The organism is Eubacterium ventriosum (assembly GCF_025150745.1).
Classification (GTDB): Bacteria; Bacillota; Clostridia; order Lachnospirales; family Lachnospiraceae; genus Eubacterium_G; species Eubacterium_G ventriosum.
Map to the genome: position 1 here is coordinate 795,858 of NZ_CP102282.1, position 115,343 is coordinate 911,200.

A 115,343-nucleotide genomic window follows, 5' to 3' on the forward strand; every position below is an offset into this window, starting at 1 on the left:
TCTTTCCTTGACGGATTTGAAGATGGTGCTTTTTCAGGTGCAGTAGGCGGTGCTATTGGAGGCGCAGCTTTTGCAGGACTTGGAGTTGCCGGATCCGCATTAGGCAAGGGAATCAGTTGTGCATCAAAACTCGGAAAAGCAATAAAGGGAACGGCAGCGGTATCAAAAGTGCTGAGTCTTGGAATGGCTGGGTTTGATATGATTTCTTTAGCGGATATGGCAATTGATAATAAAAATAATCCTATTGCAGATCTGAATAAAAAACTACATTCAAGCAAGGCGTATAATATATTCCAAACTAGTGTGTCGGCATTGGCAGTTTTTACCGGTGGAATGACAACAACAATGTCATGCTTTATTGCAGGAACATTAGTGGCAACAAAAAAAGGAAAGATTCCTATTGAAGAAGTTAAATGTAATGATTGGGTATTATCCGCAGCTCCTAATACATTGAGAAAATCTTATAAACGTGTAGAAAATATTTTTAATCGTCAGGTTGACTTTTTAATTCATTTATACATCAGTGGAGATGAGATTGTAACATCTGATAATCATCCGTTTTATATAGTTGGAAAAGGATTTGTTGCAGCTTCTTTATTATGCGTTGGCATGCAATTAATTGATGCAAATGGAGATGTTCATGTTTTAGAAAACATTTATAGAGAGCAATGTAATAGTAAAGTTTGCGTTTATAATTTTACTGTAGAGGATTTTCATACATATTTTATTGGACAGAATACTATATTGGTCCATAATGCAGAATGTAATGTCGCATTTAACAAAAAATCAAAATATGATCAAAAAGAATATGAACAACAATTGAATGACCAACAAGAAGGATTAAATAAGTTAACACTAGAAGAATATAAGAATAACAGAGAAACTTATATTAAAAACGGAAGAAACCCAGAGGGACAAAAGTATCAAACTGCAGCTAGAGATAAAGAAGTTTTAAATCGACAGCTTGCGTATATGAAAAAAGGTGTTGACTCAAATAAGGCTTTACAACTTGCAAAACAAGATGTAAAGGGTTTAGCTGCATTGCATGGTCCCGATCAAATTGCTGGGGGGCGAGCAGATAATATCACCGGTTTAGGAAATTCGGGAATAAATTCATCAATTGGAAGCCAATGGAAGAGTAGAGTTAATGTATTAGACGATTATGTAAACTCGAAAATTAGCAACTACATAAAATCAAATCCCACTAATACTAATGGTTGGAAAAATTTACATTTAGATGTAGAGTTATCGATAGGTAACTAGAAAGGAACATAGATGATATATAGAGACTTTCATAGAGAAAATGAAATTGGAAATGATGTAATAAAAAAATATAGTGATATTCTTCCAAAAGAATTAATTTCTATTTGGAAAAAATACGGTACTGGAAGCATGATGAACGGATTTCTTAAAGTAGTTAATCCGGATGAATATATTGAGATACTTCGGGAGTCTTTTGCAGACTATGAGGGAGTGGTTCCAGTTATGTTAACAGCTTTTGGAGACATAATAACTATTAATAGTGAGGGGAGAGTTGATATTATTTATTATCGTTATGGATATTATAGTGTAATTGCAACTGGTTGGGAGATGTTTGAGGTGTTTGCTGGCGATTCTTTTATGAATGAAAGAATGTTTAAGAATATTCTTTATAATGCTGCTGTCGAAAAACATGGGAGAGTTGAATTTGAAGAATGCTTTGGTTATGTCCCATTACTCGCTTTGGGAGGAAATGAGACGGTTGATAATCTTAAAAAAATAAAAACAAAGGAGCATATTGAAGTAATAATTGAGATGGTTGGAATTATATCAGATATGAAGTCGATAATTATGTAATAAACACAACGAGTATAGTATATGTTAAAAGGATTTGAAGAATTATCTGAATAAAAAATATATTCAGTAAATAGAAATCAATCTGTAATTAATAAAATGATTCAAGTAATGAATATTGCTTGGAGCCTGTTGGGGAGCAATAACAGGAGCAGTTATCGGTGGTGTTGCCGGTGGACTGGAAAGTATGAGCCAAGGCGGTTCTTTCCTTGACGGATTTGAAGATGGTGCTTTTTCAGGTGCAGTAGGCGGTGCTATTGGAGGCGCAGCTTTTGCAGGACTTGGAGTTGCCGGATCCGCATTAGGCAAGGGAATCAGTTGTGCATCAAAACTCGGAAAAGCAATAAAGGGAACGGCAGCGGTATCAAAAGTGCTGAGCCTTGGAATGGCTGGATTTGATATGATTTCTTTAGCTGATATGGCAATTGATAATAAAAATAATCCTATTGCTGATTTAAATAAAAAGCTACATTCAAATAAAGCTTATAATGTATTTCAAATAAGTGTGTCGGCACTTGCAGTATTTACCGGTGGTATGACAACAACTATGAAGTGTTTTGTCGCAGGAACTTTAGTATTAACAATAGATGGATTAAAAAAAATCGAAGACATCGAGGTTGGAGATAGGGTTTTAGCAGCAGATACAGATACGATGGAAAGAAAATACAAAGAGGTATTAGATACATTTGTAAGAAAGACAAATGATTTGATACATATTTTCATTGGAGAAGAAGAAATAGTTACTACAGCAGACCATCCATTTTGGGTCGAGGGAAAAGTTTTTGTCCCTGCAATGAGCCTTGTAATAGATAGTGAATTATTAAACAACAGTGGAAATGTAGTACGTGTTGATAATTTACTTAGAGAAACAAACGCTGATGGTGCAGAGGTATATAACTTTAAAGTAGATGAGTATCATACGTATTATGTAGGAGATATGCATATTCTTGTTCATAATGCAGGTGATGCATATAGTCGTCCTTCGGGATTCAGAAAAGGTGTAAGAGATAAAGCATGGGAAGAAGTTGAAAAAGCATCTCCAGATGGTATAGTTCACGATCCTAAAACAGGACGACCAATGAGTAAAGATGAACCATGGGATATGGGACATAAGCCTGGGTATGAGTTTAGAAAACATAGAGCAAGTGCACGGGAAAGAGGAATTACTAGGAAACAGTTTCTAGATGAACATAATAATCCTTCACATTATAGACCAGAATTGCCGTCATCAAATAGGAGTCACGTATGCGAAGATTTAACAGATTTATATCTAGGACCATGATTATATTATAAAAAATAGAAAAAGTAGAAATAGGAGAAAGGAAATATGCAACAAAAAAAATATATTTTTCAAATTCTTCATAAAGAAATAAAACTTGCACCTAAAGTGTTAGCTTTTGCAGATGACACAAATGAAAACAGTATTGATATTTATATTGGAGAAGATAGGCCAGATATAGGGCTTAACACATACTCTACTATTGGACTATCAAAGTTTCCAGTTGATTTGGTTTGTAGTGACGGAAGAGAAATCAGAGTAGAATATATTGGAATGTGTAATAGTGATTTCAGCGAATTTCCTAATATTGTTGCGTCGTGTGCATTTAATATTATTAAAGATAATTACATATGTAAGCCAGGAATGGTGGCGATTGATGCTATCGCGGATTATTGTGATGAACTAGAAATGAAGCATATTTATTATACTATTCCAATATTCTGGGAGAAGCTACAAGGAATAGAATATGAAAATATAATTATTAATTGGTTATATATGGTGCCAATTTCCGACAAAGAATTAGAATACATTGAAGAGTTTGGTGATGAAAAATTCGAAGAACTATTAGAAGAAAAAAATGTCGATGTGTTTGACATATATAGAAAATCAATAATATAGGGATTGAGAAGGAACTATTATTGACAGATATGGTTCTAAATATGGACAATATACTTCTCCGGTAGGAACACCTTTTGGTCAAAGAGCATTGCCATACAGAGATAATTTATGGGCATATCATAAGTATGCTGTTGTTAAGGACATTAATAATGTAACTACATCGACTATCGAATCTACGTTCAATATGCTAGGTATGGGTATTCAAATTGAAATGCCTTCGTTGATTAAGAGATTGGTAAAGGTTGGATATTTGAGGGAGATATTATAATGGATAAAAAAGAATTTATTAAAATTATGAAAAAAATGCATGTTCCTATTGCATGATATAATATAGAGGGCAAAGGGCGTGATGATGAAAGGTTCTGTTTGGTGAAAGATGGAGAAAAGTGGAATGTATATTATTCTGAGAGAGGATGTAAGACCACAAATAAATATTTTGACAGTGAAAGTGACGCACTGGAATATATGTGTAAAGAATTATCTGAATAAAAAATATATTTGGTAAATAGAAAACTAATTTGTAATTAGTAAAATGATTCAGGTAATGAACATTGGTTAGGAATAGAATGGCAACAATTACATTATATAAGGATAAGCTGAATGGAGTGGGAGGCTTGATAGACAACATCATAAAGTCTTCCAATAACTTGGATACTCAGTTAGGAACACTTAAATCTACGTTACAAGGAGTAAGTAACAGTACATATAACCTGCAGGATACAGTAAATAGCATAAGTTCCTCTTCCAAAACTGAGAAAGAAAAGGTCAGCAATTTAAAATAACTAATGCAAATATGCAAAACGGTGTACTTTACATAGATGTTATAGCAAAATAAGGAGTTTTTATGGAACAAAAAATACTGACATTAGCAGAAAAATGGGAAATAGATGCTCAGGCGTACAAAGACGGTGCTTCTGTTATAACAGCATCTCCTCAGTGCGAATTTTGCAAAGCAGATTGCCAAACAGAATCGTTGTTATAAGATGATGTTACTTACAGGTTCTAAGGAAGAAAGTACATTAAACTTTTATCGAAGTGCAGGATATAATAGCTCGGATAAGACGGCATTTATTCAATGGATTGATATGTAAAATATGGAGAATGATTATGATATATGAATTAGCAACAATAGAAGAATTGCAGGCTGTGTACGATTTGGTGCAGCAAACAAACTATCAAATGATATGGATATGTCATTGGTGGAAAAAGAATCCTATGAGTATTATAAGAACACATTAGAAACTGGTGAGCATATTGGATATCTGGTGTATGATAACGAAACCTTTATTGGTGCTGGTGGTGTCAGCTTTTATCAGGTTATGCCGACATATCATAATCCAACAGGTAAAAAGGCTTATATTATGAATATGTATACGGCACCGGCATATCGGAGACAGGGGATTGCATTTCATACATTGGATTTACTGGTAAAGGATGCGAAGAAACAGGGCGTATCACAGATTGCATTGGAGGCGACAGATATGGGGCGGCCTTTATATGAAAAATATGGATTTGTAAAAATGGAAGATGAAATGGAGCTGAAGCATAGTCATGCGTGTTCCGATTAGAAAGTAGGTATATAATGAGAAATAGATCTTTAACAGCGGAATGTAATAAGATATTTAATTTTTGGAAATTAGAAGAATATTTTACACCATCGGATTATCCCGAATTGACTTTAACAATAAAAGAGGGAAAACAAGATATTCCGTTTGATGCATATTATAATGCTTACAGTACAAGAAGTTTACCATTAAAAGAATACAAGGCACATAATGAGTATTTGAGACAAAAACATAAATCTGATGAGAAGTTGTATAATCGTGCAAATGTTTATTGTGGCTGTTACAAAATTAAAACCTTTGTGGAAAAAATGGCTGAAAAATGTAAATTAGATATGGAAAAATATGCAGAGATAAACGAATTGTCAGGTAGATTTTATATTTTCTCAGTTCAGATAGACTTAGATGGGAAAATTACAGAAGAAGGCGTGCAAGTCAGTCCGTTCTTTTATGCTGTACTTTGTATGATAAAAGCCGAGGGCATAAATGTTAATATTATGCAAGAAAATATATGGAAGCTAAATGAAGAAGTAAATGAGATACTTAAACAAAATAATGTACAAATATTGGAGTTTACAGATGTAACAATAGTAAAAAATATTATATTTGATAAACTGAGAATTGAGTCTGAAAGTGAAGTTGGGCTAAAAAGTGCTTCGGATAAAGTATATGCATGTAAAGGTTTAAAAAAAGAAGATGAAACAAGTGACTTTACCAGTTTTTATTTGGACGAAATAGAAAATGTTCAGAAGAACCATAAGAATAATGAGAATTTGATAAAATATACCACCTCATTATTGGCAGGAAATCAAAAAAAGATAATGATAGACAGTGATGTTTGTTCCATGAAAAAATGGTTAGAAGTAGATAGATTTCCGATGGGAAAATATCCATCAAAGTTTTCTCCGACATTAATGCAGCAAATAGCTATAAACATAGCTATATCAGAAAACGATAGAAAGGAAAAAATATTTTCAGTAAATGGACCACCAGGAACGGGAAAAACGACTCTTTTGAAAGAAATCATTGCTTCAAATGTTGTCCAATTAGCAGAAGTTTTAATTAAATATGGAATTAGTGGTAGTAATTTTGTTTCTAGGAAAGTTGAATCCGCATCAAATGCTAGATATACAGAAAAATATTATGAAATACCAGAAGAAATTTCTAAATATGGAATTCTTGTGGTATCAAATAATAATGGAGCTGTAGAAAATATCACGCTCGATTTACCGAAATCTGGCGATATGGAAAAAGATAAAACTAGGACAGATTACTTCGACAGAAAGATAAATAAAGAAGTGTATTTTTCAGCGGTAGCAGATAATCTTTTGGGAAAAGAAGGAGGTGCGTGGGGATTAATATCAGCTCGTATGGGAAGAAAATCCTATGTTACTGAAGTTTTAGAATCTTGTGTATTCGCTAAAAAAAATGATGCTTCGGATAAAGTGACATTAGATCTGGCAAGAGAAGATAGTATTTCGTGGGATGAAGCTATTGATAAGTTTAATGTAGCTAAAAGAAAGGTTTTGTTATTAAGAGAAGGCATCAAAAAAGACCAAAAACTCTTGGATGATTTTTATAAAGAAGGAGAGGGTTTAGCGAAGAGTAAATTGGACTTAAAACAGTTGCTCATAGAAAAGGAGCAATTAAATATAAAGTTAAATGATGTAAGAACGGAATTAGAAAGTAATGAACAGGAGACTTTAGAGCAGGAAGGGGAAATTAAGTATATTAAGGAACATAGCTCTATTTTTAAGAAACTACTTATCCTTTTGGGAATAGGGAAAATAGGTAGGCATGTTGCTGAAAAACAAAAATATGTCGATGAGTTAATAATTAATCACGAAGATATTAAACGTAGATATAGTTTGGCTGTGAGAAATACAGAAGAAGTATGTACAAAAATTGAAAAGCAATATAGTATAATCGCTGCTTTAACAAAGAAAGTACAGATACTTGAAGAAAAAATATATGGAAATAATGGGTCTTTGAAAAACAAATACAAAAATAATTTTGCAGATAAAAATTTTTATATAGATATTAAAGAATCTGAGGACTCGCAGAATGCATGTCCGTGGACATTTGACGAATATGATATGGCTAGAGAAGAATTGTTTTTTGCTTCACTACAGGTGCGAAAAGCATTTATTTTGGAGTCGCCATATATAAAAAGAAATCTATTTGTATATGAAGCATATAATAATGGGAAATATACAATGGAAGAAAAAAAGGAGATGTTTCCGCATTTGTTTAATTCCTTGTCAATAGTGATACCTGTACTATCTTCTACATTTGCATCTGTCGGAAGATTTTTAAAGCATGCAGGAAATATGAGTTTAGGTATGCTTATAATTGACGAATCGGGACAAGCAGTTCCACAGTCTGCTTTAGGAGCAATTTATAGAACAAGGCGAGCAGTTGTTGTGGGAGATCCATTGCAAGTAGAACCTGTTGTAACAATTCCTAAAGTGCTAATTGACATACTGGCTGATAGTACTTGTGTAGCAAATGAATATAAGGTGATTGAAAATTCAGCTCAGACTTTTGCTGATAATATAAATGAGTTTAACGGTATGATCGGGGAACGCCAGGTTGGTTGTCCGTTGGTTGTTCACAGAAGGTGCATAGAACCAATGTTTTCTATTTCAAATTTGATTTCATATGACAATAGAATGTTTAATAAAACAAATAAGAAGGAAGAATATTTGAAACCAGAAAAACCATTTTTGATAAAAAAATCTGGATGGATTAATGTTGAAGGAGTAGAAAATGGTGGCAAGGATCATTTTGTGAAAAATCAAGCTGAGAGAGTATGCCAATTAATGGAAGATGCAGTACATATATATTCAGATTTGTTTGAGACAGATGATAAGATTTTTATAATTACACCTTTTAGAACAGTTGCAGAATCAATGCGTAAGTTTATCATTAGCTACTTTTCAGCAAAAGGATATGATAAGGAAATCTTGTCAAAGTGGACCAAAAATTGTGTTGGTACAGTGCATACTTTTCAAGGTAAAGACGCGAATGAGGTACTTTTGGTATTAGGTTGTTCAAATAAAAGTGCAGGTGCAATGAATTGGGTAGTAAAGAAAGCTAATATACTTAATGTTGCATGCACCAGAGCAAAATATAGAATAGCATTTATTGGCAATATAAATGATTGGAAAAATAGGAGGTACTTTAGAGAGTTTATTCCGAATTTAATTGATATAATAAATGTGTAAAATATAGACGATATGGAGTCAGAGCAGGAGATATTGTTATGGCTGTATCATATAACAAATTATGGAAACTATTAGTGGATAAAAAAATGAGCAAATCTGATTTGCGTAAAAAGGCAGAAATTGCCCCAAACACAATGACAAAATTGCGCCGTGATGAAGAGGTGAGTCTCACAATTTTGAGCAAGATATGTAAGACTTTAAATGCTGATTTTGGAGACATTGTAGAGTATGTACCGGATGCAGAAATATGGGATTTGTATAATGAAAACCGAGAACTTCTGGGAAAAGACCATGTAAGAGGAGAGCAGCTACCGATAGACGGATACCATCTGGTGGTGCATGTCTGGATTCGTAATTCTAAAGGAGAGTATCTTATCTCGCAGCGTTCAGCAAACAGACCGACATATCCTTTGATGTGGGAATGTGTAGGGGGTTCGGTTGTAAAAGGAGAGGATAGTTTATTAGGAGCAATCCGGGAGGCAAAGGAAGAAGTTGGCGTTGATTTGATGCCGGAAAATGGACAAGTTCTTTTTACAAAGACACGAAAAATCATTGAGGGAAAAATCTTTAATGATATTATGGACGTTTGGCTGTTTGAATATGACGGAGAGGTTGATTTAGGCAATGCCACAACGGATGAAGTGGCACAGGTTGCATGGATGGACAGAAAGCAGATAAAAGAATTGTTTGATGCGGATATGTTTGTGGATACATTGGAGTACTTTTTTACAGAAGTGGATAAGAAATGTTGAAAAGGAGCTAGTTGTTATGGAGCAAATTGAGTTGGGTTATAAAAGTGTGTGAAGGTGATTATGCGACAGATGAATTGTATGAAAACATAAATATGGTAAAGACTATAAATTAAACAGGAAGTGAATGTTTGGTATGAATATAAAAGATTTAATTGGTGAAGCAACAGAATACGATAAAAAGCTGGCATTGGAGGAAAAGAAACCAAAAAGTTGGTGTAAAAGTGTTAGTGCGTTTGCAAATACATTTGGCGAAGCTATCATGAAGCACTCGTAAATGCTTTAGCACATCGTGATTATCTGGTAAATGGAAGTGAAGTTCATATTGACATATACGATGACAGAATGGAAATCTATTCTCCGGGAGGAATGCCGGATGGGTCCATGATTCAGGACAGAGATCCGCTTACAGTACCTTCTACCAGAAGAAATCCGGTTCTTGCGGATGTGTTCAACAGGCTTGGATATATGGAGCGTAAAGGTAGTGGATTTGGAAAGATTATTAGTGGATATGAATTTCAAATTAATTATGATGAGAGTAAAAGACCATCATTTCGCTCGGACAGATATCAGTTTACTGTAGTAATGCCGAATCTGAATTATGATGTTTCTCACGATTTTGAAGAAAATGAGGCAATGTCCGAATCAATGTCCGAATCAATGTCCAAATTGGAAAGAACAAGAATGCAGATTATTTTGCACTATCTCGATACAAATAAAAAAATAAATAGCTCTATTGCAGCAAAATTATTGAAAGTGGAAATAAAGACGGCAAGTCGACTGCTATTGAAGGCAGAAAAATTGGATATTCTTAATAGTTATGGAAAAACAAAGAATAAAGTATATTTTAGAGAATAGTGCAAGGCAATGGTGTGAAAGACATAAGATTGATATTGTTGTATAAAAGAAAGGGGCTGCTATGATACCCACAGAAGATATTATACCGATAGTGAAAAACACAATTGCTGCATCAATTAAATGCAACACCCATCGGGGATACATTGGTTGGAGCAGCTGTGATAATATTTGTATGGATATGCATGACTGCCTTGATATGTGTGCTGAGACCTTAGAAAAGCGTGGCTATATGGTTGCACTTGAGGCGGCTACATACATTTTGGTATCTGGCGTTAAGTTAGCATCTCATGCGGATAGTAGTTCGGGAATGCTTACAGATGTTATCATGTGTACATACCAACTGATAGATAAATGCACAAAAGAAATCGAAAAAAAGGACCAACAAATGCGGGATCAAGCACTAGCATTAATTCTAAAAGAGGCGAAAAAGAGTGTGTTTGACGGTTGGATTGACTGGCGTTATAACCTGCTGAAAAGTGGAATTTGCCTGTGTGATGAAAAGAGTGCAAAGAAACTTGAAAAGGTTTTAGATACTTTGTTGGAAATTTTGCGGGAGGATTATTTTCCAGAATACACGAAAAAAGAAGATTTGATTGTAAGATATCTTTTACATAGACATTTATATGGCAAAGAGAATACGCAGAAGGAGTTATATCAGAATATTCTGATAAATGAACTCCGTATTATAGCGATTAAGGATGCTATGGAAGCGAAGAATTATGATGAAGCAGAGAAGCTTTGTTTAGAGAAGGCAAATGCAGAAAATACATGGCATTATCGTAGTGGCGATCCGGAAGATTGGAATAATATGCTATATGACATATATAGGACAGGAAACAACAGGGAAAAGCAAATCGCACAGGCAAAAAAGCTGTTATTAATGGGAAATGAGAAGTTCTGGGGTGTTTTGAAACAGATTTACAAAGCGTGTGGTACGTGGAATGAGAATTACGAGAGCCTATTGGATGAATTAAAGGACAGCAAGCGAACTGTTTGCTACCGCAGTGTTCTTATTTCAGAAAATGAAAAGAAGAGATTGCTTGAAGATGTAATGGAGAATCCGTATGATTTGTTTTGTTATGGAAAATATTTGGTGAAGGAATATCCGGAGCAGATATATGAGTTGTGTTATAAGGAAATAAGTGAAAGCTGTGCTCAGGCAAAGGATAGACGAGAATATAAGAAGATAACGAAGAATATTGCACAGCTTATAAAATGGAAGGGTAATGATACCGCTAAGTCTTTAATTGAGGAATTGAAGCAGAGATATCCAAGAAAACCAGCATTGTTGGATGAATTGGAGAAGGTGGAGAAGAAATTGTAATTCAAATAAAATACTGGAATTTAAACATAGTCTCACCAGTCTCAAATCATTACGATACTGGTGAGACATAGATGAGACTAACTTCAATAAAATGCTTCCTCAACTAGGGAAAATTAATTGAATTCATTCATAGCATCCACATATTCCTGTAATCCATTAGGTTTACAAGCTAATTCAGCATACAGCAGAGAATTCTCCTGTGCTAGCCGATACAGATACACAATATCATCAGGTGTATCGAGCAAGACAGCTGAATTGCATTTTTCGCAACTGATAGTTAGAGGTGTGCCGGTATATGTATTATTGATGGCATTAACAATAACAGAATCTGTATTAGGTTCATACATTCCAAACAGGCAACAAGGGTTATTTTGTTTCATTATGTTCTCCTTCCCACAGATACTTAGCGCCATCAAGCAGATCAATGATGGCTGTAAGCATATTATTATAATCGGTCTGTAGTTCCTTGATTTCATTGCATGTAGTGAGATTGTTTAAAGTTTGGTGCTCACAGCATTCAGTAAATGTTTTTTGCATTTCAAGCAGTTGCAGATACAGAGCATTAACAGTCTGCACAAGCGGATATATGGTTTCTTTCTTGCCTACAACGCAGATTCGGTTATATATGCAGGAACGGACAAAGTAATCTTTCTTCATCATACCGCTGGCAAGGATATGGGCTTCAATTTGTCTGCGTTCAGCATCGCTGATTCTAAAACTTATTGTTGGACGTTTGTGTTGATTGCTCATAGAAAAGCTCCTTTCATAGTGGGTGTGGCAGCAGACATGATAAAGCACCCGCAAGCCACATTTGATTATTCGTTTTTAGTTGTAAAAGTAGATTATATCTGCCATGAATTTCGTAGAAGCAATATTGAATCATTGCAACTAATTTGCAACTAAAGTTTTTGAAAAAGATATGAAAAGAGTAACATTAGATGAAACAGATGCGGTGGAATGCCGCATAAAATCAGCATTTTTGATTTGATGATACTTCCTTTGGGAAGTATAAGAATAGTGTGAAATGATACTTTCATTACTATTTATACTACCAAGCAACAAGTGAAGGTGCGATAGAGAGGAGATATGTATGAGGAGAAATATATTATGTATTATATTGTGTATGATATTACTGAGTGCATGCAGTTCCAAAAGTAATGAGATTATTGAAGGGTATAGTAACTGTGAAGAATATTACAGTGATGGATTTCAAGATTATATAGATTATTGCAAATATTTCTATAAGGAAAGCGAGGATAAAAAATTTGAGGAGAACAGTTATTATTCTATTGTAACAAAAGAAAATATAGATGATATAAAGAGTTATTTTGATAAGTTCCCTTATGAAAGTATGGAGGATAGCAATAAGTATGACTTTGAAACAGATAATATAAATGAAGGAGACTATTATAGCCTGAGAGCAGGGTCAAATAATGATAATTACAGTGTATTTTTATATGACGTAAATAGTCATATATTGTACTATATACATTATAATATATAGCGTAATGAAAATTATTGATTTGCAATTAGATTATTTTATGCACTAGCACTAAAAAATAAAGTATTGTGTATAAAATGTCATTATGAAGAATGATAGTTCATTAAATTTGAAACGTATTTTTTATAGGTGTTAAAATAACTTAATGAAATAAAATCTGACTTATGTTATAATACTTCCGTGGCAACACTATGGCAACACGAAATCAGAAGGATAATACAAATAATATAATATAGGTAAATTAACAGATAAAAGCACACGAAACCTAAACAAATATGTTCAAGTTGAACTCGGTACAAGCCAAGTTTGAATAAGGGAACACATGTTAGAACACCCCATAAATAAAGGGAAAGCACCGAATATAAGTCTCTTATGAGAACATTTTGAGAACAAAATCAAGAATAAGAAGAGTTATTTTGACTAATAAGTTGAAATAGCTCTTCTTTTTTGCTTGAAAAGCCGATAAACAAAGGGATCTGGAACTTTAAGCCTGATAAAAAAACAAATTTGTTTAACGTTGGTCACAAAAGAAAGAAGAAGTTGATTAAAGGAAAAGGTATAGTGCCACTAACTTCTATTTGGAAAGTAAAAGGACTAAAGTAGAACTACGGTCAAACAAAAACAATTTAATCAAAAGAGAAAAAGGAGATTACAAATATGACAGACAAGATGTTTAAGGAAGTTGATGCACCTGAACATTACAAGGCTGCAAAGGATAAGAAAATAAGAATTAAGGACACAGGAAAAGTTCAGAAACGTACAGTTACAGACGAAAGAATCCCTGTGGTACCTGACACACCACAGACAGGCATTAATGGAAAAACAGTAGGAATGGTAGTTTCACTTATTTCATTATTAATTGCACTTGGATGTTTTGCATGCGTAAGAGCAAAGGACAAGTCAAAATACAATTTCAAATAGGATAAGGAGTTTTTAATAAGCACAGAAAGATATATTTTACAACGGATAAAAAGAGAGAGTATGAGGTGTTTGCAGTGATGAGTGTTAACATACATAAGTTTGAATACTGGAAATTCGTAATGGCAAGGAATAAGGAAGAGCATGATGAGTTCATTGACAAGGTAGAGGAGCATAGTTTGTGGAGACAGGAGAATAAGCCCAAGTATGGAGAGCAGATGCTGATGTTGTCTACTTGCGATAATGGGAAAGGGGATGATTGTAGGATTGTGGTTATTGGAAAAAATATATAATAATAGCTAAATAACAAAACAAATTTAGTTATATAGATTTAGTTATATGATAGCCAATACTGATATTAGGACATTGAATGATATCAAATATGTTGAGAGATATATTGGATTTGGAATAAAGTGAAAAAATGGGATATGACATACCATAGTTTACATTTGAGATTGATTAAGAAGGAGAAAATGTATAGAAGAATTAAGAACAAGTCTCATATTTGATATTAAACTTAAGTAGTTTGTTTGCAAAAAAGTATTGTAAAAAAATATAATACACATTAGAATATTGTAAAAACGTATTATAGTAAGAGTTACAATAGGAGAAAAATTGAAGTATTAATTATATGGATGAAAAATTATATAAAGAGTTAAGAAATATAACCGATGAAGAAAAGGAAATTCTTCAGGGAAGGGACAATATTGACCGTAGGCTTTATATGGAGCAGCAGTCGGATATAATAAATGCAAACAAGCTTTTGGAGCAGGGAAAGATTATTACAATCAGACCACATACAAGGTTTATACATTTTCCAAAGCATACTCACGACTATATTGAAGTAATTTATATGTGTTCGGGCAGTACCACACATATTATTAACGATAATAAGGTGGTTTTGGAGAAAGGTGAACTGTTATTTTTAAGCATGAATGCAGTGCAGGAGATTCTTCCGGCAAAGGAGAATGATGTTGCGGTTAATTTTATAATACTTCCAGAATTTTTTAACAAGGCACTTAATATGATTGAAATGGAAGAAAGTCCACTGAAAGATTTTATTATAGAATCTTTGGTTGGAAAAAAAGGCAATATAGCTATCTTCATTTTAAAGTTGCAGATGTTTTGCCTGTGCAGAATCTTATTGAAAATTTAATATGGACCATAAAGAATGATTCCCTAAATAAGCGAAGCATAAATCAGATTACAATGGGACTTCTTTTTGTTCAGCTTTTAAACAATACAGACAGAGTTGAGGTGGGCAATAATAGCGACGATAGAAAGCTTTTGATTACAATTCTAAGATACATAGAAGAGAATTACAAAGATGGTGAACTGACTAATTTGGCAAAGAACCTTAATTATGATGTGTATTGGATTAGCAAGAAGATTAAGGAGCTGACGGGAAGTACTTATACGGATTTGGTTCAAAGAAAAAGATTAAATCAGGCAGTATATTACCTGACACAGACTAACATACCAATTGCAGATATTGGACTTGCAATAGGTTATGACAATTTAAGCTATTTTCATAGAATTTTTAAGGCAAGATTCGGAAAAACTCCAAAGCAGTACAGAGATAACTATAAGAAATAAATCAAAGAATTTAATAAAATTACCAATAAGGATACTTTTTAAAACAAAAATGTCCATATTTTTGTATACAGCATTTAATAAAATTTAGTAAGAAATATTATGTGTTAATAGATTACATAAAGGAGAAAAATATGATTAACAAAGATATTACAATAGATATAGAAGGAAATGAAGCAAAATTAACATTATACATTTTGGACAGTTCACCGGAATTATATTATGAAAAAAGACCAATTATTGTTGTTTGTCCCGGCGGAGGTTATTCAATGGTGTCTGACAGAGAGGCAGAGCCAATTGCAATGAAGCTTGCATCAATGGGTTATCACGTGGCAGTTTTAAGATACTCAGTAAGTCCTGTCAGATATCCTATAGCTTTATTACAACTTGGAAAGGTAGTAAGTTACCTGTATGAAAATGCCGAACAGTATAATATTATAAAAGAGAAAATTGCAGTTATGGGCTTTTCAGCAGGTGGTCATTTAGCAGCAAGTTATAGCATTAAGTGGAATGAAAACTGGGTGGCAGAAAAGCTTGGCGTTAGCAGTGAAGAGCTTAGACCGGACAGAATGATTTTATGTTATCCGGTAATTACGTCAGGGGAGTTTGCACATAATGGTTCATTTGAATGCCTTTTAGGAGACAAATATGATGAGCTGAAAGATGAATTGTCAATTGAGAAGAATATTAATAAAGACACGCCAGCTTGTTTTGTATGGCATACAAAGACAGACAATTGCGTACCATATGAAAATACATTAATGTTAATTGATAGCTTAAAGGAAAAGAATATTCCTGTTGAAAGTCATATATTTGATAAAGGGGACCACGGTTTATCATTGGCTAATAAGGTTTCAATGGACAAAAATAAATGGGGTATAGAAGAGTCAGTGCAGGTATGGACTGACTATTTGGAAAAATGGCTGGATGTATGGAGAAATGAATAAAATCGCAAAGAATATATGAAAGAAGCAAAGATAAATAAAACGTTAAAGATTAAATATAAAAATAAAATCATAAAATCTAAATGAAAATTAAATAAAGTCATAATACCTAAATGATTTTAAAAGAATTGCAAATAAGGACACTTTTTTAAACAAAAGGTGTCCTTATTTTTGTGCCTTAAATTTGATAAATTTTAAATTAGAGAGAATGACAATTAATATTGGCGAAGAATTTACGGAGAGAAAAATTAAAAAGTAAGAACAAAGTTTAGAAAGAGGGGTGCATATGAACTATTATCTTGCAATAGACATTGGAGCTTCCAGTGGAAGACATATTCTTGGCTCGTTGGAGAATGGTCAGTTGAATCTGGAGGAAATATATCGTTTTGAAAATGGAATGAAGAAGAAAGAAGGTCATCTTGTGTGGGATACTAAGTATCTTTTTCATGAAATACTTGAAGGAATTAAAAAGTGTAAGGAAATAAATAAGATTCCAAAAAGTATAGCCATTGACACATGGGCAGTTGACTATGTTTTGCTTGATGAAAACGATGAAGTAATAGGAGATGTTTACGGATACCGTGATTCCAGAACTAAGGGGATGGATGAAGAGGTTTATAAACATATAACACCTGAAAGATTATATAGATTTTCAGGTATACAGAAGCAGTCATTTAATACTATTTATCAGCTAATGGCAGACAAAATTCAAAGACCTAAAGAGTTGGAGAAGGCGAAAACATTCCTTATGCTACCGGATTATTTTCAGTTTTTATTAACAGGAAAGAAGAAATCCGAATATACCAATGCAACATCAACCCAATTGGTTAAGGTAAATACAAGAAAGTGGAACAGAAAGCTTATGGCAGACCTTGGAATACCAAAGGATATGTTTTTAAGACTTAGCAAAACAGGACAGTATACAGGAAAAATAAGACCGGCAATTAGAGAAATAGTAGGTTTTAATGCCAATGTGGTTATGTGTGCAAGTCACGATACGGCATCAGCAGTAATGTCAGTGCCTGAAATTAGTGGTAATGGAATTTACATAAGTTCAGGAACATGGTCATTAATGGGTGTTGAAAGCGAAAAGGTTATTAATACTGAAAAAAGTATGAATGAAAACTTTACCAATGAAGGTGGTTATGAATATCGATACAGATATTTGAAAAACATTATGGGACTGTGGATGATTCAGTCAGTAAGACACGAATTGGATGATAAGTATTCTTTTGCAGAACTTTGTGAAATGGCAGAAGAATGTAAAATATTTCCGTCAAGAGTGGACGTAAACAGTGATGAATTTCTTGCACCAGAATCTATGATTGATGCCATTAAGGAATATTGTAAGAAGACTAATCAGCAGATTCCTGAACAAATAGGTGAGATTGCAACAGTAATCTATCAGAGTCTTGCAGAAAGCTATGGACAGACAGTAAAAGAAATAGAGGAAAATACAGGCAGAACTTATGAGGCAATTTATATTGTAGGTGGAGGTTCCAATGCAGAATACTTAAACAAGTTAACGGCAAATGCAACAGGAAAGACTGTATATGCAGGACCTTTAGAAGCAACAGCCATAGGTAACATAATGGCGCAGGCAATAAGAGATGAGCAAATCGAAAATCTTACGGAAGCAAGAAAATGCGTAATGAACTCATTTGAAATCAAAAAATACCAACCGGACAATAATTAAAAGTAAATCATTACGAAAAATTAAATAATAGAAATGCTAAATAACAATTACACAAAATTAAATAATAAAAATGTCAAATAACAATTATACAAAACCGAATAACAAAAAAATTAAAAAGTACACTTATAAATTAAAGGAGAATATTATGGCAAACGAAAGATTTGAATCAGCAAAAATTGAATATGAAAATATTGGAGTGGATGTTGAAGCGGCAATAAACAGATTAATGAATGTACCTGTATCAATGCACTGCTGGCAGGGCGATGACGTAAAGGGATTTGACCAGGACGGACCTTTAACAGGAGGAATTCAGACAACAGGAAATTATCTGGGAAAGTCAAGAACACCGGAAGAACTAATGGCGGATATGGATAAGGCTATGTCTTTAATTCCGGGAAAAAAGAAAATTAATCTTCATGCAAGTTATGCAATTTTTGAAGAAGGCGAAGTAGTAGACAGAGATAAGATTGAGCCTAAGCATTTTAAAAAATGGGTTGATTTTGCAAAAGAGCATAATGTGGGAATTGACTTTAATCCAACATTTTTCTCACATCCAAAAGTTAAGGATGGATTAACACTTACAAGTCCTGATGAAGAAACAAGAAAGTTTTGGATTGAGCATGGAAAGGCGTGTATTAGAATTGCACAATATTTTGCAGAAGAAACAGGAATTCCATGTGTAATGAATATTTGGATTGGCGATGGCTTTAAGGATGTTCCGGCAGACAGAATGGGGCCAAGACAGAGATATAAAGATTCAATAGAGAAAATTTTAGAACAGCCTTATGACAAGTCCAAGGTTAAGATTTGTGTGGAATCAAAGGTATTTGGAATAGGAGTTGAATCATATACTGCAGGTTCAGCAGAATTTACTTTAAGTTTTGCCGCAAGTCATGAGGGATGCCTTCCATTAATGGATAACGGACATTATCACCCAACAGAATTGGTATCTGATAAGATTCCGGCATTATTGTGTTATTATCCTGAAATTGCCCTTCACATAACAAGAGGTGTCAGATGGGATAGCGATCATGTTTTACTTTTGGATGATGAAACAAAAGAGATTGCAAAAGAAATCGTAAGATGCAATGCTCTGGATAGAGTTTATATGGCTTTGGATTATTTTGATGCAAGCATTAACAGAATTTCAGCCTGGGTAGTTGGTATGCGTAGCTGGCAGAAGGCTTTGCTTAATGCAATGCTTATGCCTAATGAAGCGTTAAAGAAACTTCAGAATGAAAGCAGATTTACAGAACTTATGGCAATTCAGGAAGAATTAAAGACAATGCCATTTGGTGATATTTGGAAAGAATATTGTAGGAGATGTGGTGTTGATGAAGATATTACATGGTTTACAAAGGTAACTGAATACGAAAATCAGGTGCTTTCAAAGAGAAACTAATTATGATTGCGTGAGTGCAAAGCAGGTCACAATTCTTGCACTCAAAAAAATAATATTAGAAAAAGGAGAATAACAATGAATTTTTATGATATAGAATTTGTAAAAGGATTTATACGTATGTGTGATGACGGATGGCAGCAGGGATGGCATGAAAGAAATGGTGGAAATCTTTCATATAGATTATCAGAAAAGGATGTAGAGGAAGCTAAGGAGTATTTTAAGGAAGATGATAAGTGGCAGAGCATAGGTGCCAGCGTTCCGGATCTTGCAAATGAATATTTTATGGTAACAGGAAGTGGCAAGTTTTTTAGAAATGTAATTTTAAAACCTGAAGACAGCACATGCATAATTAAAGTTGATGAAACAGGTGAAAAATACAAGATTGTATGGGGGCTTGTTAATGGTGGCAGACCAACAAGTGAGCTTCCAAGCCATTTAATGAATCATCAGGTAAAGAAGAAGGCAACTAATGGAGAATATAGAGTAATTTATCATTGCCATACAACAAATGTAATAGCGTTAACTTTCGTTTTGCCTTTAGATGATAAGGTGTTTACAAGAGAATTATGGGAAATGGCAACAGAGTGTCCTGTAGTATTTCCTGACGGAATCGGTGTTGTAGACTGGATGGTTCCAGGGGGACATGATATTGCAGTTGCAACAAGTGAATTAATGAAAAAATATGACGTGGCGGTTTGGGCTCATCATGGAATTTTCTGTTCAGGTCCTGACTTTGATATTACATTTGGACTTGCACACACAGTTGAAAAATCAGCGGAAATTCTTGTAAAGGTATTGTCAATAACACCTAACAAATTACAGACAATAAAGCCGGACCAGTTTAGAAGTCTTGCAAAAGATTTTAAGGTAACATTGCATGAAGAATTTTTATATGAAAAATAAAAAATTATATGAAAAATAAGTTTACATAGTGGAGACTAACATTAAAAGTTTTGAATTGAAATATAAAGGGGAATAACAATGAAAGTATATGTAGGAGAAGATTATAAAGGATTGAGCCGTAAGGCAGCCAACATTATTTCGGCACAGGTTATTTTAAAACCTGACAGTGTTCTTGGACTTGCTACAGGCTCCACACCTATAGGAACTTATGAACAGCTTGTAGAATGGTATAAAAAGGGTGACTTGGATTTTTCACAGGTAACAAGTGTTAACTTAGATGAATATAAAGGATTGTCAAGTGACAATAATCAGAGTTATCATTACTTTATGAAAAAGCATTTGTTTGATATGGTTAATATTAATCAGGAAAAAACATATGTTCCTAACGGACTAGAACCGGATTTAAAGAAAGCATGTGAAGAATATAATTCTATTATTAATGATCTTGGCGGAATAGATTTGCAGTTATTAGGACTGGGTCATAACGGACATATCGGTTTTAACGAGCCAGGGGAAGCATTTGAGAAGGAAACACACTGTGTTGATTTAACTCAAAGCACTATTGAAGCTTCCAATATGATTTCTAAAGATGTTCTTGTTATAAGTTGGGAAAATCATTATCAGAATGTATATGACCTGTTGAAAAATGGATTTAAAGTAATAAACTGCTCATGGCAACCGTTATATGTGGTTAGTGGAATCTTTGAACACGAAAGGTATCATTTTGAAGATATTTTAGATTGGAATGTATATGAGTGGAAACATTGGTGGCTGGAATCAGATGCAAGTTTAAATCCAATTCAAATACAACCAACAGAACAAGTTCTGGGAGCACAAATCTGTGCATGGGGATTAACTTACGAAAGGGAGATACAGAGAATTGTAGAAAATTTAGCAGCATTTTCCGAGCATAGTTGGTCAGTAAAAAGAATATGTAACAAATATGATTATCAGAATAAAGCTTATAAAATATTGGATAAAATCTATATGTTAATCTCGGAAGAATAATATTAATGATAAAATGTAAAATACAAATATTTGGCTTTTAAACTGTAATTATAAAGTTTTAGAATCTGTTGTAGATACATACAAATAAATAATTGATGATTTACATCTATAAAAAGTATTGTTATGAATTACTTTTTATAGATGTTTTTTTATAAAATCGTAAAAAAATACCTTAAACATATCTCTGTAAAAGTAACTGTTAGTTTGCAAAAATAGTAGCACGGGAAAACTAGCAGTTTAAATTGCAATTAAATGCCTCAGAATATCCGGAAAAATTTTTTCCAGAATTTTGAAAATTCATCAATTTTGATGTGTACATATTCATAAAAGTATAGTATAGTATTATTTGCAACAAACATACGTTCGAACATAAATGATCAGCTTGCCAGGGCACTACTCGCAGTGCTACGGAAAACTGGCATTTATCTGCAAGATTTATTTCCCTTATCAAGCAGGTATTTATTGTTTAATCAAGAATACTGAATAAAGAAAGTGAAACGAATATGGAAAGACTTATTGAGATTTCTTTTCGTTTCCATAAGTGTAACAAGCAGATACTTAAGTACTATGGAGGAACTACTAATCTCGTAATGAAGTGCGAGAGATGTAAGAGGATATTAGACCTTAAGAAATTTACACAGGATATGATTGTAAGCAACGCGAAAGATGGAATTTTCAAGATTTAACTATGTTAGAGGAGAAAAAATTGAAGAACAGATTTAAGATTGGAGACCACGTGTATATAGTTGAATGTGGGCTGTATGCAAAAGAAGTGGTAATCGTCGGTATAGCCGGGGGATTTTATCAGATTTGTTTTAATGATAGGCAAATTTGGTGAAAAAGGAATACTTAACTTGGGAAAATTGGTTCCAGGAGTAGGAGCGGTTATTAATGGTGGGCTTGATTATGCGGAAACAAAAGTAATTGGTAATAGAGCTTATAAAGCATTTTTTGAGGGAGATTTTGATTTTGATGATAAGAACAAGGATAAAGAAATAATTGAGATTGATGAGGATGATATTAAAGAAGCAGAGAGCTAGTATAGAATAATCCAGGCGTGATAGTCTGGATTATTTTATATTTGACGACTACAATTATTTCTATTACAATGATGTTGAAGGCATAATCTGTAAAATTATAACATTGTTTATATGTGTTTGGTTTTGTTTATGCAAGTGAGCAAGGGTAAACACCACAAAACAAAGAGTTAAATTTATTTTTTATGGTTTAATATCAAGTGGCTTAGTGTATCAGTGTACCTATAAGGCTGCTTTATTAGGCTATTTTTATGCCTTCTAATAATTATTTATATTAGGAGGATTTTTATGAGCGAATTATCATTTGGAGAAGCAGAAAATTGGGTTGATTTTGTAGAAAGACAGATAGGCTATAAATTTGTAAATAGAGATTTATTAGTTCAAGCTTTTGTCAGAAAGTCATATTCTATGGAAAATGGTGGAGAAAACAACGAAGTATTAGAATTTATTGGTGATAAAGCATTAGACTTATCTGTTGTAAAAACACTAACAGACAAATACGGGCACATGATTTCTGATGAACCTGATTATGAGGATGAAGATGATGAATTTTACTGTGAATATTCAGAGGGAAAACTTACGCATCTCAAATCGTTGTTAGTACGAAAAGAATATTTATCTGCAAGAATCGATGAGTTGAAGTTGGCACCATTTTTAATAATGAGCAAAGGTGACCTAAAAAATAATATCGATAAAAATACATCAGTAAAAGAAGATTTGTTTGAGGCTATTATAGGAGCTGTAACTTTAGATACTCTATGGGATTTTGATAAAATCCAAGATGTAGTAGGAGTAATGCTTCGTCCGGAATTGATTTTAGATGCAGATGTTACAGACGATAACTATATCAAGTTAATACAGGACTGGGAATCAAAACACTATAATGATCTTCCGAAGTTTTTATATAAAGAAAGAGGTAGGAATGAGAGTATTCGTGTTGGAAAACAATCACTTTATTGGAGATATGGGAGTTCAACACCGGAGAGCGTGTATTATAAGGAAACTTGTTACACATATCCATATGGCAATGAGCATTTGAGATATGAGTGTAAAATGAAACTTTCAGATGATCTGCCGGAGTTCGGTGCATATGGAGAATCAAAGAGTGATGCAAGAAGAAAAGTTTGCGAATGTGCATATAAATTTTTAGAGGAAGAAGATCTTCTATGGACAATAAAAGATGAGATTGAGAATCCTAACAAAGCAGAATCTATTAGTCAGTTAGAGATACTTGCCAGAAGAGGTTATTTCTCAATGCCTGAATATGAATATATAGAGCAATATGATGAAAACGGAAATCCGATTTGGAATGTGGAATGTCATATAGAAGAAGAAAAGTATTACTTCGACGCTGAAGCATCTTCGAAAAAAGTAGCAAAAAAACAAGCAGCATATGATATGTTGATGTATGTGCTTGGTGAAGAGTAATATTTGTAAAATGATTTATAAGTAAGTACTTAAAGATAAAGGATGAAAAAGAAAGAAATTGATAGAAGAGAACATTTACATAAACCCACAGAAGACTTAACAGAATTATATAAAGAATTATGCGTTATTTTTTTTGAATACTATAATGCATTTTCGGAAGAAGTTGAATGAATATTAAGAAACAATATTCTAAATGTAGTACTATTTTGAGAAATGTATAAAAAAGGAGAACATTTATGAGCATAACATTTGAAATAGTCAAATTTAAAAAGCCAACAAAAGATGATTTGTCTAATTTACATATGTTTAATCCTTATGGTTCTATTCCAATATTAGATGATGATGGCGATAGCACGGGATGGAATATTTATATGTTCAGGGCTAATGATAAGGATATACAGAATATTATAAATAGCAGTTATGCAGTCAAAATGGAACTCCCAGAATGCATTACAGATTATGATAGTTTTTTTGAAGATTTGGGATTCCCTAAAGAGGCAGTAAGTAATGGAGATGTTCGCATTATAAAATCCAACTCCAGATATATTACTATTTCTTATGGCGACAAATCAAAGGAGATAGAAAAAGGCAGACTTGAAAAATATAAGGTGATGGTTCAAACAAAATGTGTTGTTTTGAAGATTAAGGCTTTATGGAACAGCAGTGAAAATAATTTATATGGTATAGATAAAAAGAAAGCTATAAAGTGTATACCAGATATTGAAAATTATGAATATGTTTCAGTTAATAATAGTATGCTGGCAAAAGCAGAAATTCCCTTCTTGATATTTGAAAGAAACCGGGGAAAATGTTTTATAGAGATGTATTGATAGAATCTAGAGAAAGGAACATTTTTATGAGCAAAGAATTACAGATAAGAAATAGCACTGTTGATTTCTTGGTTTTCACACGAGATGCAAGAGAAGACGGAATAGAAGTCAGGGTTCAGAATGGTGATGTATGGCTTACGCAGAAAGCAATTTCGCAGCTTTTTGATGTAGATAGAAGTGTGGTTACAAAGCATCTGAGTAATATTTTTAAAGAGGGCGAATTAGATGAAAATTCAACTTGTGCAAATTTTGCACAAGTCGCTGATAATGGAAAAACATACAACTACAAATTTTATTCACTAGCTGCAATTATTGCTGTGGGCTATCGCATTAATTCAGAGCGGGCAATGCAGTTTAGAACATGGGCAACAAAGGTATTGGATACATTTACAAAGCAGGGTTATGTTCTTGATAAAAGCAGATTGATTAATGGACAGATTTTCGACGAAGATTATTTTGAGCATCTTATTGCTGAGATTCAGGAAATCAGAGCAAGTGAGAGAAGATTTTACCAGAAAATTACAGACATATATGCAACAGCAGTTGATTATGATAAGAATTCACAGGTGACAAGAGAGTTTTATGCAACAGTACAGAATAAGATGCATTATGCAGTTCATGGTAATACAGCGGCAGAAGTGATTGTTGCAAGAGCCAATCATAACAAGAAACATATGGGACTTAAATCATGGAAAAATGCGCCTGATGGTAAAATTGTAAAAACAGATGTGTCAATTGCAAAAAACTATTTAGAAAAAGAAGAACTTGCAGAATTAAATGAGATTGTGACAATGTATCTTGATTATGCAACAAGACAAGCACGAAGACATATTCCTATGACTATGGAAGATTGGAAAACAAAGCTTGATGCATTTCTTAGATTTAATGATGCAGAAGTACTTCAGGATAAAGGAAAAGTTACTGCGGCTATTGCGAAAGAATTTGCAGAAAGCGAATTTGAAAAATACAGAGTTATACAGGATTCACTATATGAAAGTGACTTTGATAAATTGATGAATGATATGGAAAAGAATGATGCTATCCATTAGTACCTCAAAATTTCTAGTTGCAGAAACATCGTCCGGAGATTATAGTTTTCATAGGTGGACTTGCAAACTATCAGATTGTTATTCTCTGAATAGTAGACAAACCTGCAAGCCACCGGAACTACATACAATAATGACAATATAGCAGTGGTACTGGATTGGTACTAAAAATGTGTGGAACGAAGAATAATGAGTGGAAAAGATGCAAATATCAATACAAAACAGTATAGATAACTATATTGAAATAACCTAAATCAAACTAGATTCTGCGAGTTTGAATAAGGGATTAAAATGCCGAAAGCCTGTATTTATGCGGGTTTCCGGCATTTGTTTTATCAAATGGCTCTAGTTTGGCTCTATTTGTGGGGAGGGTAATGAGCTAGAATATACAGAAGGAGAACGGCGTTATGTCAATCTTGTCAACAAGAGAATGGGCAACATTAATATGGGGATGTATTTTCATGTTATATGTATTATGCCATAGGGAAATAAGAAAAAGTTTGTGGAATGTCATAGTAATATTTTTTGACAAGAAGTTAAGGATATTATGGGAAATAATATTGCTATATGTTCTAACGATTACAATGGTATTCTGTTATTTGCCTATTTGGGAGAATATATATATCAAAGATATTATTATATGGTTTCTTTTTTCTGGATTAATATATTGTATGAATGCGGTTTCGAGTGAAGCTGATGAAACATACATTAAAAAAATCCTTAAAGATAATTTGAAATTTACCATGATTTTAGAATTTTTTATGAGCACATTTACATTTAATATATGGATTGAACTTGCGATTATTCCAGTTATTACAATAATTACTGTTATGAATGTAATTGCAGAAAGAAAAGAAGAATATAAAAGTGTTCATAAATTATTGGATAGTATATTGGCAATCGCTGGATTTTGGATTTTTTATGAGACAATAAAGATTGGGATAAATGAATACAAGCAATTAAATATAATAAATACATTGGTAAGTTTTATGATACCGATTGTTTATTTAATATTGATAATTCCACTAGAATATCTATTGGAATTATATTCAAAATATGAAGTGTTATTTCTAAGAATGACTTTTAAAGAAGAAAAAGATAAAAGAATTAGATTGCATCATAGGATAGCTATACTTCGTGTGTGCAATTTTTCAGTTCGCAAGATATTATTATTTCAAACGGAATATATGATACAAATGTATGCTTTAATGAAAGAAGATGAATTTAATCAATTGATGCAAAAATTTAGAAGTGCGTGTAAGAGAATGACATCGTAAGTTTGGCATAAATAGAGTGAGTTTAATGTGTTTATTATAAAATTATTGACATAAGAAGGAATATAGATTAATCTTATAAAAAAGTTGAAGGAGAACATACACATGAATCAGAACTTATATTCAAGATGTTATATGTACATGTATTACGGACGTACACGGCTATAAAAATGCAAGGTTAGTGCATTAGGTTATAGCTTGTAGGTCTTTTAGTCTAGTGCATAAAACCAGAATATAAGAGAAGATTTTACATACATTGCATCTTATTAAGTTGGAGAAATCGCACTAGACATTGAATGTTTGGTGCGATTTTTTATGTTTACAAGAGAGAGGTGCAGAAAATGAATGATTTAATTGAACTGAAACTGATAAAAAGAGAGGATGCAGAATGTTTGTATAAACTGCAGATAGAAGCATTTATGCCCTTATATGAAAAATATCAGGATGATGCTACAAGTCCAGCAAAAGAAAGCCTTGAAATAATAGAGAAAAAGATAGTTGAGGACAAATCAGATTTCTATTTTATTTTGTTTAATGGTGAGAAGGCTGGAGCTGTAAGAGTTAAATGGTATAAAGGTGGAAAAGTATATGAGAATGTAAATTGGATAGCTTCTATTTTTATTATTCCACACTTTCAAAATAAGGGAATTGCCAGCAATATTATTAAGCAATTATTTACTATCTATCCAAATGCTATCGAATGGAGGTTAGATACGATTAAGCAGGAAGAGAGGAATTGTTATTTGTATGAAAAATGTGGATTTGTTAAAACAGGAGATGAAACAGTTGCAAATGAAAATATGACATTGATTGATTATGTGAAAAATTGCATTAGGGTGAGGCGATTTAAGGAAGAGGATACCAAAGAGGTCAGAAATCTTATTGTCAGAAATTTCTTAGAGGTTAACAGTAAAGATTATGGCATATCAGCAATGGAGAAACTTGCAAAGGGTTACGATGTGGAAAAGATTTTGAATGTGGCAAGTTATGCGCATATGTATGTCTTTGAATTTGATGGAAAAATAATTGGAACAGGTTCTATCTCAAGTTTTTGGGGAAGTGAAACAGAAAGTATACTTTTGTCCATTTTTGTCCTCCCAGAATTTCATGGAAAGGGTGTTGGAAGAAAAATCATAAATACTTTAGAAACGGATGAATTTTATGTAAGAGCAAGCAGAATAGAGATACCGGCATCCATTACAGCAACTGAGTTTTATAGAAAATTTGGATATGATTATAAGAATGGTATTAAGGAATTGGATGATGAGCATCATTACAGATTGGAAAAATTTAAGGAGACAGAATTGAAATAACAGCAGATAATCAATTATTTTTATTTACTGTACTAGAGTATAGCAGAGGTTCTTCTTAGGAGCAAATAAAAGATTGGTAAATGGAGGGCTTTTATGGAAGGACAGAAGACAGAATTAAAGATGATACGGATGTCGGAGGTTGAGTCACAGGAAGTGAAATGGCTGTGGTATCCGTTTATACCATATGGGAAGCTGGCAATTGTTCAGGGAGATCCGGGCGATGGAAAGACCACATTGGTGTTAAACATAGCAGCAAAGCTGTCAAAGGGAGAAAGTCTCGACAGTGATATGAACGTGCAGGAGCCAGTGAATTTCATTTATCAGACAGCAGAGGATGGACTGGCAGGACTGTCAGATGATATGGAGTTTTACAAGGGCAAGATTAAGGATATGAGTGATAGGACAGGCTGTTGCAGGAAAAGGCTGATGATCTGGAGAGTGTGAAGAGATATGCCGGTGCAGAGCAGATTGATACGATTATTCGTAAGGTAAAGGAACAGGGCGTACAGAGCAGCAGATAAGGCAGTAAGACAGGTCTTATGGGACAAGATAATGGGAAGGATGGATTGATGAGATGAAATATAATCGAATGGATAATATCGTGGAATATGCTTATAACATGGATAACGGCTATGTTGAGGTGTGGTTTACAGATGGAAATATGTTGCGGATAAAGTGTGAAGAAGTGGAGGCTGCTCTGAGGACAACGGAGCAGTCACTGGCGAAGCTGCATAGGTTGTTGGATAACAAGCCAATAGAGTATGTTGCAATGGCTATGGCCGGGGAGATGCAGGCAGGCATATTGTGATATTGAGGATGATATGGTTAAGGGAATGTTTGGGACGATTGTGCAGGGGTATCTGAAGAATGGGTATAACAGGGGTACAGCGGAGATGATGGCTAGGGAGTTTTTTAGGTATGAGAGTTGAAATAGATGTAAATAAAATAACTATAAGAATGTGAAAAAATGTAGTATAATTAATAAAGATATGTGTTGGAGGGAATGATATGCTTTTATATGATTTGATTGAGAAATGTTCTTACAGAGATGAATATCAGAAGGAACATGAACAATGTGAGTATTGCTCATATGGGGACTGTTGTCCACGAGATTGTCAAAGTTGTTTACAGTATGTACATTTTCCTCAAAATGCTCCAGCTCCAAGAAAATATGACTGTATACATATGGCAGATTGCTATTATTGTAAATATGCATATAAATATGCATCTGAAATGGTGTATGGATTAAGCTGCTTTGCTGAAATTCGAGATAAGAAGAAATTGAATATTATGTCAGTTGGATGCGGACCATGTACAGAATTGGCTGCAGTTGATTATCTTAGAAATGAGGGGGTGCTTAATTATGACCAATTGGACTATAGGGGAATTGATCCATTAGGAGATGTATGGAAATGTATTTGGACTGATATTAAAACGTATTTTGGAGATGGAATCCAGTTTTATCCAAATGATATTTTGCAATTAGTAGATATTATAGTCAAACATAGTTGGGTTCCGGATGTACTGATTTTTCAATATGTATTTTCTGATATGTATAAGCATTCAAACGAAGAAGAGATAATTCAATTTATAAATAAATTGGCTGGTTTTTTAAACTTATATGATGAAAAACCAATATATATATTGTGTAATGATATTAATCTTAGCAAATCTATGGGCGGTGGAAGAGAGTTTTTTGATATTTTAGAGTCAAAAGTTGAGAATCCCAAAATAGTGAGAAAAATGCATTTTGATAATATTAATAGAGATAGACACTATGAGTACGGAGACCAATATAATAGTAATGCACTTGTCTTTAATAATATAACAGATGACATAAGAAACGCATATAACCCATTTGAGAGTTGTGCTAGTGCACAAATACTTATAAAGAAGGAAAGAAGTGATTAAATGATATTAAGTGTAAGTAGAAGAACGGATATTCCTAATTATTATTCGGAATGGTTCTATAATAGAATAAAAGAAGGATTTTTATATGTTCGTAATCCTATGAATGCTCATCAGATAAGTGAAATAAAAATCACTCCAGATGTTGTAGATTGCATAGTGTTTTGGACAAAGAACCCTTTGCCAATGATAAAGAGGTTAGACGAGATAAAAGATTATAATTATTATTTTCAATTCACATTAACTGGATATGGAAATGATGTTGAGGTTAATTTGCCAAATAAAAAAACAGAAATGATTCCGATATTTCAAGCGTTGTCTGAAAAAATTGGTAAGCAAAGAGTGATTTGGAGATATGATCCTATATTTTTTTCTGATAGATATACAAAAGAATATCATTTGAAGGCATTTAAAAGTATTGCAGAGGCTTTAAGTGGATACACGGAAAAATGCGTGATTAGTTTTGTTGATGTATATCCAAAAAATAAAAAAAATATGGATGGGTTATCAAGCTATGAATTAAATGATGATGAGCTTAGAGAATTCGCTCAGGAATTAAGCAAGATAGCAACTGATAATAATATTAAGATTGGAAGCTGTGCAGAAAAAATAGATTTGGATGAATGTGGTATAGTTCATAATTGCTGCATAGATAGAGAATTAATTGAAAAAATTATTGGATGTAAACTCAATGTTGGCAAAAACAAAAATCAGCGTATAGAATGCGGATGTGTTGAAAGTGTTGAAATAGGTACGTATAATACATGTAAAAATGGATGTGCATATTGTTATGCAAATTATAGTTCAAAAAGCGTAGAAACAAATGCTGCCAAATACGATCCATTATCTCCACTTCTATGTGGCAAAGTTCAAGAAGATGACAAAATAACGATTAGAAAAGTTGAGTCATTAAAAGAAACACAGCTAAGTATTTTTGATATTTGATGGCATTATTTCGTCATGTATTTCCTGAGTATATTTAGCCCTAAAAATTTTAGATGAGGTAAACAAAAATGAAAAATAAGATGAATATGAAGAATAAAATACACAAAAATGTACCAAGAAACAGCCAGATAAATCTCTCCGCCCAAGAGATTGAATAAGCTACAAGCCATGCAAGGCTGAAAAGGAAGAAACTCCCAGAAATGCATTTATGGATTTCTGGGAGTTTCTTCTTTTTCGGTCTTATACGGCGCCAGCCGTCAGTGAGAAGTAGCAAAGCGGAATCGAGCTGAGCATGGCGTAGAAAAACGGTGGGAACGTTTACGTTTACCATCTGTTGGCTTTTATTATTGCATTGCCTGAACCATTCTGTAACATGGACAAACAGAGGGTATTGAAAGATTTTACTGAGCTGTTTAGAAGAACTTACGGAGTAAACTGCATTGCAGCAATGCATCACAACAAGACAAAAACAAACTTGCACATTCATTTGATACTTTCAGAAAGAGAAGAATTGAAAAATGGCATAAAGAAAATTGCCACAAGAAACATGTTTTATGACGAAACAGGAAAGCATGTAAGGACCAAAAAGGAGATACTGGATGACATGGGAATGTAAGAAAAGACTGTAACATCATAAGAAAAGGTCAGGTTTATGAGTACAACAGATTTTAAGGCAAGGTCATTTCTAAAGGGAGTAAAAACATTGTACACTGAGCACATCAATTCCTTCTTAAATGATAAAGATAAACTGCAGGTGTTTAACAATAAAGATGTTTATCTGCCAACAAAAAAGATTGGAAAGAACAATCCGAAAGCAGAGCAGATAAGAAGAAACAATCAGGTGAGAATGAAGTGGAACAGTACAGTTGATGAAGCACTGTTTTATCAGGTCCCAAGAAAATATATCAGAACCATTAAAGAGGAAAAGATACTTAAGAATGTAAATAAATTTGGAAAGTCGGAAACAAAGACAGTTGGTGGATTAAGGAAAAACAAGTCATCAAGAGAAAGTGTAGGCGTAGGAATATTTTCCAGAGTTTTTGAAAAGGCTGTTGGAATGGCATGTGATTGTTTAAAGGGACTAATTAGGATATTTAGAGATGCAATTGCACCAAAGCCACCACAACCGGTTAAGGAGTATAAGCAGTATGCAAAAATGGTTGATGAATTATTGGAAAATCATAGAGCATTAAACAGAACACAGATGGCAATGAGAGAGACAAAAGACCAAATAGATCGAAAAGAATACGGGATGTTTGGAGGAAAGAAAAAGTTAAAGGATGAAATTGTGCAGTTGGAAAGGCAGGAGAAAACGGCAAGGAGTTTAGAAAACAGATTGTTGAAAAAATTAAATGGTGACAGTGTGGATGAAGTTATAAAGAAATTTAACCGAATGAGAATGGAAATGGATGCATATAAAAACTTTGTTGACAGGGCAGAGGATGCTAAAGAAATGCTGGATGAAAATGTCAGAGAATATATGAAAAATGTGCAGGAAAAGGCATTAGCGGAAGATAAAAGTAAAGATAGACGAGGTGAAGAAAAAATGGAATTTAGAAGATGAAGATGATATAATATGAGGGAATAAAGTTAATTTACAAAGTAACATGCATAATAGGAGAGAAAATGTTTTGTGATTATATAGGGAAATTTTCAAAATGGAATAGTTGGGGGTTATATACAGTATCATTAATTTTTACCATTATTTTTTATAAATATGATATTATATCTGTGTTGATTTTGGCAATTTTTTTCGTTATTTATTTAGTAAGGATTGTTTATGCTGTAATGCATAACAGTAAGATTAATTCTATAATATATGATGGTGATACAGTAGATTATTCAGAAAGCAAAAAGGTGTGTGCAGATAATTGTGCTGATATTGTAGCAATGCTAGTTTACGTGATAATATTTTTGAGCAAAAATCCCCAAATTGCTAAATTATTAACCAGTGATAGTATTGCTCTTGTGCTATTTTACAGTTTAATATATTTTATGTTTGTATATTATTCTATTAAAAATGATTACGTTATTTTAAAGATATGTACGTTATTATGTTCTACAATACAAGGTGTAATGTTTTTATTGGTTATGATTACAATACCACTTCAATCATTAGTTTATAGTATGGAAAATCAAAAATTAATAATTGAAACAATTCCTATAGATAGAGATTCGTTTTGTTCAAGTATTATAATAATAGGGCATATGTTAGAAAAACATCCATTATACACATTTATACCTTTGATTATATCAATTATATTATATACTGTTTATATTTGTATGAGCCCAGGATTTCAATTAGGAAAAATAAAAATTGCAATGCAAATAGTTAATATTTTAATAGCTACGATCAGTATTATAATGTTTTTTGGAGCAGATTATTTGAATGAATACGTAAATCAATTTAAAAAAAGCATTATGTTAGGAAATAATAACAATTATGCTTTTAAGTCATGGGAAATGGAAATATTAAAATATATAAAAAATTTTGAAACAGTAAATATTAAAAATCTAGTATATTTACTTGTTGTACCTTATTCAGGTGGAATATTATATGCTAATTTAATTGTAGAATTAAAGATAAGGTATATAAAGAGAAAAACAAATACAATACTTGAGAATATGCTAGATAATAAAAAAATTGAAAATAAAGAAAGAAAAAGATATTTTTATTATGGTGGAGATAAGGTACATTATAAATTGTGTAGAAAATTTGAGGATGAAAAAGATAAAGTGGATTAAAATAAAAAATGAAGAGTGAAAATGCAAAAAGACAATAAATTATGTGTTCTCATAAATTATTGCCTTTTTTATTGTCATATGATTCCCTTTATGTTAGTATAATAGAAAGTATGTTCGAATGAAGAGAAGAATGATTATAAGTTATAAAAAACTTTGGAAATTGTTAATTGACAAAGATATGATGAAAAAGGAGTTGGCAGAAAAGGCTAACGTAAGTTCAGCTTCCATTGCAAAACTAGGAAGAAATGAAAATGTGAATACAGATATTTTGTTAAGAATATGTACAGCATTGGAATGTGATTTTTCTGATATAATGGAAATTGTTAATGATGATAAATAAAAGAGGTTAGACAATGGATCGTTTAACAAAAGAACAACGTCATAGGAATATGAGTAACATAAAAAACAAAGATACAAGTATTGAGATTAAACTAAGAAAAGCATTATGGGAAAAAGGGTATCGATACAGGAAGAACTATAATAAGCTTCCGGGAAAGCCGGACATTGTTCTCACTAAGTACAAAATTGTAATATTTTGTGACAGTGAATTTTTTCATGGAAAGGATTGGGAGAAACTAAAGTTACAGTTAAAAAAAGGAAAAAATTCAGAATTTTGGATTAGTAAAATATCTAAAAATATAGAAAGAGATGAAAAGATTGAAAAAGAACTGGAATTTATGGGATGGACAGTTATTAGATTTTGGGGAAAAGATATAAATAAAAATGTTGATGAATGCATTAAAGTTATTGAGGAAAAAATATTCGATAATATGACAGCTGATGATTCATTATAGGACAGAGAGGAAATATAAGATGAAATATAGAGCAATAGATTTATTTGCCGGAATTGGTGGAATAAGAAAAGGATTTGATAATGCTTTTGGGAAAAATATAGACACGGTATTTGTGAGTGAATGGGATGAATATGCACAGAAAACATATAGAGCAAATTACAAAGATAAGTTTGAAATAGCAGGAGATATCACGAAGATTGATGAAAAAGATATACCTGAGTTTGATATATGCTTAGCAGGATTTCCGTGTCAGGCATTTTCACTTGCAGGAAAGAGAATGGGATTTGATGATGATTACAAGGGAATGTGCAGAGGTACATTATTTCAGGATGTTGTAAGAATATGCGAATATCACAAACCAAAAGTTATTTTTTGTGAAAACGTAAAAGGTCTTACGATACATGACAGAGGAAGAACTTTTAAAGTTATTAAGAGTGCCTTTGAACAGATAGGATATACGGTATACGATAAGGTTTTAAACAGCAAAGATTTTGGTGTTCCGCAGAATAGGGAAAGAATTTATATAGTTGCATTCAGAAAAGATATTAATTCTGAAAATTTTGAATTTCCGGTAGGAAATAAACCTGATACATGCATACGTGATATTATGGAAGAGCAGGAAGTAAGTGTTAAATATTATCTGTCGACAACATATATAGAAACTTTAAAGAGACACAAGGCAAGACATGCGGCCAAAGGAAACGGATTTGGTTATGAAATAAGAGATTTAGATGGAAAAGCAGGAGCTATTGTTTGTGGTGGTATGGGAAGAGAAAGAAATCTCATCATAGATAATAGACTTACAAATTTTGTACCTGTTACTCATATTAAGGGTGAAGTTAACAGGGAAGGAATTCGTAAAATGACACCTAGAGAATGGGCAAGACTGCAGGGATTCCCGGATGATTTTAAGTTAGAATTGGCGGATACACATTTGTATAAACAGTTTGGTAACAGTGTAACTGTTAATGTCATTGAAGCAATAGCAGATAAAATTAAAGTGATTCTTGATGCAGATGAAAAGGCAAAATCCGTTGTAGAAACTGTAAATATCAGGCAAACAAAGAAAGAACGCGCTGTAGGATAATCAGTAGGGGAGGTACAGTAATATGATAAAAGGCAATAAAGGTGAATGGAGTGAACTATATGTGTTATTGAGACTGTTGGCATATGGCAGGATTTATGCAGCGGATGATCAGGTTAAAAAGATTGAAAATGTATATTTTCCAATTCTTAAAATAATGCGTGAGGAAGTAAAAGGAAAAAAACTTGAATATAGGATAGGAACTAATGAAGACATTGAAATCTATAATAATGATATTAAGATAAAAAGCGTTAGTAGGGAACAGTTAAAAAAAGAGGCGGACTATTTATATAATGAAATAGTAAATATGAAGAGTAGATCATTTGAGATTGAACATACAGAAAAATTTGCAAATGCTATTGAGTGTTATCGTCTTGCAGCACCATCTAGTGACAAAACAGACATTACAATGCAAATACATGACATACATACAGGATTTGAGCCAATATGTGGGTTTAGTATTAAATCGGAATTAGGGAGTGCTCCAACACTTCTAAATGCATCAGGTGCAACGAATTTTGCATTTGAGGTCGAAGGAATTAATGATGAACAGATGGAACAGATAAATGCACTTAATAATCCAAAGAGCAAGATAATGGACAGAATGGAACAGATTTTTTCGCTTGGAATAGTTAAGTATTCAAAACCATTAAATGAAAAATTTGCAAATAATCTAATGCTTATAGACAGCCGTATGGAAGAGATAATTGCACAGGTGCTAATTTGTTATTACCGTGATAACATAAGCGATTGTAAAGATATTATAAATAAGCTCGAAGAGGAAAATCCTCTTAGATTTCCAAACAAGGGGTTTTATGAATTCAAATTCAAGAAGTTTTTATGCTCAGTTGCATTGGGTATGATGCCATCTAAGGAATGGGACGGACACGATGAAGCTAACGGAGGTTACATAATTGTATCTTCAGACGGAGATGTGTTAGCATATCATATATACAACAGAGATTATTTTGAAAAGTATTTATTGGATAATACCAAACTGGAAAGAGGTTCAACAAGTAGACATGGTTTTGCATCCTTGTATAAAGAGGATGGCAAAATATATATGAATCTTAATTTGCAGGTTAGGTTTAAGTAGAAAGTATAGAGGATAAATATAAAATTGTGAAGAATATAATTGTATAGAAAGAAGGGATATTGTATATGGTTGTTTCTGAAGAATTAATTGAAATCATAGATAGTGACATAAAGACATGTGAGTTAGCAATTCAAAGGGGTAATAAAGATGAATTGTGGGAAGTTCATAGTAGATTGGTGAGTAAATATTCTAATATTATTGACGGGTTTGCAAAAAATTTACAGAGTCTTTTTTATGATGAAAGCGGAAATATTAAGAAGCAAAATCTTGAAACCATGAGACAGAAGTTAGTTTTATTTAAAGCTATGGGATATAAAAATATATTTTCTAGTGATGCAAAGGGCACACAGGTTAGTGTTAATAATGTTAATCAAAATACACTATTAAATAATATAAGCTTTGAAGACGCACGTAATAACATAGAAAATATGACGGCCTTAAGAGAAGAAGAAATAAACGACATTTTTGAAAAAATAGATGAGATAGAAAAATTAGTTCTATCAACAGAAAGAAAAACAAAAAAATGGGAAAAGGCAAAGCCGATTATAAAGTGGATTGCTGATAAAGGTGTAGATGCAGGAATGTTAATGTTGCAATTATTACTTAAAATCGGATAGATTATAGGAAATTGAGGAAAAATATATGTTTGCAGGTTTTAATTTAGAAATTAATGAACATTTTTTTTGTTCACAGAAGAAAACATTTTCTGAATATCAAAAAATAGGAAAAGAACATCTTGCTTCGCAAGGCAAAGGTGTGGAAAAAGCGTTAAGTGAATATATCAAGAACAATATTGTGGATGGATCAGAAATACAAAAAGATTGGTTTCCAGAGATTGAAGCAGATATATTTTTATCACATTCAAGTAAGGACACAGAATTAGTGAATGCCATTGCAGGATGGCTTTATGATTCATTTGGTTTAAAGTGTTTTGTTGACTCGAATGTTTGGTGTTATGCTGGTAATATTGCTGATATGCTCAATTCAGACTACAGTAATAAGAGGTCAGATGTTGATGGTGGATATTTATATGATCATAAAAAATGTCTTAAAGTTTCTGAGCATGTTAATACAATGCTGAATGTTGCGCTTCAAAAAATGATTGATAAAAGCGAAAGTGTTTTTTTGATTAATACGGATAAGTCTATTCATATAAATCGTGATTCAAATAGCATTGATTTGACATATTCTCCATGGATATATATGGAATTAGTGTGCAGTGAAATTGTTCGAAAGAAACCATTGTCTTTTTATAGATATGATAAAAAAGTATGTCATGCAATTAGTGAAAAATATCAATTTGATGAAATTAACAATGATTTGACAATATCATATAATGCGCCGACTCAATATTTAATAAAAATAAATCAAGATGTTTTGAAAAAATGGAAAAATCAATTTAATGGGAAACATCCTTTTCCGTTAGATATATTGTATAATGATTATTTTGAATCTGAGGTAGAAAAGAACAAAAAATATTTTAAATATTAATAGGAGTTGTGGAAAAAGATATGTGTAGAGAGGATAATATAATCAAAATTGAAGAAATTCATAAAGAAATTGATTTAATTCAAGCATGTATAACAAGAATGGCTCAAAATTCTTTTAAAATTAAAGGATGGTTTGTGTCAATTTATGCGGTGATTTTAGCGTTGCTTCCTGAAAAAGTAAATGTTTTTTTAGTGTGTATCACATTGATTGCTGTTAATATCATTTTTTGGTATTTGGATGGTTTTTTTCTTAGAACAGAAAAAGTATATAGAAAAATATATGATTGGGTATTAGAAAAAAGACCACAAAATAACAGAGAACTAATGTATCAGTTAAATCCAAGTAAATTTATTGGGAAAATAGAGAAGGTCGAATCTGTATGGCAAGTTATGTGGTCAAGAACATTGCGATGGTTTTATTTAATTCCGCTTGTAATTGTAGTAATTGTATTTGCAATTAAGTGTGGACCAACTTTGTGTAAAATAATACAATTTTGTGCATATAAGTAATATGAAAGAAAGTGGACTATGGGAAAAAAGATATTTGTTTCGTATAAATATAAAGACAATAATGTGAAGGAATTACCTAATGTAACGCAACCAACATGGCCGTGTGATTACGTTGATTATATTAGGAATAATGTTTTAAAAGATGATGATATTTATAAAGGTGAAAATAGTGATGAAGATATTTCTGCATGGAGCGAAGATAAAATTTGGAATCATTTAAAAGGAAAAATCTATGATAGTACAATCACTATTGTTTTGGTGTCACCTAATATGAAAGAAGATTGTAAATGGCAACGATCACAATGGATTCCGTGGGAAATTAGTTATTCGGTTAAAGAAACGACCAGGAATAACCGAATGAGTCATCGGAATGCTCTTCTTGTTGTAGTTTTACCAGATAAATTAGGATCATATAAATATTATGACAAAAAAAACCTTTTTCCAATATTAAAAAGTAATATTGATAATGGGTATGCTTATGTTGTTACATGGGAAGATTTTTTGAAATATGCAAGCACAGATATAAGCATTGCATTTGGCCATAAAGATAGTACACCATCATATGAAATTGTGAAATCTCTTTAATATATTTAAAATTAAAAGTAATGACTATTTTGAAGTAAGATGTAATATATCTGGGATAAAAACAATGAAAGAAAAGAGGATTAACATGAATAAGTAAATATCTTCATTTATTGATAGGTATGTAAAAGAAATCAAAAACAATAGTGCTGCAATGTTTATTGGAGCAGGTTTTTCTAAAAGTGTGGGATATGTTGATTGGAAAAATTTACTTAAAGATGTAGCAGATGATTTGGGGTTGGATATAGATAAGGAGTATGATTTAGTTTCTTTAGCTCAGTATTGTTATAATAAAAATAGAAATAGAAGTATTATTAATGATTTGATTTTGGATGAGTTTAATAAAGAAAAAGGGATTGATGAAAATCATCGTATTATCGCACGTTTACCGATTTTTACATATTGGACAACAAATTATGACTCCTTGATTGAAGACGCATTAGAGGAAGCTCAAAGGATTGTAGATATAAAGTATAATAATAAACAACTTTCTCTTACAAAACAACACAGGGATGCCGTTATATATAAAATGCATGGAGATAAGAACAACCCTGACGAAGCGATATTAATAAAAGATGATTATGAAAAATATTATAGAGAGCATGCACAATTCATTACGGCATTAAGTGGAGATTTGATTTCAAAAACATTTTTATTTATCGGATTTAGTTTTTCAGATCCAAATATTGATTATATATTAAGTCGGGTTAGAATTGATTATGGAGAGCAAAATAATAGACAGCATTATGCAATTATGCGTAAAGTAAATGAAAAAGATTATGATAATCGAGCAGAGTATGAGTATGCACAACGTAAATATGATTTTTTTATTGAAGACCTTAAACGCTATAATATACGTGTTCTCCTTATTGATGAGTATGAAGAAATTACGGATATTTTAAATGAAATAGATAAAAGACTGAATCATAATAATGTTTTTATTTCAGGTAGTGCTCAAGAATATGGCGAGTATACTGAAAAAGAGGCTTTAGAATTTATCGAATCATTAAGTAAAGAATTAATTTTGCAGGATTTTAATATAATTTCGGGTTTTGGTTTAGGTGTGGGTAGTTCTGTTATTATTGGTGCATTACAAGAAATATATATGAAACGAAAAAGTATAAATGAGGATAGATTACTTTTACGCCCGTTTCCACAAGGAATAGAGGACAATAATAGTCGGCAGATTTTATGGAAAAAGTATAGAGAAGATATGATTTCTAGGTCTGGTGTGTCAATCTTCTTATTTGGTAACAAATTAGTCGATGGAGAAATTGTATTGGCTAATGGTGTGGAATCAGAATTCGAGATTGCTTTAGAACGACATTGTTTGATAGTTCCTGTTGGATGTACAGGGTATATGGCGAAAGAAATATGGAAAAAAGTGGATTCAAATATGTCAGACTTTTATACGAATGTTGATGATGTATTGATTGAAGCATTTAAAAAATTAAATTCTAAATCTAGTAAATCAGAACTAATACCTGACATTCTTTCGTTTATTAAATTGTTTGAAAATGGCAAATATAGTCCAAGATAAAATGGGAGGAAAGAAAATATGGCACATAAGACATTTATTTCGTATAAATGGAGTGAAGCACAGGATTTACGAGATGATATTATAACTGCTCTTGGTGAGGATGCTACATACTATAAAGGTGAAACAAGTGAATCACCAGATTTGACGGATACATCGACTGAAAATATTAAAAAGAATTTGAAAGATATGATGTATGATACTTCTGTTACAATTGTGATTTTATCACCCAACATGAAAGAGAGTAAATGGATTGACTGGGAGATTGAATATTGTTTGAAAGATATAACGCGTAAAGATAGAACTTCACATACAAATGGAGTTGTAGCTGTTATTATGAAAGTGGATAATAGTTATGAGTGGTTCAAAAAAAGTGGAACAAATTGTCATGGTTCTTCGACGGTATCATATGAATTAGATAAAGTGTTCGACATTATTTCACAGAATCATTTTAATTCAAATCCGGAACAATGGCATTGTGATAAATGTAAAACATATGATTGGTTAAATGGTTCGTATATTACTTTTGTTGAAGAAGAAACATTTTTGGATGATCCGGAAAAATATATTAATAATGCGTATGATAAAAGTGAGAATGATGCGAGTGGATATGATCTTGTAAAACAAAGATAAATGTGCATCGTTCTTAAAATTAATGTCGCAAAATTTACTTGAACCATTTGTAATTAAGTGTAGATAGCCGTCGGTGAGACGAAGCAAAGAGGAATCGAACTAACCATGGTGAGAAAAAGGAGAGTTAGTTTATGTAAAGGTAAATTCTATTGCAAGAGGGCAGATTGGAATTTAAAAATTTAATTAGGTGAATGACATCATTAAATATAGAGTTTGAGTAATATAATTATTTCATAGATAAGTATTATGACAATAAAATGACAATATTTTTACCAGAAACTATACGCAAAAATACTAAAACAGTACAGAAATGAACTGCTAAATACAATAAATATCCTGCTTTATAAAGGAGTAAATTTTTGCGAGTAGGAGTTTGAATAATTTTCAAAAGCTCGCAAAGCCTAGTAAATGGTGTGCTACCCGTCAAGTAGACATTTTAAATAAAGGGCTTTGAACCACATAATTGTATATAATATTACCGAGGTGATACCAATATGATACCATTTCGGCAAATATAGGAGAATAAGGCTCCAATGTGATTAATTAGTCACATTGGAGTCTTTTTTTCTTTATAGGAAAGACCGTAGTTGGCGTTCTGGTAAATTGAAAACAGCCTGCCGGGAGGCGGGCATAGATTCCACCATATCGAATCATTTTAAAGTGCTTTTCAGGGATGTGTCTGATTAACCGTTTTATGAAATCCATAGTAGGGAGAGTTTCTTCGACATACTTTTCGTCTTCGTGACGATTGTAATGGAAGGTAACGAACACGCCGTCATAGCTGTAGCCACCTTCAAAAATCAGGCAGTGAATGTGAGAATTCCATTTGAGATCCCTGCCAAAAGTATGAAGAACCATGATATAACCGGGAGTGAAGTTTTTGGATTTGTTCATTTTAAAGAACATATGGGAAATAACACTGCAACAGAATGGAAAAAACAATGAAGCAGAGTTCTGTCCTGAAGGGAAAAATCACGGAGATTTTCATCAATCGTGAAGACGCAGTGTCTGTGATGAACGTTAACCAGTTTAAAAGACATAGATGTAGTACGTTCCATGGAATACTTGTTACCGCAAGAGGGACAGAAACGGCTGTGGCAGCGAAAAGGAATGAACTTAAGATTTCCACAGTGTGGGCAGCCGTACATAGCACCACCAAAAGGAGGATCACCACAGTTTATCATCTTTTCGATATTTTCCATCTCAGAAGATCTGTGATGAAGAGTATATTTAATTTCTTCATAATAGTCGGTAAAGATTCTTTGTAAGATATTCATATGTCTATTATGCAGAAAAATGAAGCAAAAGAAAAGCCCACCCCTCAAGATTGAGGGGCGAGGGAGTTGAATAGGCAAAGCATGTTTTTATTAGAGGTAGTACATGACTCAAAATATTTACTTTCTGATAATTATGAAACAATTAAGGCTACAGAAATTTTGGCAAAAGAAGGTTTTGTTGTTATGCCATATATGTATCCTGACTTAAATGCGGCAAGAGAATTAGCAGATGTGGGAGCAGCATGCGTAATGCCATTAGGTGCCCCAATTGGTTCAAACAAAGGATTGGCAACCAAAGATTTTATTCAAATTCTTATAGATGAAATAGATTTACCAATTACTGTTGATGCGGGAATTGGACGTCCATCTCAGGCATGTGAAGCCATGGAAATGGGAACAACAGCAGTAATGGCAAATACAGCAATTGCAACAGCAGGAGATGTTCAGGTGATGGCAGAAGCATTTAAGAAGGCAATTGAAGCGCAAAAACTAGGAGCAACCTATATAAGTGCAGGTCATATATTTGCTACTGACTGCAAAAAAGATTTACCACCAAGAGGATTGGAGTTTTTAAAAGAGGTTTGCAATAGCGTTACAATTCCAGTTTACGCAATTGGAGAAATAAAACTTTCAGATGTACAAATGGATGAAATAATCAAATGCGGTGCCAAAGGCGGTTGTATAATGTCTGGTATGATGAGCCTATAATTCTAAAAAATTAGAACACAAATTTAATCTGGTAAATGCTATAATGAATATATAATTAAGGTGTAAAAGAATAAATGATTAAAAGGAGATTTTATGAAAAAAGGGTTTAGTATAATCATGGCGTTTGTTACGGTTATGACAATGCTTTTTAGTGGCGTAACTTTTGCTGATGATACGAATGAAAATACAGAAAATAAAACAAAAGAAAGTAATTTTACAAATCTTATAGTATTTGCAAGATTTTTAGATGAAGATGAATTTATAGATAATTCTTATAATGGGGAATCTGTTAGAAAAATTACAGATAATACTTATAACAGTGCATATTTTAATGTTTCGGATTATTATGAAATTGCGTCAAGGGGAAGTCTTAAGATAAATAGCGTGTATTTGTTTAATAAAGGTGGTTCAGTGCAGTTATCTCATACAAGAGGATACTATGCAGAGTATAGTGAAGAGAATCCTGAAGGTTACAGGGACAACGGAGAGAGAGCAGAGCGTATGTACGAATTAAAAACAGACTGGTCTGAATCTATAAACAGAGCTATATCAGCGGGTAATGTGATTACAAATTATGATGGTACAAAAAAGTACAACTTTTCTGAACTTGATAAAAACAATGATGGGGTAATCGATGCAATCACCATTATTTATAAAAATACAACTCAGAGTATCTCTGTGGGTTGGTCCTCACCTTTGTGGAATTATAAGGATTATGCAGATTACGTAAAAATAAATGCAGATGGAAAAACAATTACAAGTAAAAACTATGTACAGGTAACAAATTCCTATAATTATTTATACAAGGATAATCGGGAAAACGTGATTTTGCCTATGGCAGTGGCAACTCATGAAATGGGGCACATTTTAGGATTTAAGGACTTGTACAATAGTTCAAATAGTTCGCCGGTATATTATATGTCTGCAATGGCAAAGCATATGTCACCTGTGCCACAGTTTATATCTGTAAAAGAAAGAGAAGCAAAGGGGTGGCTTACATCTGACAATGTTAAAACAATTTATCAAAATGGACAGTATACCTTAAAGGAAGCATCGACTAGAGGAGATTCACAGATAGTCGGATACAAATTAAATTTAAAAGGAACCAATAAAACACTGTACTTAGAATATAGAAATTTTGGCACAGGTGGTAATAAGTATGATTGTCAGTCAAAAGAATTGTATAAAACAGATGGAACGAAGCTAAAAGGATTGATAATTGGTTCAGGACTTGTTTGTTATTTGGTGGACAAAGACACAAAATTCCCAAACAATATGGGATGCGTTGCAGGAAAGTGGAATTATGAAACATTAGGTGGCACATATGCAACAAAATCTGACGCACCATTAAAACTGAATCAGAGCTTGGAAATAACCGATGATATGTATGTTGAAGTCACAAACATAACTGATAATCAATTAACATTTAAAATAGAAGGTGATTTTGAAGAACAACAGACTGAAATTAAAGAAATCTCAGACAGGGAAAAATATGATGGAAGGGACGATGGCATAGTAACACCAGTAAAAGATCAGGGAGATACCAATTTGTGTTGGGCATATTCAAGCATTGCAGCAGCAGAATCATCCATTTTGAAAAGTGGAATTGATCCTACAGTAACAAAAGATACATTATCATTAAATCCGATGGCGGCAGCTTATAGAGTTTTTAAGAGAGAAAGCGATCCATTGGGAAATACAGATGGAGACTGGCAATCAGTAAATTATTTGACGCAGTCAGGAGACCCACTAAAAATTGCCAAGTTATATTCAATGTGGTGGGCACCGGTATCGGGTAATGTGGTTACGACAAACCCATATGAAAATCCATCATATAGATTTGAAAATGCAATTTATATACCTGAAAACAAATCAAATCCGGAAGAATACATTAGGTCAATAAAAAAAGCCATAGCAAAATATGGGGCAGTAACATTTCAGTACAACAATGCAAGAGAAACATTATACTACAATTCAAAGAATGAACAGGGCAGTACAATTTCTCCACATGCATGCACAATCATTGGCTGGGATGACAATATCCCATCAGACAAATTTGTGCCAAATGGTGCTACCCAAAAGGGTGGCTGGCTTGTAAAAAACAGTTACAAATCATTGGAGTATTTTTGGCTATCATATGACAATACAAGCAGTTGTTCTTATGCATTTTCATTTGCACCAAAGGACAAGTATGACTTTAATTATTACTATGATGGAAGCATGGGCGATTTCCCATTAAGAAAAGATAAGTCAGTGGCAAATGTGTTTAAAGCAAAAAAATCTGATGATTTAAAAGATGAATATATAAAAGCAGTAAATGTGGCTATTGGTGGTGAAAATGTAACCGCTAAAGTGGAGATATACAAAAATGTAGATTATCCTTATGGCGGACAGGACAATGTACCAGTTTCAGGTGGTTACCTGGCAAATACTACAACGGCGTATTTTGAAAACAGTGGATATGTAACAATAGAACTGAATCAGCCGGTAAAGATTGAAAAAGACCAATGGTTCTCTGCAATAGTAAGTGTTTCAAATGAAAATGGCGACGCCAAAATAATGACTTCATATAAAAATGGCAGGGAAATGTCATATATAAACAATGGTAGTGGATGGACACAACTTAAAAATTATGTAGGAAGAATAAAGGTATACACAAAATTGGAGAACAAAGTGGAGAATCCAACTATAGAAGTGCCTACAACGGAAGCACCAACCACAGCGGAAGTGACAACAACATCAGAGCCAACAACGGAAGCACCAACCACAGCGGAAGTGACAACAACATCAGAGCCAACAACAGAAGCACCAACCACAGCGGAAGTGACAACAACACTAAAGCCAACAACGGAAGTGACAACTACATTAGAACCAACAACTAACGGAAAAACTACAACTCGTGTTGACGGTGTAAATAAAAAGAGTTTAAAGCAAACAAAAATTCTAAAAGTAAAAAAACTTAAAAATAGAAAAGTGAGAATTACTTTTAAAAAGGTAAGTAAGGCTAAAATATATCGGATACAGTATTCAACTGACAGAAAATTTAAGAAAAACGTAAGAACAAAACGTACAGGAAAAACTACATATCTGTTAAGAAAATTACGTGTTAGAAAAAGATATTATGTAAGAGTGAGAGCAATAGTTGGAAAAGACAAAGGCAAATGGAGTAGTGTAAAATCTTTTAAAGTGAGTAAGCGGTTTTATAAGTAATTGACAGTTATTCCATATTTGTTATAATACCGTCACTTGGTAGCGCAATGGTAATGTCAATTTACACACTTACAGATGCAATTGAGGGTGCGGACATTTTCTTGGACTATCTAAGTGACCAATCCAAGTCTATGTCTGTACTCTATAGGACTCAAATATCCTAATAGTTTCAGTTACAGACTCCGTTTGATGATATATCCGTAGTGCAATATCTTTTTGTTCTTTTGAATACATAAAAAGGCTCCTTTCTTTAACTACGGCACAATTTACCATTTATCCGATAAACTGAGCTTGTACTCTCAGATTGGAGCGTAACCGTCCTACCGTACTGAGGTAGCACCAATATAGTTTAACATATTTGTCGAATGTTATCTAACAATTCTAACATTTTACGCCAAAATCAAACCCTTATTTTCTCTATGATATAATTAATGTACAAGTAAGATACTTGTTCGATTGAGTATCTGCTTAAACTTTTTCCTCCAAATTATTAAAAAAAAGTAAGTTCCTTAAAGTAGAAGGGACTTATTTTTTATTATCTTTTTTATTTTTATATTCATATTTCATCATATTAAAAAGGAATAAAAAAAATAAGGAGGATACATAAATGTATATAAAAAGAAATCAAGCTACAACAGTAGCAGAAGTTGTAGAATTAAATACGGGAATAAAAGCTGAAGAATTTATAAAACCATGCAAGTTACCATTTATAAAGAATATAAAAGAAGCTAAAGAAAAAGAAGTCCCTATTAATATAATAGGAGATTATGAGTATTTGGAAAAGTCCATTGAATTTTGCCAGAAGCAGGGAATGGAAGTATTACTTTGAAGACCACCGGAGAGAAAAGGAAGAAGAAAAGCTGGGATATGATTTTGAAGAATATAAAAAATATATGGATAATTTGAGAGAGTTAGAAAAACAAATTCAGGCAGAAAAACAACTGTGGAAAGAATAGAAAGGTGAATAATATTAAGGCTGTCAGAAAATAAAACAATTATTGTAGATGTTTTGTTCTCTGGCAGCCTTTTGTAAATATTATTGTTATGCTCAGAAGACATATAGGCGAAAGAATTTATAAAGATAAAATGTTAAGAGCGTAAAAACGATACAACGAGAAAAAAAGTCCAAAAGTAATAAAAAATTACCTTAAAGTTCCATAGGCTTAAAACTTTTTATAAATTATAATTATTTTAAACAATGATACAATGCAAAAAAGTGAAAAGGAGGAAAAAGATGAAGAGACATTTAATATCTTTGATTTTAACAGTTGTATTAGTCGTAGGTGGAGTAAATGTTATTCCGGCAGGGACAAAAGATGTGTCTGCAGCTATGCAGTTAAATGATTTTGAACCATATTATAATGTTGACTTAGCGACAAAAGGAAATAAAATTTCACAGGGAGCAAAAAGTGGACATGGTTGGAGTGAAAATGAGGATGGAATTATTACAGACGGAAATGATGTCTGGTGGGTAGGCGGAGCTGATTTATCTCCAGAATTATCAGTATTACGATATAAATTAAAAGAATATAAAGATTTTTCGTTTTCGGTTGAATTTAAGAATCAATATAAAGAGGGAGAGATACGATATGGAGCCATGATTGGATTTGGAACAAAAGTTAATGCTGATGGTTCTATAAACGGTTGGAATGGTGAGGATACTGGAGTCTGGATGAAGCCTTGCATGGGAAATGTAATTAAATTAGCAGGAACATTTAAGGATATAAAGAGTGGAAATAAACAGGCAAAGGTACAGTGGACTGACGATGTTGAAGGGCTTAATATTGCGGATGAAAAGTGGCATACAATGAAGCTGGAAGTCAAAGAAGGAATTATGAAGATTTTGGTAGATGGAAAGCAGGCATGGGCAAATCAGCCATTGGCAGTTAGTGATAGTTATAATGGCGGTTATTTGTTCCTGGCATCAAATAATGGTGGCACACAGTTTAAAAATATTGAGATAAAAGAATGCAAAAGTGTTTTGGCGGATTTTGAACCATATTATAATGTTGACTTAGGGCCTGGAAATATAATTTCACAGGGAGCAAAAAGTGGACATGGTTGGAGTGAAAATGAGGATGGAACTATTACAGACGGAAATGATGTCTGGTGGGTAGGCGGAGCTGATTTATCTACAGAATTATCAGTATTACGCTATAAATTAAAAGAATATAAAGATTTTTCACTTTCGGTTGAATTTAAGAACAATATTAGAGGCGACTATAAAGAAGACGGTACAAAGAAAGATAACTGGGAAGTAAGATATGGTGCTTTTGTTGGTTTTGGCATAAAGGATAGTGAAGGTGGCATTACAGGATGGAAAGGTAATGGAACGGGAACTTTTATAAAACCTTTTGGACCAAGATGTGTAATGATGGCTGGAAGTTTTGACGACAAAAACAGTGGAAAACATTGTGAATTAGTACAGTGGGATACTTGGCTTGATAAGAGTGTTGATCTTGCAAATGATGACTGGCATACGATGAAGTTACAGGTAAACAAAGGAAGTATAAAGATTACTGTAGATGAACAGCAGGCATGGCCGACTCAGCCACTTGGATATTCTGACTGGTATAAGGGTGGTTATGTAGTAATAGGCTCAAATAATGGTGGTACTCAATTTAGAAATATTCAAATCAGTGAAGTCAAAAAGCCTTCTGTACAGATTGATGGAAAAAAAGTTGAAATAAGTGATGGTAAAGTAACTCTTGGAGATGCTAAATACGGATACTTATGTGATGGAAAGATGTATGCACCAAATACAACAGTAGAAGTTGTAGATGGAATGACCTTTACATCAGTAAATGAATTGTCAGTAACCATGGCAGATGGAGCAGGAATCAGATACATAGGCAATGAAGAAGGAACAGGAGGAATCAGATTCCAGGCAAGAATTGCATCAGACAATATGGCTGCAGTAGCATCAAGTGCCATTACCGAGGGAACATTAATTACAGCAAAGGATATTAATGACGCATTTAAAGAAGAACTGACACTTACATACAGCCATGACAAGATAAATGTTAAGAACAGTGGATGGTTTAATGGGGAAATAGGAACATACTGTGGTTCTATTTGTAGAGTAAATGAATTAAACTACATCAGAGACTTTACAGCAAGAGCGTATGTAACAATAAATTATGAAAATGCAGATGCAGTAACAATTTACAGTAGCATGGGACCAGAAAGAAATATCAGCGATATTGCAAAAGAAGTTAAGAGACAGGGATATCCGGGCATTGCAGAAGAATATTGGTCCGTAATAAATTCATTTATAAAATAATTAAGGAGGAGGATAGAAATGAGAAAATTTTATACAAGCCCAGAGGCGGAAGTCGTAGAATTTAACACAAAAGATGTGATAACAACAAGTTCTAGCAACCTTATCATCCCTGATAGTTTTACAGGTGAGTCAGCGAATGAAATACAGGGCTGGACAGGATTATTTTAATAAGGAGAAAATAAAATGATAAAAAGAAAGAAAAGATTGTGCGCTGTGATACTTACAGCAACGTTGGTTATGACAGGTATACAAATGCCATTAGGTGTACAGCAAGTATCAGCGTATACAGAGGATGATGCAGTAGAGGCAACATTGAATGATTTTGAATCGTATTATAGTCGTGATTTAGGACAGACAGAGAATTTGTTAGGAACAGTTTCGAAAGAAGAAAAATGGAATATTGACGAAAATGGTGTCATTACAGATACTAATAGTACATGGTGGAATTCTGGCGACAATCTCTGGCCGGATATGTCGGTACTGAAATATAATATATCTCAATACAAAGATTTTACATTAACAGTTGATTTTAAGAATCATATCCGTGGTGATTATGAAGAAGACGGAGTTACCAAAAAAGATAATTGGGAAATGAGATATGGGGCATTTGTTGGTTTTGGTATTAAGAATAATGGTGGTGATATCACAGGTTGGAATGGTGACAATACAGGAATAATTATAAAACCATATGGAACAAATTCTATAAAGTTGGCAGGAAGTTTTGATGATATTAATAGTGGAAAGCATGAGTCAGCAACACAGTATGATACAACAATTGATGGCGTTGATATTGCGAATGAAGATTGGCATACAATGAAATTAGAGGTCAAAGCGGGAATTATAAAGATTACTGTAGATGAACAGCAGGCATGGCCGACTCAGCCACTTGGATATTCTGACTGGTATGAGGGTGGTTATGTAGTAATAGGCTCAAATAATGGTGGCACACAGTTTAAGAATATAAAGATAGCGGGCGATAAAGTAGTGTTAACTTCACAGGAAGAACGACTGAAGGAGTACAGTGCTTACTACGCTTCTGATTTAGGAACAACAGGAAATATCCTTACATCTGTAAATAAAACGGAAAAATGGTATGTAGATGATGATGGTGTCATTACAGATATGAATAGTACATGGTGGAATTCTGGCGACGAGCTCTGGAAGGATATGTCGGTACTGAAATATAATATATCTCAATACAAAGATTTTACATTAACAGTTGATTTTAAGAATCATATCCGTGGTGATTATGAAGAAGACGGAGTTACCAAAAAAGATAATTGGGAAATGAGATATGGGGCATTTGTTGGTTTTGGTATTGAGAATAATGGTAGTGATATCACAGGTTGGAATGGTGACAATACAGGAATAATTATAAAACCATATGGAACAAATTCTATAAAGTTGGCAGGAAGTTTTGATGATATTAATAGTGGAACGCATCAGTCAGCAACACAGTATGATACAACAATTGATGGCGTTGATATTGCGAATGAAGATTGGCATACAATGAAATTAGAGGTCAAAGCGGGAATTATAAAGATTACTGTAGATGAAAAGCAGGCATGGTCGACTCAGCCATTTGGATATTCTGACTGGTATGAGGGTGGTTATGTAGTAATAGGCTCAAATAATGGTGGAACACAGTTCAAAAATGTTCAGATTGAGGAATATAATAGCGAGGAAGGGGAACCAACCAATGACTTTAGTAAAGTAAGCAGTTATTATACAGAAGATAATGCAACTTCTGATTTGAGATTAGCAGAGCCAACAGATTATTGGACTGAGACGAATGGAAGTTATAAGAGAAAGGCTGTAGAAGATAATCCGGAAGCAAAAGATGCGTTGTATATGGCACAGTTATTCCTTAAAGATAAGCAATATTATGAATTTGAATTGGAAGCCGACATTAATATAGGAAAGAATAACTGGAGAAGAACGATTATTGGCTTTGGAGCTCAGGAAGGAAGACATTTTCGACAATCAGGTGGTGGAATGGGTATCTATTTTGATGGTATTGATTCACCGACAGAAGCAAGCGTATGTCATGTAGGAAATTGCTTTAATGATGATGGCGTGTTCAAAAACTGGGACACATGGGGAGATCAACATTATAAAGGTATTGATGCAAATGGTACAGTTCATGTAAAAATGATAGTAAAAGACCGTGCTGTTACAATATACGTTGATGATAAGGAGACACCGACTAAGTTTTCTATTCCATATTGGTATAAAGGAGGATACATTTATCTGGCATCAAACGCTACAGGAGCAAAATTCTCTAATATAACCATTAAGGAAATCAGTGGAACAATATCAGAAGATACAGAAAGCCCATTATATAAAAAGTCTTCATTGTTCATAGGAGATTCTATCAGTTATGGAGCTGGTGCAGATCTTGTAAATCCGGTAGGATATTCCTGGGGCGGAATTATTGGTGAGAAAAATGAAATGGATTGGTTGAATGTTTCTGTAGGTGGTGCAACGATAGCAGAAAGTCCGGCGACAATTATTGAAAATGAATTAAATGCACCATGTGTAGAAAGCAAAGATTGGGATTATATTATTGTAGAAGGTGGAATAAATGATGCTATGAAAAATACTGAAACGGGAGTTTGTCCATTAGGAACAATAACCCCATCTTTAAATAATAAGTTTGATAAGACAACCTTTGCAGGAGCACTCGAGGCACTATTTAAAAGATTGATTGTTACATATCCAAATGCTAAAATAGGATATATTGTGACATTTAATATTAAATGGGAACCGGCATATGATTCTGACAAGTATTTTGATTTAGCAAAGCAGATTTGTGATAAGTGGGGAATTCAGTACCTGAACCTCAGAGATAACAGCATTTTAGACAATGAATCTTTCATGGAGAATCTTTTGATGGATGGCTGTCATCCAAGTACACAGGGATATGAAACTTTATCTCCGATTATTGAAGGATGGATGAAGACATTAAAAACAGATAAGATAGATATTCCAAAAGATCCGGACGAAACAACGAAAGAACCGGTAACAGATGATATAACAACAAAAAATCCTGTAACACAGGAAACTACAACGAATAAGACAGATACTCCGGGTACGACAACACAGAGACAGGTAACGGTTCAGAAACCTGCAAAAGCTGTAATAAAGAAATTGAAAAATACAAAGAAAAAATCAATTAAAATATCTTTAAAGAAAGCAGTACGTGCTAAAAAGTATCAGATTCAGTATTCGTTGAATAAAAAGTTTAAAAAAGCAAAAATAAAAACTACAACAAAACTTACCTACGTAATTAAGAATTTGAAAAAAGGAAAAACTTATTATGTAAGAGTAAGAGGAGTTAATGGAACGAAAAACGGAGCGTGGAGTAGAATTAAGAGAGTTAAGATAAAAAAATAACAAATTGATAAAAGGATAAAATAATAAAATTTTTTAATCAAACATAAAAAGGCAGGTCAATATTCGAGGTATAAAGAATGACCTGTCTTTTTGTGTATTATAATTAATCAGATTGATAATGGGAGTCAGGGTTAGGCGATATGCGATTTCGTAAAAAAATAAAAAAGTCCATATGAAAAAAAAAAAATACTAAATTGTCTATAGGATTTAAATAAGACAGGAGATATACTTACACTAAGGATAAAATAAAGATGCAATATGGATGGAGAACATATTAGGAGGAACAGAAATGAAAAGAAAGATAATTTCAATAATGCTAAGTATTGCTATTGTTATTACAGGAATTCAACTGCCAGTAATTAAGAAGGCTGTACTTGCAAAGGAAAATGTGTTAAACAAATTTGACGCTTATTATACAGCACATAGTGATAATGTAAAAGATTATCCCGCAAAAAAAGTGATAAAATCGGATTATTGGGAGGAAGATGGAGCAGGTGTTATTACCAGAACAGCGAAAGATACTACGACGGAAACAAATTCCCAGAATCCTAATTATGACGGAAATCCGTATCCGGATATGGCGATGCTGTATTACAATATTAAACAATATAAGGATTTTACTGTAGAGGTAGAATATAAAAATCCGAATAAAGGAAGAGGAGCAGCATGGCTGGGATTTGGCGGAAAAGTAACTGGTGATACTGCAAATACATGGTGCACAGAAAATGGTGCAACAATATTTGGAACAAGTGGAGAAAAGACGGTCAAACTTATAGGAACTTATATACCATGGCAGAAATCTAATAAGGGAGCAAAGACTGATGGAAGTACACTTTGGGATACAGATATATCAGGAGCAGACTGGGGAACAGAATGGAACGCAGTTAAGATTATAGTAAAAGATGGAGTTATCAATTTTTATACTAAGGTCGGAAGTGAATGGAAAGCAGCATGGGGAGACGACAAATTTTATTATGGAGACTGGTATAAAGGAGGGTATATTTTCCTTGCAAGCAACAATGCTGGAACACAGTTTAGAAACTTTAAGATAGAGGAGATTAAAGATACAAATATTCTCAAGAATTTCAATGGTTATTATACAGAAGATACAAAAGGTAACAGTTCAGTAGCAGATGTTGTCAGCAAAGAAAAATACTGGACGGAAGATGAAAATGGAATTCTAACCAGAACTTCGAAAAATACAACAGCAAACGTAGGGGATGCTTATAAAAATATGGCATACTTATTTTATAATGTAAAAGAGTATGAAGAGTTTTCTTTAGAAGTAGACTATAAAAATGCTGATCCTAAAAAAGGTGGAGCATGGGTAGGATTTGATGGAAAAATAGAAGATGATGTAGCCAAAACATGGTTTGGTGATGGTCAGGGAACTATGATTGCAGCCAATGGCAAAAACGAGGTGAATCTTGTTGGAACATTTGGTAATGGAGATAAACCAAAGATTACTACCTACAACACAACGAAGAGAGTCTGGAAAACTGAAGTGGAGGGGGCAGACTGGACCAAAGCAGAATGGAAAACTATAAAAATTGAAGTGAAAAAAGGAAAGATTAATTTTCAAATTAAAAATAATGGAAAATGGTATACGGTATACGAAAAAGAAGAACTTTTATATGATACATGGTATGATGGCGGATACATATTCCTGGCAAGTAATCATGCGGGAACACAGTTTAAAAATTTCAAACTAACAGAGTATAAAGAGTCAGAAGAATTTCGTGAGTTGAAAAAGTTTGAATCATATTATGCAGAAGATATTTATAATGCAGAACCAGTGCCTGCTTTTACAAAAGACTATTGGACAGAAAATCAGGATGGTATCATAACACGTAAGACGAAAGACGTAGGCACAGAAAATGATGGAAATCCTTACCCCAATATGGCGCTGCTTTATTATAATGTATCACAATATAAGGATTTTACATTAGAAGTGGAGATTAAAAATCCAATAAAAGGAAAAGCATCAGCATGGGTAGGATTTGACGGGACGAAAGGAAAGTCGTGGTTGACATCCTGCAATGGTACGATGATAAGTGCAATTGGAGAAAGTGCCGTAAAATTAGTGGGAAGTTTTGATGCCTATGGAATGAATCCGTTTAGATCATCGAAAAGTAAACCTGTCATTTGGGATTATTGGATGGATGATGTGAAAAATTGGGGAACAGATTGGTATAAAGTTAAAATTCAAGTATTGGATGGCGAAATTAAATTTTTTTATAATACAAGTGGAAAATGGATGAGCGCATGGCCGGAAGAATCATTTACATATGATGAATGGTATAACGGAGGTTATGTTTTTCTGGCATGTAATAGTGGTGGCACATCTTTTAGAAACTTTAAAGTCACGAATGCTACTACAAAAAAATCTGTTTTAGACAAATTTGAAACATGGTATACAGTGGGATGTGATAAAGAAAAACCAAAGAAGGTATTTACTTCACATTATTGGGAAGCAGATGAGAATGGGGTTATCACAAGAAAAGGAAGAGATGTAAAAAAAGGTGAAGATGCTAATGATGGTAATCCATATCCGAACATGGCATATCTTTTCTATAATACAAAGAAATATAAAGATTTTAGTTTGGAAGTCGATATTAAGTCACCTACAGATAAAAGAAGTTCTGCATGGGTTGGATATGATGGCGAAAAAGGAAAAACATGGCTTAACAAATTGGGCGGAACAATGTTGAGTACACAGGGAGATCGGGTGGTAAAAATGGTTGGAAGCTTTGATGCATACAATCATAACAAATTCCGCCCGTCAATAAAAACACCAAATATCTGGGACTATTGGATGGAGAACGTAGAAAACTGGGCACTGATTGGTATAAATTAAAGATAGAAGTGTGCGATGGGACAATAAAATATTTTTATAAAGTTAAAAAAAGCGGGAAATGGAGTCCGTGGCTGAATGCATGGTTAGAGGATGCGTTTACATATGATAAATGGTATGATGGCGGATACATATTCCTGGCAAGTAATCATGCGGGAACACAGTTTAGAAATTTAAAAGTTAAAGAAATAAAGAGGAAAAACTCTATATTGGATGATTTTGAGCCGTATTACACAGCAGGATGCGATAAGCAAAAACCGAAAGCAACTCGCATGTCTTATTATTGGAAAGCTGATAAGAATGGTGTCATTACAAGAAAAGGTATGGATTTGACAGACAATCTGAAAGAATGTAATGATGGAAACCCATATCCGAACATGGCTATTCTTTACAGTAAGAAAATTTATAAAGATTTTACTATGAATCTTGAGTATAAAAATCCAGCTGGAGACCGTGGTGGCGCATGGATAGGATTTGACGGAGAAAAAGGTAAGACTTGGACAGACAAAAATAGTGGAACCATGTGGTGCACTTGTGGAACGAATGGAATTAAGATGGCAGGTACATTTACCGCTTATAATGGAGTTAAGTGGGATAGTGCATTATGGGACTACTGGCTTGACAAGGCTGATTTTAATGCCCGCTGGATTAAAGCAAAGTTAGTAGTTAAAAATGGCGAGATTAAGTATTATATAAAAATCAAAGGTAAATGGAAGTTGACATGGGATACTGCAGACTATGCAAATCCACTCTATTATACTGATTGGTATGATGGTGGAAGGATTTTCTTAGCTGCAAACGAATTAGGCGTTCAGTATAGAAACATCAAAATAAAAGAAGAAAAATCAACCAATGATTTTTCAAGATTTAATTCATATTATTCAAAGTGTGTTGAAAATCAGCCGTTGGTAAAGGTTGACCCGGGTAAGTATTGGTATGAAGATAAAGGTGTTTTGATTAGAAAGAATGAGGAATTAGGAGAGTTTCAAGGAAAAGAATGGAATTTAAGTAATTACCAGCAGAACAAAATGGCATACATGTTTCTTAATGGCAACTATGTGTATAGCGATAACTGGCAGTTAGATGTAGATGTTACATTAGGAAATAGTGCATGGAAACGATTCTATATAGGTTATGGTGCCACAGATACTGTTACCTGGCGTAAGCCGAATGGAGGTACAGTATTTTGGACAGATGATAATGGCGGAGTCTGTATGGAAGGTAATTATGCCAGCAATGAACAAATATATGGAGACACAGCAGAAAGTATAAAAAATTTTGAAAAGAATAAAGCACATCATTATAGGATTGTAGCAAAAGCAGGTGTTGTGCATCTTTATATAGATGGAATTCAAGTAAAAGAATATGTTCAGCAGAAGTATCAGAAAGGCGGACGGGTATTTTTTGCGAGTAATTCAGTAAACACTACATTTTCAAATATCAGTATTAAAACGCTTGAATCGGATTTCTCCCAGTCATCATGGTCGGGATATAAAGAATATTACTCATCAGATATTACGAAGAATGCATTAACTAAGGTTCAGGAAGGAACAAACTGGGCAATAGAAGATGGTGTTATCAGACGTAAAGCACAGGAGCCGGGAATGGATGATTGTAGAAATTATCTGGATATGGCATATTTATATTTAAATGATAAGAAATATACAAATTTCAAGTTGGAACTGGATTATAAAAATGGTAATTCCGGATGGCATAGAGCACCGATAGGTTTTGGAGCAAAAATGGGCAGACATTTTATGGAAGAAGGTGGAGGAATTACTGCATTAGTACAGCCGGATGGATATGTGCATTTTGACGGAAACAATCAGAGTGATGGCGCATTTGAGGAACATGTATTTTGGCCGGTTTATGACGAAAAGGGAAATGATGTTTCAACATTAAAGCCGTATGATGAGACAAAATGGCATCATATGGTAATGGAGGTTGCAGATGGATATGTGACAGTAACAGTCGATGGATTTAAGTATGTGTATGAGATGGCACTTCCGTCATATTATAATGGAGGATATATTTATCTTGCGGCGAATTCTGTCTGGGCAGAATATAAAAATATTAAAATTGAAGATTATTCCGAGATGTATAATTCAGATGATAAGGGATGGATACCAAAACGTGAAGATATCGAATATGATTTTGAATACAGAGAAAAGGAAGAAAATAATTCAATATGGTCATGGATTTATAAAGAATTATAATTTGGTACAGTGGAAAGGAGAAACAGATGAGAAAAAGTAATAAAATTATTGCATTAGTGCTTTCGATTATTTTGACAGTAAGTATGTCTGCTACAGTTTTTGCTGCTACCAAAGCAAAACCGAACGAGTGGGATTCCTTTGGAACAAGTGCAGAAGGTCCTAAGTACCCACAGATTCGTGGAGAGTATAGAACAGTTGACAGTTTAGTTGGAATTAAAAAGAAGCAGAAAGAATTTATTTTAGAAGTGAAGGTAGATGGAAAAACAGAAAAATTACATTTGACATTTCCTTCTACCGGAGGATTTCGGTTGACAGGAAGCCATAAAGGATATTTTGCTCCGAAAGATGTTCAGGATATAACATATCAAAAGAATGATAAAACAATGATTCAGATGAGAGCAGAAGATGGAACAGCAGTGAGCTTTAAGAAGGAGGGGAGTGGCTTTCGATTAAGTGTTTTCAACAAGGAAAACAGAAAGCTGTTTGATATTTCTCCGGAGCAGATAGCATTTTCTTTTGAGAATAGCGAGATTAAAAAAGTGCGGCTGGAATTGCCATTAGCAAGTGAAGAATCTATATACGGTACAGGAGAACGTTTTAATGAATTAGATCAGACTGGAAAAAGACTTCTCATGTGGAATGTTGATGCAGGGTATAACAATGCAACAGGAGCACTCAATGCAGAAAAATGGCGAGGATATAAAAATGTTCCTATCATATATAGCAATAGAGGATATACTTTGTTTTTTAATTCGTTTTACAGTGGCAGGCTGGATATAGGATATACTAACAGTAAAAAATGTACGATGGAATTTCAGGGTCCTGATTTTGATTTTTTTGTATGGACAGGGACTCCAAAAGAAAATATTTCGGGTTACACAAGTCTTACGGGAACATCAATTGTTCTCCCTAAGTGGGGATACCGATATATGGCGGGAGGTCATTCAAAATTTTGGGAGACATATGGTGGTTCGACAATCGGTTCTATTTTGAAAATGCAGCAAGGCTTTAAAAATATAGGCACTCCTGATATAGCAGCAGTATATGTAGAATCGGCCGATATAACAGATGCAAAAATTTATAATGCACTTAAGAAAACAGGAACAAAACTGCTTACCTGGAATTCTCCAGACTATAATATAGATACAATGAAGGGATATCTGCCGGGAGTTGATACGAAGAAATTACCGATAACAAAATCGGTAAATAATCCGTTAGCAGATGTTGGATGTTTTATAGATTTTACAGATCCTATGTCAAAAACAATGCTGAATAATCGTATTGGAAATTATGGAAAATTAGGCTGGGCAGGCGGATTAGTAGACTTTGGCGAATTAATTCCATTAAGAGCTTTATTTAGAGGAAATGGAAGCACTGGAGCAGAAATGCATAATATGTTTCCTTATTGGGAAACAAAAGTATATAACGAAGTGTTAAAAGAGAAAACAATAGATGGTAGTGTGACTTTTTCAAGAGCCGGATGTGCAGGAGCGCAAAGTTATTCGGCATTCTTTAATGGAGATCAGGCCAGTGGAATGAATGGCATGAAAATGCAGTTGATATCTGGTTTATCAGATAGTGCCAGTGGATTTACGATGTGGGGAGCAGATTTAGGAGGACTTGATGGCAGTCTGAGTAATGAAGTGTACGCAAGAGCAGTTGAATTTTCTGCTTTTCAGCCAATAATGAGAGCACACGGACAAACAAGCAGATTTCCGTGGGATTATGGAAAAACAGGTGAAAAGACATATCTGAAATATTATTGGTTAAGAGAAAATTTGCTTAATACTATATATAGTGCAGCAATTAAGTCTAATAAAAAGGGAACACCGGTAGCAACACCACTCACTATGGAGTATCCTAATGAGGCAAAATATGATGGATTATATACTACCTATTTATTCTGTGATGATTTTTTGGTGAGCCCAGTATTGGAAGAACAGGCATATTTAAATGATGTGGCTTTTCCGAAAGGAACATGGTATGGACTTTATAATGGAGAAAAAATCGAAGGTGGGAAGACAAAACAGGTAGAAGCTCCGATAGATGAAATACCTGTGTATCTAAAAGCAGGAGCAACAGTGCCAGTCACAGTGTCAGACAGCCTGAATCTTTCAGACAGTATGCAGGACGTGGATAAAGCTGAAGCACTGCTGGTTACAATTCCGGATGAAGAGAGAGAGAACATATTTTATAAAGATGAGAATACTTGTGCTAAATACGTGAGTACACGGGTAGATGAAAATACTTTTGAAGTAAAGGCAGACTCAGGAAATGAAACGACTGCTGTGATATTAAAGGGAAGTGCAGCATATTCGGTTGAATTAGATGGTGAGAAATTAGAGTGTCTGGATAATAAACCAAATTCCAAAGGTGAGAAGGGTTATTTTTGTGAAAATAATGAACAGACCATTATTAATCTTGGTAAAAAAGATTGGAAAAAAATTAAAATAAGTCTTGGAAAAATTCAAACCAAAAATGTCCTTAAGGATGCAAAGGTAAGTGATAAAAAATTAGCAGCAACAATTGATGGTGACTATAATTCAAAGTATGTTCTGAGTAATAAAGCAGGAACAGAGGATTTGATTTATGAATTAAAGGAAAAGAATGAAATTCAAAACATTAAAGTGAAATGGACTGCTCAGTATTCAGAAAAATACAAAGTATCTGTATCTGAAAATGGAAAAGAGTGGAAAGAGGTTTTAAGTGAAGAAGAAGGTATAGGTGGAATTAAAGAGATACCATTAAAAGGAACAATAGCGAAATATATAAAGATACATGATGTGGAGAAAAAAACAGGAAGTGTTCCAACGTTGTATGAGGTAGAAGCGTATGGAGTACAAGCCACAACGAGTATATGGATCTATGCTATTATAATTGTATTGATATGTATTGTAATTGTTTTGATGATTGTTACACTGAAAGTTTTAAGGAGGAAGAAACATGAAGATATTGTTTCAAGGAGATAGCATTACAGATTCTAATCGGGATTATGATGATATTCACGATTTAGGAGATGGATATGCACACTATGCAGCAGGTTTTATTTCAGAAAAATATCCGGAGTGTACATTTGAGTTTGTGAATCAGGGAATTAATGGAAATAAAACAGAAGATTTATTAAATCGTGTACAATCAGATTTGGTTGATATTCAGCCGGACATTGTATCTATTATGATTGGAATTAATGATGTATGGTATTATTCGGAAGATAGGGAATGGCTTTCAAATGAGGTTTTTGAGGAGAGATACCGTACGATTTTAGAAAATATCAGACAGAAGACAAAAGCACATATCATGATATTAGAGCCATATTTGATGCCGGCTGAGGATAAATTGTTTTTTAGAGATGATTTATACGGTAAGGTTCAAATTATTAGAAAACTTGCATACGAATATGCAGATGTATTGGTTCCGACAGAAGGTTTGATTTATTCGTCTATTTTAGGAGTAGAAGAACAAAAGTTTATTGGAGATGGTGTTCATCCGACAGATTTCGTGGCGAGAGTTATTGGTAAATATTATTGTGAGTATATATCAATGATTATTGATAAAATTATATAATTGCACAGTCAGAAATACTCCTAGGATCGAAGAGGCACAGAAAAGTAGTTGTTCTTACAAGTCCGTGCATTGAAAGAGAGTTTGCTTGCAGACTCTCTTTTTTGTATGGATAATATTTACTTTTTTAAAGAAAAATAAGAAAAAAAATATAGATGTATGTAGAAAAAACACGAAAACCCCTCTTTTTTTTTAGCATAAGGGAATTATCAAAAAGTAAAAAACGAAAAAGTCCATACGTGACTTTATTGTGAAAAAAAATCTATAGGATTTAAAAAGATGTCGATATATAATTATTGCATAGATATAATTCAGTGCAGAATTAAAGAAATGAAAGGAGTATTATACTATGAGAATCAAGAGAAAATTATTGGCAGTAGTGCTTTGTTTGAGCATGGTTACATGCTTGTTTACAGGATGTGGAGGCAGTTCAGAGGAAGAGACAACGAAAGCGGCATCTACGAAAACAGGTGGAGATTTGGTAATTGAAGGGTTAGGAACCGACCAGAATGCTGACTACTCAGTAGAAGGAACGGTTACGATTGCTGTTGATACGGCGAGAGCTACAGATTATGAAGCTCTTTTTGATGCATTGCAGCAGGCTTATCCAAAGTTGGATATTCAGTTTGATTATTTTTCACATACAGATAAGGACAGCGCGGCAGAATATTTGTCAGCTAAGGCTTCTGCAGGAAAGATGCCTGACATTATCTGGGATGAAGCTGCTACGGATGGTTCGCTGATGACATATATATCACAGGGATGGGTATATCCACTGGATGAGTTTGTTAAGGATGATCCGGATTTTAAATATGTACCTGAAAATTTAGTTAAGAATTATACATTTTGTGATAAGTTATATGCGCTTCCACATCAGGCACAGTTTGAAGAAATGGTCGTGAATTTAGATGTTCTTGATGCGTTAAATCTTGATATGCCGGAATTAGACTGGACATTAGAGGATTTTGAAAAATATCTGAAAGCGGCTACAAATTCTACATATTCAGGTATAGAAAAACTTTTCCAGATACCAAGTTTGGTAGTGAGTGCCTATAATCCTAAAGATACTGTAAATGGATATAATGAAGATACGCATCAGTTTGAAGCAGATGCGTATGTAAAAGCATTGAAATATATGATTAATTTAAGAGCTATTCCAGGGCTTGAAGCGTGGGCTCTCAGAAGAACATCAACAGGTGATAAGACAGATTATGTTAAAAAATTTGGAACGGATGAAGATAATGCAGCTTTTGATAAAGGACTTACATTGTTCCATGGTGTAGGTACGTGGGAATTGGCAGATGCTCAGTCCAGATGGTCGGACAAAAACTGGACCAGTTGGACAATACCTCAGAATAAAAAGGCAAAAGGAGTGATGCCGTACCATGTAGATCACTGTTTTATGACAAGCAGTTGTGAAAATACAAAAGCAGCTTGGCAGGTTCTGAGATTTATTACATATAGTTCTGAGGGAAATTTGGCAAGACTCAGCATGTATGATGAGACAAATGCAGGAAAATATGCAACAATCAATAAGTTATATTATCCTACAACAACCAATCCTAAGGTGGCAGAAAAATTTAATAGTTTACCGGGAGTGACAGAGGTAGACAAATATTTGTTTAAAAATATTGATAAGTGCAGACGTATTGATGTGGAAAAAATAGTGCCACGGTATAATGACATAATAAAGAACTATTTTGATGAAGCACAGAATCAGGCAACAGACGGAACAAGTTCTAATGTTGAACCGATTATTAAAGAGGCGGTAGCAAAAGCTAATCCGGAAATGAAAAAAGCCTGGGAAGATTTTGAAAAAAAAGTTTTGAAAGTTCAGAAAGATTTTGAACAAAAACATTCGAAATAGAACAGAAACACAACGGGTTACAAAAAAAGTTTGGAACAGAATAGGTTAAATTGTTAGAGGATGGAGGAAAAATGCAAAAAAGAATCAGCTTGTTATTAGTTATAGTAATGATTGTTACTTCACTTTTAGCGTGTGGAAAGGAAAAATTAAATACAAAGAACGAATCCTATGAAGGAAAGACAGGCGGATTTTATACAAAACAGGCAATTGAAAACTGGAATTCATATGACGAAGCTGACTGTACAAATATAGAAGCAGAAAATATCCGGCTTAGTGGAAAGAAAGTTTCAAATTATCCGATAACTGTAACCAGAAAAGAAAAACTGAAGTTGCGTGTTACGCCTCCAGAGTCAGCAGATTATTGTGTTGTAGCAGAATATCGTCCAGTGGGCGATGTTCTGGCTACAGATGCATTGTATGAAGTGAAATTGAATGGAAAAGAAACAAAGCGGACACAGTTACAAATGCTTTGGCATGATTTGACAAGAGAAGCTGTTGATAGAAGTGGGAACGAATCCGTTAGAAGACAAACAAACTTGGATGAATATGTGAAGAGCACATTTTTAGATTATGGAAATACGGATAGAGAGAAAGTTCAGTGGAAATTAGAGAAGGGAAAAACTTATACATTTGAGATAATTCCGGATGAGCAGGGAATAGAAATATCCGGATTAATGCTTTATAAAATAAAAGATACGAAAACAGAAAAAATGCAAAAAACGGATAATGTTCCGATGATTGTAATTGAAGCAGAAAAATATTCGTTAAAGTCAGATTCTTATATCAGAGCAACATCAGCAAGGGACGCATCTCTTTCACCTTATGATACATATCATAAAAAAATTAATTTGATTGACAGTTCTGCATGGGGAACAGCAGGTCAGAAGATTATATGGGAATTTGAGGCGAAAGAGGAAGGCAATTATCGTTTAGGTCTTCATTTGAAACAAAATGCTGATGTTAATAAGACGGTGTTTAGAACGATAGAGATAGATGGAAAAGTTACAGATTCCAGATGGGAGAATGCAAAAGTCCCATATACAGGAACCAGTGGATATCATAATTATACATTTAATGACGAAGAGGGGGATATGACGGTACACCTGGCGAAAGGAAAACATACTTTGGCAATGGTGGTAACTGTGGGAGATTATAAAGAAATATATTCACAGATTGATGAATTGATGAAAAATGTAAATCAACTGGGAACTGAGTTACTTCGTATTACAGGCGGGGTGTCCGATGAAAATCGTACATGGGATTTAGAATCTTATATGCCTGATGCAACAGACAGAATAAAGAAATACGCAGAACAGGCAGATAAAATATATGAGCAATTAGAAAAAATAGACGGAAAAGAACCGGTATATGCGATGGACTTACAGACAGCGTCCGATAAACTTAGAAAACTATTGGAGGAACCGGAAAAAATACCAGGGAAAACAGAAGATATTTTCAGAGGTGATGATTCAGCCTCCAAGTATTTAGGAAATGTGTTATCCTGCCTTACAGGTCAGGGATTATCTTTGGATAAAATTTATCTGTATGGAACAGATGAACTGCCAAAAGAAGATATATCAATATTCAAAACAGCAGGAGAGGCGATTAAGCGATTTTTATGGTCATTTACAGACGAAGCAGATAGTGATAATTATGCTGCCAGTGATCAGAATGAAGAAGAACTGGAAGTGTGGGTGGCACAATCTACTGTAACAGTTCAGATATTACAACAGTTATTAGATGAGACATATAATAAAGAGCATAATACAAATATTCGTTTGAAAGTTATGCCAAATGAACAAAAACTGGTATTGTCCAATGCAACGAATACAAATCCGGATGTGGTGCTCTGTGCAACGGCAGGGCAGCCGTTTACGTTTGCCTGTAGAGGGGCATTAAAGAATCTTCTGGACTATGAAGACTTTATGGATGTCTACACAAAAGATTATCAATTGGAATCTTTAGTAGCAACATCTTATGGTGACGGTGTTTATGGCGCTGTGGATTCCAGAAACTTTCAGTTATTGTTTTATCGCAAAGATATTCTGGAATCACTACATCTGGAAGTGCCACAGACATGGGATGACATAGAGGCCATGATGCCGACACTGTTAAGAAATCAGATGAACTGTTATATACCTATTTCACAGAGAGCATCATTAAAGGGTTTAGGAGTTACTACTCCATTTATATACCAAAAGGGTGCAGAAATATATTCAGAAAAAGGTAATACGACAGCAATTAATAGTACAGAGTCGGTGGATGCTATTACAGAAATGACAGAATTCTACAAAATATACGGAATGCAGACTACTGTAGAAAACTTTTATCTGAGTTTTAGATATGGTGAGGTGCCAATCGGAATAGGAGATTTTAATACGTATCTCCAGTTGAAGATGGCAGCACCGGAATTGGCAGGACAGTGGGGAGTTGCATTATGTCCGGGAACCAGACAGAAGGATGGAAGTATTCTCAGATATCAGCCGGCTGACACTACGGCATCAATGATTTTTGCGAATACAGATAAGCCGGATGAAGCATGGGAATTCCTTAAATGGTGGTTGGACGAGGATACACAGTATGAGTATTCTATCAGAAGATGTCAAAGTTTAGGTTTAGAATACCAATGGAATACAGCAAATATTGAGGCCTTCAAGAAACTGCCATTTGATTCGGATGTAAAAGAAAAAGCCATAGAACAGTGGCAGTATCAGAGAGAAGTTACGCCACATCCTGCTTCTTACATTGTGGAGAGAGAGTTAAGCGGTGTATGGAATGATGTGGTTATAGACGGCAGTGATATGATGGAATCTTTAGATCAGGCTGTTTTAGTAATAGACAGAGAAATTAAAAGAAAACTTCAGGAATTTGGATATATAGATCAAGATGGAAAATTAATTAAAGATTATAATATAGAGATACTAAAAATGCTTTACACAAAAACAGGAAGACGAGGTGCCAAAAATGAAAAGTAAACTCCTTTCTTTAAAAAAAATTAAAAATGAATATTCCTCTTTAGTTTTAATGGCACCTTATACATTCCTGTTTATTTTGTTTATTATAATCCCGGTGGGGGCGGCTATTATATTATCATTTACATCATTTAATGCAATTGGTGCGCCGTCCTTTACAGGGTTAAGCAATTATGTGAATTTGCTTACGAATGATTCGGTATTTATGCAGAAAGTATTGCCGAATACATTGATATATGCCATTTTTGTAGGACTTGGTGGTTATGTATTATCATTTTTTTTGGCATGGTCATTATCTCAGATACCAAAAATACCGAGAACAATTATGACCGTTATATTATATTCTCCGTCTGTAACTGGTGGAGTATTGCTGGCGACTATATGGAGTTCAGTTTTTAGTGGAGACAAGAGAGGCTTGTTGAATTATTTACTGTTAAAATATGATATTATCGAGAATCCTATTCAATGGTTACAGTCGGGATCATATCTCATGCCGATTATGATTATTGTAGGTCTTTGGAGTTCTATGGGCATAGGGTTTCTCTCAATGCTGTCAGGTATTTTGAATACGGATAAAGAAATGTATGAGGCAGCAAGAATAGACGGTGTCAAGAATAGATTTCAGGAAATTATCTATATTACGATTCCGGCGATAAAACCGCAAATGATGTTCGGTGCAGTAATGGCGATTGTTAATATCTTTAAAGATGGTGGAAGTGGTGTAACACTTTCCGGAGCCAACCCCACACCGGATTATGCAGGACAGTTGATAGCAAATCATATTGATGATTATGGATTTATCCGTTATGAGATGGGATATGCTGCGGCAGTTTCTACAGTATTACTGTTGATGATATTTATATTGTCAAGAGTTGTTTCAAGAGTGTTCAGTAGTGATGGTGAGTAGGAGGTACTGTATGTTAAAAAGAAAAAGGCGACATAAATTGGGAACAAGTAATACAGATCCTGCCAGATTTAATAAAAGCCAGATAAAAATATATGGGTATCTGATACCAATATCTATTGTAATGCTTTTACCAATTATATATATTGTAGTATCTGCATTTAAACCGATGGATGAACTGTTTGCATATCCACCAAGATTTTATGTGAAAAATCCTACATTTGATAATTTCAGGAGGTTGTTTGAGGTGTCTTCAGATACTGCAATTTCGGCAGGAAGATATTTATTCAACACTTTCGTGAATACCGTTGTCATTATGTTTTTAAATGTGTGGATATCTGTGTGCGTCGGGTTCGTTTTATCTAAGAAAACATTTCGTGGCAAAGATGCATTGCTGCAGGTTAATAATATGGCGTTGATGTTCGTTCAGACGGCTGTGGCAATACCGACCTATTTTGTTATTGTATATACAGGACTTAGAAACAATTTTCTTGTAGGCATTATACCTGCATTGGTAGTGCCAACAGGAGTGTTTTTAGTAAAACAGTTTATTGACCAGTTGCCGGATGCATTGATTGAGGCAGCACGTATTGATGGGGCTACGGACTATCAGATTATACGAAAAGTAGTGTTTCCATTAGTGAAACCGGCGTTAGCTACCGTAATGTTATTAGCATTTCAGGGGGCATGGCTTGATGCAAATGCCTCTACGATGTATTTGGATAGTGAGACTTTAAAAACATTTGCGTATTATATAGGAACATTGACGGCAGGAGGAAGTGTTATCACACAGGGGATAGCAGCAGCAGGAGCATTAATTATGTTAGTTCCGAATATTGTTTTATTTATTATTCTTCAGTCAAGAGTAATGAATACTATGGCAAACTCGGGAATTAAGTAGTTAACAATATAAATGGAGAAAAATATGGCGACAAAATTAAGGAATATATTTTTATTTATAATACTTATTAGTGTTATTTTGTCAGGAAAGACAAATATTGTTTCGGCATCAGAAGGAACAACATACACATATACTATTTCTGTAGATGGCGATTATATCAGAACGCAGGAAGCATATTTGGCAAGTACGGTTTATATGCAGAGACAAGGGCTGGTACAGCCAAGTGATTTGTTTATATACGGGAAAGAGATATTTATTGCAGATACAGGAAATAAAAGAATCGTAGTTTATAACAAAGAGAATGGAGTTGCCAGAAATATTACAAATGATGCATTTGAGGGACCGAGTGGATTGTTTGTGACAGATGAAAGAATGTACATAGCAGATCCGATTGCACAAGCGGTATTTATCTGCGACAGGCAGGGGAATATATTGACAACGATTTCCAGACCAAAAGATTCACCTTTGATGAGCAAATCGGCAATATTTAAACCGGTTAATGTAGTTGCTACAGATGACTCCAATATTATCGTAGTAGGTGAAGGCTCTTATGATGGTTTAATGCAGTTTGGTGATGATGGCGAGTTTAAAGGGTACTTTGCAGCAAATCAAAGAAGCTTAACACTATTAGAACGAATTCAGGAGATGATATATACCAGAGAGCAGAAATCTCAGCTTCAGACAAGGAAACCAAGAGCAATACAAAATATAGACTTATCTGCCAGAGGTTTAGTTTATAGTGTTACGCAAAGTGCAGAGGTAACTTATTCATGGTCTAAGGCTGAAACGAAAACATCAAACGCATTGAAATTACATAATATGGCAGGTACAAATATTTTATCACCTAATAAGTTTATGGATGATGAGTGGAATTTCGTGGATGTGACAGCAGGACCATATGGAAATGTGTATGCATTGACGCAGACAGGGCTGATTTATGAATATGACAATAGCGGAAATCTGCTGTTTTCGTTTGGAGGAAGAGCAGTGTCTAATGACAGATACGGATTGTTTACATCAGCAGCAGCGATTGATTTAGATGAAGAAGGATTTGTTTATGTATTAGATAAGGAAAGAGGTTTTGTTCAGGTATTTGCCCCTACAGAATTTGCAATGTTGAATCACAGGGCGATTTATGATTTAGAAAAAGGAAATTATGTAGAAAGCAAAAAAATCTGGCAGGAAATTTTAAGATTAAACGGCATGTCCAAAATAGCTCATATAGGATATGGAAAAAGCCTTTTAAGACAGCAGCAGTATGCAGAGGCATTAGAGCATTTTAAGACAGCCAATGATAGAGATAACTATTCGGAGTGTTTCTGGGAAATCAGAAATGTAATGATTAATAAATATATTGTATGGGTAATCGCCGGATTATTGATAATATTTGTAATATCACTAATCAAAGGAGCAGTTCGTCCGAAGAAAAAAAAGAAGCAATATAATACACATGGTATTGCTGAAATACCAGCAAAGGGAATTGGCAGATTAAAGGGTGATTTTAAATATATGGGAACAATGCTGAAACATCCTATCGATGCAATTTATTATTTGAAGATTGGAAAAAGAGGAAGTTTGTTGTCAGCGGGGATTATGATAATCGTAACGTTTATCATATATATGGCAGACATTTTAGGAAGAGGATTTATCTTTAATCAGAATAGTTTGTCAACGTTGTCACCAATGTTGCTTTCGGCAATTTTCTTTATCATTCTAGGTTTATTTATTGGGGGTAATTACATGGTTTCCACAATTAATGATGGCGAAGGAACGATAAAAAACATATTTGTTTCAGTGGCATATTCCATGGTTCCATATATGATAATGGCACCAATAGCAATTGTGTTGAGTTATGTTTTGACCCAGAACGAGGCGTTTTTGATTACATTAGTGTGGTATATTGGTATTTTATGGTCAGCGGCACTTGTAATCTTAAGTATATTGAATGTGCATAATTATACATTTAAACAGACAGTGAAAAATGTGTTGCTAACATTGTTTTTTGCAATTGTTGCACTTATTCTGGTAGCAATTTTATATCTGGTATGGGATAAGTTTATAGAGTTTATAGGAGAGGTAATATCGGAGGTGGAGTATCGTGTACAAATATAAGAGAATAATATGTATCGGCTTGACATTCATTTTATCTGTAACAGTAACTATGGCGTATGCAGCAAAGAAGGAAGATAATAAAGTATCAGAAATTGATTTTGTTGTACCGGATTCATCTGCATTAGATGTAACTTCTGGAAGGTATACACAAATAGAAGAGGTTAGAAAGGTAAAAAACAGACTGGCTGATTTGAAAGGCTTTGAAAAAAAGATGGAAAGTGATATCCTTGCAGTTTACTATTCAGATGAAACAAAAGGTATTCGTATTTTAAATAAAGAAACAGGGTATGTGTGGGGAGGCTTAAAGGAAACAAAGGCAGAAGATATGAATAAAAAGTGGTCGTCTATGGCAAATTCAATTATATCCATAGATTATCTGGGTGGAAAATGCCAGTCTGCCAGAGCAACATTGGGAGATAGTGGAAACTCTATTAATTTTAATTGGAAAGAAAATGAAGCAATTTGTAATGCAAACTTTGTTTTGGCAGGAATATCATTGTCATTTAAGATGAAACTGGAAGAAGACCATTTGACAATAGAAGTGTTACAAAACACGGTAAAGGAACTAAAAAATAATAAACTGCAGTCGGTTTGGATATTACCGTTTTTAGGAACAGTAAAGGAGGATACTACGCCAGGGTATATGTTTGTGCCGGATGGTTCAGGAGCATTAATCCGCTATAATAAAAAGGGAACTTATACATCGGTGTATGATGAAAGAGTTTACGGAAAGGATGCATCTGTAGATGGACTTTCAGAGGCTGGTGATCTGATAGCAAAGCGAAATAATGATTACATGATTGATACACAAAAGGCTACAATACCAGTTTATGGTGTGGTGCATGGTGCAAATCAAAATGCGTATATGGCAGTAATTGAAGAGGGAGCAGAGTATTCTTCAGTATATGCTTCTCCGGCAGGAATGGTGACAGATTATAACTGGGTATCTTCCAGATTTGATTACAGACAGGCATATAGTTATCCGGTCAATAAGAGCGGAAAGACAATTATGACTACGCAGGATGAAGCAGAAGCATATAACGGCAGAGTTACATTTTATTTTCTGTCGAACGAAAAGGCAGATTATTCCGGAATGGCTGTAAAATATAGAGAACTGGTAAAAAATGCAGGAATATTGAAAAGGAATGAACGAGAGGACAAAGAAATTCCTATGTATCTGCATATGATGGCAGGTGTAGTGGAGGAAGGACTTATTTTTAATGGATATAATAAGTTGACTTCTGTGAAAGAAGCACAGGATATTGTTGATAATTTGCGGAGAAATGATATTAAAAATATTTCAGTTTCATATGAAGGATGGCAGAAAAATGGAATCAGCGGACATAAATATGGGACAACCAGTTTAGATTCCGATCTTGGAAATGAGGGAGATTTGAAGGAATTACATAAAATGCTTGGAGACAATGGTGGAAGATTTTATCTTTACACTAATCTGGTAAGTTTTAATGAAGATCAGGCGAGGATTGCTTCAACGTCAGCTCTTACAATTTCGAAAAATTATTCTTCATATACTAGAAGTAATACAATGTTAATGTATCCGACAGAGTATTATGCACATCCGTCAGATGTGGTTGATTCACTGGCGGATATGGTAGAGGATTATCCCGAGTATAATCTGGATGTGGCTAAAGTTGGAAACATGATTTATGGTGATTATTCTAAGAATGAAAAAATATCAAGGCAGAAAAGTAAACAAATATTGAGTGAAACTGTTTCAAAAATAAAAAAAGATAAAGTATTAGAAAATCCGAATCAGTATTTGTGGAATGATACATCTGAGTATATAAATATGCCGTTACAGAATAGTCAATATATGTATGAAACAGATTCTGTTCCGTTTTTACAGATCGTTTTGAAAGGAAGCATAGACTATTATGCACCATATGCGAATCAGGGATTTTATAATCAGACAAACAAACTAAAGATGATTGAGTATGGCGCGTATCCTTCTTTTATAATTATGTCAGAGAAAAACGAAAAGTTAATAGATACTCCATTAGAAGATTATTTTTCACTGAATTACAATGATTGGTCTGATGTGATGAAGGAAGTTTATCAATATTTAAATGGTGCACTGAAAGAAGTGGAAGGAAGTTCTATTATTCAACATAAGATGCTTGATACAGGCGTTGCGGCAGTGTCATATGATAATGGGAAAGTAATTTATATTAATTATTTAAATCGGGAGTATGTGACAAAACAGGGAGTACATATTCCAGCAAAGAATTATTTGGTAGCAGATAGATAATTTGGCATAGAATAGGAGAAAAACATGGTAATCAAACCAAAGGGTAAGGTATCAAAAAACGGAAAATATAAAAAAACAAAATTAACAAATACCATAAAAGGAATATTATTTGTTTCACCATGGCTGATTGGATTTGCTGTGTTTACGTTGATTCCTTTTATTAACAGTATTTTATATAGTTTTAATGCAGTATCCATTACTCCGGGAAAGATAAATTTAAAATGGGCAGGTCTTGAATATTATAATCATGCGTGGAATGTAAGCACAAGTTTCAAATTAAATCTGTCCTCTTCGGCAATGATGATATGTTGTGCGACGCCGGTTATATTGGTGTTTGCATTGATAGTAGCGGTGATGCTTAATAATAAATTTCGTGGAAGAGTATTTTTCAGAGCAATATTTTTTATGCCGGTAATTATTATGAGTGGTCCGGTTATAAGTAAACTTCTTACGGGATATACAGTGAATTTTACGGAAGAAGGTTCCCAAATAATGCTTTTTCTACAGAGCCTTCCAGGTGTGATTAGTAAGCCATGTGTGTTTGTGTTGGATAATCTGGTACTAATACTCTGGTTTTCAGGAGTACAGATTTTGATTTATTTAGCAGGTCTCCAAAAGGTATCAACCAGTCTTTATGAAGCAGCTGAAATTGATGGTGCCGGAGCATGGGAAAAATTTTGGAAAATAACATTGCCACATATGGGACCGATTATTTTAATTAATGGAATATATACAGTAGTTACAATAGCTAACTATTCAGAACAGGCAATCAATCAGGAAATATCAAATAGTATGTTTAATACATCTATGATGTATAGTTTATCAGCTGCCATGTCGTGGATATATTTCTTATTGGTACTTTTAATACTGGCAGTGGTAGGACTGTTGTTTTGGTTTATCAGTAAAAAGGAGAATACATAATGAAGAAAAAAAGAAAGATACCAGTATCAAAAATATTTGTATATTTTATATTGGCAGGAATTGGATTCGTGTATTTGTATCCGGTTTTATACATGATAGTAAACAGTTTTCTGTCAGCAGGAGATTTGACAGATCCCAGCGTGACTTGGATACCTACAGAATTATGTTTTGATAATTTTAGTACTGCATTTGAAACATTGGATTTTTTTAAAAGTTTTGGAATGTCTATGCTGATGAGTTTGATTCCGGCGGTTCTTCAGACAGCCGTAACAGCTGTTGTTGCCTATGGATTGGCGAGGTTTCATATACCATTTAAAAAAGTAATATTAGTATTGATATTGATAACATTTTTATTGCCGACACAGGTTATGCTTGTACCACGTTATGTGTTGTTTGATACATATCATTTAACAGATACTATTTGGGCACAGTTTTTGCCAGCCTTGTTTGGTCAGGGACTTAATAGTGCAATATTCATATTTGTTTATTATAGTTACTTTGTTTCCTATCCGGTGGTCTTGGACGAAGCAGCTGAGATAGATGGAGCAGGAAAATGGAAGATATTTTTAAAGGTGTCACTTCCAATGGCAAAAGGAGCAATTATTCTGAGTATGTTGTTTTCCTTTGTATTTTATTGGAATGAAACATATTTGAGCAATACATTATGGGGGGGAAAGATACAGACACTGCCATTGAAACTGCAGAGTTTTACATTACAGTATGAGGCTTTGTATGGAAAAGAGGCAGCAGGTTCTATTAGTGAGTCCGTATCATTAGCAGGAACACTCTTGTCAATATTACCACTTTTAGTGATGTATTTGATTTTTCAGAGACAGTTTGTAGAAAGTATAGAATCAACAGGAATTACTGGTGAGTAGGCACAAAGAAAGGGAAAATAGATTTATGAATATTGAAGAAAGAATAGAAGAGCTTTTGTCAAAGATGACATTACATGAAAAGGTGGGACAGTTGCATCAGGTAGCACCTTCGAAGGTAGGGGGATTTGAAATACCTGAGGAGGAAGCTTTTAAATTATATAAAAGCGGTGATATGGATGAGAAGACATATGATGCAATTATTAATCACAAGATGTTGAGTAATCATGAAGACGAAATAAGAAAAGGCGAAATAGGCTCTTTTATTAGTGTCATGGATGCAGAAACAGCGAACCATTATCAAAAAATTGCGGTGGAGGAGAGCCGGTTGGGAATACCTTTAATCTTTGGTTTGGATGTTATTCATGGATTTAAGACAATGTTTCCAATACCATTGGCGGAGTCATGTAGTTTTGACGATGAACTTTTTGAAGAGACGGCAAGAGTAGCAGCAAAAGAATCCGCAGCAGGAGGGGTGAACTGGACATATGCACCTATGGTGGATGTGGCGAGAGATTCCCGTTGGGGACGTGTTGCTGAAGGTGCGGGAGAGGATACATATCTTGCGTCACGTTTCTCAAGAGCAAAGGTAAGAGGATTTCAGGGAAAGGATTTAACAGAGGAAGATAGAATCGCAGCTTGTGTGAAACATTTTGCAGCCTATGGAGCTGTGGAAGGAGGATGTGATTATGATACGGTAGATATGAGCATGCCAAAGTTTTTTGAGACATATTATCCACCATATGAAGCTGCAGTTAAAGAAGGATGTGCATCAGTTATGATGGCGTTTAACGACTTATCCGGAGTTCCATGTACGACAAATGAATGGTTGATACAGGATCTGCTACGAAAAAATTTAGGATTTAAGGGTGTGGTAATCAGTGATGCCAATGCGATTAAGGAATGTGTGAACCATGGAACAGCATTAGATACTGAAGATGCTGTAAAACAGTCTATTGAGGCGGGGACCGAAATGGATTTAGGTTCGGATTTGTATGAAACTCTTTTAGAACAAATGGTGCTAGATGGGAAAGTAGAAGAAAAATATGTTGATGAGGCAGTTAGAAATATATTGAGGCTAAAATTCAAAGTAGGTTTATTTGAAAAACCGTATGCAGATGTAACTAAAAAAGAATGTCTTTTATGTGATGAACATAGAGGTATCGCCAGAGATGCGGCAAGAAAATCTATTGTTTTATTAAAAAATGACAATAAGCTTCTTCCATTATCAAAGAAATTAAAAATAGCGGTTGTAGGTTCAGCAGCTTCAGATAAAGAGCAGATGTATGGATGCTGGTCATTTACAGGAGAATGGGAAAATGCAGTTACTCTTGTAGATGCATTGAAAAAAGAGGGATATGATTATCAATATGGGAAAGTATGTGGAGAAAAACTGCCATTTGATAAAGAAGAAATGATGAAAACAGTCAAAGATGCAGATGTAATTATTGCAACGATTGAACATTTGAACAGTGGGGAGGCAGAATCCCTGGCAGATATTACTATTCAGGGACAGCAGTTAGAAATGCTGTCAGAACTAAAAAAATTAGAAAAACCTATTGTGACAGTATTATTCAACGGAAGACCCCTTGCAATCCCGGAGATTGTTGAAATGTCAGATGCATTGGTTGAGGCATGGCATTTAGGGAGTGAGGCGGGAAACGCTGTGGCAGATGTATTATTTGGAGATTATAATCCAAGTGCAAGGCTGACAATGACTTTTCCTCATAAATCAGGGGAATATCCGATTTATTATAATCATCCAAATACCGGAAGACCGGCAGGGGATTATTTCTGGACAAACAAATACATGGATACGCCACAAAAACCATTATTCCCATTTGGATATGGTTTGGGATATTCAGAATTTGAATATGGCGACTTAGAATTAGAAAAAACACAAGAAGGATTTAAAGCAACTGTAGAGATAAAAAACATTGGAGAATATGATGGCACAGAGACAGTGCAACTTTATATCCATAGAAGAAAGGCCACAAGAGTACGACCTGTGAGAGAATTGAAAGGATACAAAAAAGTTACATTGAAATCAGGTGAAAGCAGGAAAGTATCTTTATGCGTTAATAGAGAAGATTTAGGTTATTATGATACAAGAATGAATTATATTGTGGACGAAAGTGAGTTTGATGTATGGATGGCACATGATAGTGGGTGTGGAAGTTGGGCGAGAATAAGCTTATAAGGAGATATCGCATATGAAAAGAGTCGAAAAGATAGTATTAATATTGTTGATTGTTATTATGTCATTTCACACACCAATAATTTCGTATGGGTATACAGCAGTACCGAGTGATCAGGATCCTTTTGATAGTGGATATAGTCCGGAGTTTCCATCAATGGAGGGAATTTATAATACACCGAATAAACTTCTGGGATATGAACAGAAAGACAGAGAATTCTGTTTTACAATAAAAACACCTGATTATATAGTACCATTGTCTATATCTTTTCCTAAAATTGGAGGAGTTAGAATACATGGCGAAAAAAAAGGCAGTTTTGAAGCAGCAGAGAATTACAAAATTTCGTATACTATTTCAAAATCCGGTGATATTACCATGAAGGGAAATAATGAGACAAAGGTAGTATTCCAAAAAAAAGAAGATGCATTCAAAATACATATTTACAATGGCTCAGGAGAGCGTATTTTGGGAATAGATTCTACGCAAATGGAATTTGCATTTAATGATGCAGGAGAACTGATAAAATATAATCTGAAGCTTCCGTTAGACAGAAACAAAGAAGAAATTTATGGTTCAGGGGAGAGATTTAATGAATTAAGTCAGGTAGGAAAGCGTCTTAAGATGTGGAATTTGGATGCCAGTTATCATGGAGATGATACTTTAAACGCAGAATTGTGGAGAGGTTACAAGAATATACCATTGCTTCATAGTTCTAAGGGATATACATTATTTTTTAATACATATTATGCGGGAACATTTGATATCGGTTATTCAGAGGCGAGTAGGATATGTGCAGAGTTTAAGGGAGCAGAATTTGATTTTTATCTTTGGACAGATGCACCAAAAGAAAATCTGAAAGCATATACAGAATTGACGGGAAAATCTATCCTTCTTCCTAAATGGGCATATGAGTATAGTGCAGGGGGGAGTATTGGGTTTTGGAATAGTGGTAAAGGAGTATATGGAAATTCAGTAGATGCTATTAATGGGTATAAGAGAATGGGAACTCCAAATATAGCATCAGTATATTTAGAATCAGCCAGTAAAGAGACTCAGAGTGTATACGATTTGTATAAGAGTGCAGGAATTAGAGTATTGAAATGGAATTCCCCCAATATGACACCGAAAGAAATGAAGAGTTATCTTTCAGGGATGAGAGAAGATGAATTGCCATATATAAGATATATATGGGACAAAACAGCTAGTTGTGGTGACTTTATAGATTTTACACAGAATACTTCTACAACAGCATTGATAGGGCGCTTAAGCAGCGAAGTTCAATGGGGAGCTAAGGGAGGATTAGTAGATTTTGGAGAACTAATTCAGCCATATGCTTATTTTCCGGGAGTAGATAAAGATGGAGCAGTAATGCATAATGAATTTGCATATTGGTATTCCAGAAGATATTGTGAGGCTATGTCACAACTTATGGGAAATGGAGATTTTGTACTTCATTCACGAAGTGCCGCTGCAGGTTCACAAGCGTATACTGCATTTTTTACAGGAGATCAGCAGACTTCAATGGAGGGGCTCAGAAGGCAGCTGGCAGGTGGAATTAGTGCAAGCGCTAGTGGATTAACAACATGGGGTGGCGATATTGGCGGTTTGTCCGGTGGAGCAGCAGGAGACGGACCAACAACACAGGTGTTTGCCAGAAGTATGCAGTTTTCAACCTTCCAGCCATTAATGAGGACGCATGGAACAACATCCCGATTTCCTTGGGATTATGGAGCTTTAGGAGAAAGTACATATAAGACACATTATTGGCTGAGAGAAAATATATTGAATAAAATATATAGTACAGCGATTGCTGCACATAAAACAGGGAGCACAATCGTTACACCATTAACAATGGAATATTCAGATGAACAGTCTTTGGGAAATGTATATGAAACATACTTGTTCTGCGATGACTTTTTGGTAACACCGGTTTTAAAGGAAAATGCATATCTTTATAATGTAATGTTCCCACAAGGAAACTGGTACAGTTTATGGACAGGTGAAAAAATAAGTGGTTGTGGAGAGAAAACAGTAGAATCCCCAATTGATAAATCCCCAATATATCTCAGGGCAGGAGCAATTATCCCGGTGACTGTGGCAAACAGCCTGAATTTAACAGACAGCATGCAGGATGTAAAAAAGACAGAAGCCTTGTTGGTGACAAAGCCTGATAATGACAGAACAACAACATATTATAGAGATGAAAACACTAGTATTTCTTACAAGAATATGAAAAATGGGAACAATGGATTTGTTATTTCGGCAGAAACTGGAAATGATACTACGGCACTGATTTTGAAGGGAACAGCCGCAGGAAGTGTAGTTGTTGATGGGAAAAGTCTGAAAAAATTGACAAACAGACCAACAGGAGACGGAGAAATTGGATATTACAGTAATGATAATAGGGAGACTATTATTAATATAGGAACAAATGATTGGAGCAGCGTAGAGATAGAAAATGCAGATGTTGATAGTGTGAATCTGATGAAAGATAACATTTTAACAGACAATATGAAAGTTACAGCTGATGGAGATTTCAACACGGCATTATCATTATCTGAAAAAGAATATGTATTTGAATTGTCTAAGACATCTAATATGAATGAAATTTTAGTGAAGTGGACAGATAAATACGCAAAAAAATTTAAAGTAGCAGTTTCAGAGAACGGAAATGATTGGACTGTAATCAAAGATGAAGCAAATGGTTATGGCGGTATAACAAATTGCAGCATTGAAAATAAGAATGTAAAGTATGTCAAGTTGTATGATATAGAAGCAGGTACAGAAAGTGCACCGGAAATTTATGAAATAGAGGCATATGGAAATAACAGTAATTGCTGTATAACTTATAATTTAAAGGGGGGAGCAACCAAAATCGAAGAGAAAACAGTGGTGCTTAATAATTCTCAGTATACATTACCATCAAAAAATCGCTTTACAGCCCCACAGGGGAAACAGTTCAAATGGTACCTAATTAATGGAAAGGTTTATAATCCGGGTGATGTGTACAAGGTGATTGGAGATACAACCATATTTTTAGTATGGGAAGATTATGTTCCATCGGATGAAAATGACAGTATTTTGGCATCCTTTGACGGTTTTTATAGTAGTAACGCAACTACTTCTAAAAAAGTAAAAACTACAGATTATTGGAGTGAGAATACAGAGGGAATAATTACAAGAAAAGCTAAGGGAACTGATGGAGCTTTATATAATGGTGACCCGGCCTCTAACATGGCAATGCTTTATTACAATGCAAATATTTATAAGGATTTTGTTTTGGAATTAGAGTATAGAAATCCTGTAGCCGGTATGGGAGGGGCCTATGTTGGTTTTGGGGGAAAGATAGATAACGGAGTCGCTACGACATGGAAAAGCAGTAATGCAGGAACAATTTTTGGAACAGCGGGGTCTAGTGAAGTAAAACTGGCAGGAAATTTTGAAGCATATGGTGGAAATAAGCATTCTACAGGTGAAGAAGATTCAAAAGTCTGGACAGACTGGGTAATGGATGCAGACTGGGGAACAGGATGGAATGCTATTAAACTGGAAGTAAAAAGTGGACATATAAACTGCTATGTGAAAGTTAATGGCAAATGGATACAATCATGGAAAAATGATACTTTTGATATGCCATTTACTTACGGAGACTGGTACGATGGAGGATATGTATATATCGCATCGAATAATGAAGGAACGCAGTTTCGGAATATTAAAATAAGTGATAGGGATCTTTCAGTGGATGAAACTGTGGCAGCAGAAAAAAACGAGATAATGAACCAGTTTGATTCGTATTATACAAGTGGTGTAGATAAGAAAAATCCCGAATATGCTGAAATATATAAATATTGGACTGCAGATACAGATGGAGTATTAACAAGAAAAGATATAAAAGAATCAGGTGAAAAATTAGGAAATGAAAATAAAGGAAATCCTTATCCGGAAATGGCAATATTATATTATGATATTGGAAAGTATAAAGATTTTACCATGACAGTAGATTACTATAATCCTGTGGCTGATAATGGTGGAGCATGGATTGGATTTGATGGTGAAAAAGGTGAAAGCTGGTACAATCATTCCGGAAATACAATGATTAATACTTCGGAAGGAAATGTTTATCATTTAACCGGAACATTTGATGTAGATGGAGAAACTTATGAATTACCAAATGCAAATGACATTAAATGGACAGGTTATCTGGAAGATGGAAAATTTAATTCTTTGTGGAATACAGTCAAGATAGAGGTGAAAGAAGGGAAAATCAAGTTTTTTATTCAAGTAGATAATGAGTGGAAATCACTTTGGAATGAAGAAACGTTTTCCTATGGTGACTGGTATGATGGTGGATATATTTTTTTAGTAGCAAATAATGGTGGAACGAAATTTAGAAACCTTCAGATAACAGGAACGCCGATAAAAGAAGTAACGGAATCGGATTTAAAAGATTTTACAGCATATTATAGTCCGCATTGTCAAAGATATCCTAGCACAAAAACGAATATTAATACTTACTGGAGTTGTACCAGTGATGGTGTTATTACCAGAAAGGCGAGAGGAACAACGACAGAAACAGGACCATATGTGGGGAATTGCTGGCCGGATATGTCTATGCTTTATTATGATGTTTCCAGATACAAAGATTTTACATTAGAAGTGGAATATAGAAATCCGAATGAAAGTATCGGTGGAGCATGGATTGGGTTTGATGGTGAGATAAACGATAGCGGCAGTGCCACCACATGGTATGGTGATAGTACAGGAACAGTGTTTGCCACAGATGGAAATAACAGTGTACGGATTGCAGGAACTTTTGACTATAACGGAAGAAAACAGACGACGTATAATACGAGTGATTCTATCTGGAGAGCTGAAATAGCTAATTGTGAGTGGAAAACCAGTTGGATGAAAGCAAAACTGGAAGTAAAGAATGGATTTATTAATTTTTATGTTGATGTAAATGGGAAATGGGAAACACCATGGGAAAAAGATGCTATAAGATATAGTGGATGGTATGATGGTGGATATGTTTACATTGCTTCGAATAATGAAGGAACGCAGTTTCGGAATTTTAAAATCACTGGAGAAGCATTAGAAGAGGAAACTACATCAGAAATACCTACGACAAAAGAGGTTCCGACAACGACAAATGAAACAGTAACATCAACAAAGGTTTCAGAGTCAACAAAGGATATGACAACTGAGACCACGAAAGTAGATATTACTACTGAAATACCAACAACTTATAAAATTCATGAAAGTACAACGGGTTATCTTAATCAAATAGAAACAAAGAGGCCTGGCAGAGTGAAGATTAAAAAAATAAATATAAAGAAAAAACACTCTAAAAAAGTGAAAATTTATCTGTTAAAAGTAAGTGGAGCAAATGGTTATCAAATTAGAATTTATACTTCGAAGAAAAGGGCGAAGAAAAATAAAAAAGCATTGATTACCAAGAACATAAAATCTTTTAGAAAAGTGTTTAAATCAAAGAAATTAAAAAATAAAAAAAGACTTTACGTGAAGGCAAGAGCATATAGGAATGTTGGTAAAATAAAAATTTATGGGCGATGGTCTAAAATAAAAAAAGTCAGAATCAGGTAGAAGAAGACTTGGTTTGGAAGGGCGGATAATTTATGAATAATAGAACAGAACAGTATATTTGGATTACATTTGGAAATGAGACAAAAAATGAGCCAATAAATTATTGCAAAAAAAACAGTAATGTTATGATGGGGCTTGGATATCATATTAATCCAAAAACAAGAGAATTAGAAAGTAATTATTATTGTAGTTCAAATAGTGTGGAAAGTGATTGGGTAGCAGATAAATATGCTTTTAATCCATTAGTAGCACATAAAATCAAATTAACGGTAGGAGAAGATGGTTATATTGTATGGGTTGATGGAGAAAGACAGATTGTTTATCCTCTACCCGAAAATTATAAAGGTGGCTATGTAGGCATAGGTACAGGATATACAAGTACAGAGATAAGAAATTTAAGAATAAATCTAAAAAAAGAAGAGCCAAATAGTTGTACATACTTTACAAATTGCCAAAATGAGGGATTTGAGATGCCTATTTCAAGTTTTTATGAAAAGGGGAAGGATGTATATAAGCGAATTTTTAATGGTTCAGGAAGTTTTATTTCTAATATACCAATTATGTTTTTTGAGGATAAAATGGAAACTTTTGAATTAGAATTTGACTTATTCTTTGCTGAGTCCATAGAAGAGAATGCTCCGGCTTCAAAAGAATTCGAAGATCCGTTTAGGACATATTCTTTTGGTCCATATCCATTACAACTATTTACAGAGTGGAAACAGTATGATGACGTTTATGAAACCATTTTACATAAAGACAGTTTCGAGATTAAGACGAAGTCACCAGAGTGGGATCAAAAGGAACGCTCCTTGTTTATTTCGTGTCCTAATGTAGGTGGAATCAGAATATCTTCTGAAGCACCCAAAAATGCAGATGCATCTTATGTAGGAGATACTGCTATATTTGAACCGGAGTACTCACTTGCAATTGATAAAGCAGACTTTAATAATGAATTGATAGGAACTGATGGAACAAAAGTAAAAATAATATGCAAGACAGGTTATTGGGGGTTAGAGATATATAATGCTCAAAATCAACTGATACATACAATTAACAAATGGAATTTATCACGTTCTGACGACCGATTTGTTACACGTCAATATTCTCTTGAGTTGCCATTGAATAGTGATGAAATTATTTTTGGCACAGGAGAGAGATATAATCATTTCAATCAACACGGATTGAGAATGTGTTTTTGGAATACAGATATGTGTTATCAGGGATATACATCTCTTGATACACATGAATTGTGGAGAAGTTACAAAAATGTTCCGGTAGTTAACAGCAACAAGGGGATTACATATTTTTTCAATACTACTTGTTATGGGGAAGGTGATTTTGGATATACGGACAAAACAAGAACGAGAATTTCTTTTGATGACAGCAGAGTAGATTTTTATGTATGGACAGGAACACCAGTAGAAAATATGGTGAAGTATACTGATTTGACAGGAAAGCCTGTATTACCACCAAAGTGGGCGTTTCGTTATCAGGCAGGCGGTTCTAATGGCTTTTGGGGACTAGGTCAGAATAGAGGGAAGGAATATCCAAGAGAAATTACGAGAACGATGATTGAAAAGTTCAGCGAGATGGGAACATTACCGTCTGTTATTTATATGGAAGGCGGAGGTGCTGATGATAAAGTATGCTATGATATGTGCAACGAAAAAGATATTAAGGTAATGCAGTGGAATTGTGGCGATTTCTGGCCGGAATTTATGCATAAAAATTATCCGGATAAGGATTATAAAGAAATGCCGATGGTAAAAAATATATATAATCCGGATGAGGTACACTATTTTGGCGATTTTACGCATAAAGATGCTCTTTCTGTTTTAAAGAAAATTCATGGAGAAAGAATCAGGTGGGGACTGCGTGGTGGAATGGTAGATTTTACCGAGTTAGTTCCTATAGATACAAAGTTTGACAATGGATTGATGGGAAATCGAATGCACAATTTCTGGGTATGGTGGTATGCAAAGGCATATCATGACTTGTATACAGAAATGACAGGTGGGGATTATCTATGTTACATGCGCGGTGCTTGTGCTGGTTCTCAAAAATGGAATTGTACATGGACAGGAGACCAGATGAATAGCTTTGACGGATTAAAACAACAGATAGTAGGTGGATTAAGTTTGTCGGCGAGTGGTTTTTCTATTTGGGGAACCGACATGGGAGGTCTTTCAGAAAAACCGGAGGATGAAGTATATATAAGAGCGTATCAGTTTTGCACATTTATGCCAATTATGCGTACCGGAGGGGATGCAACGAAACTTCCTTGGGATTATGGTGAAAAGGTTCAGGAAGTGTTTAAGAAATTCTATTGGTTAAGAGAAAATCTTCTTGATATGATTTATAGTTATGCCATTTATTCTCATAAAACAGGTATTCCAATGACACAGGCAATGGCTCTGGCTTTTCCAGAATGTAAAGAAGCTGCAGGAAATGAAGAACAATATGTATTTTGTGACAACATTTTGTTTGCATCTGTATTTGAAAAGGCGGATACGAAGAATGTTTATTTTCCTGCAGGACGGTGGTATTCACTCTTTAATGATGAAGTAATTGAGGGAGAAGGATATCAGAAAGTTGCTGCACCACTTGATTATTCTCCGGCATATTTAAGAGATGGAGCGGTGATACCTGTAACTTTAGGGGCTTCTCTAAAATTGATGGAGGATATGCTGGAAAACAGATATAAAGGTATATTGATTGCACCACCCGAAATAGAGCGCTCAAGTCAGATATATAAAGATGAGAACACAAAATTAGTCATGATTAGCAAGCGGATTACGGATCAAAAGTTTACTGTTGAGATTACAGGAGAGAATGATTTTGAAGTGGCAGTAATTTTAGCCGAAGCAAAAGAAGTATCTGTTAATGGTCAAATAATCGGGAAGAAAGCAGACATTATTTCTGAAAATGAGGGATATGTAGTGCAGGATGGCAGGACATATGTGAAACATTCAGGAACTGAAATAAAAGTAATTCAGGTAGTTACACAATGAGGTAATGAGTTTTTAGAAGATTTTTAACATAACAAAAAGACAAAAACTTTTTAGATGGTTTTTGTCTTTTTGTTTTATGGGTCGTCATGATTTAAAATGATGTCTGAAAGTTGTTAGAATACAAAAAAGTCCAAAAAATAATAAAACCCAACCCCAAAAAATATATCATTTTAATTTTATAAGAGAGATAATTTAAAATAAGTAAGAAACAATATACTTTGGAGGATAGTAATAATGAGCGATAGTTTAAGAGGGATTCCAGTAGAGGGATTTGCAGAAAAGAGCCGTGAGGCAGCAGTGGAAGGTATCGTATTATTAAAGAATGAGAATGGTGTACTTCCATTTACAAAAGAAGATAAAATTTCAGTGTTTGGCAGACCACAATTAGAATATTACAGAAGAATTTGAGGATGTAGTTGTTGTTTTGAATGTTTCTAATATTATTGATATGAAGTGGATGAATGATTCGCGGTTCAATGGAAAGATTAAGGCAGTTGCATATGTCTGGTCCGGTGGAATGGAAGGCGGCAATGCAGTTGTAGATGTTCTTTCCGGCAAAGAAACACCAAGTGGAAAACTTCCGGATACCATCGCAGAGAATTTAGAAGATGTCCTTGCAGGCATCAAAGTAAAGTATATGCAGTTTAAGAAGTTAAAGAAGAAATAGAAAATAAATAAATCATGACCACCCTGACGGGTGGTCATGATTTAGAAGGGTTATTGATAATAGATATCAATAACAGAATTTCTTTTATCACGTACTTTTATAGCATCATCTCCCCATACAGTATCTCCGAAATACTCTTCGCCATCAATAATAATTTTCTCGATTTGAGCATTCCAGGTATTTTTTCTGAAAGGGTTATGCAGGATAACCTTGTTAGTTGATAAAAAATTATATGTGATACGATTATTTTGATCAAACAAGTCACCGCACAGTTTTGGACGAAGAGATAAACCTAAGCGATTATCTTTATAAATAAAAGGATGTTTACCAAGAAACATGTCTGTCCAAATGTATAAAACTTCTGAGTTAGAACCTGATAGCCTGGAAACAAAATTTCGTCCGTGTAAAGTTTCATCTGGATTAGCGGAGGAGACAATGAATGAGCAATTTTCTAATATGGAACGACCATATATTTCCGGATTGCAGAATGGAACAAACACATTTGTCAATTCTTCATAAAAACGTTCATAGATTCCACTTTCAATTAGTGAAAACAGGAATTTGTATTCCATATGAAGAAAAATGGATTCATTTTCCTGCCATCCGGGAGTAAAAACAGCAATACGGCCGAACTCAAGTCCCTCAGTAATTGTAGGAGCACTTGTTTTGTACATTTTTAGTTTTTTATCGTATAGTTCAGAGGCTTTTACTTGGTCTAAGATATGAGAAGCTTCTGAAGGATTGGTACAGTTTCGAATTTGTTTCGCAGGTCCCTCTAAAAAGTCTACAACTTTTTGTGGTTGAAATGCGTTTACTTTAATATTTGGATAACCATTTGGGTTTTCTTTTATAATTTCATAATCAGTAGCGACATATCTAAAGTAAGTAGGACAGAGTCCGTCGCCTAGTTGCATTGCTTTTATTACTCCATCAGATAAAAGATTTATATATATATCCAGTGAATGGATGAAATCAGGTATGTCCATAGCGACAGTTTGTCCACTGATTGAGTAACAGGTTTTGTCACGATAAGTTTCTCTTGCTGTAGCCAGAGCGTCCCATAACTCAAAACCAGAACTACATGTGGCAATGGAATCATTCACTTTAGCATATAATTCAAAAAGTTCTTCAGGAACTGTAATTGTATGATTGCTATATTTTGTTAAAACATCTTTTACAAAATGGCAAGTACGTGCAACTTCGAAATTTTCACTCATACCACTGCCAAAGAGGCTAGGGAGACCATTACAGGCATCGTTCCAGCCGGCACGGTTAGCTTCCATCTCAATACCCATCTGGCAAGGATCAAGTAGAGCGATTTTATTGACAATAATGGCAATTAACTTTTCTATTAAATTAGTATAGTAAATTTCACCGGAACTGGTTTTCAGCCAGTTCGTATCCTCGGCTTTATAGCCTAATTCATATTTTTTTGTATTTACATAGAAAGCATCTAATTGTCTTGCTTTTTTTCCGTCGAAAAAATATTTTTCGTTACGGGGTTTTACTGTTTGGTCTGAATCGAAGTATTTGTAGACCTTTGATTTGAATATTAAATCTTCTATCTTTTCTGGATAGATGCGTTGATAACATAATATCATATCTAATAAATAGTCCCATTGGTCAATGTAGTTTCCGACTTTTTCTGTAGATGATTCATAGTTTTGCTGACAAAAATCTAATATACGATGGAGAAACTCGTCAATGGAAATAGTGATTGAAATGTTATTGCTAAGAATCACATTTGCCAATGAGCCTGCCGTGAATCTGTCTTCAAGTGCAGAAATTATTTTAGATTTTCCATGTAATACAGTATCATCAAGAAATTTATAAACGTCCTCTTTGTGTTTTTTTATTACAGAAAAGGTGCAGGCTTTTACGTACATAGGTGTATAGCCGTCTATTTGTACTAATGAATAAAATTGTCTGATGTCAAATTCATTAATCTCTGGATGAAAAATAATATCACATCGTCTGTTTTGTAAAACGTCTCTAAAATTACCATCACCTTGAGAATAGAATTCGGCAGCAGTAGAGAATTGATTATAATCTCTCTCAGGGTCACCATGTTTTCGGGAGAAAAGGTGAAGTACTTTATCATCATTACTGCCGGAAACAACAATAGGATATCCACCACGCAAAAAGTTATCTAAATAACTTTGGCGGAAATATTCATCAAGAATAGGATTTCCGGTTGTTGTTGCAATATCATTGGTATATTTTAATGCTAATTGGTCAGCTTCTACTAATTTTTTATTAATATATTCTTTATCTAAAATGTGTGGTATAAGACGATTAATAAAATCTTCGTTGTGTGCAAAACCACATAATGTAGATAGTGTATAGTTTTGGTTAGTACTTAACTTTTTCGCCACCGGAGCAAACGCACATGAAATTTTGTTTGTAAAGTGTTGTGAATAACCAGCTACAAATTTAAGACCGTGCATTATGAAATTTATTGGAAATTGAAGAGATGTTTCATTTTCGAATAAGGCACATGGGTCATATATTGGGCATATAGTTCCGTTATTATCAAAACACATGTAATAATAGCCGCCAACATTTTCTTTCATTTCTGCGGCATCATCACTTTCTATGCGGGAGAAAAATAAAGGAACATCATTTTTTAAGTTACTTACGGTATTATAGGAACGCATGAGATTTGCCATTGTGGTAAATTTTGTTCCTGGAATACCATAAGGAATAATGCGCGACATACCATCTAAGATTTCAAAGTCAGCTTCTTCCCCAAGATTAGTGAAAGTTACGTTTCTGACCAGAGCACCAAAAGGTTCATGGGGTAGAATAAAGTATGTAATTTCTGTTTTAAAGTTATGCGTGTAGTCGGTTTCAATAATGCGAAAAGAATTTGCTTTAATTCGCATAGTGCGTTTAACTTTTGCATCATAATTGACAGAAAAAGGCTCGAAGTATTCATCGTTTTTGCGTATGAATGTTCGAAAACCTTTTAATGAAGTGTTTTCATAGGCGATAACCGCCGGTTGAAATTCCATAATTGGATTTTCCTTTTTCTCAATACCAAAACTAGTCAGGCATTGTCCCCTGTTTACGTAAAAACTCCATAGAGGAATTCCATCTTCCCCGGTAAGTCCCGGAAGAAAACTGGTAAAGGGGGCTTTAGAATCGTAATTTTCAATGATAAATTCATTGTTTTCAAGTCTGTAATCACTCATAAAAAATATATCTGCCTAAAAGGCATGTCCTTTCTAAAAATTATTATATGAAACGCCATGGTATTTTTTATTTACTCACGGCGTTTGATTATAGTTCCATCTTTTTTTGTGGTTGATACGAAAGAAGCATCCAGGTGTTTTTGCCTATATTGGGAAGGTGTGATTCCTTCCGCATTGGTGAAGACACGGCTGAAATACATCTGGTCCGGAAAACCTGTCTGCTCAGCAACTTGTCTAATGGACATTGTTGAGAGCAGCATGGATTTTGCCTTTTCTATTCTTAAATTCGTAAGATAGGCTTTAGGGCTAAGACCAAAATGTTTTGTAAACGTTTTGGAAAGCCAGCTGGAACTGTAATTCAGTTCTTTGGCAATAGAAGTAATGCTGATTTTGTTTGGATAATTAGTATTGAAAATTTCTAATACTTTTTCTAAAATCAAATCATTTTTGGAAGAAATATATGTAATAGTACAGATATCTCTGGAAATTGTGTACAATAATTCTAACATTAGAATAGATGATATATCCATAAAATGAAGTTTTCTGTTTAGCAGTTCACTAATGATTTTATCAAAAATAGTATCATATTCAGGACAGATAGTTCCCATAAATGCATGTTTCGTTGAAAGGTTTAATTCTCCAAGAATATTGTCAACATTATCTCCGGTAAAATGAACCCAGTAAATATCAGGTGCATCTTTAAGGAAAAATTCATAATGCAGTAATTCGCTTGGTTTATAAATTAGAATTCCACCTGCAGAAATTGAATATTGTTTTTTGTCAATATAGTAGTAAATGGTGCCATGCTTTACATATAGTAACTGATAATCCTGTCGCTTTTTTTGATTTACGCAGAAAGAATCATGGGTATACAAAACATGCCTTCCACAGCTGGTGGCAATTACGGGATATTCATAGTTGGGTAAATCTATTTCGGAACTTGAATAACATGAACTATTAATAGATAACATAAGATACCTCCACGAATAAATTAATTTTATTATAACAAGAACAACTAAAAAAAAGAATGGATTTAATTGACAGTAGATAAAAAAATATGGATTTTTTTGTTGCATATAATGGAATTATTTCTATATATGTCCTGTAAAAATATATTTTTGATAAATTTAAAAAGAAATATAAAAAATAAATCCATATCAATCAAAAGAAGTGTAAAAAATCCATATGCTTTATTGTCAAAATAAAGTAATATAAAATTACATAAACAGTAGTAAGTAGTAGTAAGTAAACAAATATAGAAGGGACGGATTTTATGGATAAGAAAAAAATGTACCATCAGGTGGAAAAAAATGAATTTGGTAAATTTAATAGTGGAGCATCGCCAACAGAACCAATTGTAGATGAATGGAGAATGTTGGAAAAATTGGTTGATATTGTAAAGTTCGAGGACCGGTTAAAGATTACATATCAATTAGGAAATGAAAATATAGATTTTGTCATATCGGCTCCAAGTTTGGGAGGAATCCGAATTACAACAACAGAGAGTAGTTTTTTTAATCCGACAGAAAGAGAAGAAATTCATTTTATAGAAAGTGACGACAAGGATATTATTCTTTTTAGGACAATGGATGGTACAGAATTTCATTTAGTAAATGGTCCGGAGTGGACAATCAAAATTTTTGATATTTATAATGTACTTCAATATTGTTTGACAAAAGACAGCGTTCGTTTTGGATTCTATGAAAATAAATTAGTAAAAATCCGCTTGGAATTTGATATTGATCCAGATGATGTGCTTTTAGGAATGGGAGAAAAATTTTCAGATATAAACCAAAATGGGAAACGACAGTTTCTTTGGAATACGAATTGTGAATATGATATTGATAGTGATGGATTGGAATTGTGGAAATCTTATAAAAATGTTCCATTGTTACATAGTTCCAGAGGCAATACGTTGTTTTATGCTTCTTATTATCCGGCTGTCAGCGACTTGGGATATACAAATCCGTATAAAGGAATATGGGAGTTTTGGGAAACAGAATTTGATATATATATTTGGACAGGAACTTTAGACAAAAGGTTACGTTCTTATACAAGATTGACAGGAAAGCCGTTTCTTCCACCTAAATGGGCGTTTCGTTATACTATGGGGGCAGGAAATCAGGTATGGTATGGGGAGAATTGGGAAAAGGAAAATAATCCGGAAAAATACTTAAAGATATTAAAGGAAATGTTGAATGGATATAGGAGATTAGGAATTACAAATCTTTCTGCAATGTATGGAGAAGGATGGATTGCAGAAAATAGGATTGCTTATGAAATACTTAATGCACAAGGAATTCGTATGATTGTCTGGTGTACACCGGATTCAGAGTTAGAACAGAATAGAAAATATCTGCCAAACGTTAAGGAGGAAGACTATCCTATCATTAAAATAAAAGAAGGTTCGAAACAGGAATCAGGGGGACGTATTGATTTTTTTAACCACAATGCAAAAGTTTTAATTAGAAACCAAAAGAATGATTATTTTATTAAGGGTATGCGTGGTGGAATGCTGGGATATAGTGAACAGATTACAGAGGACGATATGTATTGCAATGGTATTACAGGAAAAGAGATGCATAATTGGGGGGCATACTGGTACACAAAGGTTTATGGTGAGGCAACGCGGGAAATCATAGATGACGATTATATATATTATTGTCGGGAAGGGTGTGCAGGAAGTCAGCAGTGGGCAGCAGTTTATTCGGGAAATCAGCCAGCAGAGCTGTATGGATTAAAACAACAATTAAATGCAGGATTATCTGCCGGCTTATGTGGATTCGCAGTATGGGGTGGAGATATGGCAGGTTATGAAGGTAAGCCGAATGTAGAGACTTACATCAGAGGAGTTGAGTTTGCAGCTTTTCAGCCATTAATGCGGAGTCATGGAACAAAAACACGCTGCCCATGGGATTTTGGAAAAGAGGCGGAAACAGTATATTTGAAATATTATTGGTTACGGGAAAACCTTATAGAAATGCTTTATAGTGCGGCAATTTCATCAAATCATAGAGGATTACCAATGATGAAAGCAATGGCTCTGGCGTTTCCTGAAGAGAAAGATTATCTGAACAATGGAGAACAATATTTATTCTGCGATACAATATTAGTTGCACCGGTTCTGGAAGAAAAGGCACAGACAAAGAAAGTCTGTTTTCCGAAAGGAACATGGTATGAATTGTGGAGTGGTAATGAAGTTTTAGGAAGTTGTGAGAGAGAGGTTCCGGTATCTTTAAAAGATTGTCCGGCATATTTAAAGTCCGGAATTGTACTTCCTGTTATTATGAATGAAAAAATGAAGTGGGCGGTCCCATTTTCAGAACAGAATCAGACAAAAGTGATAGTGATTACACCACCGAATATGGATGATGAATATCGTTATTATGCAGAGGAAGATGATAAATATGTATTCAAGTCTGTAAAAGAAGATGAGAGAGTATTTACAATTTATTCTTTGAAAGACATTTTCATTAATAAACTCTTAATATATGGAAACGTGCATGAAATAGAGGTTGATGGCAAGAAAGAGGAATTTTCTATTGTATATGAAAATCAGACGATGACTGCACTTAGATTAAAGAGCGATAGGTGGAATAAACTGACAATTACTTGTAAATAAATAACAAGCTTAGAAAGAGAGAGGAAAATGAGAAATTACGAGAATCCGTTGGTAACCAGCGAAAATAGAATGAATCCTAGGAGTTACTATATTCCTGAAGGAGTATCGGAACTTCAAATGTTAAATGGAGAGTGGAGTTTTAAATATTACAAACGAGACATTGATGTCAAAGATGAAATTGCAGACTGGGACAAGATAATGGTTCCTTCCTGCTGGCAGTTACAGGGATATGATGATTTAAATTATACCAATATTAATTATCCATATCCTGTAGATCCACCTTATGTTCCGGATGATAATCCATGTGGAGTATATCAGAGAGAGTTTGATATAAAGAAAGTATGGGGAAAGATTTATTTTGTGTTGGAAGGTGTTTCTTCCTGTGCGTATATATATGTTAATAAAGAATATGTAGGATTTACACAAGGAAGTCATTTACAGGCAGAGTTTGACATTACGAAGTTTGTGACTAAGGGAACGAATACGATTCAGGTAAGAGTTTTAAAATGGTGTTGCGGAAGTTATTTGGAAGATCAGGATTTTCTAAGATATAATGGTATTTTCAGGGATTGCTATATTCTACAGCGTCCGAAAGATCATATAGAAGATGTGAGGATTTTATCAGATGCGGAGAAGATTTCAGTAGATGTGGGAAAAGAAGCAGATATTGCATTATTAGATGCAGAAGAAAATGTTCTTCAGTTGGAGAGGAATGCATGCAATGTAGAATGGAAGATAGAGAATCCTATATTGTGGAATGCGGAAAAACCATATTTGTACACAATCAAAATTAAGCGAAACGGAGAAGAAATTGTCCAGAAAACAGGAATGAGAAGTATTGCTATTTCGGAAAAGTCAGAACTTTTGATTAATGGTGTGCCTGTAAAACTACATGGGGTAAATCATCATGATACAGATCCAAAAACGGGCTGGTATCAGACCCCGGAAGCACTGGTGAAAGATTTAAGATTAATGAAAGAATTGAATATTAACTGTATTCGTACCTCACATTATCCACCGACACCGCATATGATTGAACTGTGTGATGAAATGGGATTTTATGTTATTCTGGAAAATGATATGGAAACGCATGGATTTCGTATGAGAAATCCTAATGAAGAGGACCGATATGATATAGAGACAGGAGAATGGCCATGTCAGAGAGCCGAATGGAAGAAAGAGATGGTTGAGCGTATGCAAAGAACTGTTATGCGGGATAAGAACCATACCAGCGTTATTATGTGGTCATTAGGAAATGAAAGTGCTTTTGGAGAAAACATGAAAGAGATGGTCCGCTTCATTAGAACGCAGAAGGATTGTCGTTTAATACATAGTGAAGATGCCAGCAGATTAGGAGAAAGTGATTATGTAGATGTACATTCTACAATGTATCATTCTCTCGAAGAAGTAGAAGCGTTTTTTAAAACAGGAAGCAAACAGCCATATTTTTTCTGTGAATATTGCCACGCTATGGGAAATGGACCGGGGGATATATATGATTATAATGAACTGATTCATGCAACGCCACAAATGATAGGAGGATGTGTATGGGAATGGGCAGATCATGTTGTTTTGGATGAAAAGGGAGTACAGAGATACGGTGGAGATTTTCAAAATGAAAAAACACATGACAGTAATTTCTGCTGTGACGGTATGGTTTTTTCTGATAGAAGTATTAGAAGTGGTTCCTTAGAAGTAAAAACAGCATATCAGCCAATGGTGACGCAGTATGAGAATGGCGTGCTTACAGTAACAAACAGATATGATTTTACAAATATGGAAGATTGTGAATTTACATATGAAATACAGGCAGATGGGGAAACGATTGTATTCAGAACGATGAAACTGGCGATAGAACCACATGAGAGCCTGAAATTAAACATAGATGTGCCAAAGGTAGAATATCAATATGGATTGTATTTAAACTGCAGATTATACAAAGATGGGAAGGAGTATGCTGTCACACATCATAAGTTAGCAGATACCCCGGCAAGACAGAAAAGTGATGAAGCAGCGGTACAGGCAGTGTATGAAGGAGAAAATGTGGTTATAACCGGGGAACATTTTCGATATGTATTTTCCAGACATTATGGAACATTTACGAGTATGAAAATCAATGGAAAAGAGCAATTGGCAGGACCAATGAGACTTACAGCATGGCGGGCACCTACGGATAATGACTGTAATGCACAGTTAGAGTGGGGCGGATTAGAGAGTTACCGTCAAAATGGCAGAAGTGAAAATTTAGACAAACAGTTTTCTAAAATATATGATTGCGAAATCAAGGATGGAAGAATTATTGTAAAAGGAGCCTTAGCTGGAGTAGCGAGAAGACCATTTTTTAAATATATGATGTCAGTTAATGTTACAAAGGATGGTAGGATTGATATACTTTTAGAAGGCAACGTTCATGAAAGAACAAAATATTTGCCGAGACTTGGTTTTGAGTTTGATATTCCCGAAAGTAATGCAGCATTTACATATTATGGACGTGGAGAAGGTGAAACATATTGCGACGAGTGCCATTATGCAACGATTGGCATGTATGAAAGTAATGCAGAAAAAGAATATGTTCATTATGTGAGACCACAGGAACATGGAAATCATATAGATGTTAAGATGCTGAAAATAGGAAATTTAAAGTTTGAAACAGAAAAGACATTTGAATGTAAGGTCTCTCAGTATAGTACAGAAGTGTTAACCAGAGCACAGCATACGGATGAATTAATTAAGGATGGAAAAACACATGTAAGGGTAGACTATAAAGTTTCAGGTGTAGGTTCTAATGCCTGTGGACCATTTCTGGCTGAAAAGTATCAGTTAAATGATAAACAGATATGTTTTGAAGTAGAGATAAGCCCTGATGAACATTATGAGTAAAAATAATAAAGTATATTATAGTGAAAGGGGATGAAAAATTACCCTGACAGATGACCTGCATCAGCTAATGCTGATGCAGGTTTTTTCATTTCAAAACGATGTTTGAAAGTTGTTAGAATACAAAAAAGTCCCAAAAAACAATAAAACCCAACAAAAAAATATATCATTTTAATTTTATAAGAGAGATAATTTAAAATAAGGAAGAAACTCGTGAACAGTTGTATGGAGAAATTATAAAGAAGAATAGTGAGTTGAAAAGTCGGGAAATTGATGTAGAAGCATTTGAAAAGATGAGAGAGCTTGGAGATGAAAAGTTGTCGTTTAGGTAAGGTATATTAAATAAAAAATTTTTAAGTTAAAATCTATTTAATATATAGTAGTATGAATATTTAGTAACAAATAAAGAATACTATAATATATATACAGTATATTATCAAAAATATATTTTGACGGCGTGACTAAAAGAATATACATTAAGTATAGAAAAAGAATATAGCATTGCACAATGTGGATTCAGAAATTTTTTATTCAATAGACACTGACTACTCAAAAAAAACCACATTTAGGAATACTTACTACTTGTAATGGCAGAAAATATGTTATTCCGCTTACTTCAGCAAAGAGAAAGCATGCTAGTTGGAGAAATGTTACTACAACCAATTATCGTGTATATGAAGAAATTGATACAAGGGCAACAATAGTGGATAAATATGATATTATTGTTGATGAAACAGATTTAAATAAACTTAGACAAAAAGGAATTCCAGAAGATGAGCAGAGACGAAATCTTATGGTAAAAGAATATTTTTTCTGCAAAAAGTACAAAAAACAGATTGAAGCTAAAGCAAAAAAAATCTATGAAAAGCAGATGGTGACAGGGGTTGTTGCTCCATACCATTGTAATTATAAAGTTTTAGAATCTGTTGCAGATACATACAAATAAATAATTGATGATTTACATCTATAAAAAGTATTGTTATGAATTACTTTTTATAGATGTTTTTTTATAAAATCGTAAAAAAATACCTTAAACATATCTCTGTAAAAGTAACTGTTAGTTTGCAAAAATAGTAGCACGGGAAAACTAGCAGTTGAAATTGCAATTAAAGTATGTATTTTCATTTAAACATTTTCATATACTGATGACGGTCAGATTGAGGGTGGTTCTCAGAATATGAGCATAGAATTATTATTCAAGATAGCAGACACCTTGGAAACTGATCCAAATACAATCTTAGGAGTTAAGAACAACGTAGCATCTGTGGATGAAGCATTAAATGAGCTTCCATTAGAGATGAAATCAAAACTCTCCGTACTATTTGGAGCAATGATTAATCAGATAAAAGAACAGGATGTGATTAATTAGAAAAACAGACGATATGAACTATTTTTTCTTTTCTCATAATTAGAAGTTCATATCATATTTGAATATAGTTTTTTTCCATAATTTTTTTGGAGAACCTTCAGGAATACAAAACCTGAAGTCTCGTAAGACGCAGTTGAGGAATAGACGGATTTATACTATAATTTAATTTGAAAAGTTATACCCAAGGGTAAGCAAAAACTCATCTTCCGATTGCAATCGTATGTCACGGATTTATGGCATGGCAAGACAGTGTGAAACATTATGCGGCTTTTTTGGCTGAAATGGGATATGTTGCATTTACATTTGATTTTTGTGGCGGTTCTGCTATGTGTGGAAAAAGTGACGGAAAAACCACAGAGATGTCTGTTCTGACAGAAACCAAAGATCTGAAAGCGGTCATTGAATATGTTAGAAATCTTTCCTATACAGATTCTGAAAAAATTTTATTGATGGGATGCAGTCAGGGCGGTTTTGTGTCTGCTTTGGTGGCAGCAAAGAACAACTTTCCGATAGAAAAACTTGGCCTGTTTTATCCGGCATTGTGTATCCCGGATGACGCCAGAGCCGGAAAAATGATGATGGCAAAATTTGATCCGCAAAATGTTCCCGATACTTTCCGCTGCGGACTGATGAAATTGGGGTGTTGCTATGCAATGGATGTCATGCAAATGGATGCCTTTGCAGAAATTAAGAACTACGCCGGCAGGGTGTGCATCGTGCATGGTACAAAGGATAAAATCGTAGATGTTTCTTATGCCAAACGTGCGGCAGAAGCATATAAAAGTACGATGCCGATCGGAATGCAAGATTCCAAACGGGTGCAACTTCATTTTATAGATGGCGGAGGGCATATGTTTTCGAAAAAGCATGATGTCATTGCAATGAAATTATTAAAAGAATTCGCCGCAAAACACGAATGATTTTCATCTGATACCATATGGACAAATCTCCACCTTTAAAGACTTGACAGTTGATATAATCTGCCATCACCTCGGAACATTCGTGTTCCGAGGCTTTTTTATGCCCGAATACTGCTTTTTACGGCGGTATTCGAGCAAAGTGTCTGCGTTCTTTGCAAAATTTCTTTTATATTTTTCAAGGTGTACTCGGTCGGAACTCCTATGCCGATGTCATTCGTTCCGATTAAAATCACAAGATTTTTCGGGTTTATGTTCAAGGCGTTACATTCGAGCCTTTCCAACAATCTGTCGCTGTCAACGGCAAACAATCCCGCACCGATTGCGCCGCAAAATTCAGGATTATCGGATATGAAAATCTTTGTGTTCAACCGCTTTTGCAACACTTTTTTCAAAAACGTGTTTTCGGGCAGATGAAATAGTCCCCCTTGGCTTGCAACTAAACCTAAAAATCGCATAATTTTTAAGGCTTTTGCCCTGTTTTGGGCAGAAGCCTTTTTGCATATTTAATAAGATTTTCTTCTTCGTGTAATATTAAATGTGTCGGCTGTAAAATTAACAAAAATTTAATTGGATTTTCATTGACCCATATAACACCTTACAATATAATAAAAGCAAATATATAGCTTATAAAGGAGATTCCTTAATGACGAAAAAAATAACCGCAATATTCTTGGCATTGTGCATGGCAATTTCCGTTTTGCCGATGACCATTCAGGCGGCATCAAAGCCCGATATTAAAGTTGGCGACTATGTTAAAATGGGCGCGTATAACAATGCCTCAATTCTTTGGCGATGTGTAAGCATTGACAATAACGGACCGCTTATGCTTGCAGACAAAATTGTTGACACCCTTGCATATGATGCCAAAACAAATGACAACAGCAATTCAAAATCACACAGCAGAAGCTATAAGCGTGATGATTACGGTTCTAACTATTGGAAAGACAGCAATATGCGTTCTTGGTTAAATTCGACCGCAGCTGAAGGCAAAGTCGATTGGCTTTGTGGCAACCCTCCGAAAGACGGATATGTAAGCGGTGTGGGAGCGTACAACGAAAAAGCGGGTTTTCTCAACGCTTTTTCAAAATCTGAAATTGCGGCAATGAAAACCGTTACCCAGCGTTCTCTCGTTTCTCATCCCGAATACAACAAGGGCATAGTTGATGGAGACGCAAATTCGGATTTGTTATACTACACCGATATTTCGGAAGCGGTGGCAAACTACGACAGTTCATATTTTGAAACTACAACCGAAAAGGTTTTTCTTCTTGATGTAAAGCAGGCTAATGCCGTGTGGAAAAATCTCAAAGGTTATTATGTTGCGTATAATAATGACGGTATGGCTTGGCCTTATTGGCTTCGCACTCCTGTTACCGATTGCAATCACGATATGCGTTATATCAGTTCATCGGGTCAGGTCGGTCGTTATGCTCCGTGGTATTCCGATTTGGGCGTAAGACCTGCATTTTATCTCGATTCCGAATATTTTGTTACAACTTCCGGCAGCGGCTCACAAAGCAGTCCTTATATCGGCTCTGCTCCAAATAAGCAAGAGGATGATTATACAATTTCGGAACCTGCCGAGGACGCAAATCCCGATTGGAATGTCAGCACCGAGCAAAGCATTCAGCTCACCCTCGGCCCGTGGTATTCAAATGACGGAAAATATTCTAATCCTACCATCCCTGTTTATACCATCCAAAAAACACGCAGCGACACGGAAAATATGGTTGTTGTCGTTTGCGGCGAGGGATACACAAAAAGTCAGCAGGGCAAATTCATCAATGATGTCAAACGACTTTGGCAGGACGCTATGAAATATGAACCGTATCGCAGTTATGCCGACAGATTCAATGTTTACGCTCTTTGCACAGCTTCCGAATCGACTTTTGACAATGGTGGAAGCACCTTCTTTGATGTTATAGTCGACAAATATAATTCGCCTGTTATTTCTAATAATCTCCACGGAAGTCAGTGGAAAAATCATATTTTTGAGAGATGTATCGGTCCTGAATTTATCGAGAAAATTCACGATGCTCATATCAAAAAAAAGTGTGATCCAAACACAATTCCGTCCGGTTCGGAATATGAGCCTTATTATTATGTTCACGATTATATTGCTCAGTTCGCTATGGTTGTAAACACAAAATCAGATTTCGGAGGTGCTTATAATAACCGTGAATACGGCTTCCATTATTTCATTTCGCCATCAGACAGTTATCGTGCGTCAAAAACTTTTGCACACGAGTTTGGACACGGTTTGCTCGGTCTCGGTGATGAATACAGTAACGGATATTTGCTTGACGATAAGGAACTTAAATCACTCAATCTTTCCTCGGTTGAAGACCCGGAAAAGATAAAATGGCGACAGTTTTTAGGTTTTAGAAACACATATACCTGCCGCAATGCTTACGGCTCAAAAATGCTTGTTTCAAGTTATGAGTGCATAATGAGAGACACAAACTATCAATTCTGTGAGGTTTGCCGTTTGCAGGGCTTCAAGCGAATGTCTCAGCTTGTTAAGGATGTAGACCTTTATGTTGCAACTCCCGAGGTTAAGGAATATACGGGCGCTTATTCAAAGCCGTCTGATTTTACCGACCTTGAAACAAGTTCATATTATAATTACACATATAATCGCAATGACCGACTTTTGAGCGGCAACAGCAAAAGCAGATTTAATACTAATATGAACGGTAAAAAAATCGAGCTTAGAACTGTTATTCAAAACATTTCAGATAAAAATGCACGACAATTAAAATTCAAAATGTGGATTAAGCACTCCGACGGAAGTGTTGCGACCGATTCATCGGGGAATCCGCTTCAAACAGTACAAACCTTTGACATTCCTGTTTGGAATGATAAGGCAAATTTCTGGCCGCTCGGTGCTTTGGATCACATCAAAAGCGACTTTAATTCAGGCTTAAAGAGTTGCTCGCTTATTTATCAAATTCCGTCTGATGCACAGCTTAAGAGCGGCGATACCGTGGCATTTCAGGTGCTCGATGAAAACGGAAATGTGCTTGCAGACGACAATACGGAAACACAGCGCTACACAACCGTTTCAATTCAGTATAAATTTGAGGACGGCTCTGAAATTCCAAACACTGCCGGCGGAACATTTACCGTGCCATACGGCACAAAGCTTGATTTAACACCGGCAAAAACACTTTATGATTATGAATTTATAAAGGTTGACGGCTTGAATAAGCCTATTGTTTCGGACGGAACGGTTGTTACATATTATTACAAAAATAAAAACGAAGAACACACTCACAATCTGACTTTGGTTGCTGCGAAAGCTGCCACCTGCACTACTGCGGGCAATTCCGCATACTACACCTGCGATGGCTGTGACAAGTGGTTCGCAGATGCAACAGGATCGATAGAAATTACCGATAAAACCAGTGTGAAGATTCCGGCTCCCGGACATACCGCAGGCACAGAATGGAAGTCTGATGATACTAACCACTGGCATGAATGTTCTCGTTGCCACGACAAAAAGGACGAAGCGGCTCACAGCGCCAGCGAGTGGATCATTGACACGGCAGCTACCGAAACCGCAGAAGGCGCTAAGCATAAGGAATGCACCGTCTGCAAGAAGGTTCTTGAAACCGCAACGATCCCCGCAACAGGCAGCAGCCATACCCACAGCTACGGCGTATACGTTGGAATGACATATACGGCAGGAAATTTAATATACCAGATTACATCAATTGATACTGCAACATTAGGACAATCAAAGGTTATTGGTGTAGTAGCTGCTAAGAAGAATAAAATAACAAAGATTACAATTCCGGACAGAGCAGATTGTAAGGGATATAGATTAAATGTAACAACAATTGGTAACAATGCGTTTGCCGGCTGCAAGGCCCTTAAGAAGCTTACAATAGGTAACAAGGTAACTGTTATCGGAAAAAATGCATTTAAGAAGTGCTCAAAACTTAAAACAGTAGTAATTGGAAAAGCAGTTAAGACAATAAGTTCTAAGGCATTTATAGGAGATAACAAGATTAAGAAGATTACATTCAAAGGTAAAAAACTTAAGACTGTAAATAAGAATGCATTTAGCAAGAAAGCAAAGAAAAACATTAAGTCTAAGAAGACTAAACTTAAAGGAAATAAGAAAGCCATTAAGTTGTTTAAGAAGAAACTTAAAATTAAATAATTAAAAAGTAATTAAAGAGGCTGGCTTTTTAAGAGATGGACATGTCATGTATGTCTTGTATTCTGCGAAAAGGTAGCCTCTAATAAGTTTAATAAGAGGGAGATAAAATGAAAAAATAGCAGTTTGTTTACTAAGTGTTATAACTATGGTAGCTACATTGCATGTCCCGGCTCCGGCATACGGCATTTGTTTTATCAAATGGCTCTAGTTTGGCTCTATTTGTGGGTGGAGAAATGTATAATCATTGCAGAGCAGATGCAGACAGCCATAGCTGAGAACAGCCGGACGGCACTTGACCAGAATGAATATGAAAGAAGATATGCTGACCTTACCGAAAGGTACAATACCATCAAAGCAGATTATGACAAGATTTCAAAACAGATTGAAAGCAAAAAGGCTCAGAGAGAATTATTCAAGGGATTCATCCGGGCATTGGAAAAATAGGGTGCTTTGGTAGAGGAATTCGATGAGGAACTTTGGAGCAGCCTTGTACAGGAAGTGGTGGTAAAGTCAAAGGATGATATACTATTCATCTTTAAGAACGGATTTAAGATAAAGACGAGATAAATTAAATCCTGATTTGACACATATTGTAATAGAAGAAAAAATACAGAAATTTGATTATAAAAGGTCAGATTCGTCAGCAACCATCGGGCTTGACGGGTTTGACCTTTTATATTGCAGAAATATGACATAAAATGGATATGCGAATCTGCCGATATAAGGTATAATAGGTGTGTTGAGTTTAACAAATCGAGATTTGTGGAGAAGAGTAATTTGCTGGTATTAAATAAATTAGAGCGGTTGCTAACGGTATGTAAAGTCAAAAACATTGATGATATAGATTTCAGATGCTTTAAACCCAAAGAAAATTATACGAGGAGTGATTATTAGCATGAAAGTTCAGCATATTGCAATCGAAGGAAAATATTTCTTTATCAACACTGATATGATTATCAGACGCAGTTCATACCCTTCTGATCTGAAGGAGTATAATATCGTATCTAAACTTCCAGGACTTGTGTGCAGAGGAGGAAGCTGCATTATTGATTCATATGGGCATTATTTGACAAAACCTGTCTGGGATAAAGAAACTATCATTTACGCAGAACTTGATATGAATTTGCCTGCCGCCTGCAAAATGGAGCATGATGCAATCGGACATTATGCCCGTCCGGATGTACTTGAATTAAAAGTCAATGAAAAATAACAATAAAAAAACACTAAAGAAATTGGCAATCCTTGTAATAGGTTCTATAATTGCGGCTTATGGAATTACACTTGCACTGTATGCTGGATTTGGCGGAGCTACGCTTGCGGTGCTGTGGCAGGGGATTGCAAGAACATTTCACATAAGCATTGGCACAGCATCTTTTGTTGTAGCATTGGGAATGATTTTGTTTGCGCTCATTTACGATAAAAGTCAGATTCATATAGGAACTGTGTTGTACCAGATTGTATACAGTATCTGTGTAGATTTGTTTGCTAACTGCCATATTTACAGTACCTATAAGTGGATCAATTTTTTAATTATGTTGTTAGGAGTGGTTTTGTTTGCTGTCGGAACAGGACTATATGCGTCGGCATCCCTTGGTAGAGGCTCCTATGAGGCAGTCACTTTTGCTTTAGCAGAAAAAAATCACTGGCAGATTAAATTTGTTCGAATGGCATTGGATATTTTGGTTGTTGTTACAGGTGTTTTGTTTGGCGGAAAGTTTGGTGTATGCACGCTTATTACAGTTATCATTTCAGGCCCAATTATACAATTTGTTAATGCGAAAGCAAAACAAGTTTTAAAGATATGATAGTAAAGAAACTTACAACTTAGAATTTGATGGGATGGTGATATTATGAAAAAGATAATGGCAGTTGTGCTATGGTTGCTTGCTTGTACGGTTTTGCTTGCAGGGTGCAACACTTCCTCCGAAAGCAATGAAGAACAGCCCTTAAAGGTATATTCATTTAGCGGAGAAAATAAATATATTTCTGTGTCGAATGGTGTAATTATTTTAGATGGCAAAGATGAAATTTGTTATGGTGGCGATTTGAAAGTGATGTCAGACGATTTTTCTGATATTACCACATACTCAACTACCATCTATATCAATGGAAGTGAAAAAGAAATTTTGATTTCTAATGGTGCTGATGATCAGACAGGTGGGACAATAGATGTTTCTGGAAATATTGGAAAAATTTCTGGTGACATTCTTAGAGATAGTGACGATAAGTTGACTGATAATTTGTGGTTTGAATTGAAAACAACCAATTTGAGCGGAGAAGAAAACACTTATCAGGTACAATTAAAGACAACTGAAATCACAAAGGAAGTCAAAAAGTAACTTCTAACTTCAAGTTTATGGGGAGTCACCGTTATGATTAGAGAACTTCAAAGGGATGATATAAATAAAGTTGCAGATATATGGTTGGATACGAATATAAAGGCACATAATTTTATCCCCGACGAATACTGGAAAAGCAATTTCAAATCAGTAAAAGAAGCGTTGTTATTAGCAGAGGTTTATGTGTATGAGTATGATACAGAAATACAGGGTTTTATAGGGTTAAATGATGAATATGTTGAGGGCATTTTTGTTTCTGGTGAAATGCAATCGCAGGGTATAGGTAAAATTCTGCTGAATTATGCAAAGGATAAAAGGAATAAGTTGCACTTGAACGTATACCAAAAGAACGCACGGGCAATATCTTTTTACAAGAGAGAAGGATTTGAGATTCAGCATAGTGGATTAGATGAGGCTACCGGAGAAAAAGATTATGTAATGACATGGCAACACAAATAGAAATTCCAGTTTGTATAACAGGAAAATTTAAATTTAACGCTTGAAAAAAGGAGAAATAAACATGGCAAAGAAAGAAGAAAGATTTGAAGTTACATTTAGAGACGGAAGTCAGCTTAAGGATGAAGGAGTTCGCCAAATCCTTGTAGATAAGGAGACTGGGGTTAACTATCTTTGTTGGAAATCTGGATATGGAGCGGCTATTACACCTCTTCTGGATTCAGAAGGAAAAGTCATAGTTACAAAGTAAAATCGGTAGTTATGGAGGTGAAAAATGTATTTCACAGACGAAAAAGACTATATTATGCGAATGATAAAAGAAATGGTAAGAGTATTATTTTCTTTAATGTTTGGGAAAAAGTATGTTTCTGTTGAACTTGAAAAAGAAAATAAATATGAAGTATCAGGGAAAAATTTGAAAGATTTTCTTGATATGATTGATTCTGGGGAAATTAACGAAGCAGAGAATATACTTTTAGATAGCATTGATTATACAGACAGAAATGAGGTAATGGCAGCAGCTCTTTTCTACCAATACCTTAGTGAGAAGGATAGTGAGTTTTTGAAAAATAATAATTATACAAAAGAAGAAGTGATGTCTGGTTTTAAGCAATTACTTATGCAGTCAGGATATACTGATTTGCTATGTTTGGTCAAAGCTGAAGAGTAATGTAGAAAATCCAAAGAGATAAGAGTGATTGGCTGAAAGGAGAAATTGTATTATATGTTCTATATTGTTTTTGACTTTATGATGGCAGTGATTATGTTTTTGTTTGGAATGTGGTTTTATAAATCAGAAGGAAAAGCTACTAAATTCTTGTCGGGTTATAATATGAAATCAGCGGATGAACGAAAGAAATACGATGAGAATGCTATGTGTAAGGCATATGGAAAAAGAATGATGTTTATGTCAGTTCCTTTTATTATTGGAATAATCATAGATATCCAATATCAAGGAATAGGCTGTTGGATCGCATGGGGGATATGGCTTATTATGTTTGTTTTGTTGCTTATTGATAGACATAAAAGAGAACGTTAAATTCCCATTTATTGGGAAGTCGCTGAGAACGAAAAATCGAAGTTTGTGATGGTAGATAATATGGAATGACTTAATGTTTTTGGGCTGATTTTTATTGCAGTCATTATGATACCCAATGTTGTATTTGCGATTAAGTGCAAAGATGGATTTGATAATAAGTGGAACAATAAATATGTTGAGGTCACAGAACAAGTAGGGAGATTGGGTTGTTTCGGATTCATGATAATCAATATTCCGGGAACTTGTTTCGGGGGGTGGTCTGACGAAGCATTTGCACTATATCTGATTGTAGATACCATATTGGTAATCAGATTTCCTGTCCGGATGATTTTATGGATCTGTATGAAAAGCCTTATCAGAGATGCAGTATCGTTTTTTTCGTTTCTTGTGAAAAAATTTGTAGTTATTTGTAAAAATTTGTCGAAAAGTGTGCTATATTTTAATCTGCTGACAAGCGGAAAGTTATATGAACACCTTGCCGAAATTGATACTTCGGCTCGTGATATGGCGGAATATCTGATAAAGGAAATGGCAAAGAAGCAAGGTGTAACAGAAGAACTGAAAGCAACGGATATGATGAGATGGATAGGATTGATGAATAACATTCGAGCCTGTGCCGATGAGATTGTAATGAATGATATTGTGTATTCCTAACGGATACCAACCGAAGAAGAACTGCTGTCAAACCGATGGCAGTTTTTCTTTTTCGGCAAGTATTCAAGAAGTCATTAAGTTGCGAGTATAATCGAAGTGGTAGAAAAGTTATCTATTATACCGGTTGTAACTTTTTTATGAACTCTATTGACAAGAAAACTTGGTATGTGTATAATTAAAACATGCAAAGAAAACTTGGCATGGAGGTGTTTTTATGAAAAAGGACGAAATCTTAAATGCAAGCAGAAAAGAACATCGCAATAAGGACTTGGCTGAAATGGAAGTGGTATATCAAGCCGGAAGTCACGCAAGCAGAGTTGGTGCTTTAGTGTGTTGTTTGCTTTCGCTGTTATCTTCTGTGCTTGCTCATACTATGATTTACAGTCCGTGGGTTATATACTTCAGCATTATTGCAACACAATGGTTAGTTCGTTTTATCAAAATGAAGCGAAAGAGTGATTTGGTCTTGACCGTTCTGTTTTTTGTGCTTTCCATTTTTGCATTTGTTGGATTTGTTAGCCACCTTTTAGAGGTGAGAATATGAAAGAACAATTACAACTGAAAAATCACTTAAAGGAAGTTCGCACAGAAGCAAATCTTTCTCAAGCTCAGCTTGCAGAAATGGTAGGGGTATCAAGAAATACCATTAGTTCTATTGAAACAGGACAGTTTAATCCAACTGCAAAATTGGCTCTAATTCTTTGTATTGCATTGGACAAAAAATTTGAGGAACTATTCTATTTTTAGGAGGTCACTATGGAAAATATTATACTGTTGATTTTGGGAGTGTTCATATCTGTTGTGGGAATTGTAAATATCAAAGGCAATATCAGCACAATTCACTCTTATAACAGGCGAAAAGTAAAGGAAGAAGATATACCAAAGTATGGAAAAACAGTCGGCACAGGAACGCTGATTATAGGAATATCTCTTATATTAGGTTTTATTGTTTCGTTTTGGAGTGAAATAATTATAGATTATATCATTCTTCCAGCAGTTATTGTCGGATTAGGCTTTATATTGTATGGACAGTTCAAATACAATAAAGGAATTTTTTGAGAATCAGGGAGGTATAAAGATGGAATTGAACACAATATCAGGTCTGGCGATAGCGGGAGTTATCTGCTCCGTTGTCCCATCTATGTGATTGAAATTGGTGTCTTTGTGATGGCAGCCGGAACTCTTGTTATGGCGCTGAAGATGGGAAGGATGGAAGAACTGTGAATTCCAGTTTTCTGCTATCATAAAACAGAATATATCTTACAGAACGCACCGTAGAAATACGGTGTTTTTTGTTATCCCAAACCCACAATTTCATACACAACCACAGGTTAGTACAAATACCTTGCGATTTTTTGAAAGGCTTAGAAAGGAAATTTCCCCTGATTTTCGCCCTGAGAAATGACACAAACAAGGCTTAATGTATCTTTCCTGTGGTTTTTATTTTCGGCAGGAAAGGAGGATTGCTTGCTCTGCCGAGAAAGGAGAACGAAATGGCGAAAAGCAACAAGGCGGATATGAGTTGTGCAAGGGTAAAAAGTACACCGTTTCTGATGTGAGCAAGGCGGAAAGGCACAACGAACGCAAGAATGAAACCTATGAAAATATAAATATGATTGAGGAACGCATACCCTATAATGTGCATTTCAAAAAGCCTTTTGCTCCGACCTATATGGAGCAATTAAAGCAGATGGAAGCTGACGGTATGGTGTCGCTTCGTGGGTTGAGAAAAGACGCAACGCTCTTTAACGAGATTGCGATTAAGTGCAAAGATGGATTTGATAATAAGTGGAACAATAAATATGTTGAGGTCACAGAACAAGTAGGGAGATTGGGTTGTTTCGGATTCATGATAATCAATATTCCGGGAACTTGGTTCGGGAGGTGGTCTGACGAAGCATTAGCACTTTCTATTATTCCTTCAATGTTGTTCTTATTTAGTGGGATTATGAGTAGGTCAGTGCTATTGATTATTGCATCAGTATTATTTGCACCAAGTCATATTGTGATTTCATATAAAAATGTAAAATAATATTTACAAATTCCAGTTTGTCATACATGCAAGAACGACTACAACGGTATTGACTCGTGACAATAAAATGACAATATTTTCGTCTTAGACTATATGCAAAAATACTAAAACAGTACAGAAATGAACTGCTAAATACAATAAATATCCTGCTTTATAAAGGAGTAAATTTTTGTGAGTAGGAGTTTGAATAGTAAAAAAAGAAACCATGGGCTTGAGGTTGTATCCTATTTGGTGCTACATGGTTTCTTTTTTGATTTCTTCAATGAATTACAGTACAAATATTTGCTAACTATTTCCTAAGAAATTCCCTCAACCTATCCGGATAATAATTCATTATTAATTCATTATCAACATTCATTGATTCTACCAATGGACCGCAGTGGTCGTAGTTGGCAATATCAGTTGTAAAGTGAGCATCACTTCCCATTATGAAAGGATGATTGTATTTCTTACAGTTTTCGATAATTAATTTCTGGTTTTCTTTTACATTTTTTCTATTTTTATCCCTAAGGGCATTATTATTTATTTCAAGAAGAACGTGATATTCTTTTGCAGCCTGAACAAGGGCTTCGTAATCAAGAGGACAACGGCCGTCGTCAGGATGGCTTATAATGTTCACATTAGGATTCTTAATGGCATTTATTATTGCAGCAGTGTTTTCTTCTTTTGAGCCAAACTTGTAACATACAGAATGGATGCCGGCAATAACAAAATCAAGTCGGTCAATGTATTCCTGACCAAGGTCAAGTGTACCATTGTAGTCAATTATGTTAATTTCCGCACCAAGTCTTAAATCTAATCCAAAAAGGTCTCTTGGAATAACTCTTAAATTTTGAAAATAAATATCAGCACAAGTTCCGGGGATTCCTGAACTGTGTTCAGTGATTCCATAAATTTCAAGTCCTTTGTTTGCTGCTTCTTTACACATTTCTGTAAGTGTGGCATAAGCGTGACCGCTTGCAATGGTGTGAGTGTGCATATCTGCGAGAATTTTGTTCATAGATTTTTCCTCCTGTATACTTCGTTTATTTATGATTACACGGATTGTTGCGTGCTTCGCAGTCCCACAATCCTTCCCCTCAATATTCGCATGTTGTGGGCGCGTCTCAAAGTCATTATCCCTTTATTGTGCAAGCACAAGCGGGATAAGACTTTTTGACGTTGTAATCATTTAATATTGTATCACCATTGTATTGACAATGAAATAAGATAATTATATATTATATAAGGTTAGAAATACTAAACTTTTTGTTTAAAAATAACAAACTCAGCTTTAAAGTATGATTAAAGCTAAAAATAAAAAGGGATAATACTATGGATATAGGAAAAAAGATTAAAGAGTTAAGAATTTTGAAAGGACTTACTCAGGAGGAATTGGCTGATAGGGCAGAGTTGACTAAGGGATTTATTTCTCAGGTTGAGAGGAATCATACATCTCCGTCAATAGCAACTCTTGTGGATATTCTCCAGTGTCTGGGTACGGATTTGAAGAATTTTTTTGAAGATGATGAGGATAATCAGATTGTCTTTTCTAAGGAAGACTATTTTGAGAAGGAAGATAAAGAACTTAAAAATATGATTCAGTGGATTGTGCCAAATGCACAAAAAAATCTGATGGAACCTATTATGGTCACATTAGAGGCAGGCGGTTCAACTTACCCTGACAATCCTCACGAGGGTGAAGAGTTTGGCTATGTTTTGTCAGGAACGATTAAGGTCGTGCTTGGAAGCAAGACTTATAAAGTGAAAAAAGGTGAAACTTTTTATTATGAGGCAAAATATAAGCACTATCTTAAATCAGACAAGGGCGCAAAGGTGTTATGGATTAGTGGCCCCCCAAGTTTTTAAAACAGTTTAGGAGAACGTTATGGAAAAGAAGATTATTGAATTAAAAAATATTAGCAAGAATTTTGAAGACCAGCAGGTTTTAAAGGGGATTGATTTAAACATATATGAAAACGAATTTCTTACATTACTTGGACCAAGCGGATGCGGTAAGACTACTTTGTTAAGAATTATCGGTGGTTTCGAGGAACCAAGTAATGGTCAGTTGATTTTTGACGGAAAGGATATTTCAAAGGTTCCGCCTTACAAAAGAGAAGTAAATACAGTATTTCAGAAGTACGCCCTGTTTCCTTTCTTAAATGTGGCAGATAATATTGCTTTTGGTCTTAATCTTAAGAAAATGGACAAAGACGTCATAGAGAAAAAGGTTAGCAGAATGCTTGAACTGGTAGGCCTTAAAGGCTTTGAAAAAAGAGATGTAACTTTACTTTCAGGAGGTCAGCAGCAGAGAGTTGCCATAGCAAGAGCCCTTGTTAACGAACCTAAGGTATTGCTTCTTGATGAGCCTTTGGGTGCGTTGGATGCCAAGCTTAGAAAAGATATGCAGACTGAGCTTAAAAAGATTCAGAAGGAAGTTGGAATTACATTTATTTTTGTTACTCACGACCAGGAAGAGGCACTTTCAATGTCAGATACAATCGTTGTTTTGAACGACGGTGTTATTCAGCAGATTGGAACTCCAATGGATATTTACAACGAGCCACAGAACAGATTTGTAGCTGAATTTATTGGTGAGTCAAATATTATTGAAGGTAATATGATTAAGGACTGCCTTGTTAATTTTGATGGCATAGACTGGGAATGTGTAGACAAGGGATTTAAGGATAATGAAGATATTGAAGTTGTTTTAAGACCTGAAGACATGGATGTTGTGGAACCGGAGGCAGGTAAGGTTTCAGGAACTATTATTTCAAAAGTTTTTATGGGTGTTCATTATGAATATCTCGTGGAAACTAAAAACAGAAATTATAAGGTTCATACAACAGAAAATTATGAAATTGGGAAAAAAGTAGGACTTACAATTGATCCTTTTGACATTCAGGTAATGCACAAAATGGAGAATTAAGGAGGAAAGAGATGCATCATTATAAAGGCTTAGTGAAACCTTATGTGTTATGGTCTTTTCTGCTAATAGTTTTGCCTTTGGCATTAATATTACTTTACTCCATTACAACAGGGGATAATTCACTTATAACAATACATTTTACATTAGATAATTTTAGAAAAATATCTGATCCTATTTACTTAAATGTTTTTATTAAATCTTTGCAAATGGGACTAATTACAACGGGAGTTTGCCTTGTTTTGGCATATCCAATGGCGTATATTATTTCAAAGTTTGATGAAAGTTCTCAGAATATTTTAATACTGTTAGTCACAATTCCAATGTGGATTAACACATTGCTTAGAACTTATGCATGGATAAGTCTTTTGTCAGACAACGGAATTATTAATTCATTATTTAAACTGTTAGGATTAAATCAGCAGACAATGATGTACACTAATTTTTCGGTTGTTATGGGCTTAGTATGTGATTTGTTGCCATTTATGGTTATTCCAATTCACACATCACTGGCAAAAATGGACCACTCACTTGTGGAAGCTGCAAGTGACCTTGGTGCCAACAGATTTCAGACTTTTACAAAGGTTATTTTGAAATTGTCACTTCCTGGCGTTATAAACGGTGTTTCAATGGTATTTCTTTTGTCTATTTCAAGTTTCGTTATACCACAGTTACTTGGCGGACATCAGTTTGTACTTATTGGTAACCTTATTGAAAATCAGTTTATTTCTGTAGGTGACTGGAATTTCGGAAGTTCCATTTCAGTTATTCTTGCAGTTATTATTTTAGTAATGATGGGATTTATGAAAAAAATAGATCCTGACGAGAATGGAGGTAACTAATGAATAAGAAGAAAATCTCCATAGGACCAAAATTATATATTACATTGTGTTTTATATTTTTCTATTTACCAATTGCAGTTACAATGTTTTTTTCATTTAACTCATCAAAATCCTTAACTAAGTTTACCGGATTTTCACTTAAATGGTATAAGAAACTTTTAACAGACAATGATATTATTGCAGCAGTTTATGTATCTATAAGTATTGCTGTTATTGCCACAATTATATCTACAGTTCTTGGTACAATTACGGCAATCGGACTTTCAAGAAGCAGAAAAATTCTTAGAGAATGGCTTTTGAATGTTAACAATATGCCTATTATGAACCCTGATATTGTTACGGCAATCGGACTTATGATTTTGTTTACGTCAATGAGACTTGAACGTGGATATCTTACAATGCTTTTAGCACATATTGCTTTTTGTACGCCATATGTTATAACAAGTGTTTATCCAAAGGTTCGAAGTATGGACCACAACCTTGCAAATGTTGCCATGGATCTTGGTGCCACACCGTTTCAGGCGTTAACTAAGGTTATTATTCCGATGTTAAAACCGGGAATTTTTGCAGGAATGCTTCTTGCATTTACAATGTCACTTGACGATTTTGTTGTTTCATATTTTGTAACAGGAAACGGTGTTTCCAACATTTCAATTGTTGTTTACAATATGACAAAGAGAACAAATCCTACAATTAACGCTTTGTCAACATTGCTTATTCTTGTGGTTGTTTTGATTTTGGTTGGTGTAAATGTTATACCGGCTCTTGCAAAAAAAAGACACAAAAAGGTTGAAATGTCAGCATCACACAATAGTCCCCTTAAAAAGATTGGTGTGGCTGTTGCAACTGTTGGAGTTTTGGCAGTGGCAGTATTTTGTGGGGCAAGATTTTCAGCCATTAGCAGTAAGCCGGTTCTTCGTGTGTATAATTCAGGGGAATATATGGATACTTCTCTTATTGAGGATTTCCAAAAAGAGTATAACTGCAAGGTTGTATATGAAACATTTGATTCTAACGAAACAATGTATACAAAGCTTCAAAGTGGGGCAGAATATGATGTGATAATACCGTCTGATTATATGATTGAACGACTTATATCAGAAGATTATTTGCAGCCAATTGACTGGAAACTTATAACTAACAAAGACAAGATTATTCCAAAGCTCTTGAAGAATGACTTTGATCCTGATAATAAATACACAGTACCTTATTATTGGGGAACTGTAGGGATTTTGTACGACAAAACAGTTGTAGATGAAAATGACTTAAAAGAAGGTTGGAATATTCTAAGGAATAAGAAATACAGCGGTCAGATTTATATGTATGATTCTGAAAGGGATTCTTTTATGGTGGCTTTGAAAGACCTTGGTTATTCAATGAATACAAGAAATAAAGATGAACTAAAACAGGCGTACAACTGGCTTATTGAACAGAATAATACAATGAAACCTGTATATGTTGGAGATGATGTTATGGACAACATGATTTCAGGTAATAAGGCAATGGCTGTAGTATATTCAGGAGATGGCTCATATGTTATTAATGAGAATGATAATATGGGATTTCTCGTGCCGGATCAGGGAAGTAATGTTTGGACTGACGGAATGGTTATTACCAAAAAGTGCAAAAATACTAAACTTGCTCATCAGTTTATTGATTATTTCTTAAGTTATGATGTGGCAGAGCAGAATACTGATTATATAGGATATGACAGCGCAGTAAAAAGTGTTTATGAATATTTTAAAAATGATGCTTACGCAGGAAATCCGGGCTGTGGACCTGACACGTCAAATCCTAAAAATGAAGTTTTTAAAGACCAGCCACAGGATATAAAGGCGTATAGTTCAAGTCTTTGGACAAAAGTTAAGTCACATTAGAATTTAAAATTTCAATCACACTAAAGTTTTTGGCTTAAAAATTAAATGTAATTTAAATATATTAAATTGAAGTTTATGTTTTGAAATAAATGGGAGAGGGAATCATGGACAAAAATTTTTGGAGGGAATATTTTTCTATTCCTAATATAATGGGATATTTTAGAATAGCGTTGGCAATGTTATATATGTTGCTATTTTACAGGGCGTTAGACGGTGCTCCTTACTGGCCTGTAATTGTGACAATTGTAATCTCGGGAATAACAGATTTCTTTGATGGTAAAATTGCCAGAAGGTTTAATATGATAACAGACTGGGGAAAGATGCTTGATCCAATAGCCGACAAAATAACTTTGGGAGCTATTATTATAAGCATGTCTTTCAAATATTCCATAGTTGTACCCATGGTTGTCTTTTATATAATAAAAGAAGGCTATATGGCGGTTGCAGGAATTATATCAATTAGAGCCGGACACAAAATCGAAGGTGCAATGTGGTATGGCAAAGTATGCACTTTTGCAACTTATGTAATTCTGATTGTATTGCTTTTATTTCCTAATATGCCGGAAGTTATGG

General features: G+C 34.4%; 98 protein-coding genes and 5 pseudogenes (2 of these 103 cut by a window edge). 96 read left to right on the forward strand and 7 right to left on the reverse strand.

The genetic code is table 11. From position 1 onward, the window contains the following. The 14 genes and pseudogenes from NQ558_RS03615 to NQ558_RS03675 all read left to right on the forward strand — a co-directional run. Positions 1–1,263: the 3' portion of a polymorphic toxin type 15 domain-containing protein gene (locus NQ558_RS03615; RefSeq protein ID WP_259907641.1), read on the forward strand. 396 nt of this gene lie to the left of the window's left edge; only the last 1,263 of its 1,659 coding nucleotides appear in the window; its start codon lies beyond the left edge, outside the window; its stop codon occupies positions 1,261–1,263. A gap of 12 nt (positions 1,264–1,275) precedes the next feature. Beyond that, positions 1,276–1,836, forward strand: a complete 561-nt coding sequence (locus NQ558_RS03620; RefSeq protein ID WP_005360952.1) for a T6SS immunity protein Tdi1 domain-containing protein — start codon at positions 1,276–1,278, stop codon at positions 1,834–1,836. Between the two features lie 115 nt (positions 1,837–1,951). Then, entirely contained in the window at positions 1,952–3,115 is a 1,164-nt protein-coding gene (locus NQ558_RS13140; protein WP_326930490.1) for a polymorphic toxin-type HINT domain-containing protein, read from the forward strand. A gap of 45 nt (positions 3,116–3,160) precedes the next feature. Further along, positions 3,161–3,730: a suppressor of fused domain protein gene (locus NQ558_RS03635; RefSeq protein ID WP_005363462.1), complete on the forward strand. Its 570-nt coding sequence runs from the start codon at positions 3,161–3,163 to the stop codon at positions 3,728–3,730. A gap of 19 nt (positions 3,731–3,749) precedes the next feature. Then, positions 3,750–3,998 carry a TNT domain-containing protein gene (locus NQ558_RS13175; protein WP_367117694.1) on the forward strand — a complete coding sequence of 83 codons (249 nt, stop codon included), beginning with the start codon at positions 3,750–3,752 and terminating at the stop codon, positions 3,996–3,998. A 576-nt stretch (positions 3,999–4,574) separates the two neighbouring features. Then, entirely contained in the window at positions 4,575–4,712 is a 138-nt protein-coding gene (locus NQ558_RS03640) for a hypothetical protein (RefSeq protein ID WP_005363460.1), read from the forward strand. Then, positions 4,672–4,821 (forward strand): annotated as a pseudogene (locus tag NQ558_RS03645) (N-acetyltransferase); the annotation flags it as partial. The gene NQ558_RS03640 and the pseudogene NQ558_RS03645, both read left to right, overlap by 41 nt. Before the next feature lie 93 nt (positions 4,822–4,914). Further along, positions 4,915–5,298, forward strand: coding sequence for a GNAT family N-acetyltransferase (locus NQ558_RS03650; RefSeq protein WP_005363459.1), 384 nt, complete (start codon positions 4,915–4,917; stop codon positions 5,296–5,298). A 14-nt stretch (positions 5,299–5,312) separates the two neighbouring features. Further along, positions 5,313–8,519, forward strand: coding sequence for a DEAD/DEAH box helicase (locus NQ558_RS03655; RefSeq protein WP_005363458.1), 3,207 nt, complete (start codon positions 5,313–5,315; stop codon positions 8,517–8,519). Positions 8,520–8,557: 38 nt separating this feature from the next. Further along, a pseudogene (locus NQ558_RS13180) lies at positions 8,558–8,758 on the forward strand (helix-turn-helix domain-containing protein); the annotation flags it as partial. A gap of 15 nt (positions 8,759–8,773) precedes the next feature. Beyond that, positions 8,774–9,271 carry an NUDIX hydrolase gene (locus tag NQ558_RS03660; RefSeq protein ID WP_412098416.1) on the forward strand — a complete coding sequence of 166 codons (498 nt, stop codon included), beginning with the start codon at positions 8,774–8,776 and terminating at the stop codon, positions 9,269–9,271. Positions 9,272–9,404: 133 nt separating this feature from the next. Beyond that, entirely contained in the window at positions 9,405–9,545 is a 141-nt protein-coding gene (locus NQ558_RS03665) for a putative DNA binding domain-containing protein (RefSeq protein WP_156775000.1), read from the forward strand. A gap of 23 nt (positions 9,546–9,568) precedes the next feature. Next, positions 9,569–10,126, forward strand: a complete 558-nt coding sequence (locus NQ558_RS03670) for an ATP-binding protein (protein ID WP_412098417.1) — start codon at positions 9,569–9,571, stop codon at positions 10,124–10,126. A gap of 61 nt (positions 10,127–10,187) precedes the next feature. Continuing rightward, complete coding sequence (locus NQ558_RS03675; protein ID WP_005363454.1) at positions 10,188–11,450, forward strand: hypothetical protein; 1,263 nt, start codon at positions 10,188–10,190, stop codon at positions 11,448–11,450. Positions 11,451–11,563: 113 nt separating this feature from the next. Here NQ558_RS03675 and NQ558_RS03680 read toward each other — a convergent pair whose 3' ends face one another. Beyond that, a complete protein-coding gene (locus NQ558_RS03680; protein WP_005363453.1) occupies positions 11,564–11,830 on the reverse strand; it encodes a hypothetical protein in 267 nt (88 codons plus the stop codon). After that, the gene (locus NQ558_RS03685; RefSeq protein WP_005363452.1) at positions 11,817–12,200 is read right to left on the reverse strand and encodes a plasmid mobilization protein; all 384 of its coding nucleotides are present in this window, start codon (positions 12,198–12,200) and stop codon (positions 11,817–11,819) included. The genes NQ558_RS03680 and NQ558_RS03685 overlap by 14 nt, the downstream gene beginning before the upstream one ends. A gap of 340 nt (positions 12,201–12,540) precedes the next feature. Between NQ558_RS03685 and NQ558_RS03690 the strand changes: the two genes are divergently transcribed. From NQ558_RS03690 to NQ558_RS03860, 35 genes and pseudogenes are all read left to right on the forward strand, one after another. Continuing rightward, positions 12,541–12,954: a hypothetical protein gene (locus NQ558_RS03690; protein WP_040447230.1), complete on the forward strand. Its 414-nt coding sequence runs from the start codon at positions 12,541–12,543 to the stop codon at positions 12,952–12,954. 654 nt (positions 12,955–13,608) lie between these two features. Continuing rightward, positions 13,609–13,872 carry a hypothetical protein gene (locus NQ558_RS03695; protein WP_005363450.1) on the forward strand — a complete coding sequence of 88 codons (264 nt, stop codon included), beginning with the start codon at positions 13,609–13,611 and terminating at the stop codon, positions 13,870–13,872. A gap of 119 nt (positions 13,873–13,991) precedes the next feature. Next, positions 13,992–14,162, forward strand: coding sequence for a sortase family protein (locus NQ558_RS03700; RefSeq protein WP_326930491.1), 171 nt, complete (start codon positions 13,992–13,994; stop codon positions 14,160–14,162). 338 nt (positions 14,163–14,500) lie between these two features. Then, positions 14,501–15,025, forward strand: a complete 525-nt coding sequence (locus tag NQ558_RS13185) for an AraC family ligand binding domain-containing protein (RefSeq protein ID WP_005363447.1) — start codon at positions 14,501–14,503, stop codon at positions 15,023–15,025. After that, positions 15,001–15,465 carry a helix-turn-helix domain-containing protein gene (locus NQ558_RS13190; RefSeq protein WP_341271136.1) on the forward strand — a complete coding sequence of 155 codons (465 nt, stop codon included), beginning with the start codon at positions 15,001–15,003 and terminating at the stop codon, positions 15,463–15,465. The genes NQ558_RS13185 and NQ558_RS13190 overlap by 25 nt, the downstream gene beginning before the upstream one ends. A gap of 131 nt (positions 15,466–15,596) precedes the next feature. Continuing rightward, positions 15,597–16,409, forward strand: coding sequence for an alpha/beta hydrolase (locus NQ558_RS03710; RefSeq protein ID WP_005363443.1), 813 nt, complete (start codon positions 15,597–15,599; stop codon positions 16,407–16,409). Between the two features lie 283 nt (positions 16,410–16,692). Further along, the gene (gene rhaB, locus NQ558_RS03715; protein WP_005363441.1) at positions 16,693–18,102 is read left to right on the forward strand and encodes a rhamnulokinase; all 1,410 of its coding nucleotides are present in this window, start codon (positions 16,693–16,695) and stop codon (positions 18,100–18,102) included. A 145-nt stretch (positions 18,103–18,247) separates the two neighbouring features. Beyond that, positions 18,248–19,504 carry an L-rhamnose isomerase gene (locus NQ558_RS03720; protein WP_005363433.1) on the forward strand — a complete coding sequence of 419 codons (1,257 nt, stop codon included), beginning with the start codon at positions 18,248–18,250 and terminating at the stop codon, positions 19,502–19,504. Positions 19,505–19,579: 75 nt separating this feature from the next. After that, positions 19,580–20,407 carry a rhamnulose-1-phosphate aldolase gene (gene rhaD / locus NQ558_RS03725; RefSeq protein WP_005363429.1) on the forward strand — a complete coding sequence of 276 codons (828 nt, stop codon included), beginning with the start codon at positions 19,580–19,582 and terminating at the stop codon, positions 20,405–20,407. 78 nt (positions 20,408–20,485) lie between these two features. Then, positions 20,486–20,980 (forward strand): annotated as a pseudogene (locus tag NQ558_RS03730) (glucosamine-6-phosphate deaminase); the annotation flags it as partial. Between the two features lie 938 nt (positions 20,981–21,918). Beyond that, complete coding sequence (locus NQ558_RS03740) at positions 21,919–22,101, forward strand: hypothetical protein (protein ID WP_005363425.1); 183 nt, start codon at positions 21,919–21,921, stop codon at positions 22,099–22,101. 20 nt (positions 22,102–22,121) lie between these two features. Continuing rightward, positions 22,122–22,253, forward strand: a complete 132-nt coding sequence (locus tag NQ558_RS03745) for a hypothetical protein (protein ID WP_259907642.1) — start codon at positions 22,122–22,124, stop codon at positions 22,251–22,253. Then, positions 22,234–22,455 (forward strand): hypothetical protein, encoded by a 222-nt coding sequence (locus tag NQ558_RS03750; protein WP_005363422.1) that lies wholly within the window; start codon positions 22,234–22,236, stop codon positions 22,453–22,455. The genes NQ558_RS03745 and NQ558_RS03750 overlap by 20 nt, the downstream gene beginning before the upstream one ends. Positions 22,456–22,740: 285 nt before the next feature. Further along, entirely contained in the window at positions 22,741–23,880 is a 1,140-nt protein-coding gene (locus NQ558_RS03755; RefSeq protein ID WP_005363421.1) for a ribonuclease III domain-containing protein, read from the forward strand. 236 nt (positions 23,881–24,116) lie between these two features. Further along, positions 24,117–24,710: a hypothetical protein gene (locus NQ558_RS03760; RefSeq protein WP_005363419.1), complete on the forward strand. Its 594-nt coding sequence runs from the start codon at positions 24,117–24,119 to the stop codon at positions 24,708–24,710. Positions 24,711–24,736: 26 nt separating this feature from the next. After that, entirely contained in the window at positions 24,737–25,759 is a 1,023-nt protein-coding gene (locus NQ558_RS03765; protein ID WP_040447279.1) for a virulence RhuM family protein, read from the forward strand. Positions 25,760–26,163: 404 nt separating this feature from the next. Next, entirely contained in the window at positions 26,164–27,033 is an 870-nt protein-coding gene (locus NQ558_RS03770) for a hypothetical protein (RefSeq protein WP_005363417.1), read from the forward strand. 338 nt (positions 27,034–27,371) lie between these two features. Next, positions 27,372–28,343 (forward strand): GNAT family N-acetyltransferase, encoded by a 972-nt coding sequence (locus NQ558_RS03775; RefSeq protein ID WP_242652149.1) that lies wholly within the window; start codon positions 27,372–27,374, stop codon positions 28,341–28,343. A 93-nt stretch (positions 28,344–28,436) separates the two neighbouring features. Further along, complete coding sequence (locus NQ558_RS03780; RefSeq protein WP_005363413.1) at positions 28,437–28,787, forward strand: AAA family ATPase; 351 nt, start codon at positions 28,437–28,439, stop codon at positions 28,785–28,787. Between the two features lie 130 nt (positions 28,788–28,917). Next, a complete protein-coding gene (locus NQ558_RS03785) occupies positions 28,918–29,151 on the forward strand; it encodes a DUF6061 family protein (protein WP_005363410.1) in 234 nt (77 codons plus the stop codon). A 200-nt stretch (positions 29,152–29,351) separates the two neighbouring features. Then, complete coding sequence (locus NQ558_RS03790) at positions 29,352–30,254, forward strand: hypothetical protein (RefSeq protein WP_040447226.1); 903 nt, start codon at positions 29,352–29,354, stop codon at positions 30,252–30,254. Then, on the forward strand, positions 30,255–31,196 hold the full coding sequence (locus NQ558_RS03795; RefSeq protein ID WP_005363403.1) for a DUF1848 domain-containing protein: 942 nt from the start codon (positions 30,255–30,257) through the stop codon (positions 31,194–31,196). Between the two features lie 334 nt (positions 31,197–31,530). After that, positions 31,531–31,812 (forward strand): MobA/MobL family protein, encoded by a 282-nt coding sequence (locus NQ558_RS03800; RefSeq protein ID WP_050750987.1) that lies wholly within the window; start codon positions 31,531–31,533, stop codon positions 31,810–31,812. Positions 31,813–31,848: 36 nt separating this feature from the next. Further along, the gene (locus tag NQ558_RS03805) at positions 31,849–32,760 is read left to right on the forward strand and encodes a hypothetical protein (RefSeq protein WP_005363400.1); all 912 of its coding nucleotides are present in this window, start codon (positions 31,849–31,851) and stop codon (positions 32,758–32,760) included. A 62-nt stretch (positions 32,761–32,822) separates the two neighbouring features. Next, positions 32,823–33,941, forward strand: a complete 1,119-nt coding sequence (locus tag NQ558_RS03810) for a hypothetical protein (protein WP_005363399.1) — start codon at positions 32,823–32,825, stop codon at positions 33,939–33,941. Between the two features lie 130 nt (positions 33,942–34,071). Further along, positions 34,072–34,281, forward strand: coding sequence for a helix-turn-helix domain-containing protein (locus NQ558_RS03815; RefSeq protein ID WP_040447223.1), 210 nt, complete (start codon positions 34,072–34,074; stop codon positions 34,279–34,281). Positions 34,282–34,294: 13 nt separating this feature from the next. Next, on the forward strand, positions 34,295–34,735 hold the full coding sequence (locus NQ558_RS03820) for a very short patch repair endonuclease (protein ID WP_005363389.1): 441 nt from the start codon (positions 34,295–34,297) through the stop codon (positions 34,733–34,735). A 19-nt stretch (positions 34,736–34,754) separates the two neighbouring features. After that, complete coding sequence (gene dcm / locus NQ558_RS03825; protein ID WP_040447222.1) at positions 34,755–35,822, forward strand: DNA cytosine methyltransferase; 1,068 nt, start codon at positions 34,755–34,757, stop codon at positions 35,820–35,822. A 22-nt stretch (positions 35,823–35,844) separates the two neighbouring features. Then, complete coding sequence (locus tag NQ558_RS03830; RefSeq protein ID WP_005363383.1) at positions 35,845–36,915, forward strand: HpaII family restriction endonuclease; 1,071 nt, start codon at positions 35,845–35,847, stop codon at positions 36,913–36,915. Positions 36,916–36,980: 65 nt separating this feature from the next. Further along, a complete protein-coding gene (locus NQ558_RS03835) occupies positions 36,981–37,532 on the forward strand; it encodes a hypothetical protein (protein ID WP_005363378.1) in 552 nt (183 codons plus the stop codon). 25 nt (positions 37,533–37,557) lie between these two features. Continuing rightward, the gene (locus tag NQ558_RS03840; RefSeq protein ID WP_005363375.1) at positions 37,558–38,406 is read left to right on the forward strand and encodes a hypothetical protein; all 849 of its coding nucleotides are present in this window, start codon (positions 37,558–37,560) and stop codon (positions 38,404–38,406) included. An 8-nt stretch (positions 38,407–38,414) separates the two neighbouring features. Beyond that, complete coding sequence (locus tag NQ558_RS03845; protein ID WP_156774998.1) at positions 38,415–38,915, forward strand: hypothetical protein; 501 nt, start codon at positions 38,415–38,417, stop codon at positions 38,913–38,915. A gap of 18 nt (positions 38,916–38,933) precedes the next feature. Continuing rightward, entirely contained in the window at positions 38,934–39,500 is a 567-nt protein-coding gene (locus NQ558_RS03850; protein WP_005363371.1) for a TIR domain-containing protein, read from the forward strand. Between the two features lie 151 nt (positions 39,501–39,651). Beyond that, entirely contained in the window at positions 39,652–41,037 is a 1,386-nt protein-coding gene (locus NQ558_RS03855) for an SIR2 family protein (protein ID WP_005363366.1), read from the forward strand. A gap of 18 nt (positions 41,038–41,055) precedes the next feature. Further along, the gene (locus NQ558_RS03860) at positions 41,056–41,667 is read left to right on the forward strand and encodes a TIR domain-containing protein (RefSeq protein WP_005363364.1); all 612 of its coding nucleotides are present in this window, start codon (positions 41,056–41,058) and stop codon (positions 41,665–41,667) included. 624 nt (positions 41,668–42,291) lie between these two features. Here the strand turns inward: NQ558_RS03860 and NQ558_RS13245 are convergent. Continuing rightward, positions 42,292–42,944: pseudogene (locus NQ558_RS13245) on the reverse strand (IS91 family transposase); the annotation flags it as partial. Between the two features lie 57 nt (positions 42,945–43,001). Here NQ558_RS13245 and NQ558_RS13195 point away from each other — a divergent pair. The 23 genes and pseudogenes from NQ558_RS13195 to NQ558_RS03990 all read left to right on the forward strand — a co-directional run. Continuing rightward, a pseudogene (locus tag NQ558_RS13195) lies at positions 43,002–43,652 on the forward strand (thiamine phosphate synthase); the annotation flags it as partial. A 93-nt stretch (positions 43,653–43,745) separates the two neighbouring features. Beyond that, a complete protein-coding gene (locus NQ558_RS03885; RefSeq protein WP_005363359.1) occupies positions 43,746–46,862 on the forward strand; it encodes a lectin like domain-containing protein in 3,117 nt (1,038 codons plus the stop codon). 607 nt (positions 46,863–47,469) lie between these two features. Then, positions 47,470–47,691 (forward strand): hypothetical protein, encoded by a 222-nt coding sequence (locus NQ558_RS03890; RefSeq protein ID WP_005363358.1) that lies wholly within the window; start codon positions 47,470–47,472, stop codon positions 47,689–47,691. A 405-nt stretch (positions 47,692–48,096) separates the two neighbouring features. Then, positions 48,097–50,145, forward strand: a complete 2,049-nt coding sequence (locus tag NQ558_RS03895) for a 3-keto-alpha-glucoside-1,2-lyase-like domain-containing protein (protein WP_040447220.1) — start codon at positions 48,097–48,099, stop codon at positions 50,143–50,145. A gap of 18 nt (positions 50,146–50,163) precedes the next feature. Further along, positions 50,164–50,313 (forward strand): hypothetical protein, encoded by a 150-nt coding sequence (locus NQ558_RS03900; protein ID WP_005363356.1) that lies wholly within the window; start codon positions 50,164–50,166, stop codon positions 50,311–50,313. Positions 50,314–50,328: 15 nt separating this feature from the next. Further along, entirely contained in the window at positions 50,329–53,541 is a 3,213-nt protein-coding gene (locus NQ558_RS03905) for a GDSL-type esterase/lipase family protein (RefSeq protein WP_005363355.1), read from the forward strand. Between the two features lie 289 nt (positions 53,542–53,830). Further along, the gene (locus tag NQ558_RS03910) at positions 53,831–56,398 is read left to right on the forward strand and encodes a hypothetical protein (RefSeq protein ID WP_040447218.1); all 2,568 of its coding nucleotides are present in this window, start codon (positions 53,831–53,833) and stop codon (positions 56,396–56,398) included. Continuing rightward, entirely contained in the window at positions 56,353–58,611 is a 2,259-nt protein-coding gene (locus NQ558_RS03915; RefSeq protein WP_040447217.1) for a 3-keto-alpha-glucoside-1,2-lyase-like domain-containing protein, read from the forward strand. Before NQ558_RS03910 ends, NQ558_RS03915 begins: the two co-directional genes overlap by 46 nt. 26 nt (positions 58,612–58,637) lie before the next feature. Further along, positions 58,638–61,580, forward strand: coding sequence for a TIM-barrel domain-containing protein (locus NQ558_RS03920; RefSeq protein WP_005363350.1), 2,943 nt, complete (start codon positions 58,638–58,640; stop codon positions 61,578–61,580). After that, complete coding sequence (locus tag NQ558_RS03925; protein WP_005363349.1) at positions 61,555–62,175, forward strand: SGNH/GDSL hydrolase family protein; 621 nt, start codon at positions 61,555–61,557, stop codon at positions 62,173–62,175. Before NQ558_RS03920 ends, NQ558_RS03925 begins: the two co-directional genes overlap by 26 nt. A gap of 346 nt (positions 62,176–62,521) precedes the next feature. Next, the gene (locus NQ558_RS03930; RefSeq protein ID WP_040447215.1) at positions 62,522–64,039 is read left to right on the forward strand and encodes an ABC transporter substrate-binding protein; all 1,518 of its coding nucleotides are present in this window, start codon (positions 62,522–62,524) and stop codon (positions 64,037–64,039) included. A 71-nt stretch (positions 64,040–64,110) separates the two neighbouring features. Beyond that, positions 64,111–67,014 (forward strand): extracellular solute-binding protein, encoded by a 2,904-nt coding sequence (locus tag NQ558_RS03935; protein WP_005363347.1) that lies wholly within the window; start codon positions 64,111–64,113, stop codon positions 67,012–67,014. After that, positions 67,004–67,918: a carbohydrate ABC transporter permease gene (locus tag NQ558_RS03940; RefSeq protein ID WP_005363346.1), complete on the forward strand. Its 915-nt coding sequence runs from the start codon at positions 67,004–67,006 to the stop codon at positions 67,916–67,918. Before NQ558_RS03935 ends, NQ558_RS03940 begins: the two co-directional genes overlap by 11 nt. Positions 67,919–67,928: 10 nt before the next feature. Continuing rightward, positions 67,929–68,816, forward strand: coding sequence for a carbohydrate ABC transporter permease (locus NQ558_RS03945; protein ID WP_005363345.1), 888 nt, complete (start codon positions 67,929–67,931; stop codon positions 68,814–68,816). A gap of 24 nt (positions 68,817–68,840) precedes the next feature. Then, a complete protein-coding gene (locus NQ558_RS03950) occupies positions 68,841–70,928 on the forward strand; it encodes a YIP1 family protein (protein ID WP_040447213.1) in 2,088 nt (695 codons plus the stop codon). Then, on the forward strand, positions 70,915–73,197 hold the full coding sequence (locus tag NQ558_RS03955; RefSeq protein ID WP_040447211.1) for a DUF5696 domain-containing protein: 2,283 nt from the start codon (positions 70,915–70,917) through the stop codon (positions 73,195–73,197). The genes NQ558_RS03950 and NQ558_RS03955 overlap by 14 nt, the downstream gene beginning before the upstream one ends. A 24-nt stretch (positions 73,198–73,221) precedes the next feature. Then, positions 73,222–74,118 (forward strand): carbohydrate ABC transporter permease, encoded by an 897-nt coding sequence (locus NQ558_RS03960; RefSeq protein WP_005363340.1) that lies wholly within the window; start codon positions 73,222–73,224, stop codon positions 74,116–74,118. Continuing rightward, positions 74,118–74,996 (forward strand): carbohydrate ABC transporter permease, encoded by an 879-nt coding sequence (locus tag NQ558_RS03965; protein ID WP_005363339.1) that lies wholly within the window; start codon positions 74,118–74,120, stop codon positions 74,994–74,996. The genes NQ558_RS03960 and NQ558_RS03965 overlap by 1 nt, the downstream gene beginning before the upstream one ends. Positions 74,997–75,021: 25 nt before the next feature. Beyond that, complete coding sequence (locus NQ558_RS03970; RefSeq protein WP_005363337.1) at positions 75,022–77,193, forward strand: glycoside hydrolase family 3 N-terminal domain-containing protein; 2,172 nt, start codon at positions 75,022–75,024, stop codon at positions 77,191–77,193. A 13-nt stretch (positions 77,194–77,206) separates the two neighbouring features. Continuing rightward, positions 77,207–82,795, forward strand: coding sequence for a TIM-barrel domain-containing protein (locus NQ558_RS03975; protein WP_005363334.1), 5,589 nt, complete (start codon positions 77,207–77,209; stop codon positions 82,793–82,795). A 32-nt stretch (positions 82,796–82,827) separates the two neighbouring features. Next, a complete protein-coding gene (locus tag NQ558_RS03980; RefSeq protein ID WP_005363333.1) occupies positions 82,828–85,806 on the forward strand; it encodes a TIM-barrel domain-containing protein in 2,979 nt (992 codons plus the stop codon). A gap of 234 nt (positions 85,807–86,040) precedes the next feature. Then, positions 86,041–86,214, forward strand: a complete 174-nt coding sequence (locus tag NQ558_RS03985; protein WP_005363332.1) for a hypothetical protein — start codon at positions 86,041–86,043, stop codon at positions 86,212–86,214. A gap of 16 nt (positions 86,215–86,230) precedes the next feature. Beyond that, the gene (locus tag NQ558_RS03990; protein WP_040447206.1) at positions 86,231–86,473 is read left to right on the forward strand and encodes a glycoside hydrolase family 3 C-terminal domain-containing protein; all 243 of its coding nucleotides are present in this window, start codon (positions 86,231–86,233) and stop codon (positions 86,471–86,473) included. Between the two features lie 50 nt (positions 86,474–86,523). Here NQ558_RS03990 and NQ558_RS03995 read toward each other — a convergent pair whose 3' ends face one another. Further along, on the reverse strand, positions 86,524–89,667 hold the full coding sequence (locus tag NQ558_RS03995; RefSeq protein ID WP_005363330.1) for a hypothetical protein: 3,144 nt from the start codon (positions 89,665–89,667) through the stop codon (positions 86,524–86,526). 71 nt (positions 89,668–89,738) lie between these two features. Then, positions 89,739–90,638: an AraC family transcriptional regulator gene (locus NQ558_RS04000; protein WP_040447204.1), complete on the reverse strand. Its 900-nt coding sequence runs from the start codon at positions 90,636–90,638 to the stop codon at positions 89,739–89,741. A gap of 302 nt (positions 90,639–90,940) precedes the next feature. Between NQ558_RS04000 and NQ558_RS04005 the strand changes: the two genes are divergently transcribed. The 5 genes from NQ558_RS04005 to NQ558_RS04025 all read left to right on the forward strand — a co-directional run bounded on the left by NQ558_RS04005 (position 90,941) and on the right by NQ558_RS04025 (position 98,455). After that, complete coding sequence (locus NQ558_RS04005) at positions 90,941–93,289, forward strand: TIM-barrel domain-containing protein (protein WP_005363328.1); 2,349 nt, start codon at positions 90,941–90,943, stop codon at positions 93,287–93,289. Positions 93,290–93,316: 27 nt separating this feature from the next. Continuing rightward, the gene (locus tag NQ558_RS04010; RefSeq protein WP_005363327.1) at positions 93,317–96,169 is read left to right on the forward strand and encodes a glycoside hydrolase family 2; all 2,853 of its coding nucleotides are present in this window, start codon (positions 93,317–93,319) and stop codon (positions 96,167–96,169) included. A gap of 538 nt (positions 96,170–96,707) precedes the next feature. Next, complete coding sequence (locus NQ558_RS04015) at positions 96,708–97,112, forward strand: type III toxin-antitoxin system ToxN/AbiQ family toxin (RefSeq protein WP_084812571.1); 405 nt, start codon at positions 96,708–96,710, stop codon at positions 97,110–97,112. A gap of 231 nt (positions 97,113–97,343) precedes the next feature. Further along, positions 97,344–97,535, forward strand: coding sequence for a hypothetical protein (locus tag NQ558_RS04020; RefSeq protein ID WP_005363324.1), 192 nt, complete (start codon positions 97,344–97,346; stop codon positions 97,533–97,535). A gap of 215 nt (positions 97,536–97,750) precedes the next feature. Continuing rightward, positions 97,751–98,455 (forward strand): alpha/beta hydrolase family protein, encoded by a 705-nt coding sequence (locus tag NQ558_RS04025; RefSeq protein ID WP_278183941.1) that lies wholly within the window; start codon positions 97,751–97,753, stop codon positions 98,453–98,455. Between the two features lie 98 nt (positions 98,456–98,553). On the opposite strand, the gene NQ558_RS04030 is transcribed toward NQ558_RS04025, so the two are convergent. After that, positions 98,554–98,910, reverse strand: coding sequence for a GDSL-type esterase/lipase family protein (locus NQ558_RS04030; RefSeq protein WP_005363313.1), 357 nt, complete (start codon positions 98,908–98,910; stop codon positions 98,554–98,556). A 188-nt stretch (positions 98,911–99,098) separates the two neighbouring features. Here NQ558_RS04030 and NQ558_RS04035 point away from each other — a divergent pair, with 188 nt between their 5' ends. The 14 genes from NQ558_RS04035 to NQ558_RS13205 all read left to right on the forward strand — a co-directional run bounded on the left by NQ558_RS04035 (position 99,099) and on the right by NQ558_RS13205 (position 109,143). Continuing rightward, positions 99,099–102,623, forward strand: coding sequence for a M64 family metallopeptidase (locus NQ558_RS04035; RefSeq protein WP_005363310.1), 3,525 nt, complete (start codon positions 99,099–99,101; stop codon positions 102,621–102,623). Positions 102,624–102,848: 225 nt separating this feature from the next. Continuing rightward, positions 102,849–103,067, forward strand: a complete 219-nt coding sequence (locus NQ558_RS04040; protein ID WP_207634892.1) for a hypothetical protein — start codon at positions 102,849–102,851, stop codon at positions 103,065–103,067. Positions 103,068–103,518: 451 nt separating this feature from the next. Further along, on the forward strand, positions 103,519–103,833 hold the full coding sequence (locus NQ558_RS04045) for a nitrilase-related carbon-nitrogen hydrolase (RefSeq protein WP_005363307.1): 315 nt from the start codon (positions 103,519–103,521) through the stop codon (positions 103,831–103,833). Further along, positions 103,823–104,428, forward strand: coding sequence for a YczE/YyaS/YitT family protein (locus tag NQ558_RS04050; RefSeq protein ID WP_005363306.1), 606 nt, complete (start codon positions 103,823–103,825; stop codon positions 104,426–104,428). The genes NQ558_RS04045 and NQ558_RS04050 overlap by 11 nt, the downstream gene beginning before the upstream one ends. A 45-nt stretch (positions 104,429–104,473) precedes the next feature. Beyond that, complete coding sequence (locus NQ558_RS04055) at positions 104,474–104,962, forward strand: hypothetical protein (RefSeq protein ID WP_005363304.1); 489 nt, start codon at positions 104,474–104,476, stop codon at positions 104,960–104,962. 33 nt (positions 104,963–104,995) lie between these two features. Continuing rightward, on the forward strand, positions 104,996–105,421 hold the full coding sequence (locus tag NQ558_RS04060) for an N-acetyltransferase (RefSeq protein ID WP_005363302.1): 426 nt from the start codon (positions 104,996–104,998) through the stop codon (positions 105,419–105,421). Positions 105,422–105,482: 61 nt separating this feature from the next. After that, the gene (locus NQ558_RS04065) at positions 105,483–105,668 is read left to right on the forward strand and encodes a DUF6440 family protein (RefSeq protein WP_005342831.1); all 186 of its coding nucleotides are present in this window, start codon (positions 105,483–105,485) and stop codon (positions 105,666–105,668) included. A gap of 24 nt (positions 105,669–105,692) precedes the next feature. Then, a complete protein-coding gene (locus NQ558_RS04070) occupies positions 105,693–106,088 on the forward strand; it encodes a DUF6483 family protein (RefSeq protein WP_004614494.1) in 396 nt (131 codons plus the stop codon). Between the two features lie 54 nt (positions 106,089–106,142). Beyond that, a complete protein-coding gene (locus tag NQ558_RS04075) occupies positions 106,143–106,457 on the forward strand; it encodes a DUF3784 domain-containing protein (protein ID WP_005342838.1) in 315 nt (104 codons plus the stop codon). 105 nt (positions 106,458–106,562) lie between these two features. After that, entirely contained in the window at positions 106,563–107,111 is a 549-nt protein-coding gene (locus NQ558_RS13200; protein ID WP_004853433.1) for a TnpV protein, read from the forward strand. Between the two features lie 214 nt (positions 107,112–107,325). Continuing rightward, positions 107,326–107,655 (forward strand): DUF6442 family protein, encoded by a 330-nt coding sequence (locus NQ558_RS04085; RefSeq protein WP_005363298.1) that lies wholly within the window; start codon positions 107,326–107,328, stop codon positions 107,653–107,655. Then, a complete protein-coding gene (locus NQ558_RS04090; RefSeq protein WP_003865061.1) occupies positions 107,652–107,858 on the forward strand; it encodes a helix-turn-helix transcriptional regulator in 207 nt (68 codons plus the stop codon). Before NQ558_RS04085 ends, NQ558_RS04090 begins: the two co-directional genes overlap by 4 nt. Positions 107,859–107,867: 9 nt before the next feature. After that, the gene (locus NQ558_RS04095) at positions 107,868–108,170 is read left to right on the forward strand and encodes a hypothetical protein (RefSeq protein ID WP_004853440.1); all 303 of its coding nucleotides are present in this window, start codon (positions 107,868–107,870) and stop codon (positions 108,168–108,170) included. Positions 108,171–108,531: 361 nt separating this feature from the next. Then, positions 108,532–109,143, forward strand: coding sequence for a plasmid recombination protein (locus NQ558_RS13205; RefSeq protein ID WP_004853443.1), 612 nt, complete (start codon positions 108,532–108,534; stop codon positions 109,141–109,143). 289 nt (positions 109,144–109,432) lie between these two features. Here the strand turns inward: NQ558_RS13205 and NQ558_RS04110 are convergent, their stop codons facing one another. Further along, on the reverse strand, positions 109,433–110,143 hold the full coding sequence (locus NQ558_RS04110) for a phosphatase (RefSeq protein ID WP_005363296.1): 711 nt from the start codon (positions 110,141–110,143) through the stop codon (positions 109,433–109,435). A gap of 314 nt (positions 110,144–110,457) precedes the next feature. Between NQ558_RS04110 and NQ558_RS04115 the strand changes: the two genes are divergently transcribed. From NQ558_RS04115 to NQ558_RS04135, 5 genes are all read left to right on the forward strand, one after another. Beyond that, a complete protein-coding gene (locus tag NQ558_RS04115) occupies positions 110,458–110,991 on the forward strand; it encodes a helix-turn-helix domain-containing protein (RefSeq protein ID WP_005363295.1) in 534 nt (177 codons plus the stop codon). A 19-nt stretch (positions 110,992–111,010) separates the two neighbouring features. After that, positions 111,011–112,054: a spermidine/putrescine ABC transporter ATP-binding protein gene (gene potA / locus NQ558_RS04120; protein WP_005363294.1), complete on the forward strand. Its 1,044-nt coding sequence runs from the start codon at positions 111,011–111,013 to the stop codon at positions 112,052–112,054. 11 nt (positions 112,055–112,065) lie between these two features. Then, complete coding sequence (locus NQ558_RS04125) at positions 112,066–112,893, forward strand: ABC transporter permease (protein ID WP_005363292.1); 828 nt, start codon at positions 112,066–112,068, stop codon at positions 112,891–112,893. Continuing rightward, positions 112,893–114,770, forward strand: coding sequence for an extracellular solute-binding protein (locus NQ558_RS04130; RefSeq protein ID WP_005363278.1), 1,878 nt, complete (start codon positions 112,893–112,895; stop codon positions 114,768–114,770). Before NQ558_RS04125 ends, NQ558_RS04130 begins: the two co-directional genes overlap by 1 nt. A gap of 104 nt (positions 114,771–114,874) precedes the next feature. Beyond that, positions 114,875–115,343: the 5' portion of a CDP-alcohol phosphatidyltransferase family protein gene (locus NQ558_RS04135; RefSeq protein ID WP_198006746.1), read on the forward strand. The gene runs 122 nt beyond the window's last position; 469 of the gene's 591 nt are visible here — the first part of the coding sequence; its start codon is at positions 114,875–114,877; the stop codon falls past the right edge of the window.

Coding starts and splice junctions, on each gene's coding strand:
- NQ558_RS03620 (WP_005360952.1), top strand. CDS start 1,276: ATGATATATAGAGACTTTCATAGAGAAAATGAAATTGGAAATGATGTA.
- NQ558_RS03635 (WP_005363462.1), top strand. CDS start 3,161: ATGCAACAAAAAAAATATATTTTTCAAATTCTTCATAAAGAAATAAAA.
- NQ558_RS03640 (WP_005363460.1), top strand. CDS start 4,575: ATGGAACAAAAAATACTGACATTAGCAGAAAAATGGGAAATAGATGCT.
- NQ558_RS03650 (WP_005363459.1), top strand. CDS start 4,915: ATGGATATGTCATTGGTGGAAAAAGAATCCTATGAGTATTATAAGAAC.
- NQ558_RS03655 (WP_005363458.1), top strand. CDS start 5,313: ATGAGAAATAGATCTTTAACAGCGGAATGTAATAAGATATTTAATTTT.
- NQ558_RS03665 (WP_156775000.1), top strand. CDS start 9,405: ATGAATATAAAAGATTTAATTGGTGAAGCAACAGAATACGATAAAAAG.
- NQ558_RS03675 (WP_005363454.1), top strand. CDS start 10,188: ATGATACCCACAGAAGATATTATACCGATAGTGAAAAACACAATTGCT.
- NQ558_RS03680 (WP_005363453.1), bottom strand. CDS start 11,830: ATGAAACAAAATAACCCTTGTTGCCTGTTTGGAATGTATGAACCTAAT.
- NQ558_RS03685 (WP_005363452.1), bottom strand. CDS start 12,200: ATGAGCAATCAACACAAACGTCCAACAATAAGTTTTAGAATCAGCGAT.
- NQ558_RS03690 (WP_040447230.1), top strand. CDS start 12,541: ATGAGGAGAAATATATTATGTATTATATTGTGTATGATATTACTGAGT.
- NQ558_RS03695 (WP_005363450.1), top strand. CDS start 13,609: ATGACAGACAAGATGTTTAAGGAAGTTGATGCACCTGAACATTACAAG.
- NQ558_RS03700 (WP_326930491.1), top strand. CDS start 13,992: ATGGCAAGGAATAAGGAAGAGCATGATGAGTTCATTGACAAGGTAGAG.
- NQ558_RS13185 (WP_005363447.1), top strand. CDS start 14,501: ATGGATGAAAAATTATATAAAGAGTTAAGAAATATAACCGATGAAGAA.
- NQ558_RS03710 (WP_005363443.1), top strand. CDS start 15,597: ATGATTAACAAAGATATTACAATAGATATAGAAGGAAATGAAGCAAAA.
- rhaB (WP_005363441.1), top strand. CDS start 16,693: ATGAACTATTATCTTGCAATAGACATTGGAGCTTCCAGTGGAAGACAT.
- NQ558_RS03720 (WP_005363433.1), top strand. CDS start 18,248: ATGGCAAACGAAAGATTTGAATCAGCAAAAATTGAATATGAAAATATT.
- rhaD (WP_005363429.1), top strand. CDS start 19,580: ATGAATTTTTATGATATAGAATTTGTAAAAGGATTTATACGTATGTGT.
- NQ558_RS03740 (WP_005363425.1), top strand. CDS start 21,919: ATGGAAAGACTTATTGAGATTTCTTTTCGTTTCCATAAGTGTAACAAG.
- NQ558_RS03750 (WP_005363422.1), top strand. CDS start 22,234: ATGATAGGCAAATTTGGTGAAAAAGGAATACTTAACTTGGGAAAATTG.
- NQ558_RS03755 (WP_005363421.1), top strand. CDS start 22,741: ATGAGCGAATTATCATTTGGAGAAGCAGAAAATTGGGTTGATTTTGTA.
- NQ558_RS03760 (WP_005363419.1), top strand. CDS start 24,117: ATGAGCATAACATTTGAAATAGTCAAATTTAAAAAGCCAACAAAAGAT.
- NQ558_RS03765 (WP_040447279.1), top strand. CDS start 24,737: ATGAGCAAAGAATTACAGATAAGAAATAGCACTGTTGATTTCTTGGTT.
- NQ558_RS03770 (WP_005363417.1), top strand. CDS start 26,164: ATGTCAATCTTGTCAACAAGAGAATGGGCAACATTAATATGGGGATGT.
- NQ558_RS03775 (WP_242652149.1), top strand. CDS start 27,372: ATGAATGATTTAATTGAACTGAAACTGATAAAAAGAGAGGATGCAGAA.
- NQ558_RS03780 (WP_005363413.1), top strand. CDS start 28,437: ATGGAAGGACAGAAGACAGAATTAAAGATGATACGGATGTCGGAGGTT.
- NQ558_RS03785 (WP_005363410.1), top strand. CDS start 28,918: ATGAAATATAATCGAATGGATAATATCGTGGAATATGCTTATAACATG.
- NQ558_RS03790 (WP_040447226.1), top strand. CDS start 29,352: ATGCTTTTATATGATTTGATTGAGAAATGTTCTTACAGAGATGAATAT.
- NQ558_RS03795 (WP_005363403.1), top strand. CDS start 30,255: ATGATATTAAGTGTAAGTAGAAGAACGGATATTCCTAATTATTATTCG.
- NQ558_RS03805 (WP_005363400.1), top strand. CDS start 31,849: ATGAGTACAACAGATTTTAAGGCAAGGTCATTTCTAAAGGGAGTAAAA.
- NQ558_RS03810 (WP_005363399.1), top strand. CDS start 32,823: ATGTTTTGTGATTATATAGGGAAATTTTCAAAATGGAATAGTTGGGGG.
- NQ558_RS03815 (WP_040447223.1), top strand. CDS start 34,072: ATGATTATAAGTTATAAAAAACTTTGGAAATTGTTAATTGACAAAGAT.
- NQ558_RS03820 (WP_005363389.1), top strand. CDS start 34,295: ATGGATCGTTTAACAAAAGAACAACGTCATAGGAATATGAGTAACATA.
- dcm (WP_040447222.1), top strand. CDS start 34,755: ATGAAATATAGAGCAATAGATTTATTTGCCGGAATTGGTGGAATAAGA.
- NQ558_RS03830 (WP_005363383.1), top strand. CDS start 35,845: ATGATAAAAGGCAATAAAGGTGAATGGAGTGAACTATATGTGTTATTG.
- NQ558_RS03835 (WP_005363378.1), top strand. CDS start 36,981: ATGGTTGTTTCTGAAGAATTAATTGAAATCATAGATAGTGACATAAAG.
- NQ558_RS03840 (WP_005363375.1), top strand. CDS start 37,558: ATGTTTGCAGGTTTTAATTTAGAAATTAATGAACATTTTTTTTGTTCA.
- NQ558_RS03850 (WP_005363371.1), top strand. CDS start 38,934: ATGGGAAAAAAGATATTTGTTTCGTATAAATATAAAGACAATAATGTG.
- NQ558_RS03855 (WP_005363366.1), top strand. CDS start 39,652: ATGTTTATTGGAGCAGGTTTTTCTAAAAGTGTGGGATATGTTGATTGG.
- NQ558_RS03860 (WP_005363364.1), top strand. CDS start 41,056: ATGGCACATAAGACATTTATTTCGTATAAATGGAGTGAAGCACAGGAT.
- NQ558_RS03885 (WP_005363359.1), top strand. CDS start 43,746: ATGAAAAAAGGGTTTAGTATAATCATGGCGTTTGTTACGGTTATGACA.
- NQ558_RS03890 (WP_005363358.1), top strand. CDS start 47,470: ATGTATATAAAAAGAAATCAAGCTACAACAGTAGCAGAAGTTGTAGAA.
- NQ558_RS03895 (WP_040447220.1), top strand. CDS start 48,097: ATGAAGAGACATTTAATATCTTTGATTTTAACAGTTGTATTAGTCGTA.
- NQ558_RS03900 (WP_005363356.1), top strand. CDS start 50,164: ATGAGAAAATTTTATACAAGCCCAGAGGCGGAAGTCGTAGAATTTAAC.
- NQ558_RS03905 (WP_005363355.1), top strand. CDS start 50,329: ATGATAAAAAGAAAGAAAAGATTGTGCGCTGTGATACTTACAGCAACG.
- NQ558_RS03910 (WP_040447218.1), top strand. CDS start 53,831: ATGAAAAGAAAGATAATTTCAATAATGCTAAGTATTGCTATTGTTATT.
- NQ558_RS03920 (WP_005363350.1), top strand. CDS start 58,638: ATGAGAAAAAGTAATAAAATTATTGCATTAGTGCTTTCGATTATTTTG.
- NQ558_RS03925 (WP_005363349.1), top strand. CDS start 61,555: ATGAAGATATTGTTTCAAGGAGATAGCATTACAGATTCTAATCGGGAT.
- NQ558_RS03930 (WP_040447215.1), top strand. CDS start 62,522: ATGAGAATCAAGAGAAAATTATTGGCAGTAGTGCTTTGTTTGAGCATG.
- NQ558_RS03935 (WP_005363347.1), top strand. CDS start 64,111: ATGCAAAAAAGAATCAGCTTGTTATTAGTTATAGTAATGATTGTTACT.
- NQ558_RS03940 (WP_005363346.1), top strand. CDS start 67,004: ATGAAAAGTAAACTCCTTTCTTTAAAAAAAATTAAAAATGAATATTCC.
- NQ558_RS03945 (WP_005363345.1), top strand. CDS start 67,929: ATGTTAAAAAGAAAAAGGCGACATAAATTGGGAACAAGTAATACAGAT.
- NQ558_RS03950 (WP_040447213.1), top strand. CDS start 68,841: ATGGCGACAAAATTAAGGAATATATTTTTATTTATAATACTTATTAGT.
- NQ558_RS03960 (WP_005363340.1), top strand. CDS start 73,222: ATGGTAATCAAACCAAAGGGTAAGGTATCAAAAAACGGAAAATATAAA.
- NQ558_RS03965 (WP_005363339.1), top strand. CDS start 74,118: ATGAAGAAAAAAAGAAAGATACCAGTATCAAAAATATTTGTATATTTT.
- NQ558_RS03970 (WP_005363337.1), top strand. CDS start 75,022: ATGAATATTGAAGAAAGAATAGAAGAGCTTTTGTCAAAGATGACATTA.
- NQ558_RS03975 (WP_005363334.1), top strand. CDS start 77,207: ATGAAAAGAGTCGAAAAGATAGTATTAATATTGTTGATTGTTATTATG.
- NQ558_RS03980 (WP_005363333.1), top strand. CDS start 82,828: ATGAATAATAGAACAGAACAGTATATTTGGATTACATTTGGAAATGAG.
- NQ558_RS03985 (WP_005363332.1), top strand. CDS start 86,041: ATGAGCGATAGTTTAAGAGGGATTCCAGTAGAGGGATTTGCAGAAAAG.
- NQ558_RS03995 (WP_005363330.1), bottom strand. CDS start 89,667: ATGAGTGATTACAGACTTGAAAACAATGAATTTATCATTGAAAATTAC.
- NQ558_RS04000 (WP_040447204.1), bottom strand. CDS start 90,638: ATGTTATCTATTAATAGTTCATGTTATTCAAGTTCCGAAATAGATTTA.
- NQ558_RS04005 (WP_005363328.1), top strand. CDS start 90,941: ATGGATAAGAAAAAAATGTACCATCAGGTGGAAAAAAATGAATTTGGT.
- NQ558_RS04010 (WP_005363327.1), top strand. CDS start 93,317: ATGAGAAATTACGAGAATCCGTTGGTAACCAGCGAAAATAGAATGAAT.
- NQ558_RS04020 (WP_005363324.1), top strand. CDS start 97,344: ATGAGCATAGAATTATTATTCAAGATAGCAGACACCTTGGAAACTGAT.
- NQ558_RS04030 (WP_005363313.1), bottom strand. CDS start 98,910: ATGCGATTTTTAGGTTTAGTTGCAAGCCAAGGGGGACTATTTCATCTG.
- NQ558_RS04035 (WP_005363310.1), top strand. CDS start 99,099: ATGACGAAAAAAATAACCGCAATATTCTTGGCATTGTGCATGGCAATT.
- NQ558_RS04045 (WP_005363307.1), top strand. CDS start 103,519: ATGAAAGTTCAGCATATTGCAATCGAAGGAAAATATTTCTTTATCAAC.
- NQ558_RS04050 (WP_005363306.1), top strand. CDS start 103,823: ATGAAAAATAACAATAAAAAAACACTAAAGAAATTGGCAATCCTTGTA.
- NQ558_RS04055 (WP_005363304.1), top strand. CDS start 104,474: ATGAAAAAGATAATGGCAGTTGTGCTATGGTTGCTTGCTTGTACGGTT.
- NQ558_RS04060 (WP_005363302.1), top strand. CDS start 104,996: ATGATTAGAGAACTTCAAAGGGATGATATAAATAAAGTTGCAGATATA.
- NQ558_RS04065 (WP_005342831.1), top strand. CDS start 105,483: ATGGCAAAGAAAGAAGAAAGATTTGAAGTTACATTTAGAGACGGAAGT.
- NQ558_RS04070 (WP_004614494.1), top strand. CDS start 105,693: ATGTATTTCACAGACGAAAAAGACTATATTATGCGAATGATAAAAGAA.
- NQ558_RS04075 (WP_005342838.1), top strand. CDS start 106,143: ATGTTCTATATTGTTTTTGACTTTATGATGGCAGTGATTATGTTTTTG.
- NQ558_RS13200 (WP_004853433.1), top strand. CDS start 106,563: ATGATACCCAATGTTGTATTTGCGATTAAGTGCAAAGATGGATTTGAT.
- NQ558_RS04085 (WP_005363298.1), top strand. CDS start 107,326: ATGAAAAAGGACGAAATCTTAAATGCAAGCAGAAAAGAACATCGCAAT.
- NQ558_RS04090 (WP_003865061.1), top strand. CDS start 107,652: ATGAAAGAACAATTACAACTGAAAAATCACTTAAAGGAAGTTCGCACA.
- NQ558_RS04095 (WP_004853440.1), top strand. CDS start 107,868: ATGGAAAATATTATACTGTTGATTTTGGGAGTGTTCATATCTGTTGTG.
- NQ558_RS13205 (WP_004853443.1), top strand. CDS start 108,532: ATGTATCTTTCCTGTGGTTTTTATTTTCGGCAGGAAAGGAGGATTGCT.
- NQ558_RS04110 (WP_005363296.1), bottom strand. CDS start 110,143: ATGAACAAAATTCTCGCAGATATGCACACTCACACCATTGCAAGCGGT.
- NQ558_RS04115 (WP_005363295.1), top strand. CDS start 110,458: ATGGATATAGGAAAAAAGATTAAAGAGTTAAGAATTTTGAAAGGACTT.
- potA (WP_005363294.1), top strand. CDS start 111,011: ATGGAAAAGAAGATTATTGAATTAAAAAATATTAGCAAGAATTTTGAA.
- NQ558_RS04125 (WP_005363292.1), top strand. CDS start 112,066: ATGCATCATTATAAAGGCTTAGTGAAACCTTATGTGTTATGGTCTTTT.
- NQ558_RS04130 (WP_005363278.1), top strand. CDS start 112,893: ATGAATAAGAAGAAAATCTCCATAGGACCAAAATTATATATTACATTG.